We start from the raw sequence: 108,248 nt of genomic DNA, 5'->3' as shown, positions 1-108,248 counted from the left end.
CCTGCAGTCGGTCTACCGCGGGCCGGACGCCGGTGCGTTCGCGTCCCGGAGCGTGATGGACTGGGAAGACGCCGGCCTGGACTCGATGCATCTGGTACGCCGCCCCGACCGGACGGACCGGGCCGTCAACCGGCCGTCGCTGAACGGGACCGCGATCGAGCCGTGCGAGCACGAGAACGCCGTACTCACAGGGTTCCGGACCGCGTACGAGGCGATCGTCCGCGGCCGTGACGACCTGGACGGGCTGCTGGCACAGTGCGCTTCGGACCAGGTCCGCTTCGTACCGCGGCCCACGAGTCTCTACACGGGTCTGCTGGACGAGTCGACGCAGCCGGACGTACTGCGGGACGCGGCCGGGCGGAGTCAGCTGCTGGACCTGCTGTGGGACGCGGACGAGTCGCTGCACGCGGTCGTCCCGTTCGAGCTGTCCGACCTGTGGGCCGGCGACGTACCGCTGTTCACGACGCGCCCGGACAGCCGGGACGTCTGGGCCTCCGACGGTTCCCGGATCGCCGACGTCCTGGCCGTCGACGGCCTGGCCGCGGTCCGGGCGAAGGTCGCAGACCTCGGCGACATCGACGAGCACCGGCAGACCTGGCTGATCTCCGCGTCGCTCGCGATCCGGCCCGAGCCGAACACACACGTCAGCACGGCGGTCCGGCCGCACGTGGGGACCAGCGAGGCCGATCCCGAGCACATCCTGGCGGCGGCCGCGGACATCGCCGACGAGATCGTCGCGCAGGTCGTCAGCGAGCGCGGCGGCGCGGCCAACTGGCTCGGCCTCGAACTGCTCGACGACCGCCACTGGACCGTCCGTCAGCTGGGCGCCGGCCTGGCCAACGGCTACACCGGTACGGCGCTGTTCCTCGCGCAGATCGGCGTACTGACCGGGGCACAGAAGTACCGCGAGCTGGCCCGCGACGCGATCCGGCCGATCCCCCAGCTGCTCGAGACACTCGCCGAAGACCCGGACTGCGCCACGTCCGGCTTCCACGGCCTCGGCGGCCTCAGCTACGGCCTCAGCCGGCTGGCCGCGCTTCTCGACGACAACGACCTCACCGACTGGCTGGCCGCGTCGCTGGAGATCAGTGAGCGGCTGGTGCAGGACCCCACAGAGTTCCCGTCGTACGCCGAAGGTGCGGCGGGCGGGCTGGCCGCGATGCAAGCAGTACAAGGCTTTCCGGCCGCCGGCCGGCTGGCCGAGCGCTACGCCGACCACCTGGTTGCCACAGTAGAAAGCGGCCTCCATGGCCGAGTAGCAGCGGACCATGGCTTCGCTCGTGGCTTCCAGGGAATCGCGTGGGCGCTCGGCCAGTACGGCGTACCCGGCGACCGGTACCTCGATGCTGCGCGCGCGGCTGCCGATCTGGACCGCCGGAACGGTCCAGCTGGCCACGGGTGGTGCTGGGGCGATGCCGGCACCGCCCTGGCCAGGGCGTCGGCAGGAGTCCCCGCGGATCTCGACGCCTACGTCAGAACCGCAACCGAACGTCCGGTGCTCGCCGACCTGAGTCTGTGCCACGGCGAGCTCGGCGCGGTGGAGCCACTGTTGTGGCTCGCCGCACGTGGGTATCCGGCCACAGAGGCGGCGCGACGACGTCGTGCCGGGCTGGTGCTCGCGGCAGTAGAGCAGTACGGACCGCAGTGCGGGACGCCCAACTACGTACCGTCTCCAGGCCTGCTGACCGGTCTGGCAGGGATCGGGTACGGGCTGCTCCGTCTTGCGTTCCCCGAGCGGGTTCCGTCCGTGCTGCTGCTCCAACCAACCGCCGGGTCGAGGTGTGGCACAGCACCGGAACCCACTGTGTGACAAGGGGTTACAGCATGACCGCCCAGCATCACGAGGTAGCGGAGCACGACGTTCAGTCGGCTCCGACCACGACGTCGAGGTGGCGTCGGGTCCGGGCCCGGGCGATGGCCCTGGCCGGATTCGTCGGCATGGCCGCCGCGGCGGCCACCGTCATCACCGCCAACGGCTGGCCGTACGGACAGACGTAGGCCGGCGAACGTTTGACCCAGTGGCCGGTCGCTCGTCCGAGCGGCCGGCCACTGGCCGACTGTCTGCACCGACAACCTTCAGTCGTTAAAGTTGGCAACTATGCAGACCCGTTCGCCTACGGTGGTCGGCAGAGACCGGGAGATCGAGAACCTTCACCGCCTGCTGGCCGGAGCCCGCGGCGGTCGTGGTGGTGCGATCTTCCTGGTCGGCGAGCCTGGGATCGGCAAGAGCCGGCTGGCCGCGACGGCCACCACCCAGGCTCTCGACACCGGTATGGCGATGCTCCGCGGCCGGGTCGGCGCGATCGGCACGATGGTTGCCTTCCGCCCGTTCACCGAGGCGCTGCTGTCGTTGATCCGGCGCGGCGAGATGCCCACCACAGAAGGGCTCGGGCCGTACCGGCAGGTGCTCGGCCGACTCGTCCCGGACTGGGACGACGGCACCGCCCATGACACCGCTGCGTCACCGGTCGTACTCGGAGAGGCAGTACTGCGACTCCTTGCGCTGGTGGGCCAGGACCGCGGCTGCCTGCTGGTGCTGGAGGACCTGCACGGGTCCGACCCGGAGACGCTGGCCGTGATCGAGTACCTCCTCGACAACCTGGAGGACCAGCCGATCGCACTGGTGGCGACGCTGCGCTCCGAGACGTGTCCCGCGTACGAACTGGCCCAGCTGTCGGCGCAGCGCGGTGCCGCCGAACTCGCCGAGCTGCGGCCGCTGGTGCGGGACGAGGTCGCCGAGCTCGCCGCAGGGTGCCTGGAGGTTCCGGTCGACGGCGTACCGGAGCAACTGGCGGACCAGCTGTGGAACGACAGCGCCGGGATCCCCTTCATCGTCGAGGAACTGCTGCACGAGGCGAACCGCAGCGGACAGCTGGTGTCCGGGCCGGACGGCAGCGTGCTGGTGGTCGACGATCTGCACACGAACGTGCCGCCCGCCGTAGTCCGCAGTATCAGCAGCCGTACGGCGCAGCTCGGACCGCAGTCGCGGGACATCCTCGTCCTGGCGGCCGTGATCGGGCACCGGTTCCCGCTGAGCGTCGTCCGCGCGGCGACCGGGACGGACGAACGTCTGCTGCTGGCAACGCTCCGGGCCGGCGTCGCCGCCCAGCTGGTCGGTCCGGACGAACCGGCGCCGGACTGGTACGCGTTCCGCCACCCGCTCACCGCCGAGTCGTTGCTCGCCGGCCTGACACCCACTGAACGCTCCACCTTGGCCCGCCGGTGCGCGGACGCGGTCGAGGAACTGCACCCGGGGCTGCCCGGCGAGTGGTGCCCGATGGTCGCCGAACTCGCCGAGACCGGCGGCGACCCGGTCCGGGCCGGCCGGCTGTTCGCGCTGGCCGGCAGGCGCTCGTACGACGACGGCTCGACCGGGTCGGCGGCCAACCTGCTGGACCGCGCGAACTCCCTGCTCGCCGGCGATCCCGACGTCGGCTATCGGGCCGAGGTTCTCGGCGCGCTGCTGCTCGCGCTCAGTGCGACCGGCGGCTTCGAGCACATCGCCGCGCACGCCGCGACCGTCGACGAGCTGGCCGGCCGCAATCTCGACAGCCGCAAGCTCGCCGCCCTGCACGTCCAGTTCGCGAACGCCGAGATGATGGCCGGGCGCTCGGCGGTCGCCCTCGAGCATGTCGCGGTCGCCCGCTCGTTGCTCGGCACCGATCCCGGGGATGCCGATCTCGCACCGGTCGACGGGGTCGCCGCGAATCTCGAGCTGGCCCGCCAGAGCCCCCGGCGGATCCAGGCCGCGACCGAGCTGGCCGCCCGCGCGGCCGCGGCGGCCGAACGAGCCGGGCTGCCCGAGGTGGCCTGCGAAGCCCTGCAACTGCTGGGCATCCTGGCCCGCGAGCACGACCTGGACCGGTCGGTCGACTATTTCCACCGGGCCCGGCAGCTCGCCGAAGAGCACGGCCTGACGGTCCAGCGGGTCACCTCGCACTACTTCCAGGCGGGCACCATCTGCCTCGCGAACGGCAGCATCGTCGAGCTCGAGCGGGCCCGGCAGCAGGCACTGCGGATCGGCGCGATCCAGCTGATGTACGACGTCGACAGCACCCTCGGCCAGCAGGCGATCCTGCGATCCGAGTACGCGCGGGCCGCCGAGATCATCGCCGGCGCAGTCGAGGTCACCCGGCGACTGCGGATGGGCCGGGCCGCGACGTACTTCCTGGCGATCAAGGCGATGCTGGAGGCACACCAGGGCCGGCGGTCCGCAATGGAGGCGACGCTCGCCGAGGTCGCGCACTGGGGCGGCGAGCGGGCGTCGTACGAGCTGCCGTACTCCTACGGCCTGGCCCGGACGTTCTGTGCGCTGCTCGAGGAGAACCGTGAGCTGGCCGACTCCGAGCTGGCGCAGGCGCTCGCGTTCGACGCCCAGAACCCGACCACCCTGCATCTGACCGGCAAGAACGGGCTGGCGCTGCTGCTCGGCGTACTGTCCGGGCAGAACGGCTGGGCGCACTTCGAGGCGGTCACCGCGACCGCGGCGAGCGGGATGCGGTGGAACAAGCAGTTCGTCCAGTTCGCCCACGCCGTACTGCTCGGCCGGGACGGTCAGGTCGAGGCGGCCAACGCCATGCTGCAGGAGGCGCTGGAGACGGCATCGCTGTTCCCGTTGGCCCATCATCTCGGGTTGCGGCTGGTGGCCGAGCCGGCGGCCGCGGACGGCTGGGGTGAGCCGGTGGCCTGGTTGCGGCTGGCCGAGGAGTACTTCCATACCGCGGGTATCGCGCCGGTCGCGAGTGCGTGTCGTGGGTTGATGCGGCAGCTCGGCGCGACGGTTTCGCAGCGGCGGACCGGGTCCGACCAGGTTCCGGCGTACCTGCGGCAACTGGGAGTGACGACCCGGGAGTACGAGGTGTGCCGGTTGCTGGTGGACCGGATCGGGAACAAGTCGATCGCGTCCCGGCTGCACATCTCACCGCGGACGGTCGAGAAACACGTGGCGAGTCTGATGACCAAGACCCAGCAACCGGATCGGGAGGCACTGAGCAGTTTCGCCCGGACGGTCGTGCAGGACTGATCGGTGCTGATTTCGGGCAGGGTGCGTGTACTGGAGCATCCGGCCCTCCCGGGGTGATAGTTGTCGACGCACGCACCGGCATCCGCCAGTCGGCGCGCGGAATGGACAGTAATTACGAACGCTCGCTCTCTATACTGTGCGGGTGGCAGGCAAGGGGTCGGACATGAGCAAGGGAACGGTCGGCGGCGGCGGTACGACGATGCTGCGGCGGATCAATGTCGCCTCGGTCCTGGACGCGGTCCGTCGGTCCGCGCCCGCACCGCTGCGCGTCGCCGAGCTGGTCGAACGCACCGGGCTGGCCCGGCCGACCGTCGCCCAGGCCGTTGACGAGCTGCTCGACGCCGGCTGGCTGCAGCAGCACGGGCCCGACTCCGCGGACCGTTCGCTCGGCCGCCCGGCGATCCGCGTCTCGCTCCGCGGCCGTGCGGCGCCGGTGCTCGGCCTGGACGTCGGACCGCACCGGGTGACCGTCGGCGTCTCCGACCTGGCGGGCCGCAAGCTCTCGCTCGTACGCCGCTCCGGGCCGGGCTGGTCCGCCCAGGAGCTGCTCGGCGTGATCGGCGAGGTCATCGACGAGGCCCTCGCCGAGGCGGAAGTGCCGGCCGAGGACGTCGCCGCGGTGGTCGCCGCGAGCCCCGGCATCGTCGACGAGCACACCGGCCGCGTCCAGCTGGTCCCCAGTGTGCCGGGCTGGTCGGCCGTCGACCTGATCAAGCACCTGCGCGGCCTGCTCGACTGCCCGGTGATGCTGGACAACGACGCGAACCTGGCGGCCCTGGCGATCGCGGCCGCGCGCGGCGGCACCGGGACACTGCTGGCGGTCCAGTGGGGTGAGCGGCTCGGTGCGGGCATCGTGATCGACGGGCGGCTGCACCGCGGGACCGGCGCGGCCGGTGAGATCGGCTTCATCGCCACCGCCAACGACGACGTGATCAACCCGGAGGACAGCCGCGGCCCGCTGGAGCGTGCGGTCGGCTCGGAGGCGATCGCGGCGCTCGGACGGCAGGCGGCGCTGGACAACCCGAAGTCCCGGCTGGCCGAGCTGGGTGGCGAGCAACTGGACACCGCTGACGTGTTCGCCGCGGCGGCGGAGCGTGACCCGGTCGCGCAGGCCGTCGTACAGCAGGTGGCGCGGACGTTCGCGCGGGCGTTGGCTCCGTCCGTCCTCGTGCTGGACCCGACCGCGGTCGTCATCGGCGGTGGTGTCGCCCGCGCCGGCGCCGTACTGCTGGACGCGATCTCGGACCAGCTACGGCTGCTGACGCTCAACCACCCGAAGCTGGAGCTGTCCGCGCTCGCCGAGGACGCGGTGGTCACGGGCGCGATGCGGATGGCGCTGGACGAGGTGTGGCAGCGGAAGCTCCCGACACCGGCGATGACCAGCACTACCTAGGCCCAGCCACTACCTTCACACCAGGTACGCCGCACCAGCAGGTGTAGCTGAGCTCGTAGTGCACCTGCCCCGCCAGGTCGAGCCGCCGGTCCAGCCCCGTCACCATGCTCAACGGCAGCAACATGCGCCGATCACACGCCGAACAGGTGATGACAATCACCGCCTGCCCCAGCTGTAGGCACGGCCGACGTACAGGCGATGGATCCGGCGCCAATGCGCCCGGACGTCGTCGACGAACCATCTGCACCGCAGGTCCCACGGAATGCGATCACTCATCGTTCACATCCACTACAGAAAACTACTGCCACGACTGTTTCAGTAGAATCAGCGTACGGCATCCGGGACCGGGAGTGGAAGGGGTTTCTACTGCCGGCGGACGGCGGCGGCGATCGCGTCCGGGCGGTCGAGGTGGACCAGGTGTTCGGAGTTGGGGAGGACTTCGATGGTGGCGCCGAGGGTGGCGGCGAGTTTCTGGTGGCCGGAGAGCCAGCTCTTGGCGGTGAAGCGGGCCATGCCGCCGGTGGCTACGAGCATGGTGGTCGGCGGAACGGTGTCGACAGGTGCGGCCACCAGCTTCGCCACCTCGGCGGCGAGTTCCCAGCTGGCGGACAGCTCGTCCCAGAACAGCAGCCACGAGTCCTGCCCGCCGTACCGTTCCTTGGCGGTTGCCCTCGACAACGGGTCGCGGTTCGACGTACTGCCGAACCGGACGCTCAGTCGCCGTACCGTGGGTCCGAGCCGCTGCGGTACGCCGACCTGCCCGAGGAACCGCACCACCGAACGGGTGGCCTGGTCGCCGCGCTGTCCTGGGTAGAACGGCTGCCACCCGGTCTCCGACGGGAGGCTGCTGTCGACGAGCACCAGCCGCGACACCTCCCCCGGACGCGTCAACGCCCACCGCAGTACGGCGAGCCCGCCGATCGAGTGCCCGATCAACCCGACCGGTACCCCCAACGGCACCCGGGCCGCGGCCCGTAGTACGTCGACGTCCGACGTGATCGGCGTACGCCAGGGGTCGATCACCCGGAGGTCCTCACCGGGCAGCAGCTCGACTACCCGCCCGAACTCCTCGGGGGCTTCGGCCAAGCCGGGCACCACGATCCACGTCATGCTCATCGTCATAAGCGTGCCTCAAGGCTGGTAACAGCGACCCCAGCAGCAGGCAAAGAAGCAGCACCGACACCCGCTGCAGGATGCCTGGCGCATCCAGGTCGTCACCGGTCAGTACGTCGCTCCCGGTCTGCAGACCGAGCCAGACCTGCGTCACAGCAACCGCAGCCGCCAGTACGGCGACCGCACGACCCCGGACGCCGCCCCAGCCGGCCTTCCGGAGTGCGCGCACCGCATAGACGCCCATGGCGATACTGCCAAGTCCCGCGATCGTGGACGTCACCTCGTGCAGCACCAGGCCCACACCGGTCTGCCCGTTCGCCTCGCCCGTCCGGCAGACGTCACTGGCCGACGGCGCACAGTCCATCGGCGACAGCGCGTCGAACAACGTCCCGAGCGCGAATGCCGCCGTACTGACCATCAGCCCGCGCCGGCCGCGCACCGCGGGGCGCGCGACCAGTACGGCGACCACCAGCAACACGCCCGTGGTCAGATCCATTGCCCGGGCCAGGAAACTCGTTGATTGGTCCAATGCACCCAGCTCGCTCAGGAACGAGTGATGCACGTCCAGCGGAAACCCCGCGGCCGCCTCCAGCAGCAGGCTGCAGTACAGCACGGCGGCCGCGAGCATGAGATTACGGAGCAGGCGATAGGGCACATCAACCATGTCAACACCGTCGCATGTCAACCAAAGTCTTGACTGTGGCGTCAGCTGTACTGTTGGGGTAGTGCTAGGTCGACCAAAGTCTCAGCAAACTAATGGGATGATCGGCTGGTGCGGTCGGAACAAGTTGCAGTAGTGCCGGTCTGGAAACACCGGGCAGCGGTCTGGGTAGGCCGCATCGTCGTGCTGGCCTCGGTCTGGTCGTTTGTTGCGATCCCGTTGCGGTTCGGGGCTCCGCGACTGGTCAAGCATGTCGACATCGCCTTCGACTTCGTCGGGATCCCGGCCGGGCACACGATTTTCTCCGCCGTCTACCTCGCGGTCGTCGGCAGCGCCCTGCTGCGCGGCAAGCGGGCCGCCCTGCTCTGGGTGCTGTGGGTCTTCGAGGCGCTGTGGCTCCTCGCCCAGGTGGCCGGGATCGCTTTCACCAGCGTTCGGCTGGCGAACCCGACGGACGCGGAGCTGCTCCGCGACTTCGGTCCGGCCAGTGTGCAGGACCTCGAGTGGGGCATCGTGCAGGCGGTCGTGGTGGCCGGCATCGTCGTACTGCTGTGGACGATCCGCGGCGCGTTCCCGGCCCGGCTCGCGCCCGGCAGCCGGCGGCTCGCGATCGGTGCCCTCGTGTTCGGCATGCTGATCTCGATCGCGGTCAGCATCACGCTCACCCAGCTCTTCCCGCGGACGCTCAGCGGGCAACGGCAGAAGATCGGCTGGGCGGTCATCGCCGCCCTCGGTCAGTCCCGCAACAAGATGGGCGGGCACGAGGGCCACGGCTGGATCGGCCTCACCGTCGGGGCGATCTCCGCGGCCTCGCTGGTGCTCGCGTTCTGGATCTTCCTCCGCTCCGTGCAACGCGTCCGGTACCTGACCCAGCCCGAGGAGCTCGAAGTACGCCGCCTGCTCCTGCTGCACGGCGAGCGGGACTCCCTCGGGTACTTCGCGACCCGCCGAGACAAGGCGGTCGTGTTCGCGCCCGGCAACGACGCCGCGATCGCGTACCGGGTGGTGAACGGCGTCAGCCTGGCCAGTGGCGACCCGCTCGGCGACCCGGTCGCCTGGCCGGCCGCGATCCAGCGCTGGATCGCCGAAGCCCGGCGGTACGGCTGGTCGCCCGCGGTGCTGTCGGCCAGCGAGGAGGCGGCGCAGGCGTACGTCGACGCCGGCCTGCGCGCGCTGTCGATGGGCGACGAGGCGATCATCGACGTCGCCGACTTCTCCCTCGAGGGCCGGACGATGCGCCCGGTCCGGCAGGCGGTGACCCGGGTCCAGCGGGCCGGGTACCACGGCGAGGTCGTCCGGCACGGCGACCTGTCCCCCGAAGCGCTGGCGGAGTACGTCCATCTCACTGAGAAGTGGCGCGGGGCACGGACCGAGCGCGGGTTCTCGATGGCGCTCGGCCGGCTCGGCGACCCGGCCGATGCCCGCTGCGTGATGGTGATAGCGCGGGACGCCGAGGGCGTCGTCCGCGGGCTGCTGTCGTTCGTGCCGTGGGGTGTGCGCGGTGTCTCGCTGGACCTGATGCGCCGTGACCCGGAGTCGGCGAACGGCCTGATGGAGTTCATGGTCACGTCACTGATCGACGCGAGCAGCGACCTCGGCATCCACCGGATCTCGCTGAACTTCGCAATGTTCCGGGAGATCTTCAGCGACGCCGAGCGGGTCGGTGCCGGTCCGGTGCTGCGGGCCACGAACGCGTTGCTGACCGCGGCGTCCCGGTTCTGGCAGCTGGAGAGTCTGTACCAGTCGAACGAGAAGTACCTGCCCCGCTGGTCGCCGCGGCTGATGTGCTACTCGCGCGGTGCTTCGCTCGCGCAGGTCGTCCTCGCGGCCGGTACGGCGGAAGGCTTCCTGCCCGCGCCACGCCCGTGGACCCGGGTCGACAGCGTCGTGGCGGGCGAACGGCACGCGGTCATGGCCACGGACGGCCGTGCGTTCGCCGCCGCGGTCCGTGAGCAGGAGGACGAGCTGCTGCGGCCCGTGCTGCCGGCCCGGAAGCTCACCGAGCAGGAGCAGATCCGGCGAACCAAGCTCGCCGAACTCGTTGCCGCGGGCATCGATCCGTACCCGGTCAGTGTGCCGCGGACCGAAACCCTGGAACGCGTCCGCGAGCTGTACCCGAACCTGCCGCCGGACCGTCACACCGGCCACGTCGTGTCGCTGACCGGCCGGGTGATGCGGATGCGCGACCACGGCGGTCTGTCGTTCGCCCAGCTGCAGGACGGGTTGACGCAGCTGCAGGTGATGCTCACCACCGAGTCCTGCGGCGCCGTACCGCTCGACCAGTGGCGGCGGCTGGTCGACATCGGCGACCACGTCAGCGTGACCGGCGAGATCGTCACCACCCGGCGCGGCGAGCTGTCGATCGAGGCCACCGGCTGGACGATGGCCGCGAAGTGCCTGCACCCGTTGCCGGACAAGCGGAAGGGCTTCACCGACCCCGAGGCGCGGGTCCGGCAACGGCACATCGACCTGGTGATGAACCCGGACTCGCTGCGGATGATGCAGCAGCGCAGCGCCGCGGTACGGGCCCTGCGCAACGGTTTCGAGAACCGCGGCTTCGTCGAGGTGGAGACACCGATGCTGCAGGCGGTGCACGGCGGCGCGAACGCCCGGCCGTTCGTCACGCACATCAACGCCTACGACACCGACCTGTTCCTGCGGATCGCGCCGGAGCTGTTCCTGAAGCGGCTGAGCGTCGGCGGGATGGGCAAGATCTTCGAGCTGAACCGGAACTTCCGCAACGAGGGCGCGGACGCGACCCACAACCCGGAGTTCACCTCCGTCGAGGCCTACCAGCCGTACGCCGACTACGTGGTGATGCGGGAGCTGACCCGCGAGCTGCTGATCGAGGCGGCGACCGCGGTGTACGGCAAACCCGTCGTACGGCGCGACGGCGAGGAGATCGACATCTCCGGGGAGTGGCCGGTGGTGACCGTGCACGACGCGGTCGGCCAGGCCGCCGGGGTGTGCGTGGATGTCGACACTCCGGTCGAGCGGCTCCGCGGGCTGTGCGCGGAGCACGGCGTACACACGACGTTCGACATGACCGCGGGCGAGCTGGTGCTGGAGCTGTACGACGAGCTGGTCGAGCCGAACACGATGCTGCCGACGTTCTACACGGATTTCCCGCTGGAGACCTCTCCGCTCACCCGGAACCACCGCTCCGAACCACGGCTCGCCGAGCGCTGGGACCTGGTCGCGTTCGGCGCCGAGATCGGTACGGCGTACTCCGAGCTGGTCGACCCGGTCGAGCAGCGCCGCCGGCTCACCGAGCAGTCCCTGAAGGCCGCCGCCGGCGACCCCGAGGCGATGTCGCTGGACGAGGACTTCCTGTCCGCGCTCGAGTACGCGATGCCACCGACCGGCGGTCTCGGCATCGGCGTCGACCGGGTGATGATGATGCTGACCGGCCAGAACATCCGCAGCACGCTCGCGTTCCCGTTCGTCCGTCCGGCGGTCCGGGAATGATGGCTTAGGCTGATACTTCGCGGGTGGGGACCTGGGGGTGGGGATGAGGCGCTGGGGCGCGCTGTTCGTCTGTGTGTGGATGAGCCTGGTGACGGGCTGTGGTGCGGATCCGGAGCGGCCGGATCCGGTGGTGTCGCCGTCGAACAGTTCCGCGCCGGTGCCGAGCGTGCCGGTGGCCGGGCCGCTGGGTACGTCGGCGTACCAGGCGGAGCTGACCCGGATCGACCAGGTGCTGGGCGGCTCGGCGCGGATGCTGACCCGGGTACGGACCGCGGAGGGGCTGGGCGAGGCGATCACCACGCTGGCGCAGTCGCTGAACACGGTCGCGATCCGGCTGGCGGCGCTGACCGTGACGTCCCGGTTGAGCGCCGTACACGAGCTGCTGCAGGCGCGGATCGGCGTCGCGGCAAGCCGGCTGACCAGCGCCCTGGACCAGACCGAGGAGGACGCGCGCTGCGGCGGGGCCGCGTACACCTCACAAAAGGTGCAGCGGCAGTTGCGCACCGACCTGAGTACGGCGCTCACCCAGCTGAAGGGCCTGAAGCTGACGTTCGGCACCACGCTGCCAGATCCTGGCCCGGCACCGAAGGACGAGCGACCGCCGAGCGGCGACGTCCTGGTCCGCCAGGGCGCCGCCGGGTCGGGCCGGCTGATGATCACCAACGGTACGGCGAAGGACGTCGCGATCTCAATCGTCAACGACGGCCGGCCACCCGGCAGCCCGCAGCTCATGGTCTACCTCCGGACCGGCAAAACCGTCACCGTGAACAGGATCGGCGGCACCTACCACCTGTACTTCAAAAGCGGGTCCGACTGGGACCCGAAGACCCGCAAGTTCCGCGCCGACTGCTTGTTCAAGAAGTTCGAGCAAACCTTCACCCCCGACCAGGGCTGGCAACTCAACCTCCAGCCCCAACCCACCGGCAACACCACCATGACCGAGGTCGAGGCGTACTAGAGATCGTCAGGCAACAACCGGAATGCCTGGTGTGGTGTCAGTGGACGGACGGCGCGGAAATCGCGCCGGTCCAGCGTCAGAACGGAGTCGGTGCGGTAGTCGGCGGCCAACGCGACGGTGACCGCGTCGGCGAGATCGAGGTCCAGATCGGCGTATCGGGCGATCACGGCAAGCGCAGTCGCCAGTGTCTCGGCTCCGATGTCGGGCACCTGGAAGCGCATGCGTTGCACTTGCGCGGTCAGCAGCTCGAGTATCTGCGAGCGTGCGACCCCACCGAGCCGCGCGCGAGCGAGCTGGTCGACCTCCGCCAGGACGAGCGGCGACAGGACGACCGTTCCCGCGTCCTGCAGGAGCTTCCGGCAAACGGGTCCCTCCGGGGCGTTGCGGTCGAAGGCCGCGATGATCCCGGAGGTGTCGGCAACCAGGATCACCGGTCGGCGCGCCGGCCGACCTCGTCGCGGATCTCGTCCTTGGTCACCGGATCACCGCTGCCGTCGAACGTCGGCCAGTCGAGCGGCTCGTCCCATACCCGATTCGCCATCGCGGCCAGGTGGATACCTTCGCGAATGATCTCGGCCTCCGGAATCCCGCGCCGCCGGGAAGCGTCCTTGATCAACGCCAGATCCTCCGGATCGGCGTACACGTTCGTGCGCTTCATGGACATGTACCAACCCTAGTACACGTACATGCGCTAGAGTCCGAGTTTGTGCAGTAGCTTGCCGAGGAAACCGCCGATGCTGCCCGGCTTGCCGGGGTCGTCCGGGGTGGTCGGTGAGGTGGTGGGTGTGGTCGGGCGGGCCGTCGGCGACGTCGTCGGATCGGTGGTCGGCGGGACGGTCGGCCGCGCCGTCGTCGGGTCGGTCGTCGGGTCGGTCGTGGTCGGGGCCGTCGGCGGGCGCTCGGTGACCGGCGGGTGCGTCGGCCCGGTGGACTCGACGATCTCCGGCGTCGGCGTCTCCCCCGGCCGGGTCGGGTACGGCGTGAACGTACTGCCGGCCGACCGGACGATCTCCGGCGGATCGGTTGCGGTGAGCAACGGTGTCGGTACGGCGGTGGGCGTCGCCGCCGGGGTGGTCGTCGGGCTCGACGTGGTCTGATGCGGGACCGCGACGTTCTGGGTCGGCTGACCGGGCTGCAGGCCGGCGACCGGCGCGGCCGGGTCCGGGCCGCCGCCGGGGAGCGGCAGGAACGACGCACCGATCCGCGGGCCACCGAGCAGCGCGATGACGAACAGGACGGCGTAGGCGAGCAGCAGGATGCCGAAGCCGGCGGCGATCTGACGACGCCGCGGGTGCTGCCAGGGCAGGCGGCGGGTCGCCGTGGCAGGCATCGCGTTCACAAGTCCCGCAGGGTATCGGCTGACCAGTCGTTTCAAACAGCCCTTGGAAGAAATTCCACGCCAAAGCGAGACCTTCCGGGAATTCCGTACTGGTTACGCGTCCGTAGCAATGCGGTGCGTCAGCGCGTCAGCTCCTGCAGGCCGATCACCGACAACAACCGGAGCTTGCCGGCCGCCTCGCTGTTCGGCGCCGCGGTGTAGACAACCATCCGCAGATCGCTGCCCGGGACGGCGAGTACGTCGCAGTCGATCGCGAACGTGCCGGCGTCCGGATGGTGGACGGTCTTCCGCTCGGACCGGTGGAACCCGACGACCGGCTGGTCCCAGATCTCCACGAACTCCGGCGCGGCCCGCAACTCCTCGATCAACGCCCGCAGGTCCGTGTCGTTCGGGTACCGGGCCAGCGACGCGCGCAGGTCCGTGACCATCGCGACCCGGAAGTCGCGGCGCTGCTCCGGCGTCTGCTCGAACCGGTCGCCCGCGGACAGGAAATGCCGGTAGACGATGTTGCGCTGCCGGCCGCGCAACGGCGACGGGTCGCCGGCGAGCGCGGCGAACATCGGGTTCCAGCTGATGATCGTCCAGGCCGCGTCGCACACGCACAGCGGCGCACCGTCCAGCTGGTCCACGATCCGCTGCACCCCGGGCGGGATGTACGTCGAGATCCGCCCGGGCGACGGCTCCACCTCGCCCGCCAGCACGAACAGGTGGTTGCGCTCGGCATCGGTCAGCCGGAGCGCCCGGGCCAGCGCGGTCAGCACCTGCGCCGACGGCGAGTCCGAGCGCCCCTGCTCCAGCCGCACGATGTAGTCGACCGAAAGCCCCGCAAGCAGCGCCAGCTCCTCACGCCGGAGCCCGGGCGCCCGTCGCTTCCCACCGGCCGGCAACCCGACGTCAGCCGGCGTCACCCGGTCCCGCCAGGCGTGCAGCGTTCTCCCGAGCTCACCCATGCACCTCAGTATTCCGCGCGACCTCCGCCACAGCCTGGTACTGCTGATCCCACGACGACAACCCTCGGCGACATCGTCAGAATTGCTGACCAATCGACGGGTCCGCCCGGTTCAGCGCGCGTAGGGGTCGGTAATCTCGCGGAGTTGACCAAGGATCTGCTGCAGCAACGCGAAGTTCCGGGTGCCGAGGTAGGCCTTCCACTCCGCGTAGATCTCGTCGAGTGTCGCCGCGGCCACCTCGACGGCCCGCCGGCCACGTTCTTCGATCACGATCAACCTGGCGCGGCCGTCCGTGGGGTCGGGAACTCGGCGGACGTACCCCAGCCGCTCCAGCTGATCGACCAGGACGCCGGCGCTCTGCTTGGTCATCTGTGCCTGGTCAGCCAGTTCCGTCAGACGCGAACCACCCGGAGCGACGCGTTGAAACACCCGGCATTGAACGAGGGTCCAGTCGTCGAACCCGGCCTCCTGGACGGCGCGGAAGATCCGCTCCTCGGTGTACCGGTACGAGATGAACAGCGACACGCCCAGGTCAACCTGCTGCTCGTCGTCCATACCGCTCTCGACTCCATCGCCACCGGATCCCACAAGATTCACACCCTACCGCCCGAACCACCGGGCTGTTGTTCGCAGTGCTACAGTCGATCAAGTAGTAAAGATTTCTGACTAATTCGCTACAGAGAACATGGGTGCGCCATGACATCGACATCAAGCCTGACGGGCAAGCGGGTCCTGGTCACCGGAGGCAGCAGCGGGATCGGCGCCGCGATCGTCAGGCGCCTCGCAGCTCAGGGAGCCGAGGTCGCGGTCAACTACCGGTCCGGCAAGGCCGCCGCCGACGCGCTCGTCGGAGAACTCAAGGACAACGGGTGTACGGCGGCGGCATTCCAGGCCGACCTCACCGAGGCGGCGCAGGCCCACGAGCTGGTCGACGCGGTGGTGGCCGGGTTCGGCGGCCTGGACCTGTTGGTCAGCAACGCCGGGGTAGAGCATTTCGGCGCCCTCGAAACCATCACCCAGGCCGACTTCGACCGTCTCTTTCAGACCAACGTCGCCGGACAACTGTTCGTCACCCAGGCGGCGGTCGCCGCGATGACCGACGGCGGCCGGATCGTGCTCAGCGCCTCGGTCAGTGTGCGCCTGTCGGTCTACCACCACGCCCTGTACGCAGCGAGCAAGGCCGCCATTCCGGCCATGGTGCGCAACCTGGCACCCGAGTTGGCCGAGCGGAACATCGCCATCAACGCGATCTCCCCCGGCGCCACCGCCACCCGTATGGCGATGAGCTACGGCGCCGACTACACCCACCCCGCACTCGCCGACGTGCCGTTCGAAGCGCTCGTCCGCTCGATGAGCGCACTCGGCCGGTTCGCCCAGCCGGACGACATCGCCGCCGTGGTCGCGTTCCTGCTCTCCCCGGAAGCCGCTCACATCACCGGCGCCACCATCGAGGCCGACGGCGGCTGGAGCTGATCAGCCGCCGGCGAGCCGCAGTTCATCCACTTCACAACCCCATCGAAGGAACAGCTCATGTCCACTGTCATTACCGGAGCATCAGGTCACCTCGGCCGGCTCGTCGCCGATGAACTCCTCGCTACCGGAACTCCCCCGGCCGAGATCGTGGCCACCGGCCGGGACCTCGGCAAACTCACCGACCTCGCGGCACGAGGCGTTACCGTACGGCGCGCGGACTTCGCCGACCCGGCCACGCTGGACGACGCTTTCGCGGGCGCCGACTCGGTTCTGCTGGTCTCGACGACGACGGTCGGAGAGCGATTCGACAACGCCCGGAAAGCCATCGACGCGGCGGTCCGAGCAGGTGTCTCCCAGATCGTGTACACCAGCCTCGTCAATGCCTCGACGGCACAGATGGCGCTCGCGGACGAACACCGCCGTACCGAGGACTACCTGCGTGACAGCGGATCGGCGTTCGTCATCCTGCGCAACGGGTGGTACCTGGAGAACTACACCGACCAGCTCCCGATGATCACCCAGTACCACGCGTTGCTGGGCAGCGCCCAAGACGGGCTGGTCAGCGCGGCCGCCCGGCGGGACCTCGCGGCCGCGGCCGCCACGGTACTGACGCAGCCCGGGCACCTCGGAGCGACCTACGAGCTCGGCGGGACGCCGTTCACGCTGACCGAACTCGCGGCCACGATCAGCGACGTCCTCGGCACGGAGGTCACGTACCGGGACATGTCGGTCGCCGACTACACCGGCACCCTGACCGCCGCGGGACTGCCCACGGAGATGGCCGCCGCGGTCGCGGACGCGGATGCCGGCCTGGCTCGCGGTGAGTTGTTCACGGCCAGCGACGACCTGGTCAAGCTCATCGGCCGGCCGGCAACCACAGCGCACGAAGCCGTCCGGAACGCAGTGATCAGCACTCGATGACGTTGACCGCGAGGCCGCCGCGGGAGGTTTCCTTGTACTTGACCTTCATGTCGCGGCCGGTCTCGCGCATCGTCTTGATGACCTTGTCGAGCGTGACCACGTGCACGCCGTCGCCGTGCATCGCCATCCGGGCCGCGTTGATCGCCTTCACCGACGCCATCGCGTTCCGCTCGATGCACGGGATCTGGACGAGGCCGCCGACCGGGTCGCAGGTCAGGCCGAGGTTGTGCTCCATCGCGATCTCGGCGGCGTTCTCGACCTGTTGCGGCGTACCGCCGAGCACCTCGCAGAGACCGGCGGCGGCCATCGAGCAGGCGGAACCGACCTCGCCCTGGCAGCCGACCTCGGCGCCGGAGATCGACGCGTTCTCCTTGTACAGCACGCCGATCGCGCCGGCCGTGAGCAGGAACCGGACCGCGCCGTCGTCGGTCGCGCCGGGCACGAACCGCCGGTAGTAGTGCAGGACCGCCGGAATGATGCCCGCGGCACCGTTCGTCGGCGCGGTGACGATCCGGCCGCCGGACGCGTTCTGCTCGTTGACCGCGAGCGCGAACAGGTTCACCCAGTCCATCACCTTGAGCGGGTCGACCGACCACGGGTCCTGGCTGAGCTTCTTGTGCAGCGCGTGTGCACGGCGCGGGACCTTCAGGCCGCCGGGCAGGATGCCTTCGGTCTCGCAGCCCTCGCGGACGCAGTCCTGCATCACCTGCCAGATCCGCAGCAGGCCGTCGCGGATCTCGTCGTCGGTCCGCCAGGCCAGCTCGTTCGCCAGCATCACCTCGCTGATCGACAGCTGCGACTCGCGGCACCGGTCGAGCAGTTCGGCGCCGGTGCTGAACGGGTACTTCAGCGGGGTGGTGTCCGGCACGATCCGGTCGCCCGCGGCGGCGTTCTCGTCGACCACGAAGCCGCCGCCGACCGAGTAGTACGTCCGTTCCCGCAGTACGTCGCCCTGGTCGTCGCGGGCGACGAAGATCATCCCGTTCGGGTGGTACGGGAGCGCCTTGCGACGGTGCATCACCAGGTCGCGGTGCTCGTCGAACGCGATCTCCCGGACGCCCGCGAGCAGCAGCCGGCCGCGCTCGCGGATCGTCTCGACCCGGGCGTCGACAGAGTGCGTCACGATCGTCTCGGGGTCCTCGCCCTCGAGCCCGAGGATGACCGCCTTGTTGCTGCCGTGCCCGTGGCCGGTGGCCCCGAGCGACCCGAACAGCTGGGACTCGACGGTGGCCGTCGCGGCCAGCAGGCCGTCGTCGGCGAGACCGAGTGCGAAGGTGCGGGCGGCACGCATCGGGCCCACGGTGTGGGAGCTCGACGGGCCGATCCCGATACTGAACAGGTCGAAGACACTGATCGCCATCGTGCGGAGGTTCCTTCCGGTCGCCGTTGACCGTTTGGTGTCCTCCCCGCTCTGTCAGACGGATGTCTTCCAGAGGTGCCTCGCCCGCGCGGTGAAGGTGCCTGAGAGATTCTTGGGGAGAGTTGCTCCTACGGCGCCCGGTTCGTGGCCGGGTCTCTCCCGCACGGGTTCATGCGGCTGTTGAATTGACTGACGCTGTGGACGGTACGGCGGTCTGCCGGGCGCCGTCAATCCGGCCGGTGCGGACCGCCCAGATCTCGAAGAACCAGGTGAACAACGGCGGAACGGACGCTGCCAGCGCAGCCAGCGTGACCGGCCACGACCAGCGCAGCGGACCACGCACGGCGAGCACGGTGACGACGTACGCGACGAAGATCCCACCGTGGATCGGCCCGAAGATCTTCACCCCGGCCTCGTTGTCGGACAGCACGTACTTGAACAGCATCCCGATCAGCAATCCGGTCCACGAGATCGCCTCGGCGATCGCCACCGTCCGGAACCACTGTGCGTGTCTGGTATTCATCACCGCCGACCCTAACAAGCCCCCCAAGACGTGTTCGGGGTGCCCGCGGGGTCGATCCCGGATGCCGTCAGCAAGCGATTGCCGAACGATCGTTCGCATGAAATTCATCCGACTGCAAACCCGAAGGCAAGGACGATCCCGCCGAGGTGAAGGGATCGCAATGCGCGACCTTGCAGGTACCCGTCGACTGGCGGAACCCGAGCGGACCGACCTTCGGCCTGGCATTGGCCCGAAGGAAGGCAGCGGTGCCGAGCGAGCGTGTCGGGGTGCTCGTGTTCGGGCCGGGCGGGCCCGGTGATTCCGGGGTCGACCGGATCAGGACCGGCATGTCGCGGTTCAGCTCCGAACTGCAGGACCGCTTCGACATCGTGAGCTTCGACCCGCGCGGCGTCGGCCGCAGCAATCCGGTGAAGTGCTCGGCCGAACTGCTCGCGAAGCAGCCGTCGCCGATCATCCGGAGCGCGGCCGACTTCACCGGGACGATCAGCTACAACCGCCGGCTCGCCACGGACTGCCGCGAACACACCGGTCCGGTGTACGACCATCTCGACACCTGGCAGACGGTGCACGACCTGGAGGCCGTACGCCGGGCACTCGGTGAGTCCACGATCTCGTTCCACGGCAGCTCGTACGGCACTGTGCTCGGTGGACAGTACGCCGAGACGTACCCGGGCAGGGTTCGCGCGATGGTGCTGGAAGGCATCAGCGACCACAGCGCCGCGCCGGCCAGCAAGTTCGTCGACCAGCAGGCGGAAGCGGCGCAGGACTCGTTCAGCGAATTCGTGAAGTGGTGCGACGCTACGGACACGTGTGCGCTGCACGGTCGCAACATCCACGCGCTGTGGGCCGGGCTGCTCGCCCGGGCCGACGGTGGCGAGGTACCGGACCCGCAGCACCCGACCGTCCCCATTACACCGTTCAACCTGAGCTTCCGCGTGTTCAAGCTGCTCTACGACCCGGAGTGGGACTGGAACCTCCCGGTGCGTTCCTACCGTGAGTACGCCGCTCAGCTCGCCCGGCTGGCCCGGAACACCAGCTCGCTAAGAACGGCGTACTCGTCACATACGAGGGCTGGGGTCATGGCAGCTACACCACGAGCCCCTGCATGCAGTCGGCGATCGACGACTACCTGGTCGGGCGCGACGTACCGAAGCGCGGCAGCGACTGCCCCGCCGTACCCCCGGCCGGCTGATCGGTCAGATCGGGACGCCGGTGATCTCGAGCACCCGGTCCAGCTGATCGCCGTGGACCAGTCGGTTCGCCAGCAGCCGGAGCTCGGAGCAGGCGGTCTCCAACGCCTGCGCCTGGGTCCGGCAGTTGTCGACGTACCAGAACGGGTCGTCCGGCTGCGGATCGTCCGCGTCGTCGATGTCGGCGTACCAGTGCCGGTCGCCGCAGTTCAGCACACGCACTCGTAGGTTCATGATTCCCCCCGTACGGGGCCGGCCCGGCCGGGCGCGTGGATCGCGGCCCCCCACTGCCACGCGCCGGGCCGAGTTCAGCCCTCCCCGCCTTGTACATCGGCAGGGAGCGACGAACGTTACTGTTCGTGATCGGTAATCTTGACTACTTCCGGAGGTGCGAGCGGGTCCACTGCTCCAGCCCGTCGGTGCTGATCGGCAGGTCCTCGGTGAGGATCTCCAGCCGGTCCTCGTGCACCACCACGTTGTCCTCGATCCGGATCCCGATCCCGCGCAGCTCCGGCGGCACGGTCTCGTCGTTCGGGTGGAAGTACAGGCCCGGCTCGACCGCGAGCGCCATCCCGGCCTCGATGGTGCCGGCGAAGTACGCCTCCGGGCGGGAGGCGTCGCAGTCGTGGACGTCGAGGCCGATGTAGTGGCCGGTGCCGCAGACGATGTACCGGCGGTGCTGCTGCCCGTCCGGGCCGAGCAGCTCGTCCATCGAAACGTCCAGCAGACCCCAGTCCCGCAGACCCTCGGCCAGCACCCGCAGCGCTTCGTGCTGGAAGGCGCGGTACGGCGCCCCGACCTTGACCGCGTCGAGCGACGCGAGCTGTGCCTTGTGGACCAGGTCGTGTACCTGCCGCTGCGCCGCGGTGTACTCGCCGGTCGCCGGGAACGTCCGGGTCACGTCGGCGGTGTAGAGCGTGCGGGTCTCGACGCCGGCGTCCAGCAGGATCACGTCGCCCTCGTTCACCGGGCCGTCGTTGCGGACCCAGTGCAGCACCGGCGCGTGGTTGCCAGCAGCAACGATCGAGGCGTACCCGACGCCGTTGCCCGCGGTCCGCGCGCGCCGGTCGAAGGTGCCCTGCAGCCAGCGCTCGCCGCCGCCGCGGATCGCCTCCGGCAGCTCGCTCGCGACGTCGCCGAACGCCAGCACGCTGGCCGCGACCGCCTCGCGGAGCTGGTCGAGCTCCCAGTCGTCCTTGATCCGGCGCAGCTCGGCGATGCTCTGCCGGAGCGCGTTGCCGTCGGTGGGCGACGTACGCACGAGGGCGTCCAGCATCGGCTCCACCCCGGGCACCGACAGCATGAACGGTACGGCGCCGCGCACCGCCGCGGGCAGTTCGTCGATCGGGCGGCAGGCGATCTGCAGCGCGTCCGACCAGTCCTTCAGACCCGGCACCGGGCCGATCCAGAGCTCACCGTCGCGGGCGTTCGCGAAGAAGTCGGCCTCGCCCGGCCCGGCGGTCTCGCGCAGGTACAGCGTCGCGTCGCCGTCGCCGGAGATGACCAGCACGGCACCCTCGGCCTGGCAGCCGGTCAGCCAGACGAAGTCACTGTCCGCGCGGAACTGGTAGTCGGTGTCGTTCGACCGGACCGGCGCCCGGCCCGCGCCGAGCGCGATCCGGCGGCCCGGCAACGCGGCGGCGAGCTTCCGGCGGTGCGCCGCGGCCGCCTCGGCGAGCCCCTCCGGCACCGCCACCGACCGGTCGACCGGCCCCCAGCCACGAGAGATGAACTCCCGGAATCCCTTGGCGTCGATCGGGCGGTAGGACTTCGGCGTCTGGTCGTCGTCGGTCATGCCTGTGCTCCCCTTTGCTACTGACGGTGTGAGCTCATCAATTCAGGTTGCCGCGGGGGTTTGCAAGCCCTTATCCCGGAAGGCGGCCAGGATGCCTTCCTCGGAGTCGAGCAGGTACTGGTGCAGGTCCGCGGCGGCCTCGTCGTACTTGCGGGCCTCGAGCAGTTCGAGCAGGCCGCGGTTCCGCTCGATGTACGGCTCGTGCAGCTCGCGCGGCGCCGCGATCACGTGGAACAGCAGTCGCAGTTCGGCCAGCAGCCGGCCGGTCATCGCGTCCATCCGCGCGCTGTCGGCCAGGCCGATCAGGTGCTGGTGGAAGCGCATGTTCGCCGTACCCACGGCGGGCCAGCGGTCCGCGCGGGCGGCCGCCTCGGCCACCTCGACGTCGTCGTGCATCGGCTCCAGCCGGCTCGCGGGCAGCTCCGGGTCGCGCCCGGACAGGCCGCGGACGACGTCGACCTCGAGCACCCGGCGCAGCCGGTACAGGTCGGTCACGTCGTTCTCGTCGAGCTCCGGGACGAAGACTCCGCGGTGCAGCTTGTAGACCAGCAGGCCCTCGTGGGTGAGCAGCCGGAACGCCTCGCGGAGCGTGTTCCGGCTGACCTCCAGGACCTCGGTCAGCTCGACCTCGGACAGCTGCGCGCCGGGCGGCAGCGCGCCCTCGGTGATGCTGCGGCGCAGGATGTCGGCAGCACGCTCCGCCGAGCTGCTCCGGTCCAGCCGCGCGACGTCGGCCGCGACGGTCCGCAGCCAGGCCTGGCGGCCGGTCTCAGTCATCTCTGCATCATCCCAGGTGGGCGGGAAAAGTGGAACAAGCCTCTTGCAGGATTGTTCAACAATCTCTACGCTCGGGCGCATGGATCTCAACGCGGACCTGGGCGAGGGCTTCGGTTCCTGGTCGATGGGTGACGACTCGGCGCTGCTCGAGGTCGTCACCAGCGCGAACGTGGCCTGCGGGTTCCACGCCGGCGACCCGTCGATCATGCGCCGGGTGACCGCCGAGGCGGTCGAGCGCGGCGTCGCGATCGGCGCACACGTCGGGTACGCCGACAAGGCCGGGTTCGGGCGGCGGTTCATCGACGTGGAGCCGGCGGTCCTGCGCGACGAGGTCGTGTACCAGCTCGGCGCCCTGGACGCGTTCGCGCGGATCGCGGGCGACCGGGTCCGGTACGTGAAGCCGCACGGGGCGCTGTACAACACGATCGGCCACCACACAGAGCAGGCGGGTGCGGTGGTCGCGGCGGTTGCGTCGTACGACAAGACGCTTCCGGTGCTGGGGCTGCCGGGGTCGGAGTGGCTGCGACTCGCCGCCGAGGCCGGGCTGAGCGTCGTACACGAGGCTTTTGCGGACCGTGCGTACACGGCTGCCGGCACGTTGGTGTCGCGGCGGTTGCCTGGGTCGGTCCTGCACGACGCGGACGAGATCGCGGCGCGGTGTACGGCGATGGCTCGCGGTCAGGCGATCCGTGATGCCGACGGTGGCTCGCTGGTCGTGGACGCGGCGTCGATCTGCGTGCACGGCGACACCCCTGGTGCGGTGGAGATCGCCCGGCGGGTGCGGAGCGCGCTGGAGGGAGCGGGCGTCGACGTACGCCCGTTCACCGGGTGATGCGGATCCTTCCGTCGGGTGACCGGGCGCTGCTGCTGGAGCTCGACGACCTCGACCAGGTGCTCGGGTACTACGCGGCGCTCGCCGCGGACCCGCCGCCGGAGGTCGTCGACATCGTCCCGGCGGCGCGAACGATCCTCGTCACCACCCGGGGCGACCTCGCCGGCCTGTCCCGCAGCCTGCGGGAACTGGCGCCCGCCCGGGACAGTCGGGCCACGGGCGACCTGGTCGAGATTCCGGTCGTTTACGACGGGGAGGACCTCGGCAACGTCGCCTCGCTCCTGGGCTGTACTTCGTCCGAGGTGATCGCTCGGCACACCGGCGTTTTGTGGACCGTTGCCTTCTCCGGCTTCGCGCCCGGCTTCGGGTATCTGACCTCCGACGCCGACTGGAACATCCCGCGGCGCACCTCGCCGCGGACGAAGGTGCCGGCCGGTGCTGTCGGGCTGGCCGGCGAGTTCAGCGGCGTGTATCCGCGGGAGTCCCCCGGCGGCTGGCAGTTGATCGGCCGTACGTCGGTGCGGACCTTCGACGCCGCACGCGAGCCCGCCGCTCTGCTCCACCCCGGCGGCAGGGTCCGGTTCGTCGACGCGGGTCGTGGATGAGCAGCCTGACCGTTCTGACAACGGGGCCGTTGGCAACAATCCAGGACCGCGGCCGGGCCGGCCAGGCCGCCCTCGGGGTCCCGGCGTCGGGCGCCTGCGACCGGGCGTCGTACGCGCTGGCGAACCGGCTGGTCGGAAACGTCGAGGGCGCAGCCGCGCTGGAGGTGACGTACGGCGGTCTCTCCGTGCACGCGGACGGCGACCTCGTCGTCGCGATCACCGGCGCCCCGTGCACCGGCGTACCGCTGAACGCTCCGACCTTGCTGACGTCCGGGCAGGTATTGCGGTTCGGGCCGCCCGCCAGCGGCCTGCGCACCTATCTGGCCGTCCGCGGCGGCATCGACGTCCCTCCGGTCCTGGGCTCCCGCTCCACCGACCTCTTGTCCGGTCTGGGCCCTTCGCCTTTGATGCCCGGGCAAACACTGCAGGTCGGCTCCCCGGTGCATCCGATGCCCGGAGTAGATCAAGCGCCCGTACGGCACCCCGCCGCCGGTCAAGTAGTCCTGCGAGTAACCCCGGGCCCGCGCCGGGACTGGTTCACCGATGCCGGGTGGGATTCCCTTCGCACACAGGTCTACAGCGTGAGCACCAACAGCAACCGCGTCGGCGTACGCCTCGACGGCACTCCGCTGGAGCGTGCCCGCAGCGGCGAACTGGCCAGCGAGGGCATGACCCATGGCGCCATCCAGATCCCCCCGTCCGGCACCCCGGTCATCTTCCTCGCCGACCACCCGGTGACCGGCGGCTACCCGGTCATCGCGTACGTCGCCGCCGCGGACCTGGACGCCTGCGCCCAACTCCGCCCCGGCCAACCGGTACGCCTGGTCAGCTGAGCTTCATCGCGTCGGCGAACGTCTGCTGGGCGTGCCGCATCAACTCGGCCTCGGCCGGGTCCGCGAACAGGGCCGGAAGGTTGCTCGGATCAACGTCCTCGACGTGCGTCTGCAGCCACCAGATGTTGCCGGTCGGATCCTTCACCCGGCCGCCGCGGTCACCGGTGATCCCGGAGTACATGAGCTCGGTCACGACCGTCGCGCCGGCCTCGACCGCCCGCCGGTACGTCCGCTCGACGTCGTCGACGTACACGCTCAGGAACGCGGGCGTATCCGGCCACTCGGGCGCCGCGTCGAACGTCATCAGGACCGACTCGCCGACGGTGATCTCCGCATGCCCGACGGTCCCGTCCTCGTTCGGGAACCGCCCCGACGCCCGCACCTCGAACGTCTGCTCCACGAAGTCCAGGAACTTGTCGGCGCCCTTCACGACGACGTACGGAGTGATGGTCGACTTACCGCCGGGGATCTGGTGTGTTGTCATGCCTCAACCCTGGCGGAGGTAGCGGACAGGAGGTGTCCTGTTCTGAATCGGCGCAGGTACTCCGACGGCGTGACGCCGAGGTGCCGCGCGAACGCGCGACGGAGGGTCTCGTCGCTGCCCAGGCCGCTGAGGCGTGCGGCCGCGGTGATGCTGTGGCCGTCGAGCAGGAGTTGCTGTGCGCGATCCAGCCGTACGCGCTCGACCCAGCGGACCGGGGTGATGCCGAACTCGCGCTGGAACAGCCGGGTCAGGTGGCGCGGGCTGACGGCGGCCGCGGCCGCGAGGTTCGGCAGGGTGTGCTCGGCGGCCGGGTCGGTGATGACGATGTCGGTGATCGCCCGTAGCTGATCGGTCCGCGGCGGCGGGGTCGCCATCGCGGTCGAGAACTGCGACTGGCCGCCCGGGCGCTGCATGAACACCACCAACTCACGGGCCACCGCGCGGGCCAGGTCGGGACCGTGGTCCGCCTCGACCAGCGCGAGGGTGAGGTCGATGCCGGCGCTGATCCCGGCCGAGGTCACGTACCGCCCGTCGGTGAGGTGCAGGGCATCCGGCTCGATTCGCACCCGCGGGTAGCGGCGCGCCAACGCCGCCGCATGCCGCCAGTGCGTGGTCGCCCGCCGCCCGTCCAGCAACCCGAGCTCGGCCAGCACGAACGCGCCACTGCAGACGGACGCGACCCGCTCGGCGTCCTGCGCCAGCGTCGCGGTCACCTCCAGCACGTCCTTCGGTACGCCGTCCACCAGGTGATCCGCCCCAGCCACGATCACGGTATCCACCGCCGTGACATCCGCGGGCGTGATCGCCCCGGCCAACGAGACGCCCGACGCCGTCCGTACTTCTCCAGCTCGCGCAGACACCAACGCCACGTCGTACCTGCCTGCCTGGTGCAGGACCTCGAGCGGTCCGGTGACGTCGAGCAGCGTCACCCCGTCGTACACGACGAACGCGACCCGGCGTGTCCGAATCTGTGGTTCATCTGGCGAAATGGACATGGCAGCAGCCTACCCATGCCCGCGAACCTGGAACTCCCATCACTTCTTGAAAGGCAGGACGCACCGATGACCGAGGAGATCGCCGGCATCCGGATCCCCGACAGCACACTCGCCCGCGAAGCCACCGAACTCGTCCGCGCGGCCGCCACCCCGCTGCTGTTCGACCACTCCCGCCGCGTCTTCCTGTTCGGCTCTCTCCGCGGCCGCGACCTCACCTACGACCCGGAGTTGCTGTACGTCGGCGCGATGTTCCACGACCTCGGCCTCACCGAGCGCTACCGCCGTACTGACCAGCGCTTCGAACTCGACGGCGCCGACGAGGCCCGCCGTTTCCTCAACACCCACGGCATCTCCGGCGACCCCGCCGACCGCGTGTGGACGGCGATCGCGTTGCACACCACCCCGGAGATCCCACTCCGGATGTCCGCCGAGATCGCCCTGGTCACTCGCGGTGTCGAACTCGACGTCCTCGGCATCGGGTACGACGCGATCACCGACGCCGAGCGCGCCGCCGTCACCGCGGCGCATCCCCGGCCGGACTTCAAGCCGCGCATCCTGGCGGCGTTCACGACCGGCATCCAGGACCGCCCGGACACCACCTTCGGCAACGTGAAGGCCGACGTACTCGAGCATTTCGTCCCCGGCTTCCGTCGTACGGACTTCGTCGACGTCATCAAGAACTCGGCCTGGCCGGAGTAGCCGTCGCACAACCCGTTCCGGCTCGAGCCGGAACGGCGTTCCTTGTTCGGGAGGCGGGGACGGGACAGGATGTCCGGTATGACTTCTGGAACCCCGGGTATCGACAGCACCGTCCCGCCGAGCGGCACCGGCTGTGTCGAGTGCCTGGACGCCGGCGGCTGGTGGTTCCACCTGCGCCGCTGCGCCCAGTGCGGCCACATCGGCTGCTGCGACTCGTCCCCCGCCCAGCACGCCTCCGCCCACGCCGCCGAGTCCGGGCACCCGATCGTCCGCAGCTTCGAACCCGGCGAGGACTGGTTCTGGCACTACGGCGAGTCCCAGTACTACGACGGCCCCACCCTGGCCCCGCCGGCCTCCCGCCCCGAAACCCAGCCCGTCCCCGGCGGCAACGTCCCCACCGACTGGCAGTCCCACCTCCACCGCTGACCGCTGACCGCTGACCCGCCGACCCGCCGACCCGCCGACCCGCCGACCGCAGGGTCTACCAACGGCCGTGGTGGATGAACGTCTCGTACTCACGCCGCTCCGCCGTGACGTTCGCGCGCTGGGGCGGCAGGTCCTCCGCACGATGCCCGATCGCAATGGCTCCGATCGGATCGCACCCGTCCGGAATCCCGAACTCGTCCCGGAACCGCTGCACGTGCGCGGCAACCTCGGAGTCCGGGTACGCGGCCTTCGCATCGGGCATCAACCAGAACAGGAACCCGTCCAGCCCCGCGTCGACCGCGGCGAGCAGCATCAGAATCGCCGCCATCCCGGTGTCGATCTGCCAGTACGGCGCCGGCCACCGCGGCTCCGCCCGCCGCTCCAGGTAGCTCGCCCGGTCCGCCAGCGGCGCGTTCATCACCCGCGGCTTGTACCGCGTCTGGTTCGGAGCGAACGGCCAGAACCGCCGGAGGTCGTCCGCCTCGGTCAGCACCAGGAACGCGAACCCCTGGACGTACCCCGCCGACGGCCCGCGCTGCCCGCTGGCCAGGATCCGCTCGACCAGCTCCGGGGCGATCGAACGGTCCTCGAACTCCCGAACCATCCGGCGACGACGCAGTACCTCGGCGAACTCCATGCGCCGGACTATATGATCCGGCGCCTTTCCAGCTAGAGGACGAAGCCGGTGGGGAACGGGTCGTCGGGGTCCAACAGGTAGTTGGCGGTGCCGGTGATCCAGGCTCGGCCGGTGACGGTGGGGATAACGGCGGGATGCGGGCCGACGGTGGTTTCCTCGATCAGGCGGCCGGTGAAGCGGGTGCCGATGAACGACTCGTTGACGAAGTCGGTGCCGAGGCCGAGCTCGCCGCGGGCGTGCAGCTGGGCCATCCGGGCGGACGTACCCGTGCCGCACGGGGAGCGGTCGAACCAGCCGGGGTGGATCGCCATCGCGTTGCGGGAGTCGGCGCCGTCCTCGCCCGGTGCGGTGAACTGCACGTGCTTGCACCCGTTGATGCCGGGATCGAGCGGATGCACCGGGCGGTCGGTGGCGTTGATCGCGTCCATGATGTCCAGGCCCGCCTGCAGGATGCGGTCCTTCTCGGCGCGGTCGAACGGGATCCCGAGCTGCTCCAGCGGCAGGATCGCGTAGTAGTTCCCGCCGTACGCCAGGTCGTACGTGACCGTGCCCAGCCCCGGTACGTCGACCGTGGCGTCCAGCGCGTGCGAGTACGACGCGACGTTCCGCAGCGTCACGTGCTCCGCCCGGCCGTTGCTCACGGCAACGTCAACGACGACGAGGCCGGCGGGCGTGTCCAGCCGGACCTGCGTGACCGGCTCGGTGACGGTGACCATGCCGGACTCGACCAGCACGGTCGCGACCCCGATCGTCCCGTGGCCGCACATCGGCAGGCAGCCGGAGACCTCGATGTACAGCACGCCCCAGTCCGCGTCGGACCGGGTCGGCGGCTGCAGGATCGCGCCACTCATCGCGGCATGCCCGCGCGGCTCGTTCACCAGGAACAACCGCAGGTCGTCCAGGTGCTTCTCGAAGTACTCGCGGCGCTCCGCCATCGTCGCGCCCGGGACCACGCCGACCCCGCCGGTGACGACCCGGGTCGGCATGCCCTCGGTGTGCGAGTCGATCGCGCTGATCGTCCGAACGGACCTCATGCCGACCTCATCTCAGCGACTCCACTGCCTTCTTCATGTCCTGCTCCAGCTGCGCGACGTGCTCGGGGACGAGCGGCCCGCGCGGCGGCCGGCACGGTCCACCGAACCGGCCGACGTAGTCCATGCCGTACTTGATCGCCTGCACGAACTCGGTCCGCGAGTCCCACCGGAACGCGGCGACCAGCGGCTCGTACAGCGCCCGGGCCTCCTCCAGCTTGCCTTCGAGGGCGAGGTTGTACAACCGGACCGATTCCTTCGGGAACACGTTCGGGAAGCCGGCGAACCAGCCGGTCGCGCCCATCAGCAGCGCCTCGAGCGTGAGGTCGTCGGCGCCCGCGATCACGGCCAGGTCCGGGGCCAGTTCACGGATCTCGAGGATCCGCCGGACGTCGCCGGAGAACTCCTTCACCGCGACGACGTTCTCGATCTGCGCGATCTCGGCGAGCAGGTCCGGCGTCAGGTCGACCTTGGTGTCCAGCGGGTTGTTGTAGACCATCACCGGCAGCCCCGCCTTCGCGACCTCGGTGAAGTGCGCGATCACCTCGCCGCGGTTCGCGCGGTACATCGTCGGCGGCAGGCACAGCACGCCGTGCGCACCGTCCTCGGCGGCCTTCTCCGCCCAGGCCCGGGCCTGGTGCGAGCCGACGCCGTGCACACCGACGACCACGATGCCGTCGTCGCCGACGGCCTCGATCGCGGTCTTCGCGACGGCGCGACGCTCGTCGTCGGTGAGCGACGAGTACTCACCGAGGGACCCGTTCGGCCCGACGCCGCGGCAGCCGTTGTCCACCAGCCAGCGGCAGTGCTCGGCGTACTTGTCCAGGTCCGGGCGCAGCCCGGCCGGCGCCGACGCGTCCTCGGCGTACGGGAGGGCGGTCGCGACGATCACGCCGTCCAGCTTCTCGGTCATTGTTCCTCCATCGTTTCTGCTGATTCCGCGACCTCGGCGGCGGCCAGGTCCCGCAGCCGCACAGGCACGGCGATCGGGCGTTTCATGCTCGGATTCGGTACGTCGCCCGGGCCGGCCAGCAGTGCGGCGACGGTGCGCGCGCACACCCGTCCCTGGCACATGCCGAGCCCGGCTCGACTAGTCAGCTTCATCGCGCGGCCGTCCTGCAGGCCGCGATCGTCCGCGGCGGCCTCGAGCTCGCCGCGGGTCACCTCCTCGCACCGGCAGACGAGCGTTTCCGCCGTACTCCAGGACTTCCAGCCGTCGCGGACCGGGTACGCCTTGGCGAGCGCGGCCGCGAACCTTCGCCCCTTGGCGACGGCCGGGTCCGCCGTGGTCCGCACCGGCGGTTGGGCGACGGACAGCGCATGGCGGGCGGCCGCGGCGCCGGCAACGGCGCCTTCCGCGGTGGAGAGGGCGGCACCGCCGATGCCGGTGAGCTCGCCCGCGGCGAAGTACCCGGGGGTGGTTGTCTGCTGGTTGGCGTCCACGGTCACGGCCGGTCCGCCGTCGGGGCCGGTGCCGAGGTTGCAGCGGGCGGAGACCGCCAGCTCCAGGTTGGCGGTGAAGCCGAATCCGAGACAGATCGCGTCCACGGCGACCCGGCGTTCGGTCCCTGGCACCGGGTGCCAGCTCTCGTCCAGGCGGGCGATCGTGGCGGCCTCGACGTGGTCGGAGCCGTGGGCGGCGAGGACGGTCCAGCCGTGCCGGAGCGGGAGCCGGTGCCGGGCGAGCAGGGCGCCGTACCCGGCCGTCTCCCGCAGCTTGCTCGGGGCAACTAGCACGTCAGTGGACCAGCCGGTGCTGACGGTCTTCAGTGTGTTGGCTTCGAGAAGTGCGACGACCTGCGCGCCGACGCCGATCAGCGACTCGGCCACCGGCAGCAGGAACGGGCCGGTGCCTGCGACGAGCACCCGGTGACCGACGGCGATGCGCTGGCCTTTGGCGAATGCTTGTGCGGCTCCGGCGGTGTAGACGCCGGGGAGATCCCAACCAGGGAAGGGAAGGACGCGGTCGTACGCGCCGGTCGCGAGCACGACGGCCTGGGCGTCGATGGCGAACGGTTGCCGGCCGGGGGCATCCGCCGGGCCGGTCTGTGCCCAGAGCCGAAGTTCTTCGAGGGCCCAGATCGAGGTCTCCGGCAGGTACGCTATCCGCGGGTGGTCCAGCAGTCGGTCCCGCTGGGCCGCGAACGTCTTCCATTCGTGCTGCAACCGATCCGGCCGCCGCGCGGCGAACTCCTCGGGCAGCTGCCGGTTGTACTGCCCGCCGACTGCCCGCCCGTTGTCGACCACCAACACCTCCGCCCCACCCTCCGCAGCCGCCAACGCAGCGGCAACCCCGGCAGGTCCGGCCCCCACCACCACAACCTCGACGCCTCGCGCCCCAACCCCCACCGAACCACGCCAAGCGGACGCCTGACCCGTCTGGTCGGATGCTGCTGGGGAGGTGGACCCGACGGCGGCCGCAGTGGTGCCGTTCGCGGTGGGGAGAAGGGTGGCGGGTTCGGTCGTGATGGTGTCGCCGGGGGTGATGGTGCGTTGGCAGGCTCGGGTGTCGGAGGTGTTGTTGAGGGTGACGAGGCAGTCCTGGCAGGCGCCGATGCCACAGAAGACACCGCGCGGACGGTTGCGGACGCGAGTGATCCGCCAGGTGTCGTGGCCGTTCGCCAGCAGTACGGCGGCGACGGTCTGACCCGCCTGCGCCGTGATCGCGCGACCGTCGACGGTCACCTCGAACGTCGGCGGCGTACCGACCTCGGCCGGGTCGCCGACGCGCGGACGCTGATACGCAGTCATGCCGCGATCACCGCCGGTCGATCCACCCGGAACGGCGCCGGGTCGAGCTGTGGAGCGAGCCCAAGGAACTGCTCCGTGATCAGCCGGCCGGTCACCGGCGCCAGCCCGATGCCCGCACCTTCGTGACCGGTCGCATGCCACAGCCCGTGCACCCGCGGATCCTCGCCGATCACCGGCAGATGATCCGGCGCGTACGGACGGAATCCGCCGTACGCGCGCATCACCGGAACGTCGCCCAGGAACGGGAACAGCCCCACGGCCTTCCGCGCCAGCTCCCGCAGCACCCGCACCCGGATCGTGTCGTCGAACCCGATCCGCTCCCGGCTGGATCCGATCAGCACCGTCCCGGCCCGCGTCGACTCGACCACCGTCGACGTCTGCAGCTCCGCGTCCCCGCTGCCCACCGCCCCGACATAGTCAGCGTCGTACACCTTGTGCCGCACGCACTCCGGCAGCGGCGCCGTGACGAGGATCATCCCGCGCCGCGGCAGCACCTCGATCCGCGCGCCGGCCGCCTCGCTGAACGCGCCCGACCACGGACCGCAGGCGTTCAGCACCGCGCCGCAGGCGATGTCGCCGTCCGACGTGTCGACGCCGACAACCCGGCCGCGGGACTGCCGGATGCCGAGCGCGGTGACCCCCGATCGCACCTCGCCGCCGCGCTCGCGAACTGCCGCCAGCAACGCCGTCGCCGCCAGCACCGGTTGCACCTGCGCGTCGTCCGGATAGTGCACCCCGATCGTCACCCGCGGGGTGAGCAGCGGCTCGAGCTCGAAGACCTCCGCGGGCGTGATCACCCGCGCGTCGACCCCGGCCTCGTGTTGCTTCGCGGCGAACGCGGTCAGCGGCTCCGGGTCGCCCGTCGCCACCACGACGCCGCCCTTGGCCTCCCACTCGATGTCCGCCACCTGCGCGGGCAGCCGGCCGCGCACGACATCCCACTCCGCCCGCGACGCGACCGCAAGCTCGAGCTCCGGTCCCGGCTCCTTGTCCGAGACCAGCACGTTGCCCTCGCCGGCCGCCGTCGTACCCGCCGCCGGGCCGTCACGGTCGATCACCAGCACGCGCACGCCGGCCGCCGACAGCGCCTCCGCGCACGCGGCTCCGACCATGCCCGCGCCGACCACCACCACGTCGGGTGTCGCGGACCGGTGCATGGCGGCCTCCTCGGCTGGACGTTCGCTAAAATGAACGATACCGAGATTACGCGCGGTTCCGACGACCGGTCAATGCACCCAACCGGACCTCTCCCGGACCTTTTCCGGAACTATCCCGGCAGATGCGGCCCGCCGGCCGCCGTCGGGTACACGTCCGGCGGGTACTCGAGCAGCAGCACCGACCGCACCGGACCGTCCACGGCCTCGTACGAATGCTCCCCGGCCGCCCGGAACGCGAGGTAGTCCCCCGGCCCGAGTTCCGCGTTCTGCCCATGGGTGTTGATGCGCAGGCACCCCGACAGTACGACGTGGTGCTCGGTCCCCGGGTGCCCGTCGGAGTGCTGTACGGCGTCCGGCCGGACCTCCTGGTGGTAGATCTCGAACAGCCCGCCCGGATGCTCGAGCCGCCGCAGCATCCGCAGGTCGATGGCGTCACCGGACAGTACGTCGACGTCCGCGGACCGCACCAGGACCACGCCGGAGGCGGGTGACTCGGCCAGCAGCGCCGACACCGGAATCCCGAGAGCGTTCGACAAACTGAACACTGTTTCGATCGTGGGGTTGCCCGCACCGGACTCGAGCTGGGACAGCGTGCCCTTCGCGATCCCGGACCGCCGGGCCAGCTCGGACAGCGAGATACCCTGCTCGTCCCGCCGCGCCCGAAGGTTCGTCCCGAGCAGCTTCCCCGCACCCATCGCAGTCACAGCCCGAACCATGCCACATCACGGAATGACGCGCCGCCGACGGAGGTCGGTGAAGATGCGGTAGAACATCTGCTCGGTGTCGACGTACTCGTGGAAGCCGGCGCGGCGTGACTTCGAGGCGTCGGCGAAGAAGTCGTAGTCCCAGCCGAACACGAAGTCGGCGAACGGCCACGAGGACACCTCGGCGAACGACGTCGCGGCCAGGTCGTGCGTCGCCTGCAACTGTTTCCAGGCCGGCTCCTTGTCGGCCATCACGTCCTGCAACGACATCTGCAGCGGCGGCGCGACCTCCAGCCCGAACCACGCGCCGAGCTTCGGCCACAGCTCGCTCCACCGGAACAGGTCGCCGTTCGTGATGTTGAACGCCTGATTCGCCGCCGCCGGCGCGGTCGCCGCCCATACCGTTGCCTTGGCCAACAATCCGGCATCGGTCAGCTCCAGCAGCGAGTGATACGCCCCCGGCTTGCCCGGGAACCGCAACGGTACGCCGAGTTCCTTCGAGAGCGAGGCGTAGACCGCGATCGCGACCGCGAGGTTCATCGGGTTCCCGAGAGCCGAACCGCCAACCACAGAAGGCCGCAGCGCCGACCACGTCCACGCCTTTCCTTCCGCTCGCGCCGTCAGGAACTGCTGCTGGTCGACGTTGAACTCCGGCGGCAGATGCGGCGGATCGTCCTCGCGCGCCGGTGTCTTGAACGGCCCGAGATGCGCGCCGTACACCTTGTACCCCTGCATCAGACTGACGTGCCGGAGCCCGCGCGCGACCGGTTCGATCGCGTCCACGACGTTGACCAGCATCGCCAGGTTCGGCGGCACCAACTCGGCCCACGTCGGCCGGTCCTGGTAGGCGACGTAGAACACATGCGTCACGTCGGACAGCCCCGACAGCTTCTCCCGGGTGTCGTCCGGATCGAGCAGATCCACCGCAACGTGCCGCACCCGCCCGGGTACGTCGGTGTCGCCGCGCCGCGACAGCCCGATCACCCGCCAGTCCGGCAGCGACGCCAGCTGCTCGACCAGATTCGTCCCGATCACACCTCGGGCTCCCACCACCAACGCAACGTTCTCCATACCGGACAGCCTCGCTGACCTGCGAAGATAAAACCAAGGCATAGTTTTCACCGGAGCCATAAACTCAGCTCATGACAACGCTGCGGCAGCTCGAGTACTTCGTCACCGTGATCGGCGAAGGCTCGTTCACGAGGGCCGCCGAGCTCCTGCACGTGACGCAGCCGGCGCTCTCCCACCAGATCCGCGCGCTCGAACGCTCCGCGGGCGGCCCGCTCCTCGAACGCCTGCCGCGCAGCGTGCGACTCACCCCGACCGGCCGCGCGATGCTCCCGCACGCCCGCGCCGCGCTCGCCGACGCGGAGCGAGCCCGCTGCGCCGCCCGGCAGGCCGCGGGCCTCGAGGTCGGCGAGCTGCAGATCGCGACGCTCTACTCGATCACGCTCGGCGTGCTGCCCGCCGCGCTCCGGCGCTGGCGCCAGACCCGTCCGAACGTCGGCATCCGCCTCTTCGAACACCGCCATACCGACGAACTCGTCGACGCGATGCACGCCGGCCAGGCCGACCTCGCCGTCGGCCCCGAGCCCGCCAACTGGCCGGGCGTCACGCACGTACTCGGCACCGAGGAACTGGTCGTGGTGGTCGCCACCGACGACCCGGCAGCGACCGGGACCACGGTCAAGCTGCAGGACCTCGCGGACCGTTCCTGGGTGCACTACGCACCGGGCCACGGACTCGCGGACGTCCTCGACAACGCCTGTGCGCAAGCCGGTTTCGAGCCGCGCATCGCCGTACGCACGGAGCAGACAGCGGCAGCGCCCGCACTCGCAGCGGCCGGGCTAGGCCCCGCACTGGTGCCCGACAACATCCTCCCGAAGGACTTCGACGGCCACGTCCTCCGCACGGAGCCACCCGTCTGTCGGACGCTCACGGCGTACACCCGCAGCACGCCTGACCCACTGGCCGCGGCCTTCATCGAGGTGCTGGCGGGTCAGCGCTTGTCGTGACCCCAGTTCGCGACGATCGCGGCGGCCGGGGGCAGTACGGCGGCGACTGCGCTCATCGCGACGGCTGCCGGGATCGAGAACAGCCGCACGACGAACCAGGCGAGGATGATCAACGTGGCGCAGCTGCCCATCAACAGGAGGTACAGCTTGCGGTTGTCGTACTTGCGGGCCATGTCACACCGTCAGCGGAAGCTTCCCCAGCGCACGCACCAGTGGAGACAGCTCAGGTAGCTCGGCAGCGGTCGACAGCGCAGACGTCAGTACGGCGTCATGTGTCGGCTGGGCCTGGTCCAGCAGGTCACGGCCGGCCTCGGTGACCTCTGTGTAGATCCCGCGCCGGTCCGTCGGGCACAGGTACCGCTGCAGCAGCTTGCGGTCCTCCAGGCGGTTCACCAGGCGGGTAGTAGCGGACTGGCTGAGCACTACTGCGTTCGAGAGCTGGTTCATGCGCAGGTGGTAGTCGTCCTGCCGCGCCAGCACGTCCAGCACGCTGTACTCACTCACGGACAGCCCGTGCTCCTTCTGCAGCGCACGCTCCAGCTCGTCCTCTGTCCGGGCATGCAGCGCCGCCAGAGTGCGCCACCCCTGCGCCCGCGCCTCCGCGGCGTCATCCGGTAGTCCCACGACACCTCCACTTGAACATCAAGCTTGCATGCGCAATCATAGCGCTTGTGCAATAGCCCGCGTGTGCAACTATCGCGCACGCCGGTAACAGTCATAAGACTACATTCGGAAGAGAGAAGAACCCATGCCCGCGGCCCTCCTCGCGCTCGCTATCGGCGCTTTCGGGATCGGCACCACCGAGTTCGTCATCATGGGGCTGCTCCCCGAGGTCGCCACCGACTTCGGCGTCAGCATCCCGTCCGCCGGACTGCTCATCTCCGGCTACGCGCTGGGTGTCGTGGTCGGCGCCCCGCTGCTCACCGCGATCGGCTCCAAGGTCTCCCGCAAGACCGTGCTGATCGCGCTGATGGGCGTGTTCATCGCGGGCAACCTGCTCTCCGCGGTCGCTCCGTCGTACGGCGTGCTGATGACGGGGCGGATCGTGGCGGCCCTGTCCCACGGAGCGTTCTTCGGTGTCGGATCGGTGGTGGCCGCGTCGCTGGTACCGAAGGCGAAGCAGGCGAGCGCGATCGCGCTGATGTTCACCGGGCTGACGATCGCCAACGTGCTCGGCGTACCGGGTGGGACCGCACTCGGACAGCACTTCGGGTGGCGGTCGACGTTCTGGGCGGTCACTGCGCTCGGGGTGATCGGGCTGCTGGGCATTGTGTTCCTGGTACCACGGCAGGGTTCTGCGGAAGGTCCTGGTCTGCGTAGCGAGCTGGCAGTGTTCAAGAGCCTGCAGGTGTGGCTCGCGCTTGCTATGACTGCGCTGGGCTTCGCGGGTGTGTTCGCGTCGTTCACCTACATCGCACCGATGATGACCGGGGTCGCGGGCTTCTCTGCCGGCGCGGTGACCTGGCTACTGGTGCTGTTCGGCGGAGGGCTCGTGGTGGGCAACCTGCTGGGCGGCAAGGCAGCCGACCGGTCGCTCATGCCGAGCCTGTACCTGATCCTTACCCTGCTGGCCGCGGTACTGGTCGTGTTTGTCTTCACGGCACACGCCAAGATCCCCTCTGCCATCACGATCGCGCTCTTCGGCGCAGCCGGCTTCGCCACGGTCGCCCCGCTGCAGAAGCGCGTCATGGACAAGGCCCCGGGCGCTCCCGCGCTGGCGTCCGCCGCCAACATCGCCGCGTTCAACCTGGGCAACGCTGTAGGCGCGTACCTCGGCGGCCTGACCATCGAGCGCGGCCTCGGCTACACCGCACCCAACTGGGTCGGCGCTGCGCTCGCTGTCGCCGGCCTTGTTGTCGCACTCATCTCAGGCCTCCTAGACCGCACCAGCCACACCCCCGCACTAGCTCTTGAAGCAAGCCACTAGTGGTAGACCTTCGCCACCGTGTGGAACGACTTCTTCGGTAGCCAGTAGTACGGGGACGTTGGGTTCTGGTCTTCAAGGCGGAGGACCTTGCAGAGGGTGAAGGCGGCTATGTCCTCGTCGTGGGGGCGGTCGTGGGGGCGGTGCGGGGCGTCGGGTGAGATGAAGGTGTACGGCGACGCCCCCAGGAAGCCCTGCTCCGTGAAGACCTGCAGCATGTCGGCCAGGTGGTCCGCCTGCTCCTGCTCGTTGCGCACGTACTGCGGTGGGATGACCGGGACGTCGCCGCTGTAGTCGACGATGTCCCACCCCATCCCGCCGAGCTTCGCCGCGCCGGTGAACGTGCAGCAACCGAACTCGAGGATCAGGATCGGCTTGTTCCATCGCCGGAACGGAGCCAGCTCCTTCGCGTGGCCGGCGTGGTCCGCGTGGTACGAGTAGTAGTCCAGCCCGACGACGTCGAAGATCGACCAGTCCACCTGCTCGAGGTCCGACGCCGCGCCGTACGTCACCCGGCCATGGAAGTTGCTGCGGGCAACCTTCACCATGCGGGCGGTGAACGCGCGGAACGTCCGTTGCAGCTCGGCCATGTCGAAGCCGCCCTTGGCCAGGTACTCGACCCGCTCGGCGAAGCTCGCGCCCGGCACGATCCCCGGCGTGAACAGCATGAACTCGCAGCCGACGACCAGGATCACCTCCCGGTCGTACCGGCGGCGCAACCGCTCCGCCTCGACCGCGACCTGCCGCAGCTTCTCCAGCTCCGCCGCCTGCGGTTCGTCGAACGACCGCGGCTGGATCGACACCGTCAGCCCCTCCTCGAGCGCGGCGGTCGCGGTGTCGATCAGCCGGCCTACGTCGCTGCCGTAGATGCTGACCCAGCTCGCGTGCAGCCGGTGCCGGACGGCGCGGATCTCGCCGCGCATCAGGCTGCGCCGCCAACGTGCGCGGCTGTCGTCAGGCCCGCCGCCGGTGTCGTACGCGACGCCCTTGAGCGTGAGCCGGTTCGGCGCCGCCGCCGCTGGTGTCGCCGCCCCTGCCGTTGCTGCGGCTGCTCCGAGGGCGAGGAACTGGGCGCGGTTGATCGTCATGTCGTCGAGTCTTCGCCGGTACGGCGGGCAGGTCGTCGTACCGAGGTCGCGGGCTGCCCGACTTTGGTCGTGAAACGGTGTTCTAGACTATGACACACTGTTTCAGTGCGTGAGGCAGATCGACGGACGGCGCTCGGATCGGTGTGGTTGCGGGACGAGCCGGAGCCGACGCGGAACCGGCTGAGCCGAGACGACATCGTCGCGGCGGCGATCCGGGTGCTGGACCGGGATGGGCTGGACGCGTTCTCGATGCGGGCGATGGCGGCCGAGCTGGGTACGGCGGCAACCTCCGCGCTGTACTGGCGGATCGCGACCAAGGACGATCTACTCGAGTTGATCGTCGACGCCGTGCTTGCGGACGCCTTGGTCGAGACCGAGGGCGACTGGCGCGAACAGGTGACCGACGTCCTGACGGCCGCGTACCAGGCGTTGTGGGAACACCCGTGGGCCGCGCGACTCCTCCCGACGCACGCCGGACTCGGACCGAACTACCAGGCCCTCACCGACCGCGTGCAGCACATCCTGGCCGCGGCTGGCTTCAAGGGCACGCACTTGGACTCGGCGGTGTCCGCCGTCATCCACTACCTGATCGGCTCGGCCGTCGCGGACTCGGCGTGGCTCTCGGTGGTACGCCGCAGCGGCCTGAGCGAACCGCGCTGGGCGTCGAAGTCGGCCGACCGGATGGGGGTCGACGCCGGGCATCTCGCGGCGTACCTGAACCGCGAGAGCACCGCCGGCCCGGAGGCTCGGTTCGCCTCCGGGCTGCGGGTGATCCTCGTCGGCCTCCGGCCGCGGCAGATCTTCTAGAGGTCCGCGAACACGGACGCCGGGTTCTCGAACGCGTCGGCGACGAACCGGAGGAACGCCGCCGCGGTGCCGCCGTCGCAGACCCGGTGGTCGAAGACGAGGGACAGCTGGGTCAGTTTGCGAACGGCGATCTCGCCGTCGACCACCCACGGCCGGTCGATGATCCGGCCGACGCCGAGGATCGCGACCTGCGGGTGGTTGATGATCGCCGCGCTGCCGTCCACGCCGAAGCTGCCGTAATTGTTCAGCGTGAACGTCCCGGACGTCAGCTCGTGCTGGGTCAGCCGACCGTCCCGCGCGGACGCGGTCAGCCGGCGGATCTCCGCGTCCAGCCCGCGAGTCGTCAGCGTGTGCGCGTTCCCGACCGCCGGTACGACGAGACCGCGGTCCGTCTGCGCCGCCAGCCCGAGGTTCACCCCGTCGTACTGGACGAGCTCCTCGCGCGCGGTGTCGACGTACCCGTTGAGCTCCGGGTACTTGAGCAGGCCGGCGACCACGAAGCGGGCCATCAACGCGAGTAGACCCGGTCCCGGGTCTGTTGCCGTCCGCAACGATGCGCGGAGCTCGACGAGCGCCGTCGCGTCCACGTCGACCCAAGTCGTCGCCTCGGGGATCTCGGCCCGGCTCCGGGTCAGCGTTGCGACGACCGCCTTGCGGAAACCGCTCATCGGCATACGGCGCAACTCGTGTAGACCGGTCCGATCTTCACGAGCCGGCTGCGCCACAGGCTCTGGTCGGGCACGGAACGCGATCGCATGTTCCACGTCCCGGCGCACGATCAGCCCGTCCGGCCCCGACCCGGTCAACTCGTGTAGATCGATCCCGGCGTCCCGCGCCATCCGCCGTACCAGCGGCGAGATCACCAACGGCACCCGAGCCGGCGGCACGTTCGCCGAGACCGCGGAAACTCCGGAAACCCGTGGCTTCCGACGGCGGCCGGCCCCGGTCGACTCCACCGTCCCGTACCCGACCAGCACGTTCCCCGACCCGGCGCGCTCCTCCTCGCGGTACGCCGACCCCGCCGCATCCTGACGGTGCGTCGACCCGGCCGGATCCTCGCGGTACGCCGACCCCGCCGGATCCCTGACCGTGATCAGCGGCTTCCCGACCGGGACCGTCGTACCGGGCTCACCGTGCAGCTCCTCGATCACCCCGGCGTACGGCGACGGCAACTCGACGATCGACTTGGCCGTCTCGACCTCCGCGATCGGGGTGTCGACGGCCACCACGTCGCCGACCTTCACCAGCCAGCGCACGATCTCCGCCTCGGTGAGGCCTTCGCCGAGGTCGGGAAGGAGAAAGGTGTTCACGAGTCCTCCCACTGCAGGTCGTCGACCGCGTCGAGGATCCGGTCCACGCTCGGCAGCTGGTACTTCTCCAGCTTCGGCGGTGGGAACGGGATGTCGAACGCGGTCACCCGCCGCACCGGCGCGGCCAGCGAGTGGAAGCACTTCTCGGTCACCCGGGCCACGATCTCCGACGACACGCTCGCGAACCCGCTCGCCTCCGCGACCACCACAGCGCGCCCGGTCCGCCGTACCGCCGCGCACACCGTCTCGTCGTCGAACGGCACCACCGACCGCAGGTCCACCACGGTCAGCTGCCGCCCCTCCGCCGCCGCGACCTCGGCCGCCTCCAGCGCGACCGGCACCGCGGGCCCGTACGCGATCAGCGTCGCGTCCGCGCCTTCCCGCCGGACGACGGCCTTGCCGATCGCCGGCTGCGACTCGGCGAGATCGACCTCTTCCTTCGCCCAGTAGAGCTTCTTCGGCTCCATGAACACGACCGGATCCGGAAACTCGATTGCCTTACGCAACAACCCGTAGGCGTCCGAAACGGTCGCCGGCGTCACCACGGTGAGCCCGGGCGTGTGCGCGAAGTAGCTCTCCGACGAGTCGCTATGGTGCTCGACGCCGCCGATCCCGCCGCCGTACGGGATCCGGATCACCATCGGCAGCGTGACCTTCCCGCGGGTCCGGTTGCGCATCTTCGCGACGTGCGAGACGACCTGCTCGAACGCCGGGTACCCGAACGCGTCGAACTGCATCTCGACCACCGGGCGCATCCCGTTCATCGCCATCCCGACCGCCATCCCGACGATGCCGGCCTCGGCCAGCGGCGTGTCGAAGCAGCGGTTCTCGCCGAACTCCGCGGTCAGCCCGTCGGTGATCCGGAACACGCCGCCGAGCGCGCCGACGTCCTCGCCGAACATCACCACGGTCTCGTCGGCGGCCATCGCGTCGCGGAGCGCCTGGTTGAGCGCCTGCGCCATCGAGATCTTCGTGTGCGTCATGGTCAGGCCTCCTCTCGGGCCAGCTCGTCGCGCAGGAACGCGGCCTGCTCGCGCAGCTGCTGCGTCTGCTCGGCGTACAGGTAGGCGAACATCTCGGCCGGCTCCACCTCGGGCTCCGGCATCAGCCCGTCCCGTAGCTGCGCGGCTACTCGTGTAGATCCTTCCTCCGCGCGCTGCTTCACCTCGTCCGTCAACCCGCCGTTCGCCGAGAGATAGCTGACCAGCCGGTCGATCGGGTCGCGGTCGAGCCACGGCGCGACCTCGGCGTCCTCGCGGTACCGGGTCGCGTCGTCGGCGTTCGTGTGCGCCTGGACCCGGTACGTGTGCGCCTCGATCAGCTGCGGCCCTTCGCCGGAACGCGCTTTCTCCACGGCCTTCCCGAGCACCGCGAGCAGCCCGGCCAGATCGTTGCCGTCAGCCCGTTCACCGGGAACGCCATACCCGATTCCCTTGTGGGCAAGGGAAGGCGCGGCACTCTGCCTGGCGAGCGGTACGGAGATCGCGTACTCGTTGTTCTGGACGAAGAACACCACCGGCGCCCGGAACACCGCCGCGAAGTTGAGCGCCTCGTGGAAGTCGCCCTCGCTGGTACCGCCATCGCCGACCAGCGCCATCACGACCGTGTCCTCACCCTTCAGCCGGGCCGCGTGCGCGACACCGACCGCGTGCGGGAGCTGGGTCGCGAGCGGGGTCGACTGCGGCGCGACCTTGTGCTCGTACGGGTCGTAGCCCGAGTGCCAGTCGCCGCGGAGCAGCGTCAGCGTCTCGATCGGGTCGACGCCCCGGCTCATGATCGCGACCGAGTCGCGGTACGTCGGGAACAGCCAGTCGTCCTCGCGGAGCACCATCGTGGCCGCGATCTGGCACGCCTCCTGCCCGTACGACGACGGGTAGACCGCCAGCCGTCCCTGGCGGACCAGCGCACTCGCCTGGTCGTTGAACCGGCGGGCCTTGATCAACTGTGTGTAGCCGTCGACCAGCCGATCCCTCGCGGGCAGCTCGTACGACGGGTTTTCGTGCGGTACGCCGTTCTGGTCGATCAGACAGACGGGTTCCGCGGAGGGGAGCAGTTGCTGCTCCGAGACGGTGGTCATGAACCCTCCAGCGCAGGAGACGGACGGTAGCCATATCGTCGTCCCTCCTGGCCAAGTTGTTCCATAGCTGGAATTATTGAGAGACGTTTGGCCACACCGCGAGCCTTGGAGGTCCTACGAATGTCTGACGAGGTGATGGTCCACCGGGCCGGTCCTGGACAGATTGTCGTCGCCCCGGCGCTCGACGAGGTCGACCGGCTGATCATCGAGGCCCTCGGCCGGGACGGACGGCTGTCGATCCGGGCACTTGCCGACGAGGTGCACATCTCCCGCGCGAACGCGTACGCGCGGGTCGAGCGGCTCACGAACACCGGCGTGATCACCGGTTTCACGGTCACGGTCGACCCGCTCCGGCTCGGCCTCGGCACCTCGGCGTACGTCACGCTGAGTCTCCGGCAGAGCTCGTGGCGGACGCTCCGCAAGCAGCTCCAGGCGATCCCGGAGATCAAGCACATGGCGCTGGTCGGCGGCGACTTCGACGCGATCCTGCTGGTCCGCGCGGCCGACAACGAGGGCCTGCGCCGCCTGGTCCTGGAGAAACTCCAGGCGATCCCCGAGGTGCTCGCGACCCGCACCGCCCTGATCTTCGAGGACGTCGGCACGCTCTAGCAGCCGCACGACCTCCGGCGGATCAGCTCGGTCGGCACAGCCACGGCCTCGACCGACTCCTCGCCCTCGATGAGCCGCCGGACAGCCTCCCGGGCGAGGGCCTCGACCGGCTGCCGTACGACGGTCAGCGGCGGCCAGGTGTACTCGGTTTCCGGCGTACCGTCGAACGCCACCACCGCGACGTCCCCGGGCACGTCCACGCCCGACTCGTGCAGGGCCCGCAGTACGCCGATCGCCTGCAGGTCGGAGCTGGCGAAGATCGCGGTCGGCTCGTGGTGGAGCATGACCTGCCCGGCGCGGTACCCGCCCTCGCGGGAGAACGGGGCCCGGATGACCGGCCCTTCCGGCAACCCCGCGGTCGCCAGCGCCATACGCCAGCCGAGCTCGCGTTCGGGATGGCCGGCGCCGCCGATCACCAGCGCGATCCGCCGGTGGCCGTGCGAGATCAGGTGCTCGACGCCGAGCCGGGCGCCTTCGAGGTACGCCGGGCGCACCGAGCTGACCATCGGCAGCCGACGGTTGACCGCGATCACCGGGACCTCGACGTCCCGCAGGTTCGGGTCCTCGGTCGGCGCCACCAGGACCAGGCCACTGACCTGGCGGGCGAGCAGTTCGGCGATCTTCGCGTTCTCGGTCTCCGGGTCGCCGTCGGCGCTGGTCTGCAGTACGACGTACCCGCGCGCCGCCGCCTCCCGGTCGATCGCCTTCGCGAGCTCCGCGAACAGCGGGTTGCCGCCGTCCGGCGTGATCAGCCCGAACGTCCGCGTGGTGCCCATCCGGAGCGCCCGGGCGGTGGCGTTCGGCCGGTACCCGAGCGCGCGGATCGCCTCCAGCACCCGGTCCCGGGTCTCCGGCGCGACCTTCCGCGGGCCTTCGTTCACGACATAGCTGACTACGGCGGTGCTCACGCCGGCGTACTCCGCGACGTCGTTCCGGGTGACCGGTTCCTTCGGCATGCAGAGATGGTACGACGGTTGACCGGGCCGGAAAGCGGTTGCTAGCGTTGTCGATCTACACGAGTAGAAGGAGCCCGCCGTGCCCAGACGCTACGCAGTCGCCGGAACCGGATCGCGAGCGCAGTCGTACATTCGCGCCATCCTCCAGGAGCACCCCGAGGAGGCCGAGCTCGTCGCGCTGCTCGACCCGAACCCGGGCCGCCTCGCGTTCCACCAGACCAAGCTGACCGAGCTCGGCGGCCCCGAGCTCCCGCGGTACGGCGCCGACGACCTCGAGCGGATGGTCAAGGAGCAGTCCGTCGACCGCGTCGTGGTCACCAGCCCCGACTACACGCACGCCTCGGTGGTGTCGCGGCTGCTGCGGGCCGGTGCGGACGTGATCGTCGAGAAGCCGCTGACCATCGACGCGGACGGCACCCGGCAGATCGTCGACGCGATGAACGAGTCCGGCAAGTCCGTGGTCGTCACGTTCAACTACCGGTACTCGCCGCGGAACAGCGCGCTCCGCCAGGTCATCCAGGACGGCGAGATCGGCCAGGTCACCAGCGTCGAGTTCCAGTGGGTGCTGGACACCCGGCACGGCGCGGACTACTTCCGCCGCTGGCACCGCGAGAAGAAGAACTCCGGCGGTCTGCTGATCCACAAGGCGTCGCACCACTTCGACCTGGTGAACTGGTGGATCGCCTCGCAGCCGACCCGCGTGTTCGCGTCCGGCGGGCTGTCGTTCTACGGCTCCGACAACGCCGCCGCCCGCGGTCTGGGCGAGCGCCCGGCGCGCGGCACGATCGATGGGTCCGCCAACGACCCGTGGCTGCTCGACCTGCGCACCGACGAGACCAACCGGCAGCTGTACTACGAGGCCGAGAAGTACGACGGGTACCTGCGCGACCAGGACGTCTTCGCGCCCGGCATCACGATCGAGGACAACATGTCGGTGATCGCGGAGTACGCGAACGGCGCCCGGCTGAGCTACTCGCTGAACGCACACTCGCCCTGGGAGGGGTACCGCGTCTCGGTGAACGGCACGCTCGGCCGCGCCGAGCTGGAAGTGGTCGAGCGGGCCGCGGTCGTCGACGACCAGATCGACCCGAGCTACCCGTCGGACCGGGTGATCGCGGGCGACGTTCGTACCAACGGCGAGCGGCTCGTGCTGCAGAAGCACTGGGCCACCGCGGTCGAGGTCGAGATCCCGCGCGGCGAGGGCGGCCACGGCGGCGGCGACAAGCTGCTGTACGACGACCTGTTCGTGGGCGCGGGCAACGATCCGCTCGGGCGGGCGGCGGACGTGCACGACGGCGTACGCGCGGTCGCGGTCGGGATCGCCGCGAACCAGTCACTCGCTACCGGTCAGCCTGTCGTCGTCGCCGACCTCGCACTCGGCGGCTGGACCACCGCTTAGTCCCGTCAGGATCTGCTTGACGGTCGCGTCGCGTGAGCTGGTCTCGCCGATGACCGTCTCACGCGGCTCGTCCAGCAGATCCTTCGAGCGGTACCAGGCCGCCACCACAGCGCTCTTGCCGGAGGACGACCAGCTTCGGCTTCACGACCGGAGGTGCTTGCTGACGTCGCCAACCAGGCGGATCTTGACCGTGCGTTCCGTCCAGCGCCAGCCGCCGTCACGGCGTTCGAACCTGTCGCGGTAGCGCCCGGCCGCGATGATCTGCGGCACCTCGCCGGGCAATGCCTGGAGAACGGTGACGTACGAGCGAACCTCCGCCGCGTCGTTGCCGTCGGCCTCGATCGCGATGTTGCTCGTCACGTGCTGCGTCCGCGGCGTACCGTCCGGATAGACGATCAGCGTGTCCCGGAACCACCGCTCGATCTCCGCCCGCCCTTGCAACGGGGCGCCGCTTCCCTGGTACGTCGCGTCCGCCAGCAGCTCCGCCACTCCAGCGAAGTCCCCGTCGTCCACCAACTCGGCATACCGCAGGATCAGATTCTCCAGCTCACGGCTGTCAGTCGGCGTCACGTGTTCGGACTGTACTACTGCTCAACCGGCGTCTCTGGCGGCGCGTTGGCGGCGGAACCAGATCAGGAGGGCGATGCACGGTAGGAGGAGGCCCCCTATGCCCAGTACGAAGAAGTCCCACTCCTGGCCGATCCGTTCGGTCAGCCAGGCGAAGTTCTGACCGAAGAACCCGGTCACGAACGTCAGCGGCAGGAACACCGTGGCCAGGATCGTCAGCTGCTCGATGGTCGCGTTCTGCCGGACGCTGACCTTGGTCTGCTCGACGCCGATCACCGCCATGTTCGCCTCCAGCACCGTGGCGAGCAGGTCGCGTTGCGCGGCGACCTCCTCGTTCACCAGTACGAGGTGGTCGTGGACGTCGCGGAAGTACGGCAGCAGCGCGGTGTCGCGGGCGTCGCGTTCGAGGGTCGCCAGTACGGCGAGGAGCGGGTGTACAGCGCGGTAGAAGTCGGTGACCTCGCGGCGCAGGAAGTAGATCCGCTCCGTCGGGGCGACCGAGCCGGCGAACACCGTCCGCTCGACCTCCTCGATGTCACGCTCCAGCTCCGCGACCACGGGACCGTACCCGTCGACGACCTGGTCCAGGATCGCCCAGAGGACGGAGCTGGTGCCGCACTCCAGGAGTTCGGGGCGCTGCTCGAGCCGGATCCGGGCGCCGTGCAGGTCGCTCGCCACCCCCTGCCGGACGGTGATCACGAACGATGGGCCGACGAACACGCTGACCTCGCCGAAGTCGACCTCCTCGCGGGTGTCGTCGTACCGGGCGGTGCGCAGGATCACCAGCCGGATGTCGCCCTCGTACGGCTCGACCTTGGGCCGGAGGTGGAACGTCTGCGCGTCCTCGACGGCCAGTTCGTGCAGGCCGAAGTTCTCTCTGACCTCGGCGAGTTCGTCCGCGGTGGGTTCGAACATGCCCAGCCAGACGAATCCGCCGGCCCGGCAGCTCGCGGCGGCGTCGGCGACCGACATCGCCTCGACGTGCTGGCGGCGTCCGTCCCGGTAGTAAGCGCAGTCGATGATCATGATGGCCTCCTGTCCTGATCGTCGTCGTTCGATCGGCCGGCGCAACAGGTCCGGGCGGGAAAGCGGGGGTGAACTTCGGTTCCGGTCCAGTTCCTGAGAAGTGCCGGTCGGGTTCCTGGTGCGGGTGCGGCTCGTCGTCGAGGATGAACGCATGGGACTTCCAGTCGTGCTGATGCCAGGACCGATGAACGACGCCGTTGCCGCCGGGCTCGACGGTCACTGCGAGCTGATCCGGCTGTGGGAGCAGCCCGATCCCGACGCCGTACTCGCGGCCCGCCGGGACGAGATCGTTGCCGTCGCCACCGGCGGTACGGCGATCGACGGCCCGTGGCTCGACCGGCTCCCCGCCGTACGGCTGGTGGCCAGCTTCGGCGTCGGGTACGACCGCATCGACGCGGCGGCCGCCGCCGAGCGCGGAGTGATCGTGACGAACACACCGGGCGTCCTGGACGACGAGGTCGCCGACACCGCGCTGGGTCTACTGCTGATGACGGTCCGCGAGCTCGGCCAGGCCGAGCGATACCTGCGCGCCGGCGAGTGGGCGGGCGGTGCGCCGTACCCGTTGACCCGCGCAACCATGCATGGCCGCCGGATGGGCATCCTCGGCCTCGGCCGGATCGGCCAGGCGATCGCCGACCGCGTCCAGCCGTTCGGCATCTCGGTCGCGTACCACAACCGCAACCCGAAGCCGGTCGACTACAAGTACTATCCGTCGCTCGTCGACATGGCCGCCGACGTCGACACCCTGATGATCGTCATCCCCGGCGGCCCCACCACCCGCCACCTCGTCGACGCCGAGGTCCTGAAGGCGCTAGGCCCGGACGGCATCCTCATCAACGTGGCCCGCGGCACAGTCGTCGACGAACAGGCCCTGGTCGACGCCCTCCGCACCAACACCATCCAAGCCGCCGGCCTCGACGTCTTCGAACACGAGCCGAAAGTCCACCCCGACCTCCTCACCCTCCCGAACGCCGTCCTCCTCCCCCACGTAGGCTCCGCCACCCAACCGACCCGCACCGCCATGGCCAACCTGGTAGTCCAAAACCTCACCCACTACCTGACCAAAGGCACCCCACTCACCCCCGTCCCCGAATCCACCCACCTGGTCGAATAGTCAGTCCCATTGGATGTAGTCCGGCTCGGGGTCGACCACGAAGCGAACCGCGTCGACGGTCCTGGCGCCGCCCAGCCATGCCTTCGCGATCCGATGCCCGCCGTCCATCAACCGCCCGTCCGCCGACAGGATCACCGGATACCGCAGGTCCGCCTTCTGAATCCGCTCAGCATGCCGAGCCACCATCCGGCAAGTCACCGCCCGTCCCCCGAACCAGCAGTCCTCATCGAACTCCCGAATACTCTCAATCTCCACCACCTCCGAAGGAAGCCCCGCCACCAACCCCCAAAGCCGCTCAGTCAAATAGACCGCCCGCCCACCGGGCACCGCACGTGTGTGTCGTTCAACCATCCGCCCATCATCAACCGCTGAACGCTCGGCCTGCGACGGGTTTGCATCAGCTGCGCCGGAAGGCTCTGTCGCGCACCGCCACAGAACCCATGCTCCGAACGTCGCTGAATGCCAAATACGGATTCGCTTGAGGCCGGACCTGGGGTGGTCGCTGAGATAGCTTGGCTGGTGTGAGTTATGACCTGTATTTCTGGGTGTCCGGAGTCGCCGAGGATCCTCAGGGTCTGGCCAATCGGCTGGCGGATGAAGACGCCGATGGGCTGGAGCCGGACGAGCGGGTCTTGGCGTTTCGGGGCGAGCTGCTGCGGCGGTGGCCGGAGCTCGCGGACAGGATCGCTCCGTGGCATGAGGATCTCGAGTGGCGGAAGCCATGGGGGCGTACAGATCTTGCCGATCGGTTCGTCGGCGTGACGTTGGCGTACGGCTGGGAAGCGACCAGCGCGCTGCCCGCGCTGGCAGGTGCGTACGGGATCGATACGTACGACCCGCAGACCGGACGGCTTGCCCGTGCACGGACCAGAGAACCGCTCGACGAGGCCGCACACGTCGAGGGCCGCGTGAGCGAGGACCACGTCGTGCAGGTGCTGCGAAGGATCAGTTCGTTGATCGCGTACGCATACGACGAGCTGGACGAGTCCGCGCTGACGGGTGCGTTGGACGGCACAAGAGGCGACGGCGACTGGTTCGAATATCCGCTGGCGGGGACACCCACACTGACGATTCAGCTCGCGCAACGGGCGGGCGGCGGGCCGGTCACCCTCCGCGTCGACGGCGAGATGGATCTGGTCCTGGCGACTCGGATCAAGGAGTTACTGGAGTAAAAATGCCCGGCTGGGAAAGTTTGCGTTTAGATCTGCTCCGGTATGGCCAAGAGTCGCCGCACCCGTTTGTCGTGTACCCGAGCCCACACACAGAGCGGCGGCACGAGCGGCAGTTTTGGATTCAGCTTGCGGCGTGGGCGACCGGTATTGCGGAGGAGCTTCATGCGAAGTACGGCGACCTTGTGGACTTGCAGGTCGGTGCTCTGGGCTTCCCGGGGAAGGAGTTGCGGGTCAGTGAGCACGCGTTCCAGTTGCCGGGGGAACCTGCCGACGTCGTCGGGCTCGCTGTGGAGCCTCTGTCGCCGTTGACGATTCGGTCCGGGTACTTCGCCAAGCTGGACGTGCTGGTGACGAACCGGGCCAACCACAACCAGACGCTCGTCAACACTCGCAACCTGCACACTGCGGTGATCGACGGCGCCGGCGCGGTAGTGGGCCTCTACGTCGGCCCGATCAACGCGCAGCGGACCGAGCTCTCCATCGACCCCGAGCAAACCCATGCTCTACCAGCTCTCGTTGGCACAGCCTCGCTCGTTCCCGCCCTCGGGTACGCCGTCCCGCCCGGTCAGTGGTCTCTCGTCGTCTCCCTCATCACGCTCACTGGGTACTACCTGTCGGCCCCGCTTGAGCTGACGGTCACCGGGTGAGGAGGTTTTCCTTGGTGAGGTGGGAGAGTTTGGCGGGGTTGCGGACGGCGTAGAGGCCGGTGATTCGGCCGTTTTCCAGGTGGAGGACGGTGACGGTGTCGACCTCGTCGGTGAAGCGGAGGAGGAGCGCCGGTCGGCCGTTGATCTGGGTGATTTCGAAGGTGGCTTCGGTGAGGTTCTCGACGGCCAGGGCGAGGAGGCGGGCGACCTTCTCGGCGCCGACGACCGGGCGTGGGAGGGCCTGGACGACGCCGCCGCCGTCGCCGAGGAAGACGACGTCGGGGGCGAGGATGTCGACGAGGCCCTGGATGTCGCCGGTGGTGACAGCGCGCTGGAAGGCTTCCAGGGCGTCGCGGGTCTCGTCGGCGGAGACGGCGCCGCGCGGGCGGCGGGCGGCCACGTGCGAGCGGGCGCGATGGGCGATCTGGCGGACGGCGTCCGGCTTCTTGTCGACGGCCTGGGCGATCTCGTCGTACTCGAGGCCGAAGACCTCGCGGAGCACGAACACGGCGCGTTCGGTGGGTTTCAAGGTTTCGAGGACGAGCAGCATCGCCATCGAGACGCTGTCGGCGAGTTCGACGTCGTCGGCGACGTCCGGTGCGGTGAGGAGCGGTTCGGGCAGCCACGGTCCGACGTACGACTCGCGCCGGCGGCCGAGGGTGCGGAGCCGCTGGAGCGCCTGCCGGCTGGCGATCCGGACCAGGTACGCGCGCTGGTCCAGCACGGTGTCGAGGTCGACGCCGACCCAGCGCAGCCAGGTCTCCTGCAGGACGTCCTCGGCGTCCGCGGCCGAGCCGAGCAGCTCGTACGCGACCGTGAACAGGAGGTTGCGATGGGCAACGAAGACCTCGGTGGCTCGATCGGTACCGGTCATGCGGCAGCTCCCTCAGTACGCGTGTGTCGCCCACCAGATGCCGGCCGCGCCGTTCCTGTGACATCCGGGCGCGTATGGCGCTCGTCACGTCACACAGGCCGCCCCGAGAGCATCTCGTGTTCGTCCAGTACATCCCACGAGTGAGGACGACACGATGGAACCCCGGATCGACCTGATGCAGAACGCGTTCGGCGCCAAGCTGGCCAAGCGGCTGTACGCCGTGCACACGCTGGTCCAGCCCACCCTGCCGCATTCGCTCCAGAACCTGGTGATGCTGCGCGCGAGCCAGATCAACGGCTGCGGGAACTGTATCGACATCCATTCGAAGGAGGCCGCCGCCGAGGGCGAGACCGCGACCCGGCTGAACCTGGTGGCCGGCTGGCGGCACTCGACGGTGTTCACCGACGAGGAGCAGGCCGCGCTCGCCCTCACCGAGGAGGCGACCCGGCTGGCCGACGCGTCGACGGGCGTGTCCGACGAGACGTGGGTACGCGCCGCGAAGTACTACGACGAGGACCAGCTGATCGCGCTGGTGACGCTGATCGCGATGATCAACGCCACCAACCGGATGGCGGTCACCCTCAACCAGCTCGGCGGCTCGTACGAGCCCGGCCTGATGGCCGCCGTCGTCAGCTGAGGTCCAGGCTGCGCCCGGCCTGCCAGGCGTACTCCCACGTCTGGTCAGGCTTGCGGGAAGGACCTTCCCGGGGACATTGGATTTCCCCGGGAAGGTACGTCGTCAGCCCGCGATGTTGACCATCCAGTTGATGCCGAACTTGTCGGTGACCATGCCGAACTCGTCGCCCCACATCTGCTTCTCCAGCGGCACCGTGACCTTGCCGCCGTCGGACAGCTTCGCGTAGTAGCCGCGCAGTTCTTCACCGTCGCCGCTGAGGCTGATCGCAATGTTCTCGCCCGGGTTGTACGGCATGCCCTGCGGCGTGTCGGCCGCCATCAGCGTGAACCCGCTCGGCGTCTCGAGCTGGCTGTGCATCAGCAGCTCATCGTCCTCGGGGCCGTGGCCGGAGCCGAACTCCTTGAAGGTGTTCGACGACACCTCGCCGCCGAAGACGCCCTGGTAGAACTCCATCGCGGCACGTGCTTCGTTCTGGAACTGGATGTACGGATTGAGCCGGGATGCCATCTGATCGTCCTTCCCCCAACCTGGCCGGGCCTTCTGGTCCGGCGCCCATGTTTCGCACAGTAGACCCGGCCGCCGACAGTCCGCGAGACCCAGTGAGCGGCCAACTGGTTAAGGTCTGCGCATGAAATTGAGACACATCACGATCGATGCGGCGAACCCCTACGAGCTGGCGCGGTTCTGGAGTACCGTGACCGGCTGGCCGCTGGGCGACGGTGACGAACCGGGCGACGACGAGGTGCTGGTGGTGGCGCCGGACCCGGTGCCCGGGCTGCTGTTCATCGCCGTACCGGAAGGCAAGACCGTCAAGAACCGCGTGCACCTCGACTGGGGCCCGACCGAGCGGACGCGGGACGCGGAGGTCGAGCGGATCGCCGGGCTGGGCGGGACGATCCACGAGGACCACCGGCGCCCGGACGGGCGCGGCTGGGTGACGATGAAGGACCCCGAGGGCAACGAGTTCTGCGTCGAGCGCAGCCAGGCGGAGGTTGCCGGCTGACTCTCAGGTTCAGCGGATCTCCGTGGCCTGGGACCACCGGACCTGCCAGCCGGCGTCCGTACGGCGGTAGCAGTCGAGGTGCCACGCGCTGAGCGGGCCCGGCTCGCGACCGTTCACGCCGATCTCGATCGCCGATCGGTACCGCAGTACGGCGACCGCGCCGTCCATCAGCACGTCGATCTCGCTCACGGGTTCGAACCGGCGGTAGTTGATCTCGCCGGACTCGATCCCGCCGAGGTACTCCGCCTTCGTCCACACCAGGCCGCTGGGCGTGACGATCGTGAAGTCCGGCGCGTGCAGGGCGGCAGCTTCCGGGATGCGGCGGGCGACCAGGTGGGCGAGGCGGGTGCGCTCCAGGGCGCGGAGATCGGTGGATTCCGGCATGGCCGAAAACCTATCCAGGATTTGGGGCGTCAGGGATATTGGGGGCAGGAAGGGAACCGGGGGGGTTCGCTTCCGACACATTGGGGGTAGGCAGGCATGCAGCGGATCCGGGGGTCATCGCGTCATGTCAATATGCGGGCAGAACGAAGGGCGGGAAGCGTGCAGCAGGGCGGGACGACGGAGGTGTCGGCGGTCCGGGCGTTCTTCGGATCGCTGCTCGCGATGGTCGTCACCTTGCTGGTCATCGCGGGGCTCGGCGGCCTGTTCGTCGTCCTCGAACCGCGGACGACGAGCTCCGACGAGCTGGTCGGCGGGACGTCGTACAGCGTGCCGACGCAAGGCCCCGGCCTGTACGGTTCCGGGACGCTCGGGCCCTGGCAGGGCCTCCTGCACCGGATCTCGTCCGAGGACCAGATCCGCGACGTGCTGGCGTTCGACGGCGTCTTCATGTTCGGGGACAGCATCGCCGTCCAGGACGGTTCCGCACTCGAGCGGCTGCTGGCGGATCGCAGCGGTGACCCGATCGCGGTGCACGACTGGTCCGGGCAGCCGGCGTCCGCGGCGGTCGACGCGCTCGAGGACTGGTCGCGCAGCTACGGTCTGCCGAACCGGATCGTGATGGCCGTCGGTACGAACGACATCTTCGACCCGCCCGCGTTCACCGAGCAGGTCGAGCGCGCGCTGCGGATCGCCGGACCGGACCGAACGGTCTACTGGGTGAACGTGTACGCGAGCCGCACCAAGCAGCCGGCCGCCATCCGGGACGCCGACCTCGCGAACAGCACCTGGATCAACCAGCAACTGCAGCAGGCCGCCCTCCTGCACCCGAACCTGCGGATCGTCGAGTGGTCCGAGTTCCTCAACGCGCAGCCGGACGGCCCCACCCAGTACCTGCGCGACGGCGTCCACACCAGCGAACCGGCCGGCAGCTCCGCCCGCAACACACTGATCGCGGACGCGCTCACGAGCCACTAGGCCAACCCGCGGCCGGGTCTACGCGTGTAACTCGTACGACGTTCGTCCGTGGGAGTTCATGCATGCTCATCAAACGTTGGTCGGTCTCGGCCGCCATCATCGTCGTACTGACGGCCACCTTGCTCGCCTTGCTGCACTTCGAGACGCCGGACGCACACGCGAAGCCCGTCGCCGACACCGGCAGTTACGGATCCGGTGCGCTCGGTTCGTACCAGAACAACGACCGGGTGATCGCGAGCGGCGCGGAGGTCCGGCACGTGGTCGCGTCGGACGGCATCGTGCTGTTCGGCGACAGCATCGCGGTGCAGGACGGCGCGGCACTCGGCCGGCTCCTCGAGCAACAGTTGGGTACGTCGTTCGCGCAGTACAGCTGGGCTGGTCAGCCGACGTCCGCGGCTGTCGACGAAATGGCGGCCTGGGCGAAGGCGTACGGGCTGCCGCGGCGGATCGTGATGGCGGTCGGGTCCAACGACATCTTCGACCCGGCCGCGTTCGGCGCCCAGGTCGAGCGCGCGCTGCGGCTCGCCGGGCCGAAGCGGACCGTGTACTGGGTCGACGTCCAGGTCGCCCGGACCGGCAAACCGGAGGCGGTCCAGGTCGCTGATCAGCGGAACAGCGAGTGGATCGACCTGCAGCTGGAGCAGGTGCAGCTGCAGCTGCAGCTGCAGCACCCGAACCTGCGGGTCGTGCACTGGGCCGAGTTCCTCGCGGCGCATCCCGAGCGGCTGCACACCGACCTTCGCGACGGCCGGCACACCACCGTGCCCGCCGGGCAGGATGCGCGGAACGCCCTGATTCTGCAGGCGATCCGGCACGGTTGAGCTGCCCGAACGGGCATCCGAACCGGAGCGTCCGATCCGAGGCAACTTTTCTCGGTGATCGCGACATCTATTGGGTAGAAGAACCGATCTGACCCGGGGGGATCCGACCGCGGCGTGCTGACGGCTTGATGCCATCAGCAACCTTTCGCGCCGCACGGTCAGAACGACCAGCACATCGCGCTTGCTTTCGGGCACCGCTCTGTCCGAATTCAGGTATAGGCCAGAACCGGCAGGTCCGGAGGAGGGGGACATGATGCCCGCGAGACAGCTGCGTACCAGAACGACTCTGCGACTCACGATCGCGCTGCTCGCGAGCGCCGCCGTACTGGCCGTTGTGCTGGTCGCGCCGTGGGGCGGGACCAAGCCGGAGGCGGCGCCGGACCCGACCATGGGCCAGACCCCCGAACCGCCGGCCCCGCCGCCGGCGACGCCGGTCCGGCGCGACGTCTACACGTGTCCGGCGTACAGCGGGATCGATCGGACCAACCCGCTCGCGAACCTGTACAAGGACACCTTCACCTGGGGTACGACGCCGCCGACCAAGGTCGGTGACGGCCGGGGCAACATCAACTGGCGGCTGAACCCGGACAAGAACCCCAGCTGGTACATGTGGCTGCACTCGCTTCGTTGGCTCGGCCAAGGAATCGCAGCCGGCGGGCGCGGCGACAAGGCGGCACTGCAGCGGGTCAGCACGATCGCCCGCGACTGGGTGAACGACAACCCACACTCGTGGAAGTCCGACGTCGGCGCCTACGAGTCGACGATGCACCGCACCAACGTGCTGATCTGCTTGCGGCAGGCGGTGCTGTCGGGGTTGCACGTCGGGCAGTTGCCGCTCACGTACGCCTGGCTCGACAAGGCACTGCTCGACCACGCGTGGTTCCTGCGGAAGAACTACAGCGGCGACTGGAACCACGGCACCGACGAGAGCATTGCGCTGTTCGGGATCGGCTGCACGTTGCTGCGGCCCGATCTGAAGAAGATCGCGGCCGACCGGCTGACCAGTGCGATCAAGACCTCGATCGACACCCAGGGGTCGACCAACGAACAGTCGACCGGGTACGCCCAGTTCAACTACGCCCTGTGGGGCCGCGCGATCGACGTACTCGGCAAGTGCGGTGTGGACCCGGGGACGACGATCATGGCCCGCCGGCGGGAGCTCGCGAAGTGGCTCGCGCTGGCGACGAACTCGCTCGGCAACCTGCCGCAGCTCGGCGACTCCGAGGTGATCAGGACCGTCCCGGTGCAGGGCACGGTGCTCGAATACGCCGGTACGCTCGGCGCGCGCGGGATCCGTCCGACGCAGCGGATCGGGATCTTCGACGCCGGGTACATCTTCGGGCGGACCGGGTGGGGCGAGACGCGGGCGTTCACGCAGGAGTCGACGTACAGCATCCGGTTCGGCCCGTCGCAGAAACTGCACGGGCACAACGACCACACCTCGGTCACGTACACCTCGCGCGGGCGGGACATCCTGATCGACGGCGGCCACGCCGGGTACAAGGCGGACGACTGGCGGTTCTGGGCGAAGGGCCAGTTCGCGCACAACGAGTTGACCGTGAGGTCGGCGACCGGGCATCCGGAGACCAAGCTGGTGCGGTCGTCGCTGCAGCCGACGTCGGAGTTCTACGAGCTGCACGACTCGCCAGGCGCGGGCGTCGACCGGACCCGGGACGTGCTGGTGCTGAAGGACCCGGACCTGATGGTGGTGCTGGATCGCGGTACGTCGGACGCGGAGCAGGAGTACTCCGCGCTGTGGCATCTGCCGGCGGATCAGAAGGTGGTTGTCAGCGGCAAGGACCGGGTGGTGGCGGCGCGGCCCGGGGATCGGGTGAAGACGACGTTGCTGCAGATCCCGTACCGGCAGCAGACGACGGCGATCGAGGTCGCCAGCGGGGAGCAGGGGCCGATCCAGGGGTGGCACTACCAGACCATCGACAAACGGCTGCCGGCGCCGGTGGTCAAGTTCAACCGGTCCGGGAAGAACGCGACCGTGCTGTCGGTGATCGCGCCGACGCGCAGCAACGCGAAGGTTTCGTACACGACCACGTGGCGGGGCGACCGGATGCTGCTGAACCTGACCGTGGACGGGACGACGACGGTGATCGGCGTCGGGCCGGACGGGACGCTGCAGCGGGTCAAGTAGTTGCAGCAGTGCGGTGGCGATCCGTTTCGTCAGGCCGGTTGTGCGCCGACGGGGTTCCAGTCGCGCGGTGGGTCCTCGCCGACGCGGCCGTCGACGGCCTCGCGGATCAGGTCGGCGTGCCCGGTGTGCCGCCCGTACTCCTCGACCAGGTCGCACACCAGCCGCCGCAGGCTCGCGTGCCGCCCGTCCGGCCACGCGATGTCGGCCGGCTGGTCGAGCCCGCCGTCCGCGATCGCCGCCGCGAGCGTCGCCCGGGAGCGCGCGACCGCTCCGTCCCACAGCGCGTACAGCTCCTCAGGGCTGTCGTCGACGGCCGAATTGAACTCCCAGTCGTTGTCGTCCCGCCACCCGTTCTCCACCCACGGCCCGCCCATCGGCTTCCCTCGGAACTTCACGTCGAACAGGTAGTCCTCGTTCGCCGCCAGATGCTTCAGCAACCCGCCGAGCGTGATCGACGAGACCCCGATCCGGGTGTTGAGCCCGTCGGCGTCGAGCCCGTCCACCTTGTACCGGAACGTCGTCCGCAACCGGTCCAACGCCCCCACCAGGTGCCCGACCTCGTCCCCCGCCACCGGCGGCTCCCACCACGGAGAAACCCACTCACTCTCAGCCATGCCCCGCACGTTAATCCTCATTCCGGACGCTCCCCTTCCGGAACGGCATACTCGTCTCATGCCCGATTGCCCGACCTGCGGCCGTGCCCTCGACGCGCACGACCGCCACCACCGCTTCACGCTGCCGACACCGGTGCTGGACCTGCCGGACCGCGAACACACCCCCGGCACCTGGCTGAGCCACGGCACGCCTCAGGAGTCCGTGATGATGCAGGTCCCCGGGGCGGGCGCGTTCGTCCGGGCGCTGCTGCCGGTCCGGCTCGACGGCGGCTTTCAGATCACGTACGGCGTCTGGCTCGGGATCCACCCGGACCAGCTCCCGCAGACGTTCGCGGTGTGGTGGGAACCGGAGTACGCCGATCTCCGACTGGACGGCGTGCTCGCCAACGAGATCGCCCCGTGGGGCCTGTTCCCCACCCCCGCCATTGCGACCGTCCGCGACCCCGACCACACCCCCTACATCACCTCCTCGCCGGATCCCCTTCTTGTTAAGGTCCTCACCCACACCTGGCCGCACGAGGACGTGCTCGCACACTTGTAGGGTTCCGGGATGCAGCAGTACGCGGGTGTGATCGCGCGGTACGACGGGTTGGTCGCGATGGTGCGGGAGGAGTACGACGCGTGGGGCGCGCCGTACTGGAACCTTCCGAGCGGAGGCGTCGAGGACGGCGAAACCCCCGCCGACGGCGCGGTCCGCGAACTGCGCGAGGAGACGGGTCTACACGTGTCCACGAACGAGCTCGAACTCGTCTGGACGACGCGGACACGTGTAGACGATCGGATCACCTCGCGGTCGTGGAACTACGTCGCCGACGTGACCGACCCGGCGTTCGCGATCGACGACCCGGACGGCTCGGTGCTGGAGGCGGGCTGGTTCACCCCCGAGGACGCCCTACGTCGGCTGGGCGGGCTGCCGTACCCGCCGATCGCCGTACCAGCGGTCGACTACCTGACCCACGGCGTGAGCGGCCGAGACTGGAGCTTCACGCTCAGCGGAGACGAGTGGAGCTGGTAGCTGGTCAGGTGCTGCGGCGGACGACGATGTTGCGTTTGGCGGTGGTGCGGGCTTCGGCGTACGGGGTGAAGCCGACGGCGAGGAACGTGCTGAGGACGCCGCGGCCGGGGTCGCCGGGCATGGATTTGACCGGGTAGGCCTCGACGATTCGGGCGCCCGACGTACGGGCGTGGTCGACAGCAGCCTCGACCATCGGCGTGGTTAGGCCCTGGCCGCGGTAGCCGTTCTTCACGAACAGGCAGTTGATCGCCCAGATCGACGGATCGTCCGGGTCGTCGATCGGGAGCGTCCGGGAATGCATGATCGCGGAGTACTCCGTCCGCGGCGCGACCGCGCACCAGGCCGCCGGGCGCTCGTCGACGTACCCGATCAGGCCGACCGGCTCACCGGCGCGGACGAGTCCCTCCAGGGCGGCGCGGTTCTCCGTGTTCCCGTTCGCGGCGACGACCGCGGAGGGCAGCCGGCGGGCCATGCACCAGCAGCCGCGGGTCCCGCCGCTGGGGCCGAAGAGTTCGACCAGGTCGTCCCATCGTTCCTGGTCAGCTACACGTGTAACCAGCTCCATTCGCGCATTCAAGCACGCGGCGCCGACACAATGGGCAGAGATTCTGCGGAGCACCTGTCGGATCCGGGGCACGGCGTTCGTAGCAGGGGTGAGAGCGACCAGAGCGGGTCGCCGAGGACAAGGAGTGATCAGATGTCGCGGTACCTGATCTCGTTCGAGAACGGCGCGATGGACCACATCCCGGAGGAGGACTTCCCGGCGGTGGGCAAGGCCGCCCACGCCGTCGTCCGCGAGGCGCAGGAGGCCGGCGTACTGCGGTTCACCGGCGGGTTCGACTACTCCGCCGGGGTGGGGCACGCCGTGGTCGGCACCGACGGGCTCGTGATGGACGGCCCGTACCCGGAGAGCAAGGAGCTGATCGGCGGCGTGATGATCGTCTCCGTCCCGACCCGCGAGGAGGCGCTCGTGTGGGCCGGGAAGATCGCCGCCGCCTGCCGCTGCCCGCAGGACGTCCGGATGTTCATGGACGACCCCGAGCTGGTCGACTGAATCGCGTTGCCGACCGCCGGGCGGACCGGGAGGATCACACGGGTGCAGACAGCTCTCGTACTCTCCGGCCCGCCCGGCGTCGGCAAGACCACGGTCGGCTGGCGGGTGTTCGACCGCTGCATCGACCTCGAACTCGCGCCTGCCTTCGCAGACCTGGACCTGCTCGGCGCGGCCTGGCCGCCGCCGGTGGACGACCCGCACCAAGCGCGGCTGAAGGCGGCCAACCTGTCGGTCATCTGGTCGAACTACCGCGCGGCCGGTCATCGCCGGCTCATCGTCGCGGGCGTCGTCGAGAACCCGGCCGAACGGCAACTGCTCGAAACAGCCGTCGGCGGGCCGGTCGTGATCTGCCGGCTGGACGCGCCGGACGCTGAACTCGCCGACCGCATCCGGCACCGAGGTCGGGAGGCGGGTGACAGCCTCGATCACCTGGTACGGCGTGCATCCGAGCTGTCCGCGCAACTGACCGCCGACGACATCAGCGACTTCACCGTCAGTACGGCGGACCGCACGGCCGAAACGGTTGCCGACGAAGTCGTAAAGAGGTGGATCTCCTGAAGAGCGAACTGCAGTCCGTCGCCTGGCCGCCCGACCCGATCAAGACCGAGCGCCTCGTACTGCGTGAACCCGAGGCCCGCGACCGTCCGGCGCTCATCGAACTGCTCGCCTCACCGGAGGTCGGCACGTACGTCGGCGGCGCCCGGCCGCGGGATCTACTCGAGGAGAACCTCCCCCAGGTACCGGCTCGCCGTACCGGGTTGTTCGTGGTGGAGCTCGACGGGGCGATGATCGGCACTGTCACGCTCGACCAGCGTGGTGCGGACGAAGTACGCCCCGAGCTGGCCGAGGTCGAGCTGGGCTATCTCTTCCTGCCGTCGTCGTGGGGCAACGGGTTCGCCACCGAGGCCTGCGCTGCGGCCCTTGGGTGGTTCGCGGCGGGACGACCGGGCGTGCCGGTGGTCCTGACCACGCAGATCGCCAACACCGCATCGATGCGCTTGGCAACCAAACTCGGCTTCACCGAGGCAGACCGTTACGAAGCCTGGGGTGCCGAACAATGGCTGGGCCTCTGGAGGCCTCGCTAGTTCAGGTACGCGTCGACCTCGGGCAGTACGTCGGTCAGCGGGCGGTCCATGTTCAGTTGGAGGTAGCCGGCCGCGGGCCGGTGCACGCGGTTTGCCCATCCGCGGAACTCGGCTTCTCCGTCCACCGGTTCGGTGCCGGCGTCCGCCGGCGGTTGGTTGAGGCTGGGCCGGTGCGTACGCAACCGCGGCCGCTGCCGGAGCCGCTCGTCCAACTGCTGCAGGTCGTGCACCTGACATTCGACGTATCGGTAGACCGCGCCGTGTTGCGCGGCGATCGCCGTACCCTCGTCCACGATCCGTTGCCAGAAGCACGGGCTGTCCATCACCACGTCCCGCCCCTGAGCGAGCAGGTGTCCCGCCATCGCGTACATCACCTCGTACGCCGCCTTGGCACTCGCGCCGAGGTCGAACCCCGCGTCCAGAACGGCGGACTTGATCACGTCGTAGTCGACCGCCACAGCGCCGTACTTCTCCACCACATGCGCCGCCACCGTCGACTTCCCGGCCCCCGGCACACCCGACATCTGAAGCAGGAACATCCGCATCCTCCTGTGCTTGGCTGAGGTGATGAATGCCGATCATTTCACCGCCAAGCTCCCAACCAAGCGAATGGCCGCCGACTGCCTGTTCACCGACAGTGCGGATCGGCTGCTGATCCTCAAGCCGCCGTACAAGCCGACCTGGGACCTCCCCGGCGGGGCGGTCGAGCGCGACGAGTCACCGCGGGCCGCCGCTCGACGTGAGGTGTTGGAGGAGATCGGGCTCGTGGTGGAGCCTGGTGAGCTGCTCGCGGTGGACTGGATCGCTCGGGCCGGTGACTTCACGGAGGTCGTGGCGTTGCTGTTCGACGGTGGGGTTCTGACGCCGGACGACGTCGCGCGGATCGTGCTGCAGCCGGAGGAGGCGGTTGCGTTCCGGTTTGTTTCGCTCGAGGAGGCGGCGGGGCTGCTCGATCCCGAGCAGTACGCCCGCGTCGCCGCGTGTCGGCGTACGGGAGGGGCTGTCTATCTGGAGGACGGTCAGGTGTCGTACCCCAGGCCGTCCCACGGGGCGTAGTAGGCGAAGTCACCTGGTTCGATGTGGATCGAGTACGAGCCGTCGTACTGGCCGAGGATCCAGCCGAACGTGGTGCCGTCGACCGTCGTGGTGAACGGCTCCACGTCGATGGGTTCGAGTTTGTACCTGCCCAGCTCGATCAGCGCGTCGGCGCCGGCGGAGGCTGCCTGGGCGGGTGGTACGCCGGGGGTACGGCGTACCTGCTCGACCTTCACCTCGTCGAACGTGCCGTCGGGCTTCTAGAGGTACAGGCCGACGTAGCCGGCGTCGCTGCGAACAACTCGTCGCTGAGGAAGAACTTGCGGCCGTCCTGCGCGGTACCGGCGTACGGCACGTGGTAATCGTCAGGCACGATCCGGAACCGCTTCGGCGCCACCTCGGCCGACGGTTTGATCGACGTATACCCCGTCAGCGCGACGACCGCCAACAGTGCAAGCGCAGCCCGCACCTGCTCACCCCCTTTGAGGGAGGAAGTGTTGCCTGGTCTGGGGTCCGTGTCCACTTCAAGGCAGAATCGGTGTGTGAAGAAACCCGACGCCAACCCCGTCATCGCCCGGAACCGGAAGGCTGCGCACGAGTACCAGCTGGGCGAGTCCTGGGAGGCGGGGATCGTGCTGCAAGGCCCCGAGGTGAAGGCGCTCCGGGCCGGGCGGGCGTCGCTGGTCGGCGGGTTCGCGATGGTGGAGGAGCGGGAGATCTGGCTGCACGGCGTACACATCCCGCAGTACTCCCAGTCCCGCTGGTTCGAAGGCGGCTCGCGCCGCAAGCGGAAGCTGCTGCTGCACCGCGCCCAGATCGACAAGATCGAACGCAAGGTCAACGAGAGCGGCCTGACGATCGTCCCGATCACCCTGTACTTCAAGGACGGCAACGCCAAGGTCGAGATCGCCCTCGCCCGCGGCAAGAAGACCTGGGACAAACGCCAAACCCTCGCCGAACGCGAAGCCACCCGCGAAGCCCAACGAGCCCTCCACCGCCGCCTCAAGGGCCGCCGCGACTGACGACATGCCCGACTACGCCATGCCGCCGGAGACGGCGCGCACCCTGATCGAGTCCTTGCAAAGGAATGGGGTCGACGCCTGCGTCGGCGGCGGCTGGGCTGTCGACGCGCTCGTCGGCCGCCAGACCCGGACACACGCAGACCTCGACCTCTGGGTCGACGCAACCGACTTCGAACCCCTGGTCGCCACGTTCGCCACCGAGGGCGTGGACCGCCTCCACCCCTGGCCCGGCGACCGCCCCTGGAACTTCGTCCTCCACGACGGCACCACCCGCCGCGTGGACCTCCACCTGTACGAACGCCTACCCGACGACCGGCTCCACTACGGCAGCGTCAATACGCCGTTCCTGTTCACCCCCGAGGACCTCTCGGGCCGCGGCGAGATCGCCGCCCTCCCCGTCCGCTGCGAACACCCGGACTTCGCCCTACAGAACCACACCGGCTACCCGCTGCGCGAGGTCGACCACCACGACATCGCCATCCTCCGCGAACGCTTCAACCTGTGATCAACCAAGGGCAGACCGGCCGCCCGGCCGACGTGGGCGATCACCTCGACCTCGTGCGCGTGCTGAAAACCATGCGAGCCGAACTCCTCGTCGCCGCCTCCGGCTGCGAATGACGGTCATTCGATCGTGGCACCTGTCTTGTGGCGCGCGGCCGCGGCCAGGCGATCGAGCTCGTCGGCTCGGCGGTGATCCTTGGGACGGCCGACGGCTCGGCGCATCTGGGCCAGGTCGTCGATGCGGAGGTAGTGGACCTCGAGGCCGTCTTCCGCAACCGCCCGTAGGCTGCGGGCGAGGTAGTCCGCGACAGGGGCGCCGCCCCAGGGAAGCGCCGCCGTACAACAGTCGCCGCTTGCGGTAGCGGTGGAGAACAACACCTTGGTCCCCAGGAAAGAGGCGGCCTCGCAGGCGACAGGTACGCCGTCGTTGTCCTGGAGGACGGCAGGACCACCCTCGACCTGGGCAAAGGCCGATGCGAGCGCGGCGGCGTGGACCGGGTCACCGTCCCACAACAGGTCCAGGTCACCGGTGAGCTCGACCGATCCGTGCATGATGCCGGCCACTTGGCCGATCACCGCGACCCGCACGCCCGACCGGTGCAGCGCCCGCAACAGTGGAAACGGGTCGAACCCGATCGCGTCGTCCGTACCGATAGTGCCAACTGTGTCGTCCGCATCCGCATGGGACCCGCCGGTGGCCGCCCGGCCGCGAGTCAGTTCGGCGATCCTGCCGACAGCTGCCTCCAGCCGCGCGATCGCCGCCGGGTCTCCGAGCGTCGCCTGTCCGGGTTCGGTCATCCGGCCATTATCTAGTGTTCCCTGGCGCAGTTGGGCCACGCATCAGCTGGGCATGGTAGGAGTGCTGGGGTGGGAGACGAAGCCGTTGGTACGAGTTCAACGCGGCTGATCACGTTGCGCGGCAACAGCGGGTCGGGAAAGTCGGCGGTGGCCGCCGCCATCCGTGCCGCGCGCCCGACGGGCACAGTCGCCATCCTCGGACAGGACGTCGTCAGGCGCGACATCCTGGGAACGGGGGACGACGCAGGAGGCCACCCGATCGGGCTCATCGACCTTGCTGGGAGGTACCTGCTGGGCAGAGGCTTCGATGTGATCATCGAAGGCATCCTGAACGCGAAGTGGTACTCCGAGGCCCTGCCACGCCTGGTTGCAGATCATCGCGGCGTGTCCCGCAGCTACATCTACGACCTGACCTTCGAGGAGACCGTCCGCAGGCACTCGACAAAGCCAGTAGCCACGGCCTTCGGCGAAGCCGAGCTGCGCCAGTGGTACCGGGGACTCCAACCGATCACGCACCTCGACGAAACCGTCATCACAGCCAACGAATCCCTGGCAGCCACAGCCGCCCGCATCCTCGAAGACTGCTGGCCGTCGCATTCCTAGCGAGCGCGTCAGACCTCCTCGCCCGTGTCACCTGGAGCGGCTCGAACATCCGTCGCCACGACACTGACGACGCTGCCCGGAAGCTGGGGCCACAGAGGGCGTTTGACGCGGGAACGACAGAACCCCCAGCCGAGGAAACTGCCCTCTGACCTGGGGGTCCGTATGGAGCCGCCTGTCGGAATCGAACCGAGGACCTTCTCATCACGAGTCCGTTGCCCTGAGCCCCAACCACGCGACGACCCCAGACCTTGAGCAGCGATCGTGCTCACTGAGCGGGGGTCGTTGACGGCTGTTCGGGGCCGTTCGGGGGCACGTCGGGGCACCGATCCCGCGAACGGGTTCGTTAGTCCGAGGAGTAGGATTCGAAGGACTGTTCGATCGGAGGTAAGGCATGGGATCGCTCGCCGACTCCATGAAGTCGCCGGAGTGGGAACGAATCTTGGCGCGCTACAACGAGCAAACCCGTAGGACGCTCGGAGGGTTGGGCGTTCAGATCGCCGAACGAGCTGCCGCCAACTTCGTGGCCACCCCAGAGTGGGAACGCCTCTTCGCGCAGATCAACAAGCAGGCCGCCGCTTCGCTCGCCAGTCCGGGGTGGGACCGCCTCCGTACACGCGTCAACGAACACGCTGCCGCTTCGCTCGCGAGCCCGGAGTGGGACCGCCTCCGTGCACGGATCAACGAACAGACCGGTACGACGCTGGCAGCGCTGGGCACTCAGATCACCGAACGAGCTGCCGCCAACTTCGTGGCCACCCCAGAGTGGGAACGCCTCTTCGCGCAGATCAACAAGCAGGCCGCCGCTGCGCTCGCCAGCGCGGACTGGGAACGCCTCAACGCGCTGATCGACGCGCGGGCCGCGACCGACACTCAGAGCACGGACGCGGATCTGACGGAGCTCGCCGCCACTCCGGAGTGGGAGCGGATCGTCGAGGAGGTCGCGGCGGCGGACGCCCCGGAACCGTCAGCACCCACCGATCCCTCCATACCTCGTGCGGTCATTACGGCCACGATGTTCGTCGCGGTCTACGGGATCCTGTTGACCCTGTACTTCAATGCCTTCGAGGGTACGGACGACTATCTGCTGAAGGGGAACTGGGTCGAGCGAGTGGAGCTGGTGGGGTACGCCCTTGGCCACATCTCACTGGAAATAGCTCACCGCCTTACCCCGAAGCCGTAGCGATCTCGGCGCAGCACCAATCGACTCGATCAGCGTCTTCCCGTCTGCCGTTCAGCCCACGCGTAGCGCGATCAGGAGCTGACTGGGCTGAGCGGCGGACGGGAAGACGCACCCCGACCCCCGCCGAGATAGCCGGCCAGACCAGCCCGTCATCCCGGAGTCGTGAGGCCCCGCCGGAGGCGTCGATTGACACATGTGCGTCCGCTGCGCCGCCGGGGTGGGACGTGGTTCGGCCGGAGGGCGCATGGGCGCGTCCCATCCCGGCGGCGCGCCCTTGATCCATAAGAGGTCAATCCGGCAAAGGCGTCAGGAGTGGCCTGTGCGCCGGTGACTGATGTTGGACGGTCGTCCGCCGGATGATACAGCACCAGCAGCGCCGAGGCGCTCGGGCCGCTGCCTATCCGCAACGGTGCCTAATCGGCGTCGAGGAAGTAGCTTGCGTCCATCTCCGGATCCGGGACGAAGGGTGTCCATCCAACATGCGTGATGTGTCCGACCGGCCCCTCGTTCGGGTGGCGGTCGCGAGGCCGAGCACGGTGCTCTTCTAGGCGTGTCCGTGCCGTATTGATCCGGTCGCACTGTTCGGCCGACAAGTAGAACGCGAGAGATTCGAGGTGCTCCCAGGGCCGGAAGAAGACCTCGTAGTCAGGGTCATCCGTCAGCGATTCCTCCAGCTGCCGTACCACTGCCTCAACAGACTCCCGGGTGACCTGCCTTCGAAGGTTCGGTAGCAGGTTGATCATGCCGTCCTCGCTGACGATGATCACGAGGCATTGACCGCGCTGGGTGTCGTGGTACCGCACGGCGGAGTTGAAGCGTGCACCGCGGCTTGCGTCACCCTTCCCAGACGCGTGACCATCGAGGATGACCCCGACTGCGTGGCACGTTCCGGTCGGATCGACAAGGACTGCGCCGTCGATGCTCGTTACAGCGGCCAGCACGTTCGAATCGAGAAGCTGCGGCCGTACCTGCTGTGCTTGCGGGACCAGGCGTGCGGCCTCATCGCTGGCGCTCCGGTGGACGACAAGCATCGTTCCGTGCGAGGCCGCAGATGCCGATTCAGCGAGACCCCACAGGACGTCGGCCTCGCGCTCGCCGATCTCGGCGAACACCCTGCGCGCTACGGACTTGAAATGCTGGGCGTCCAACCGGGGCTGCGGCAGCGAGGGCCGCGTGTTTGAAACTCGAAGCAGCGGTACCTCGTTATGACTCAGCTCCCAGACACCTCTCGACATCACGCTGAACAAGAACGCATTCTCGCCCGCAGGCTCGTAGGTGTCTCGCAGACGTGCCAACCCCACAACCTGCTCGCCATCGCACAAGAGGTGGTGCTGTGGATCCGCCATCTCGAGCGCTTTGCGCATTGAACGCGTCTCCGAAACCCGGATCGGCGTCACGAACTCCAGAACTGGCTCCACATGCGGGTTCGCTGCGGATGCCAGCAACAGTCCGCCAGATCCAGAGCGACCCTCGTACGGCTGTGCGGAGATCTCATCGAGCGCGACTGTCAGCTCGGAAGGGAATTCATACCCGCTGAACACCGAGACCGACTGGACGAACGCGTGTGCTGCCTTCCGGATGAGCTCTGATCGGTCAGACCACCGAGCCGAGAAGTCTTCTGGTGGAGTGCTGCTACGGAGGTCGGCTGTCGCGGCGATGAGCAACTCCCGCATCAAGGAGCGCTGGAAGGATGGGACCACCGCGTACCGGTCGATCCGCTCCTTGCTCAGGGCCGGTTTCGACTGCCACCGTGTTGTCGGGACCGCAAGTACCGGATGAACCTTGTAGATGCCGTCGACCAGCGCCGAGGAACCCACGAAGAACGTCATGCCGGTTCCCTCCGGAGAGTGGGCCAGCGCATCCCGTACAGCTGCCGCACGGAACGAGTCCATGAGGCCAAGATGAATTCTCTCCTGGTGCCGGCGGCTGGAGTAGACCATCCGTGATTCGTCGCTCTCCTGGTACCGCTGCAACGCGTCCGCGACGACTGACGACAGGTCGACCGCCGCCAGCGGGTCGTGCTCAGGCTCGAAGCAGACAGGGAAAGCATGCTCTGGGTTGTCGGTGAAACCAACGAGGAATGCCCGGGCGCCGAGGCCGAATCCGATCTGCTCGAACACGTTACGCGCGACGCGCTCCAGGCCGTTTCGGAAATGAGACTGAAATCCCCACATGAACTGCGCAATCGTGCTTCTCACAGACCCATCGTTCAGATTCGGAGGCACTAGGTCAACTGAACCCGCCACGACAGGTCTATCCGCTATCGGCCGACGCGCCGAACTCAGCTGCTCCGGCGCTGTGCCGGATGTGTTCGCGCCACTGGCTCGGCGTCATTTCACGCAGCGGGCCACGTGGACCGCACCATGGCTGATCCCAGGGGACCATTCCTGGGCGGGGCCGCATCCAGTACGAGACCTGGACTCGCGTTCGGCGTTCGTAGCCGTCGAGGCCGGCGTACTTGTTCCGGATCCAGCCAGGGCCGTCAGGTGGGAGATCTCGCTCGGTCCAATCCTCGTCCGCAGCGTGGTGTGTGTGGGCGTACTGCCAGCCTTTCGCCCACTCGATGGCGTGGAGGCTATCGAGGCCCAGCTGCTTGCTGGCGCCTGCGCTCACTTTCGGCGGATGCTCGATCATAGTTGCCCGTCCGGTGTGTCGACAGACGAGCGGAGGAGCGGCCATCCTCGGTCGTTGGTCTGCACGGGGTGCCGCTCGACGGGTGGACAGAGGACCCGGCGTATCTCTCGTAGCCGCTGCTCCGGAGACAACTCCCAGCTGTCCACAATCCGTTTGACTGCGGCTACCTTGTCGCCAACCTCGGTCGGCTCGTTGGCCTGTAGTAGCTCGATCAACCCCGTGCATCCCGTCGTCAGGGGCGCCTGGACACGTTCACCAGGAACCGCCCTTGGATCGGTCAGGGCGACGGGGCACGGGAACTGCGTACCGTCCTTACGCCGAGCTCGGGCTCACCCACCGCCCTGACCGTGGTGTGACCGTATGGCGGCGGCGAGTGCCCAAACTAGGTTGTTGCTGCTAGCTGTTTCGAGCAAGCTGACGTTGCACGCGGACGATCAGGGCGCGCGCTTCGGGACCGTAGAGGGCTGGACCTCGGAGCATGTTGAACATGTTCTCGTAGAGCGCGATCTCCTGCGGCTGAGTTACCTCGATGCTTGCCGAGGGTGTCTCCAGAGCGACGAGCTTGTCATCGAAGATCCAAAAACCCGTGGTGCTGACGGCCTCACGTTCGATCATCGTCGGGACGATGCCGAGGGCAACGTTAGGTAGCGTCATGACCGTGAGCAGGCGGTCGAGTTGGCCGGCCATCGTGTCGGCGTTACCGAACCACGTGCGGAGGGCGTTCTCCTCCAGAATGACCGCGAATCTCCGCTTGCTCTCCTAGATAATGGATTGGCGTTGCAGTCGTGCGGCAACGGCCTCGTCAATGTTGCTGTCGGTGTTGAGGAAGGGCGCCCAGAACGACAGCATGGCCCGTATGTAGTCGGCGGTCTGGAACAGACCGGGAATCACGCTGTGCTCGTAGATCCTGAACTGCTCGGCACGCTCGTACGTCTGCTGGAAGGCGAGCATGAGCTGCTTCACGCCGGACCGCGCACGTCGACGGAACTCGACGTACATGGACTCGATCGCCCGAGCCTGCGCGATCAGGTCGGCCGCCTGGTCCTCGGCGCCGCACACCTGGCACCAGATCCGGATGTCCTGATCCGTAGGTGCCTGGGTGCCGTGTTCGAGCTTGCTGATGCGCGTGAAATGCCAACCTGTCGCGGCTGCTAGCTCACGACCGGTCAGATCAGCACCTCTGCGCAGGTCCCGAAGGCGAAGCCCGAGGGCTTCTTGTACCTTCCGAGCTGCGCTATTCGGGTTTGTACTCACTGAACGGAATCGCCAACGGCCACACCTGCTCGAATGCCTGCTGGCACATCTCGACGGTCGCCGGGTTTGTCGTGGTCGTTAGTGCGTTGTTCAGCCCTGCACCGGAATAGTGCAGGAAGACCACCCGTTCGTCATCGAACACGTAGTAGTCGTTTCCGGGGAAGCTGAGTTCGGACACCTGCCTCCTCGGGACGAACCGCTCGTCCTCACCGGCCTCCACGATCGGTTTCGCGATGGTGAGAGTCCAACGCTGATAGTCGCTGAGCGGTTCGGAGACGATCCGGGCGCGCTTGATCGTCCGCCCCGCCGCCACGTGTCCGCGGACCGTGGTGCACCAATCCTGGAGCCATTCGAGGTCATCCGGTTCACCAGCAGCCCACTTCGCCATGTACGGCAGCTCGACCTCAGTGCCGTACGCGTCGCGAGTCTCCAGATGGATCGAACTGCGCTTGAACGTCTTCAGCAGCTCTTGGAGATCGTCGTTGGTGATCGCTTCCACGAGCCCTACTTGAAGAACTGGATCATGCGGTCCGGGATCTCGACAGCCGTCTCACCGGCCGGAAGGTTGAGCGCGGCCAACGCATCCGGGTCGTCAACGCCCCAGCCCTGCACGACCCAGCTCCCCCGGTCGGTCTTGTAGAGGGTGGGCGAGTTGGTCGGGTGGGACTCCGGGTCGCCTGCTACCAAAGTGAGCTTCATGTTGTTTCCCCTGCTTCCGTCGTTGCGTTAGCTTGCTCTATCGAGTCTGGGTTTACTCACTGTTGCCTGTCAGCGATGTTGCGTGAAGTTTCTCGAACTGCCCTGTCAGATGGTTTGCTCGCTGAGGACGGGCCAGAGTGCCCGCTCGAACGGCTCGAAGCGGCTGTGTCTGGTGGGGAGGGCCTGCGGGTGCTGGGTGAGTGTCTCAGCGGCCTTCCGATCTCGCCAGTCAGTCGCGGGACGCTGGAAGAGTGCGCCGGACGGATAGTGAGCTAGGTCGAGCGTCCGGACGTGCTTGAAACCGCGGTTCTCGTAGTAGCGGTGGAGGCCGACGTTGTCGGTCCAAACATCGATGCGCACCCAGCGGTTGCCGAGCTGGCCGGCGCGCTCGCATGCCCAGTCGATCACATCGTCACCGAGACCGGAGTACTTGCGTCGGACGATGAGCCGGTGCAAGTACATCGCAGGCTCGGCCTGCTCCGCGCCGCCGCCGCTGCCAAGTCGGAGGTTGCTAACGCCGAGGAGGACGAGGCCGATGTGCCGGACGAGGACGACGGTCCGGAAGCGGCCGCGCTGGTGCCCAGTTAGCAAGGGCGTTAGCAAATCCGCACCATGAGTCGCACCACGAGACAGTCCGGACATGCAGAACCCCAGGTCATCAGTGCGCTGACCTGGGGTTTCTCCGTCTACCGGAGTGGAGCCGCCTGTCGGAATCGAACCGACGACCTTCTCATTACGAGTGAGACGCTCTGCCGACTGAGCTAAGGCGGCGGGTACCGAGGCAAGAGTGTAGCGGGAGGAGGGGGAGGATTCCGAATCGGATCTGGGGACGGTGGTACGGCGGGGTGCGGGGTGTGCTCGGGATCACGCCAGGGTGGGCGGGCTCGTGCTGTCCAGGTCGGGCGATCCGGTGCCGGCCGATGTTCCCGGGACGAGCTATCGGGCGGGTGGGTCGGGGGCCGCGATAGCTCTCCCGTGCGGTGCGCAGGCGGGGTGGGAACCGGGGGTTGGTTATGTGCGTCGTAGCGGTGCGGAATGGCAGGTGGAACAAATTGTTCGGGAAATGCGTTGACTTCGATGCTGGGGTTGGGTGAGACTAATTCCCGCGAGACCAAGACCTTGAGGAGATAGATCGTGTTCGGAACGCGCATCCTGAGTGAAGCCTGGCGGCCTGGCCGTATGGCTTTGTCGGCGTGCCTGCGAACCGTGGGCGATGAGGCCAACTACTACCACCAGCTCAGCCCGCGTCTGGGCGGTCCGCCTGGGTGATCTCCGAGTGGGGAGACCTCCAGGAGCCGTCTGAGCCGGGTACCGGCAGCAGGCGGCTCTTTTCTTTTGCCCGAAGTCGGGCCATCGCCGGTGTGCAATGGTTGCGGACCGGATTCCAAACCCGCGTCATGAGGGTTCGATTCCCTCCATCGGTGCTTTCCGGTATTCACGGATATCGGCATGAACAATGACAACTGGACATTTGTCGCAATTACCAGCTGTAGGCCAGTGGCCAGGCCGCCTCATTTGGGTTGAGGAGAGCGGAGGTTCGAGTCCTCCCAGCTGGACCAGGCGCCCGCAGCACGCTAGCTACCGGCCGAGCGGGCGCCGCAAGCGTGCCCTGTGACGGAAATCCGCAGTACATCCGGCACAGGGCACCGGACGCCCGTGGCTCAACCGGAGAGAGCGCCTGCCTACGAAGCAGGAGGCTGCAGGTTCGAATCCTGCCGGGCGTGCTGTGTCCGAAGCGGAAGTGGGCGATGCGCCGGGACGTGACCCCGGAGGAAGCGGGTTCGAGCCCCGCCGGACACCCTGCGGTACGTCGGGCTCACACGGAGTGCGGCGTACCACCTGACCGACACCGAGATCGCTGACCTGCTGACCGCCGGTCGGGCACACTGGAAGGGAGGAGGAACCAGATGAGCGGTGTGATCGTCCTGAACGCCTCGTACGAGCAGCTGCACGTCGTGTCGATCCCGCACGCCATCCGGATGCTCGTCCGGGAGGTCGCCGTCGTCGAGGAGGCCCACGACGGCGCCAGCATCGGACCGTTCCCGCTCCCCCGGGTGCTCCGCCTCGTCCGGTACGTCGTGATGAAGTGGCGGTACACCGGTGGACGCCTGCAGTACACACGGGCCGGCGTACTGAAGCGTGACAAGTACACCTGTGCGTACTGCGGTCAACCGGGCGCCACGACGATGGACCACGTAGTTCCACGGTCGAGAGGTGGACGCGGCGAGTGGATGAACGCCGTCGCCGCGCACGCGACCTGTAACGAGAAGAAGGGCTCGCGCACCCCGGAAGAGGCCGGCATGCCGCTGTTGTGGCAGCCGTGGATCCCTTCCCGTGCCGAGATAGCGCTCTGACCCCGACCCACCAGGTGTCGCGGCGGAGCGCGATGCCAGGTGGGCGACGGTGACCCACCCTCGGTTCTGACCCGAGGCCCCCGCAGGTTCGAGCCCTGCCCTGGCAGCTGCATGTCATCGAACGAGGAGGGGAATCGTGGAGCTTCCGGTGGAGCTGAGTGGGGCCAAGAGCTCCACGCTGATGTGGGCTCAGGAGTACGACGTGGACGCGAAGGCGCTGCAGCAGCTGCGGAACATCGCCGCGCTGCCGTGGGTGCACGGCGTCCGGGTGATGCCCGACGTACACCTCGGCAAGGGTGCGACGGTCGGGTCCGTGATCGCGATGTACCAGGCCGTGTCGCCGGCCGCGGTCGGTGTCGACATCGGGTGCGGCATGGAGGGCGTACTGACGTCGCTGACGGCCGCGGACCTGCCGGACGACCTGTCGGCGATCCGGTCCCGGATCGAGGCCGCCGTACCGGTCGGGTTCCGGGCGCACAACGACCCGGTCGGCGTACGTCGGCTCGGTCTCGACCCGCGTCCGTGGGACAAGCTGTGGGGTCTGTTCACGAGCCTGCACGACGGGGTGCAGGACCGCGAGCGCAAGGCGAAGCAGCAGATGGGTTCGTTGGGCGGCGGGAACCACTTCATCGAGGTGTGCCTCGACGACGAGGACCGTGTGTGGCTGATGCTGCACTCCGGCAGCCGGAACATCGGCAAGGAGCTGGCGGAGCGGCACATGCGGATCGCCCGGGAGCTGCCGCACAACGCGGACCTGCCGGACCGCGACCTGGCGGTGTTCCTGTCCGGTACGCCGGAGATGGACGCGTACCGCCGGGACCTCACCTGGGCACAGGAGTACGCCGCGCGGAACCGGGCGGTGATGCTCGCGCTCGTGATGCGGGCGGTGCGGGAGTCGTTCGAGGTCGACGTACGGTTCGAGCAGCCGATCTCGTGCCACCACAACTACGTGGCGGAGGAGCAGTTCGACGGGCTCGACCTGCTCGTCACCCGCAAGGGCGCGATCCGGGCCGGGCGCGGTGATCTCGGGCTGATCCCGGGGTCGATGGGGACCGGGTCGTACGTCGTGCGTGGGCTCGGCTCGGAACGCTCGTTCCTCTCGGCCTCGCACGGGGCAGGCCGGCGGATGAGCCGCAACGAGGCGAAGCGCCGGTTCACGGTCGCCGACCTGGTGTCGCAGACCGAAGGCGTCGAGTCCCGCAAGGACGCCGGCGTCATCGACGAGATCCCGGCCGCCTACAAGGACATCGACTCGGTCATCGCGGCCCAGTCCGACCTGGTCGAGGTAGTAGCCCACCTCAAGCAGGTCATCTGCGTGAAGGGCTGAATCCTCACGCCGCCCGCCGTCCACAGGGGAGACGGCGGGCGGCAACCGGAGGTCTCGATGAAAGCTGCGGTTCGGTTGGTGTACAGCGCCGACGTTGATGTGCAGACGTACGTCTCACCGGATCCCGACGACGACGGCGTCTGGGTCCGGCTCATCGTCGGCCCGGAGGGCGGGCCAGGTGAGGAGTCGTTCGACGTACTGGTGTGTACGCCGTTGTGGCTGCGTCGGGTCATCCGTACGGAAGGACCGCAGATCGGGCGGCACCACCTGATCGTGGAGCCGTTCGACCTGCGGCTGGCGATCGGGTTCCTGCTGCGGCGGTTCGAGGAGCTGGAGGCGCCGACGTACGACGAACTGGCGGAGAAGTTGGCGCGGTTGGGGTTGTGGGAGTTCGAGGACCACCGGGAGACCTAGTGGGTCGACCGGACCGGGTGAGGTCCGCCTGTTGGTATGGGCAGCGGCTTGCTATGCCGTCGGTCGGCCTGCGTGTCGGCTCGCGAGTTCGAATCTCGCTCTCACCGCTGGGTGGTTGGGATCGACCAGCCACCCTGCCACGCCCCGTTGGTCTAGTGGTCAGGACGCCTGGTTCTCATCCAGGAGATCACCGGTTCGAATCCGGTACGGGGTGCCTTGCAGGAGCACCGTCGTGGGAGAGGCGGGACGGCTTGTAAACCCGTTGCCTTCGGGGCTGAGCAGGTTCGAATCCTGCCTCCTGCACGTAGGAACTATCCGAGAAGAGAGGAGGACCGGCCGTGGCCGACCTCAGGAACAGGAAGCGGGTGCCTGGTGGCAGGACCGGTGCTCCGGTCGCGCAGGGGCATTCGATGCGACGGGTGCTGCTGGCCTGTGGGCATGTGCAGCGGGATCGGATCGCGCACCGTGGGGATCACGTGTGGTGCGAGGCCGACTGCTCCGACTGGACCCGGGTGGTTTCGGTTCAGGAGTAGCGAACAAGAACAGGTAGTGTCCGGCTGTCACCTAGTGCACCTGAGCGTGATGCCGTTCGAGCGTACGGTGTCTCGCCGGTGCACTACCTGTTCTTCTTCACGCAAACCCTCTGGTGACGGAATCACACCGGGCCGTCCGAAGGCTCGGTTCCTGGTTCGACTCCGGGCAGGGGGACTAGCTGATCGTCGGGTCGAAGTGGGCCGACAGCTCCACCTCGGCTTCGGCGCGAGCGGCGAGGACACGCACCCGTACCTCGCTCGGCGCGACAGGCGGTACCACGAGCAGGCGGCGATGCCCGATCGTGGTGCCGCTCGCGATCTCCTGCCACGACCCGTCGACGAGCGCGTCCACGGCGAACGACTCGACCTGCTGGCCGTGCTCGATGTTCTCCCGCAGGTCCACCACGTTGATGGTTGCCGGCAGCACCAAGTCCGTACCGTAGTACTCCCGCACCGCGGCGCCGAACTCCGTCAGCGCCGCGACATCGGGATCGGCGAACAGCCCGCGCCGGTCGGGTGGGATGTTGAGGAGGAGTACGGCGTTCCGCCCGACCGATCTGCGATAGATGTCCAGGAGTTCCGGTACCGGCTTCACCGCGTCGTCCTCCGCGGCGTGGTAGAACCAGCCGGGCCGGATCGACACGTCGACCTCCGCCGGGTACCAGCGCAGCTCGTCCGCCTTGGCCAGCTGCTCCGGCCCGGCGACGTCCCGCGCCGTCTGCTCCGCGACCATCGCGCCGTCGGCGAACGGTACGACGCTCCACTCCGTCTCGCGCGCGAACCCGTCCTCGTTGCCGACCCACCGCACATCCGGCCCGCCGACCGCGATCGTCGCGTCCGGCGCCAGCCGCCGGATCAGGTCGAACCACGCCTCGAACGCGTACGTCTGCGCGCTGCTCGTCGGGTTCGCCCCGTCCAGCCACACCTCGGCGATCGGCCCGTACGACGTCAGCAACTCGTGCAGCTGGTTCAGGTAGAACCGGTTGTAGTCGTCGACGACGTACTCGAACTCCCCGATCCGCGACGGCACCGCCGGGCTGCCGTTGCCGTAGTACCCGCCGGGCGCCTTCTCCTGGTAGAGGTCCGCCGGCGAAAGGTACACGCCAAAGCCAAGGCCCGCGGACTGGCACGCGGCGGATAGCTCCCCCACCACGTCACGCCCGTACGACGCGGCCACCGAGTGGTCGAGGAACTTGCTCGGCCACAAGCAGAACCCGTCGTGGTGCTTCGCCGTCAGGATCACGCTCTTGAACCCGGCGTCGACCAACGTCCGTGTCCATTGCGAGCAGTCCAGCGCCGTCGGGTTGAACGCCGCCGGATCGTCGACCCCGGTCCCCCACTCGAGGTCGGTGAAGGTGTTCGGCCCGAAATGCACGAAGGCGGTCAGCTCCTGCCGCTGCCAGGCGACCTGCCGCGCCGACGGACGTACGGCGGATGCATCCATCACAACAGCACCTTCCCGGGGTTCAACAGGTTCAACGGGTCGAACGCGGCCTTGACCCGCCGGTGCAGCTCGAGGCCGACCGGGCCGAGCTCGGTCTCCAGCCACTGCGCCTTCAACGTGCCGATCCCGTGTTCGCCGGTAATCGTGCCACCGAGCCGCAGCCCCAGCTCCATCACCGCCCCGAACGCCTGCAACGCCCGCGCCTCGGCCGCCGCGTCGCCCCGGTCGAACACCACCGTCGGATGCATGTTCCCGTCGCCGACGTGGCCGGGGCAGAAGATCAGTACGTCGTACTGCGTGCCGATGTCGGCGATGCCGCGCAGCAGCGTGACCAGCTGCGAGCGCGGTACCGAGACGTCGTCGATCAGCGTGATACCGAGCCGTTCCAGGGCCGGGTTGACCAGCCGTCGCGCCTCGAGGAGCATCGCAGACTCCTCGGCGTCCGAGGCCTCGGCGACGTCGACAGCACCGTGCGCCGAACAGATCTCGGCGATCCGGGCCACGTCGTCAGCCGCCAGCGCTCCACGGTCGGACTGCGCGAGCAGCATCGAGCCGGCGTCGCCGGGTAGACCCATGTCCCGATAGCCCTGGATTGCCCGCAGAGTTGGTTGGTCCAGGAACTCCAGCAGTGAGGGGCTCAGGCCGGCGGCCATCACGGCGGCTGCCGCGGCGATGCCGTCCTCGATCGTGCGGAAGGTCGCGGCAGCGGTGAGGGCGGCCTCGGGGGCCGGGCGGAGCGCCAACGTCGCCTCCGTGACCACGCCGAGTGTGCCTTCGGAGCCGACGATGAGACGGGTCAGGTCGTAGCCGGCGACGCCCTTCGCGGGGCGGCGGCCGGTGCGGACGACCTCGCCGGACGCCAGTACGACCTCCAGGCCGCGAATGAAGTCCGACGTCACGCCGTACTTCACGCAGCACAATCCACCCGCGTTCGTGGCGATGTTCCCGCCGATCGTGGACATCTCCCACGACGAGGGGTCCGGTGGGTAGAACAGGCCCTGCTCGAGGACGGCCCGCGACAACTCGGCGTTCACGACACCTGGCTGTACGACGGCGACCTGGTCCTCGGCCGAGATCTCCAGGATCCGGTTCAGCCGCGCGGTCGAGAGCAGCAGGCACCCGTCGACCGCGTTCGCCGCACCCGACAGCCCGGTCCGGGCGCCCTGGGTGACCACGGGTACGCGGAACTCGGACGCGAGCCGGAGTACCTCCTGCACCTCGGACGTGCTCGTTGGCCGTACCAACGCCCGCGGCACACCCGCCGTACAGAAGGTGGCGTGGTCGTTGCGATGACTGTCCAGGATGTCCGGGTCGTCGACAACCTCACCGAGGACCGACCGGAGCCGGTCCAGGAACTCATCCCTCATCTTGCTCGGCGAGCAGCCGCAGGATCAGCTCGGCGCGGCGGACCCGCTCCCGGCCGAGAGCTTCCGCCGTACCGGCGAGGTGGGCGCCGACCGGGTAGATGTTCGGCGCGTTCCGCAGCCCCATCTTCAGGTACACCGGCGCCGCGACCCGGACGATCTCCGGCACGTCGTAGAACCGGACGTGGCCGCCCTGGTCGTCGGGGACCTCGATGTACATGTCGATCGGTACCGTCGTCACCGAGCGGATCTCCGCGAGCACTGGCACCGGCAGGTCGGTCGACACGTTCAGGCTGGTCGCGCCGAGGCGCTCGAACAGCTGCGCGGTCGGTGCGTTGGGCAACGGCATCAGCACCGAGGTCTTCAGCACGAGGTCGGCGGGCAGCTCGCCTTCGAGCTTGAGCTGACCGAGGATCTCCAGGACGCCGATGTCGCCGACCAGCAGGCTGCGTACGCCGAGCTCGACCGCGCGGAACGCGTCGCACAACGACGCCGCCACCTGATCGTTGCCGCGGGCAACTCCGCCGACGGCCGCCGAGACCTTCGCCTGGCCACCGATGTCCCAGGCGCCGCGCGGGCCGAGGAACAGGCACACCTCGACACCCTCGGACCCGCCGAGCGACAGCATCTCCTCGATCTCGCCGTCGGTCAGCATCATCACGCCGCTGCCCTGCGACACCCGGTCGATCGTGATGCCGCGGTCCTTCGCCTCCTGCAGGACCGCGGTCATCACCCGCGGGCCTTCACAGGACGGAATCTCGACCTTGTACGGCGAGCCGTCGGAAAACGTCTTCGTCGACGTTTCCCCGGGCCGGAAACCGCGGTCGGCGAGCAGGGCACGTGCTTCGCGAAGGTTCATCTCTCGCTCCAGGGTCCGAGTCGGCCGGCCGGCGCCAGGTCCCGCGCCGTACCGGTGATCTCCAGGTCGAATCGTTCGGCCGCCTCGGTCAGCAGGGCCGGCGTCACCATCAGCTCGTTCGGCGACAGGGTGTCCTTGATCCGGGCCAGCCGGAGCTCGGACCAGTGCCGCCGTCCGCACATCGTCACGGCCGCGAGTACGGCGGCCTCGTCGTCCTCCATCACCATCGGCAGCCGCGAACGTCGCGCGCCGCCGGCGCCGGAGGTCAGCGCGTTCACATAGCTCGCGCGGAAGTCGATCTGCTCGAGTAGACGCGCCGGGATCACGTCGGCCAGACCGAGGCCGGACGCGTTCCCGTGCGACGCCGGGGACAGCGAGTGCACGCTGATCGCGGCGATGTCCGGCGAGCCGAACTCGGGAATGCCGTGCACCCAGCAGCGGCCGATCACGTTGGTGTCCATGCCGGCGCCGGACTTGTCCTTTCCCAGCTCGTCGACCACCAGAACGTCGAGCTGGTCGAACGGGAGGCGGCCGAGAAGGCTGGATGCTCGTTGCAGTAAGGCGTTTTCCGCCGTATCCGCGATGCCTGTTGCTTCGAGTAGCTCGACCGAGGCGGTGCGGTCCTCGGCGTTCTCCAGGATGGCCAAGCCGCCGAGGATCTTGCCTTGCGCAACGATCATCCGGGCGGCGGCTTCGATGTTGCCGCCGAGGGACGGGATGCCGCCGGCGTGCAGGGAGGCGGCGCCGCGGTGGTTGCCGAGGCCGATCGCGAGGATCTTCGCGATGCCGCTCTCGATCGGGCCGCGGAAGTCGGTGTGCGGCTTGATCCGGTTGACGAGGAGTACGCCGTCGGCCTTCGCGGCGATCGCGTCGTGGTGGACCTCGGTGCCGTCGGACAAGGTGCCGACGACAACGGTTTCCATGGTTGCCTCGATGGGGCAGCCAACGGTTTCCGCGGTGATTCCGAGGCCTTCGAGCATCTCCTGCTGGCCGTCCGCTGTCGCGCCTCCGTGCGATCCCATGGCGGGCGTCACGAACGGGTCGGCGCCCGCCTCCCGCAACCAGTCCACCGCGGCCTTCACCACCGGCACCAGGTCCCGGATCCCGCGGCTGCCGGCCGTCACCGCGATCCGCGCACCCGGGCGGACCCGCTCCCGCAGCGGGGCGAGCGCCGCCAGGGCGTCGGCGTACGGATCCACTGAGGCCGGCAGATCCGTGAGAATCCGCCGGATCGGCGTCACCTGCGGGAGCGTGCCGTCGGGCCGTAGCCCCCGGACCGCCTCGAACGGCCCCCAAGCCCGCCTCGCTTCGCTCGGCGGGTGGGGGGATTGGGATGGGCTTGGCATCAGTGGCTCTGGCGGGCTACGGCTGAGCCGGTGCGGCCTACCAGGAAGTCGAGGTCGCAGCCTTGGTTGGCTTGGGTTACGTGGTCGATGTAGAGGCGGGCCCAGCCGCGGTCGGTCGGAGGTGTGGGAGGTTGCCAATCGGCGCGGCGCTTCTCCAGTTCCTCGTCGGACACGTCCAGGTGCAGGCGGCGAGCGGGAACGTCGAGTTCGATCCAGTCGCCGGTGCGGACCAAGGCGAGCGGGCCGCCGACGGCCGCCTCGGGGGTGACGTGCAGTACGACGGTGCCGTACGCCGTACCGCTCATCCGGGCGTCCGAGATGCGCACCATGTCGTCGACGCCGATCTCCGCGAGCTTCCGCGGGATCGTCATGTTGCCGACCTCCGGCATCCCCGGGTACCCGCGCGGCCCGGCGTTCTGCAGGACCAGCACGGTGTCCTCGTCGACGTCGAGGTCCGGGTCGTCGACCGCCTTGTCGTACTCCTCGATGCTGCTGAACACCAGCGCCTTCCCCCGGTGCCGCGACAGCCGCTCGGACGCGGCGGACTGCTTGATGACCGCACCGTCCGGCGCGAGGTTCCCCTTCAGTACGGCGGTTCCCGCGCCACTGCCCAGCGGATCGCCGACCGGCCGGATCACGGCGTACGTCTGGCTGCCCGGCTCCGCACCGGGGTACGTCGACTCGATCCGCTCGGCGTTCGCGACGTTCTCGCCGATCGTCCGGCCGGTGACCGTGATCGCCTCGGTCTTCAGCAGCGGCAGGATCTCCTTCATCACCGCGGGCAGCCCGCCGGCGTAGTAGAAGTCCTCCATCAGGTACTTCCCGGACGGCTGCAGGTCGACCAGCCACGGGACCCCGCGCGCCCACTCGTCGATGTCGTCCAGCGTCACGTCGACGCCCACCCGGCCGGCGATCGCGAGCAGGTGGATGACGAAGTTCGTCGAGCCGCCGATCGCGGCGTTCGCACGGACCGCGTTCGCGAACGCGTCCCGGGTCAGCACGTCGCTGATCTTCAGGTCGTCCTTGACCATCTCGACGATCCGCTGCCCGGACCTCTGCGCGACGACGTACCGCCGCGAGTCGACCGCGGGGATCGCCGCGGACCCGGTCAACTGCAGGCCGAGCGCCTCCGCCATGCAGGCCATCGTGGACGCCGTACCCATCGTCATGCAGTGCCCGTTGCTGCGGGACTGCCCGGCCTCGGCCGCGGCGAAGTCGTCCGCGGACATCCGCCCGGCGTTCAGGTCCTGCGTGAACCGCCACACCGCCGTACCGGAGCCGATGTCGCAGCCGCGGAATTTACCGTTCAACATAGGACCGCCGGTCACGACGATCGTCGGCAGGTCGACGCTGGCGGCGCCCATGATCGAGCCCGGCGTGGTCTTGTCACAGCCGGTCAGCAGGACGACGCCGTCGATCGGGTTGCCGCGCAGCGACTCCTCGACGTCCATGCTGAGCAGGTTCCGGAACAGCATCGCGGTCGGCCGCAGCAGCGTCTCGCCGAGCGACATCACCGGGAACTCCACCGGGAAACCGCCGGCCTGCCAGACGCCGCGCTTCACCGACTCGGCGAGCCGCCGCAGGTGCGCGTTGCACGGGGTGAGCTCGGACCAGGTGTTGCAGATCCCGATCACCGGGCGGCCGTCGAACACCTCCTCGGTGAAGCCCTGCGACTTCATCCAGGACCGGTGGATGAACCCGTTGCGGCCCTTCTCCCCGAACCAGTGGTCGAAGCTCCGCCGGCCGATCGGCTGGTCCGGCTCGTCAACGGTCGGCTCGTCACTCATCGCGTCACCTCGTCTGTGGTCACGGTTCCGTTCACCCGACGGGTGATTCCGGCCGGGTTCGAGTCCTTGAGTACGTCGGGAAGCACCGCGTCGGGGGCGTCCTGGTACGCGACCGGGCGCTGGAACCGGCGGGCCGCGGTGACGCCGACGCTGGTGTGGATCGACCCCACCGTGGAGGGGAACGGGCCGCCGTGGTGCTGGGCCCAGGAAACCGCCACGCCGGTGGGCCAGCCGTTCCACAGCACGCGGCCGGCTCTTGCCGTTAGTTTCGGCAGGAGTTCACGAGCCAGGTCGGCATCCGAGTCCTCGGCGTGGAGCGTCGCGGTGAGGTTGCCGTCGAATGCTTCGATCGCCTTGGCCAGCTCGTCCGGACCGTTGTACTCGACAACGATCGAGACCGGGCCGAAGCACTCCTCGAGGATCTCGTCCCGGCGGGCGAGGAGTTCGGGGACGGTGGTCTGCAGCAGGGTCGCGGCCGGGGTGCCGGCGGCGCCGCTCGCGGTGGCGGTCGACCAGACGCGCACCCCGTCCACCTTCTCCAGGCGGTCGAGGCCCGACGTGAAGCCGTCCTTGATGCGGTCGTTCAGCATCGGGGCCTGCGCGACGCCGCCGACAGCCTCGACGAGCTGGTCCTGCAGGCCGTGGCCGGACGGGAGGAACAGCAGGCCGGGCTTGGTGCAGAACTGGCCGACGCCGAGCGTGAACGAGCCGACGTACCCGGTGGCGATGTCGTTGCCGCGGGCATCGACAGCGGCCTGGGTGACGAAGACCGGGTTGAGGCTGCCGAGCTCGCCGTAGAACGGGATCGGCTCCGGGCGGGTGACCGCGATCTCGTGCAGCGCCTTGCCGGCCGGTACCGAACCGGTGAAGCCGGCGGCGGTGATCCGCGGGTCCTTGAGCGCGGTGACGCCGACGTCGAAGCCCGCGATCAGGCCGAAGGTGCCGTCGGGGGCGCCGGCCTTCTGCAGTGCCTCGATCATCACCTCGGCGGTGCGGGCGGAGAGTTCCGGGTGGCCGGGGTGGGCCTTGACGATCACCGGGCAGCCGGCCGCGAGGGCGGACGCGGTGTCGCCGCCGCAGACGCTGAACGCGAACGGGAAGTTGCTGGCGGCAAACACCAGGACGGGGCCGAGCGGGACGAGCACGCGACGCAGGTCGGGGCGCGGGACCGGCTTTGCCTGCGGGTCCTTGGTGTCGATGGTGACTTCGAGGAGCGAGCCTTCTTGGAGGGCGTCCGCGAACATCCGCAGCTGCCCGCTACTGCGAGCGACCTCACCGGTCAGCCGCGCCTCGGGGAGAGAACTCTCGCGCATCGCAATCGGCACCAACTCCCCAGCCGCCGCATCCAAGGCATCCGCCACCGCACGAATCCACCCGGCACGCACAGCGGGCTCCGACGAGCCGAAAGCGGGGGCGGCGGCCGCAGCCGCGGCAAGCGCCTGCTCCAACTGAGCGGGGGTGGTGTCGGCCGGGGTGGGGCCGGTGGGCGCGGTGCTGCCCGGCGTGGGGGCGCCGGGGGTGGGGGTGGTTGGGGGTGGGGTCATCGGAGGCCCTCCAGGTTGTCGGTGGCGAGGTAGGTGAAGGGGGCCTTGCCGGTGGTGACGGGGTTGGTGAGGGTGCCGAGGTCGTCGATGGTGATCGTGATGAGGTCGCCTTCGGCGAGGGTGAAGTCGAGTTCGGGGACGATGCCGGTGCCGGTGGCGAGGATCACCCCGTCGGGGAAGTCGTTCGGCAGGAACAGCGCGTCGATCAGATCCTTCAGCTCCCGCACGAGCTTCCCGGTGGACGTCGTACCGCTGAACACCTCCGCGTCGCCGCGCCGGATCACCAGCTTGATCCCGAGCGCCTTCGGGTCGGCGACCTCCCACACCGGGCGGATCCCGGACGCCAGCGCGCACCCGCCGGCGAACAGCTTCGCCTGCGGTACGTACAGCGGGTTCACGCCCTCGATCGACCGCGAGCTCATGTCGTTGCAGATGGTGAAGCCAATGATCTCACCGTGGCTGTTGGCAACGACCGCGAGCTCCGGCTCGGGTACGTCGTGCCCGGAGTCGGAGCGGATCCCGACCGGCTCGCCGTCGACGACGACCCGCCAGGCCGGCGCCTTCTGGAACAGCTCGGGCCGGTCGGCGGTGTAGACCTTGTCGTACACCGACTGCTCGCTGCTCTCCTCCATCCGCGCGCCGCGCGACCGCTCGTACGTCACGCCCGCGCACCACACCTCGCCGCGACCGTCGATCGGCGGCAGGAACTTCAGCCCCTCGGCAGGCACCTCCGCGCCGACCTTCCCGACCGCGGCCTGCAGCTCGTCGAGCGGCAGCCGGAGCAGTTCGGCGAAGGAGTTCAGGCCCTCGAGCGGAGCCACCGAGTCACCGGTGCGCACACCGGGTACGGGCCGGCCGTCGACCGGGGACAGATAACGGACCAAGTGCATGGACATGCCTCTCACATCGACGTACCGAGCAAACCGCGGGTGATCTGGAAACCTATGTTGCCGGAGGCAACCGCCTTGGGGACGAGTTGCCGGCTCGCGACCGCGGCGATCGTTTCCAGCCCGATCCGGGCCTGCTCGGCCGCGTCGCCGGTCGCCACCGCGTCCAGGTCGTCGCCGTACGTCGCCACCGTCTCCGAATCGTTGGAGAACTCAACGACCGGAACGAACCGCTGCGCCGACACGGTGCCGCCGGCAACATGCGCGAGGATCTGCTGTACGCCGGTCGCGCCGAACCCGGTCGCCGTCTCCATCCAGTCCGTACCGGGCATCCGCATCACGTGCCACCCCGGCGCCGCGAGCCGCTGCCCGTGCGCGACCGTCGGCCCGACCGCGTCCGCCGATCCGAACGCCGCCGGACGGAAACCGTCGTGTGCCAGCAGAGCACCACGGGACGACAGTACGACGGAACCGCCGGAGCCGACGATTTCCTGGCCGATCAACGCGAGCGCCTCGGCGGCCCGCTCCGGCAGCGGGCCGCGCGCCTCCAGGCCGACCGTGAGCGCGCCGAGGTCGCCGGCCTGCTCGACCGGAGCCGGCAGGTCGAAGCCGCCGAACCACTCCTTGACCTTGCCGCCGACCGCGTCGAGGCCACCGTCGGCCTGGATGCTCGCCCAGCCGAACCGGGCCGGGTCCGCGCCCGCCTCGACAAGTCGCGAGCGGAAGTAGTCGTTGTGCGTCTTCTCGCAGCCGTGCTCGAGGAGCAGCGCCATCCGCGTGTTCGGGTGCAGCAGGTAGCCGAGCATGATCCGCGCGAACGTCTCCTCGGAGGCGCCGCCGCTGCTGCCACAGCCCTCCGTGTGCGGGAGCGCGACCATCCGGGTCACCGCGTCACCGGCCCACTTCTCCAGCTGGGCCTGGGCCGCGATCCGCAGCGCGATCTGACCGGAGCACAGACTGGTCGGCAGGATCAGGCCGACCGCCTCGGGGACCAGCCGATGGTCGACAGTCAACAATCCGGCGATCGTGCGGCCGTCGGAGGTCAGGCCCGGGTGCGGCAGGCCGTCGAGCGGGGCGTCGCGGTCCTCGGCCGGCAGGTCGGCGAGCGTGCGCGCCATCCGCCCGTCGGTGCTGATCGAGATGCCTTCGCGCGGCCCGGTCTGCTTCCAGTTCCGCCAGATCGACACCTGGCTGTGCCCGGCGCGTTCGCCCGCGCTCTTCTCCCCCGACGCGACCCGTACGACGAGGTCGAAGGTCTCCGCGGTCAGGTCCGCCATCGACGTACCGGTCAGGTACTTGCCGGCGTCGACGTCCATCTCGGCGTGCAACCGCTCGTACCGCGCGCTGGTGGTGACGAACTTGAGCGTCGGCACGAACGGGAAGTTGGTGATCGACCCGTTGCCGGTGGTGAAGAAGATCAGGTTGCAGCCGCTGCCGATCTGCCCGGCCACCGACTCCAGGTCGTTGCCGGGGCTGTCCATGAAGATGTAGCCGTCGCCGGGCAGCGGTTCGCCGTAGTCGATGACGTGGTCGAGCCGGACCTCGCGTGGGAGTTTCCGGGCGGCGCCGATCGACTTGAGCACGATGTTGTAGAGCCCTCGGTACACGTTGCCGCCGGACGGGTTGCCCTCGGCGGTGTGCCCGTGCCAGCCGACCCGTTCCTTGAAGGACTTGATCGTGGCGAGAAAGCGTTTCGCGGTGGCGAGATCGCGGACGTTCTTCAGCACGTACGGCTCGGCGCCGATCAGCTCGTCGGTCTCCGCGAGCACCGCCGTACCGCCGTGCCGAATGAGTTCCGCGCTGACCTGACCGGCGAGCGGGTTCGCGGAAATTCCGGAGAACGCGTCACTTCCGCCGCACTGCAGGGCGATCTTGAGGTCGGCGAGCGGTACCTCGACGCGCGGCTGGGCGTCCACGACCGGCAGCCACGGCTCGATCAGCGCACCGGCGGCCGTCAGGTCGTGCTCGAAGCCGGCGCTGCGGGTGAAGTACGCGTGCGGCACCTTGATCGACGGGTAGTTGTTCTCGGCAAGGAAGTTCTTGATCGCCTCGCCGGAGACGACGTCGCCCTCGGTGTCGACGATCAGCACCGCGCCGACGTTCGGGTTCAGCGCGAAGCCGCCGAGCGTGGCGAGCAGGAAGTGCAGGTTGTTCGGTACTTCGTCCTCGCCGCCCTCGGTGTGCGCGACCGGTACGACGCCGTCGCCGGCCGCCGCGCCGTCGAAGCGCCGCGCGAGCTCGGTGACGAACCCGCTGCTGCGCGAACTCGTGGCCAGCAGTACGACGTGGTTCCGGGTGCCGGCCGGGCCCTGCTCGCGCGGGTAGCCGAGGAACGTCCCGGGCTGCTCGACGCTGGTCACCTGGGCGCCGAAGTTCAGCCCGGACTCGTCCAGCTCGAACGGGTCGAGCGGCTCGTTGGTCGCGGACGGCTCCGCGGGCAGCCCCTCCACGCCGCGGGCGCTGACCGCGGCCAGGCTGGTCGGCGTACAGACGTAGTCGCCCGGGACGAGGTCGCGGGACGCGCGCGCGAACGCGGTGTTCCACGAGGTCAGGGCCTCGCCGGTCGCGACCGGGGTGACCACGAAGCGGTGCCCTTCGAGCACGGTGTGCGGCAGCGTGACCGCCGTACCGTCCAGCTCGACCTCGGTGCCGGCCTCCAGCCGCCGGGAGGCGATCGCGACATTGTCCCCGGGCTCGGGTAGCACGCCGATCTGTTCGAACCTCACCATCGTTCGTGACTCCCCATAGCTAGGCCGGGCCGAAATCGTGCATGATGCATGATTACCAGTGTTACCCTGCCGAAACCTGACCGGTGGGGTCAAGCCCGCGACCAGAATCCGGAGACACCTGATGACCGAGCCAGTGGCGCCGGTGGACCGGCGGCTGCTCCGCCGGCAGATGCTCGCCGACGACGTGTACGAGGCCATCAAGACGATGCTGATGGACCACGTCATCCGCCCCGGAGCGCGGATCTCGATCGACGGACTGGCCCGCGAGTTCCAGGTGTCGTCGACGCCAGTCCGGGAGGCGCTCGCCCGGCTGGAGTCGGAGGGGCTGGCGGTGAAGGAGCCGCTGAAGGGGTATCGGGCGACTCCGCTGCTGTCGCTGGAGGAGTTCGACGATCTGTACCGGTTCCGGCTGTTGCTGGAGCCGTGGGCGGCTCGGCGGGCGGCCGAGTTGATCTCTCCTCAGGGTGTAGAGCAGTTGCAGACCGAGCTGGCCACCGCGGTCGAGCCGACGTCCATCGACTACGCCGGGTACAAGTCGCTGACTGTGCACGACAACCGGTTCCATTCGCTGATCGCGTCGCTGTCGGGGAGTGAGCAGGTGCGGCTGGCGTTCGAGCGGACCCACTGCCATCTGCACATCTTCCGGCTGCACTACGACCGCGACATCGGGCCCGAAGTACTCACCGAACACCGCACGCTGGTCGACGCGATCACCTCCGGCGACCCCGTCCGCGCCGAGGCCGCGATGACCCAGCACATCGAGAACTCGATGACACTGCGCCTCCGCAGAATCTACGAGTGACCCGCCGCCCGTTCCCACTCCCGATCCCGCCGGCACTGACCGCGTACATCCTCGACTTCCACTGGAACCTGGACCGCCTCCACGCCCTCGACCTCCCGGTCACCGAGCTCCCGCTCGCCACCCTGGCCCACCACCTGGACCTCCCGTTCTGGGCGTACGACGGCCCGTTCCAGATCACGCCCCGCCAGGTCGCGGCGGACCCGGTCGCCTACCACGCGCAGTACGAACGCACCCTGAGCGCCGACCTCCGCCATCCGATCGACGTCGTACACCGCCCCGACGACCGCCTCACCATCCTCGACGGCGTCCACCGCCTACTCCGAGCAGACCTCGAACACCGCGACACGATCTCCGCCCGGGTCCTCCCCTGGTCCGCAGTGGACGAAATCGCCGTACGCGAGTAGGAGTTCTCCGCACGGTTCCCACCCGACTACTTGGTGATGACGAGTGCGTCTCCGACGGGGCGTTCGCCGGTGGCGTCCGAGGGGGTGTTGAGGACGGTGCCGTTGGCAACCATTGTGGTGGAGCCGCCACCGTCGAGGTTGATGGCTTGGGTGAGGTGGAAGGACTTGGCGACCACGGCCGCTTCGGCAATGGAAAGGCCGAGGCTGTTGACGTTGCGGCCGTCGGCGGTGATGAGGACGGTGCGGCCGTGGTCGTCGACGCCGGCGATCGTGCGCGGGTTCCGCTTGTGGACCCAGCCGTAGTAGAAGCTCGGTGTCGATTGGACCATGCCGTCGGCCGCGGCGGTCACGTGGATGCGGCCGTCGCGCACCAACTCCGGTCCGCCGTTCACGATCGTCGTACGGCGGGTCAGCGGGACGGGGCGGCCGCGCTCGTCGAGGAGGGTCGAGCGGACGGCGAGCGGCTTGCCGACGTGGGCGGTGGCGAGCAGCGGGGCGACCAGGTTGCCGGTCGCCTGTACGGTACGGCCGCCGGCGGGGATCGCGCCGCCGCGCGCGGACCGGATCTCGGTGACGATCCCGCGGCGGTCCAGCACCACCTCGGCGCCGGGTCCGGTCGGGGTCGAGGCGCCGTACGACGGGTCGAAGGCGATCAGCTCGTCCGGGTCGGTACACGTCGTGTCGTGCATCGGCTTCGACGTCGGCAGGTCGTCCGCCGTACCGCCGCAGTTGCGGATCAGGCCCGGGTACCGGTTCAGCCCGTCCAGCGGGAGCTTGCCGACGGATCCACGCCAGGTGAAGCGGTCGACCGACGTACCGCTCGGGCCGAGGACGAGGGCCGGGCGGCCGTTGGTGGGTTCGCTGAGCAGGCGGCCGTCGTACACGCCGACACCGGCCGGGTCGCCGGGTGCGCCGGACTTCGGGTCGAGGACGAAGAAGCCCGCGTTCACCGCGGCGGTCGCGCCGGTCAGGGTCGCGAGCGCGCTGGTGGTCTCGCGCTTCTCGATGTCCGGGCCGTACGTCGCGTCGAGCTTGCCGCGGAACGTCTTCGGGTCGATCGTCAGCACCTGCACGTGCCACGGGCCGGTCGAGCCGGCGATGTCGTCGGGTTCGCCGTCCCAGCCGGTGTACAGGCTGGAGCCGTTCAGACCGGCCGCGATCACCTTGGTCCGCAGGGCGTCGGCCTCGGCCTTGGTCCCGAACAGGCCGACGCGGACCCGGTACCCGAGGCTGTTCTCGCCGGCGTCGGCGAGCGGCGGCGTCGGTACGTCCTCGACCCGCGGGTCCAGGCCGGCAGCGCGGAGCTCGGCGGCGGCCTTGTCCGCACCGGCCTGGTCGGAGAGCGCCGCGGCGGGCGCGTCCGGGTCCGGCGAGGACGACGGGATCGCGATCTCGACGGTCCAGCCCGCGGACGGGTCGGCCTGGCCGCGGACGATGGTCGTGAGCGTGACTCCCGGCTGCAGCGTGCGGGTGTCACGGGTCTCGGTCAGGTTCGCCGGCCCGAGCGGGAGACGGGCGGTCGGCGGGGTGGCGATCGCGGTGGTGCCACCGAGGGTCAGGGAAAGGCAGAGGGCAGACAGGCCCAGGCGTCGCAGGGTCATAGGACGTTCCTACGTTCCCCCCGGGTACGCCGCAACCCGACCCGAGCGTCCCGTACCTGAACATCACTCCAACGGCGCCCCGCCGTACGAGACCTCGTTGCCGTCGGCGTCGTAGAAGGTGGCATGCCGTACGCCGTTCTCGTACGTCTCCCGCACCGCCGGCTCGATCCCGCGCTCGGCGATCCCCTTCAGCGTCCCGTCGAAGTCCTCGACGAACAACGTGTGCTGCGCATGCCCCGCGTGCTCCGGAACGACCTCGACGTACAGGAACTGGTGCTCGCCCAGCTCCCACACCGCCTCGGCGTCGTTCGGCAGGAAACTCGGCGGTGCGCCCAGCAGCTTCTCGTACCAGGCGACGGCGGTCTCGTAGTCACGGACGGAGATTCCGGCGAACAGGTCCATGGGGAATGGTAACGAGCACGCATGGACGGGCGGTCCATGCGTGCTCGTCGGTCAGGCCGGGGCGTCGCCGTGGTCCGGGATCTCCAGCTGTACGCCGCCCTGGAGCGCCGACTGGTGCGCGAAGATGCCGGGCAGGGTGTAGCGCGCCGAGACCCAGGCGTTGATCGGCGGCAGGGTCTTGTCGGCGACCGCGCGGACGAAGTCGTCGGCGAGGAAGTGGTGCGAGCCCTCGTGGCCGTTGTGCAGGCCGTCGAACTCCTTCGGCAGCCGCGAGCGGTCGTGCACCGGGGAGAGCCCAGAGCGGAACGCGTCGCGCAGCGCCGGGTCGACGTTCGCCAGGTCGGCGTCGTCGCCGGTCGGCCTGGTCTCCATCAGCTGGGAGACGTCCTCGACGCCTTCCTTGTTCTGCCAGAGCGTCGTGGTGGCGAGCTGCTCGAAGCTGCCCTCGGTGCCGAACACCCGCAGCCGGGACTCGCGGATATGCGACGGGTACCCGACGCGGCGCATCTCGTTGGTCCGCATGATGCCGCCGTCGGCGAGCTTGAACAGCGCGGTCGCGTTCGAGAAGTCGTTGTTGAACTGGCTGACGTCCTTGTCGAAGACGCCGTCGCCGCGGTCGTCCTTGACGCCGATCGCCGACACGTGGGTGGCGTGCTGACCGGTCACCGACAGAACGTTGCCGACGGCATGCGTCGGGTAGAGCAGCGGCGGGAAGGAGGCGGTCTTCTTCCAGTCGTCACCGCCGGAGTACTGGTACGCCGCGTAGAACCCGAGGTCCATGTCGTGGACGTAGTCGCCCTCGGAGTAGAACACCCGGCCGAACGCGCCGTCGGCGAGCTTCTGCCGGCAGTACACCGAGGACGGGTAGTAGAAGCTGGTCTCACCCATCATGTAGGTCAGGCCGGTCTCCTTGACCAGCTCGATGATGCGGGCGATCTGGTCGGCCTCGATCGCCATCGGGACCGTGGAGTACACGTGCTTCCCGGCCTCGAGCGCCTTGATCGCCATCTCGCCGTGCAGCCAGCGCTGCGTGAAGATCGCGACCGCGTCCAGGTCCGAGTCGAGCATCTCCTCGAACGACGCGTGCGTCGTCGTGATGCCCTGCTTGGCGGCCATCTCGGCCGCCCGCTCGGGGATGACGTCGGTCAGCCGCACCTCGGACACGTCCGGGTGCGCCGACCACAACCGCAGGAACGAGGGGGCGAACTGGCCCGCTCCGACCACACCGATGCTGATTCCCATGCGGACAAGGCAACCACACATTTATGTTCCATGGAAGAACAAATTCGCACGTTGGAACATGTGATCCACGCAACCCCGCGCCCGGCGGCGGGAGGGAGGGAGGTCCGGGAGAGGAGGCGCGGATCGCCAGGCCATCACAATCGGGGTCCGCGGCCGCTGCCAGGCGGGAGGGCGGGGGGAGGACTCGATTGTGATGGGCTGGCGATCCGGTGTCAGGGCAAGTTGAGGAGGTGGGGGTTGTCGGTGGTGATGCCGTCGACGGCGAGGGACCTGGCCTGGGTGAGGGTGGGGGCGTCGGGGACTGGCCAGGCGGTGACCGAGAGGCCGGCGGCGTGTAGCTCCGCTACGGCGGTCGTGGTGAGGTCGGCGATGGCGCACATGGACCAGGTGGCGCCGGCCGCGCGGGTGCGGCGGATGACCTCGGCGACCGGTGGGGTGCGGCCGAAGATGTGGCCGGTCTCCACCTCGGGGAACAGCTCCCGGACCGCGACCAGGATCTCGGGATGGAACGACGTGACGATCGTCCGGGCCGCGAGCGCGGGGTCCGACGTCAAGGATCGAGCGAGGAGCGGTACGGCGGCGTCTGCCTTCACCTCGGCCTGGATCCGTACGTCGACGGCGGCGACCGTCTCCGCCCACGTGGGGATCCGCTCGCCGTCGCCCGCATCCAGCGCCCGCAGTTCGGCGAGGGTCAGCGAAGCGACCTCCCCTGACCCGGACGTCGTCCGGTCGACGGTCGCGTCGTGCATGATGACGAGCTCCCCGTCCGCGCTGACCCGCAGGTCGAGCTCGATCTCGTCGCACCCGTCCGCGACCGCCCGCCGGAACGAGCGCAGCGTGTTCTCCGGTTCGGTCCCGAGCGCTCCCCGGTGGCCGGTGATGATCACAGCACCTTCTCCTCGTACTGTCGTCTGACCTCGTCGCCGATCGCGTTCAACCACCTCGGGACGGCACCGGCCAACTCTTTCCCTTCACGCCGTACTCACTGAACAGCTTCTCCTGGTAGACACCCGGGCCGAACCCGTTACGCGCGGACCAGTCCCACGGGGTCCTTTCCGGCGAGGAAGGCGGCGACCGCTGCGGCGGCGATGGTGCCGGCGCGCTGGGCGGTCTGCCGGGTGGCGCCGGCCAGGTGTGGGGTCATGACGATGTTCGGCGCGGTCAGCAGTCGCGACCCCTCCGGCAGCGGTTCGGCGGGGAACACGTCGAACGCCGCGGCGCCCAACTGCCCCGACTCCAGTGCGTCCACGGTCGCGTCGTAGTCGAGCAACCCTCCGCGTGCGGTGTTCACGAGTACGGCGCCGCGCCGCATCACCGCGAGCTGTTCGGCGCCGATCATGCCGCGGGTCTGATCCGTGAGGCGTGCATGCAGGCTGACGACGTCCGAACGCCGAAGCAACTCGTGGAGATCGACGAGCTCGATGCCGTCCGGCGCCTGTTCGACGTACGGGTCCGACACCAGGACGCGGGCACCGAACGCGAGCATCACGCGGGCGACCCGCCGGCCGATCGCGCCGTACCCGATCAGGCCGACCGTCGAGCCGTCGAGCTCGCTGCCGCACTCGTCGTACGCGTAGAGGTCGGAGCGCCACTCGCCCTGCTCCAGGGTCCGCTGCAACCGCGGAAGGTTGCGCAGGGCACCCATCATCAACGCGACAGCGTGTTCCGCGGCCGCGACCGCGTTCCGGCCCGGTGTCGAGGCGACCGCGATCCCCCGTTGGGCTGCCACGGCGACGTTCACGTTCACCGGGCCGCCACGGCAGACGACCAGGTACCGGAGGTCCGGCGCCGCGTCCAGCACGCGTTCGGTGAACGGCCCCATCTGCGTGACGGCGAGCTCGACGCCGGCCAGCGCCTCGATCAGCTGGTCCTCCGCGTCACTCGCCTCGTCCACCTCGGCCACCCGCCCGTACGGCGTCAGCGGCCAGGGCAGCGTGACCTCCCGGAAGTCGAAAGCGACGTCCGGGATCGTCCGCAGCGCTGCGGCAAGCAGGTCGTTGCGGACGAAGTGGTCGCCGGCGAGCAGCGTCTTGACGGTTCTCATCGATCTCCTGTGAAGAGTGGTGCTGGGTCGGACCAGCGCGGGCGGGCCGCCTCGATCCGGCGGAGGTAGTGCCTGTAGCCCTCGGCGTAGAACGCGGCGCGGGCCGGATCCGGGTCGACCTGGCGGGTCTCGGCGATCCATTCCGCGCCGGCGCTGTCCGGATCCGTCGCGCGGCGGGCGCAGATCACCGCGCCACGGGCAGCGACCTGTTCGGCCTCGGCGGTGTGCAGAGGCGCGTTCAGTACGTCCGCGAGGATCTGGGTCCACTCGCTGCTCCGGGCGCCACCGCCGCACATCGTCACGCGACCGGTCCAGCCGGCCGCTTCGAGGCAGTGCCGGGCGGCGTACGCGATGCCCTCGCAGGTGGCGCGGACCAGGTCGGCCGTCGTCGTCGCGAGCGAGACGCCGTCGATCGAGCCGCGGGCGCGGGTGTCGATGAACGGGGCGCGCTCGCCGGCTTCCGACAGGTACGGCAGGACCGTCACGCCGGCTGCGCCGGGTGTGCTGTCCGCGAGCAGCTGCGGCAGTTGATCGGTGGTCACGCCAACGAGTGCGAGTATGCGGTCGAGTGCCGCCGTACCGACCATCGCCGGCATCGCGCGCAACCAGACGCCGGGCGTCCAGGTGCCGAGGAAGAGGCCCGCGGGCTCGCCATCGACCGGGAGATCACGGGTGACGACCTGGCAGGCCAACGTTGTACCGACGGTCAGCAAGGCGTCGCCCACCTCGGTCACGCCGGCCCCCGCGGCCGCCGCCGGCAGGTCGTACGGCCCTGCGGAAACCCGCGTCCCCGCCACCATCCCACTCGCGTCGTCCCGCAACTCCCCGACCGGCCCGGCCGCTTCGACAGGCGCCAGCAGATGCCGCACCCCCGCCAACCCCGTGGCTGTCAACGCCTCCTCGTCATACTCCCCAGTCCTGGGATCAAGGAACGGGGCCGACGCATCGGAAACATCCGTCGCCCGTACGCCGGTCAACGCCTGCATCACCACGTCCTTGCAGTACGCCGCCGTACTCGCCGTCTCGACCACCTCCGGCTCCTCCGCGAGCACCGCCGCGAGCAACGGCCCCGAAGCCCCGGGGAACATCCGGTTTCCGGAACGTCGGAACACGTGTTCCGAGACCCCGTCCGCGGTCCACCGCTCGAGGATCGGGCTGCTCCGCGCGTCCAGCCAGGAGATCGCCGGGCGCACCGGCGTACCGTCGGAGTCGACCAGCCACAAACCGTCACCTTGCGCGGTGATCGCCAGTACGCCGGGGCGGGCGCCAACAGACGCCGCGAGTTCGCGGACCACCTCGTTGACCGAAGCAACTATCTCGGCAGTCTCGTGTTCGAATCGCCCAGTACTGCGGTGCACGAGCCTGGTCGGTCGCGAGGCCACGGCGAGTGGGCGGCCGGCGTTGTCGAACGCGACGGCCTTCGTGACGGTGGTGCCTACGTCGACGCCGACGTCCATGTAGTCCCCTCCTAGAGTTCGGCGACCTCCACGGTCGCGCCGTGGTCGCGCAGTGCGTCGATCAGGTCCTTCGGAGTCTTCTCGTCGACGATCACGATGTCGAATTCGGCCAGCGGCGCGAGCCGGTGCAGAGCGGTGCGTTGCAGTTTGCCGTGGTCGACCATCAGCACCTTGGTCCTCGCCGAGCGCAGCATCGCCCGCTTCACCAGCACGATCTCCTCCTCCTGGTGAAAGGCGTGCGTCGGCGACACCGCGGAGACCGAGCAGAACAGCAGGTCGGTGTGCAGCGCCTCGACCGCCTCCGCGCACGGCATCCCGCCGAACGAGTCGTGGGTCGCGGAGTAGATCCCACCGAGCGCGAGCAGCGTGATGTCACGGAGCTGAGCCAGCTTGGTGATCGCGGGCAGGAAGTTCGTTGCCACGGTCAACGGTGTGATGTCCTCGAACAGGTCCACCAGCGCCAGCGCACTGGTCGAGTCGTCGAGCATCACCGACTTCCCCGGCTCGATCATCGTCCGCGCGTGCCGGGCGATCGCGAGCTTCTCCGCGTGCGCGGTGTTCAGCCGGTACGCGACGTTGCTCTCGAAGACGCTGGTCGGCTGCGCGCTGACCCCGCCGCGGTACTTGCGGACCACGCCCTGCCGCTCGAGCTCGTCCAGGTCGCGGTGCACGGTCATCACACTCACGCCGAACGCCTCGACCAGGTCGTTCGCCGACACCGAGCCGTGCTTCACGACGTACGCCGCGATCTCGGCCTGGCGGCGCGCGGGACGGCTCAGCTCGGCGGTGTCGCCGTCGACATCCGATGTCATGCCAGGGTCTCCAAACGTAGCGGAGGAACGTTGTACGCCTCGAGACCCACTGTGCCGTCCTGCCACCGGAAACGCACCAGCGCCGCGGGACCGAGCGCAGGTAGCAGTCTGCGGTAGTCGTTCAGCCGCAGCCCCAGCACCCTGCACACGAGCAGCCGGATCAGTGTGTTGTGCGCGACCGCGAACACCTTCTGTCCCTGGTGCCGGCGCCCGATCTCGCCGAAGACCTCGTGCACCCGGTCGGCCGCCGCGACCGGATCCTCGCCGCCCGGGAAGTGGTCGCGCACCGGGTCGAGCTCGAACGCCTTGCCAACCGCGGGCGGCAACTCGCCGAGCATCTTCCCCTCCGCGGAGCCGAAGTCGACCTCACGCAGCCGGGCGTCGAGCGTCGGCTCGAGGTCCAGCGCTTCGGCGAGCGGCGCGATCGTCTGCCGTGCCCGGAGCATCGGCGAACACCACAACACGTCCGGCGCGTCGTCGAGCGCCCAGTCCTTGAGGAGTTGCGCCTGCTGGACGCCGACCTCGTCGATCGGGAGATCCGTGGACCCGGTGTACCGGTTGCCGTGGTGCCATTCGGTCCGGCCGTGGCGGGCCAGCACGATCGTCGTCCTCATCCCCGGTACCCCCGGCGGTCGAGCTCCGCGACGAAGTCGCCGTACAGCTCGTCGAGTCGTTCCCCGCGCGGCTCGAGCACGCGGTCGACCCGCACCATGCGGCGCGCCGTACCGGCAAGATCTGTGCCACCGGACGCAGCGAGGATCGCCATCCCGTACGCCGGATCCGGCACGGCCGGGAGTTCGACCGGTACGCCGAGAACGTCGGCGCGCAGCTGATTCCAGTACCCGCTGCGGGTCGCTCCGCCGGTGAGCGACACCGAACGGACCGGGTCCGCGCCCAGCCTCTCCAGGTGCTCGAACGCGAGCCGCTCGACGAACGCGACCCCTTGCAGCACAGCTGAATACGTATACATAACGTCAGGCGTACTCCCGAGCGTGAACCGCTCCGCCTGCGGCGCCACGAACGGGAACCGCTCACCGGTCTTGGTCAGCGGGTAGATGACAGCGTCGACCGGGTACGCCGCGTGATCCAGAGCGTCGAGGTCGGCGCCGGGCAGGAGCTCGGTGAATACGCCGGCGCCGGAGCTGGACGCGCCGCCGGGAAGCCAGCCGCCGTCCGGGTGGCGATGGCTGTAGACCGCGCCGGTCGGGTCGGCGATCAGGTCGGCGCTGACGCCTTTGAGGACCAGCGTCGTACCGAGGACCGAGTTCCAGGCGCCGGGGGCGAGCGCGCCGGCGGCGATCTGGGCGGCGCAGCCGTCGGTCATGCCGGCGTAGACCGGGATGTCGTCGGGGGTGCGGCCGAGTTCGGCGCCGGGGCGGACGACCTCGGGGAACGCTTCGAGCGGCAGGCCGAGCTTGCCGAACGCGGCCGCCGGCCACGACTCGGCGACCAGGTCGTAGCCGGACTTGAGGGCGTGGCTGGTGTCGGTCGCGACCGGGTGGCCGACGAGATGGGCCGCGACGACGTCGGCACTGTGCGCGACGCGGCGGTCGGTGAGGTCCAGGTCAAGGATCTTCGGCAGCGCCCAGGTCGGCTGCATGCTGGTCGCCCAGCGGTCCGGGTCCGCGTCGACGATCTGCGCGCGGCGCGCGGCCGCGCGGGCGTCGTCGTACATCAGGGCCGGGGTGACCGGCCGGCCGGAGCGGTCGGTGAGCAGGAAGGTGCCGGAGGTGGAACAGATGGCGATACCGTCGACGTCACGGAGGCCGACCTCGGCGAGGACCGCGTCGACGGCGGTCAGCCACTCCCGCGGATCCTGCTCGTGCCGGACGCCGTCGCGGTGGCTGGTGAGCGGTCGCGCCGCCCGGGACAGCACCCGCCCCTTGGCATCGGCCAGCACGGCCCGCACACTTTGCGTGCCGAGGTCGAGCCCGATCCAGGCCACGTACCGCCTCCAGGGTGAGTGTTATCTGCGCTGGTAACATCACACCAGATCGCGATAAGAGTATGCCAGTCCCCTGGCCGAAGGCGGACACAGGTCGGCTCCCGGACGCCGAGGCGCACGGGAGCCGAAGGTTCTTGGTGGTCGATCAGGAATGCATCAGGAGCAGGCCCGGGTCGACGGTCGCGAGCTCGAGGCGGCCGGCATCGACGGCGCCGTACGCGCCGATCGGGCCACTGCTGCGCCGGCCGTTGCGGTTCAGCCAGAACCGCCAGCCCTTTGGAGCCTCCGGCCAGGCCGGGTCGGGTTGCCAGCCGACCGGCGGTCGCCAGCCGTCGCTCGGCGGCTCGGGCCAGTCGGGCGGTGAGTTGAACTTGTGCATAGCGGGTCCCTCCGAGTGAACAGCGATCCGCTGCCGTCGATCCATACCTGACGGATCAACGATCCGACGCACCGGAGGTCACGGACAAATCTTCGTAAAGTTTCATCCGGTGCACGGCCTCATCTCACCACCAGAACGACCCCTCGGCAACCGTTCTCTCACCAGCCGGACTGCACGTGCATCAGCACCCGCTATCCACAGCTTCTCGGCTAGTTGTCCACAGCAAGCACGCATCTATCCACAAGTGGCCGCACTTATCCACAGCCTGACCGTTGCCCGTGGCTACTCACAGGCCACGCCGATCCTAGGCTCGGGCTAGGCGACCTGGGCGGGGAGCTCGCTCAGGCGGCACGGTGCGGCGCCGGCCGCGTCGAGGGCGGCGAGCTGGGAGCAGGCGAGCGTGATCGCCTCGGCCTGCGTGCGGCAGTCGGCGTACCAGAACGGGTCGTCCGGCTGCCGGTCCTCGGCGTCGTCGATGTCGGCGTACCAGCAGTCGTGCCGGTAGTGCACGACCCGCACCTTGAGCTTCATGTGCGGTACGACGCCGGCTCCCGGGCCGTGGTTCCTGTGGTTCCTGTGCAGAGGGTTTACAACGTTGGAAGTACCCGGTACAACCGAGAGCGAGACCGGTCCGCCCCCCAGGTTTCGAGAGGTGTACGCCCATGAGACTGCTCCGTGTCGCAACCGCCGCCCTGCTACTGATCGGCGTACTCGCGCCGCCTGCACCGGCCGCGGAGATCCAGGAGAAGGCAGTGACGTCGCAGACGTTCCGCAACCCGATCAACCCGTCGGCCGATCCGTCGATGATGTTCTACAACGGCAGGTACTACGTCGCGACCACCCGCGGCGACCGGATCGGGATCTGGTCGTCCACGAGCGCCGCGACGCTGCTCGTCCAGCCCGAGCAGATCGTCTGGCGGGACTCCGACACCAGCCGGAACACGCAGATGTGGGCGCCGGCGTTCCGGCACGTCGGCGGCCGCTGGTACATCTACTACACGGCCTCCGACGGCGTGGACGCCAACCACCGGATGTACGTCCTGGAGTCGGCCGGTGACGATCCGCTCGGGCCGTACGGCTTCAAGGCGAAGATCGCCGACTTCGGCGAGTACGCGATCGACGGCGAGCCGTTCACGATCAACGGGCAGCAGTACTTCGTCTGGACCGGCCCGGGTCGCGGCCAGGGCGGCCCGGCGCAGCTGTACATCGTCCGGATGAGCAACCCGTGGACGTCGACCGGCGACCGGGTCGCGATCCCGGCCGACGGCGGGTGCAGCGAAGTACGCGAGGGCCCGACCCCGCTGTACGGCGCGACGCGGACGTTCCTGACCTACTCGACGTGCGACACCGGCAAGCCGGACTACCAGCTGTGGATGAAGAGCATCGCGAACGGCGCCGACCCGATGGTCGCGTCGAACTGGGTACAGCACGCCGGGCCGATCTTCTCCCGCAACGACGACACCGGCGTCTGGGGTCCCGGGCACCATTCGTTCTTCAAGTCGCCGGACGGCACCGAGGACTGGATCGCGTACCACGGCAAGAACACCAGTGTGTATACGTATTCATTCCGCACCACGCGGATCCAGAAGATCACCTGGAACGCGGACGGTACGCCGAACCTCGGCCGCCCGCTGGCCGCCGGCGCGACCCAGAACCTGCCGTCGGGTGACCCGGGTTCGGCGAACTACTGGATCAACGACACCGATACCGCGGTCGCCTACACCGGCGCCTGGAGCTCCGGGTCGGGCTGCGGCAACCAGTGCTTCTGGGGCAACGACCACTGGAGCTGGGAGCCGAACGCGACCGCCACGATCAGCTTCACCGGCACCCGCGTCGCGCTGCTGAGCGTCGCCGACACCGGCAACGGCATCGCGGCGATCTCGGTCGACGGCGGACCGGAGCAGCGCGTCGACTACTACAGCTCGATCCGCGTCGGCGAACAGCTCATGTACGTCAGCCCGACGCTACCCTCCGGCGCGCATACGGTCCGCGTCCGCGTCACCGGCGACAAGAACCCGGCCTCGACCAGCGCAGTCATCAGCCTGGACCGCATCGAGGTCTACTGACGTCAAGGTGCGCCGTACGGCGTCGACGGAACCCTCCCAGTGTGCTCCATCGACGCCACGGCGCACCTGCTCGTCTATCGGGACTGGGAGGGTCCGCGTTACATCAGCCTTTGAGGCCTGACGCGAAGCCGCGGATGACGTACCGCTGCAGGATCAGGAACAGCAGCAGGATCGGGAGCGCGGCCAGGATCAGACCGGCCGCGACCAGGCCGTAGTTCGAGGTGTATTGGTTGACGAAGGCAAACACCCGGACCGGCACCGTCTCGTGGCCGGAGCCGCCCAGGTACAGCAGCGGCGTGAAGAAGTCGTTCCAGATCTGCACCGCGTTCAGGATCAGCACCGTGCCGGTGATCGGTCGCAGCAGCGGGAAGATCACGTGCATGAACGCCTGCAGGTGTGACGCTCCGTCGATCAGTGCCGCGTTCGTGTAGTCGGCCGGCAGCGAGCGGATGAAGCCGGTGTAGAGGAACACCGTGAACGGGAGCTGGATCCCCGTGTAGAACAGGATCATCCCCTGGTACGTCCCGAGCAGGCCGAGGTCGTCGACCAGCTTGTACAGCGGGATCATCCCGAGCTGGAACGGCAGGATGATCCCGACCAGGAACAGGATGTAGAGACCGTAGCTCAGGCGGGTCGCCGTACGAGCCAGGAAGTACGCCGCCAGCGAACCGGCCGCGATCAGCAGGACGACACTCGCCACCGTGATCAGGGTGCTGTTCAGCAACGCCGACCCGAGCCCGGCCTCGCGCCACGCCTCGCCGAAACTGCCGACGCTCGGCGGCGACGGCAGCCCGAGCGGCTTGTTCGCGATCTGCTGCGGGTCCTTGAACGCCAGCGTGACCAGTACGTACACCGGGAAGAGGAACGCGATCGCGACCACGATCATCACGACCTCGAGCAGGAACGTCCGTGGGCGGTACTTCATGCCGTCGTCTCCCTCGACCTCAGGTACCCGATCTGCAGGAACGTGACGGCCGCGACGAAGATCGCGAGCACCAGCGCGACCGCGGTGCTGTAGCCGAACTTCCCGTAGACGAAGGCCTGCTTGTACAGCACCGTCGACAACGTGTCGGTGGCGTATCCCGGTCCGCCGTTCGTCATCGCGATGATCTGGGTGAACAACGTCAGCCCGCCGACCGTCGACAGCATCACGTTGATCGTCACGGCCGGCGCGAGCAGCGGCCAGGTGATGTGCCGGAACCGGGCGACCGTCCCGGCGCCGTCGACCATCGCGGACTCGTGCAGCTCGGCCGGTACGCCTTCGAGCCCGGCGAGGAAGATCACCATCGAGTACCCGGCGCACTGCCAGATCACCGTGAACGCGACCGACCAGAGCGCGAGCGACGGATTCCCCAGCCAGTCCTGCCGCAACCCACCGAGCCCGACCGCCCCGAGCGCGGCGTTCAGCCCCGCGTCCGGCGCCGGGTTGTAGACGAACTTCCACAGGAACGACACCATCACCGGACTCACCACAACCGGCGCGAAGAACACCAGCCGCAGCACCATCCGGCTCCGGATCCGGGTATGCACCCCGAGCGCGAGCAGCAGCCCGATCCCGTTCTGCACCACGACGATCGCCACCGTCAGCAGCAGCGTGTTCCGCAACGCCCCCAGCGACTGATCGTCCCGCACCAACTGCTTGAAGTTGGCCAGACCAACGAATGCCTTGGCACTCCCCACCCCCGACCAGTCCGTGAACGCCGACCCCGCCCCGGCAATACTCGGATACAGAACCACCAACGCATAAACAAGCCCAGCCGGCACCGCAAACCACCACGGCGGCGCAATTCGTCCTCTCATGCGCCCTTCTTGTATGCGTCGTCCATCTTTTTGAGGGCATCCTGGACGGTGGTTTTGCCGCCGAGGAGTTGCTGGACCACGGCGAAGTGCGTCGGTTGGACTTCGGCGTTCGGCCAGCGTTGGTCCATGAAGGGGACGGCCTTGTTCGCCTTCAGGAGGGGGAGGAACGACGTCAGCGCGGGGTCGACCTTCGCGTCGCCGTACAGCGGGACGCAGGAGACGGCTTCGGCCCAGGCGTTCAGGTTGTCCTGCTGGCCGCAGTACTCGAGGAAGCTCTTCGCGTCGTCGGCCTTCTTGCTCTTCGCGCTAGCGGCGATGCCGACCACCACGCCGGCCGGGATCCAGTTGTCGGCGGCAACATCCGTGGACGGGAACGGGAACATCGACAGGTCGTCCGGCGCCGGCGCCGCGGCCCGGAACGCGGACAGTACGGCGGACACCTGGACGGCCATCGCGGCCTTGCCGGTGCCGACCATCGAGGTGGCCTGCTCGTACGTCGTACCGTTCGGATTGTCGTTGAAGTACCCTTTCTTCTGCAGTTCGAGGTACTTGTCCATCGCGTCGGCCCACCCCGAGTCCGCGAACGACGCCTGGCCCGCGCTCATCTTGTCGTCGAAGTCCGGCGTCTTCGCGTAGACCGTGCCGGGGACCAGCGCGTACGGGATCAGCTGGGTGATCCACGGCGTCTGCGCGCCGAGGGCGATCGGCACGATGCCCTTCTTCTTCAGCTTCTCGCACACCGCGAGCAGCTCGGACCAGGTGGTCGGCGGCTCGACGCCCGCGGTCGCGAACGCCTTCTTGTTGTAGATCGCGCCGAGCATGCTGGAGCCCGGCGAGTAGATGTACGTCTTGCCGTCGTTCTGGAACGCGCCCTTGAACCCGGCCGGCACCTTCTGCGTCCACGACTGGCCGCTGAGGTCCGCGAGCAGCCCGGCCTTGCTGAGTTGGACCATCGACATCGCGCTGCCGCTGCCCGGATAGACCACGTGGACGTCGGGTGCGTTGCCGCCGCCGAGCTGGGTCCGGAGCGCCGTCTGCACCTGATCCGCCGGCGCGAACGACAGGTTGAAGTCGAAGCCCGAGTGCCCGGCCTTGTACGAGTCGAGCACCTTGCGCAGGCCCGGCTCCTGGTCGCCGACGCCGATCACCTTCAGCGTGCCGCCGGACGACGTACCGCCGCTGCTGCCGCCGCACGCCGCCAGCGTGCCGCCGAGCGCGGTGGCGACGGTGGCCCCGCCGGCCAGCTGCAGGAGCCGCCTACGGCTGACGGACCGATCGAGTGCCATGGTTCCTCCTGAGCGCCGAGATACCGGCCAAGGATGTGAAGTAACCGTCGAAACCTGTTACTTTTGTCACGCGGGACGCTACGTACGGCCCGGGAGGGTGTCAAGACCTCGTTGAAAGGATTCAGTCGATACCGGTGTGAAAACGACTCCGGGCCGGCCGCCGGGGTTTTGGGCCGCCGCCTCGGTCGCCTGAGAAGATGGGCCCGTGCCCGCGACCGCCTTCCCGCAACCGGCCGGTACGACGCGCGTCGTACCGCGGCCCGGCGAGTCCGTGACGCCCACGAGCGGACCGGTGCAGGTGTGAGACGAGTTCTCTTGGTCGGCCTGCTGTTGCTGGCCTCGGCCCTCGGCGTCACCGGCGGCTACTACGCCGGCGACCGCTGGGACGATCCCGAACCCACTACCACCGGCGCCGCCAACCCCCTGGGCGAGATCTCCCCCTCGCCGACTCCGTCCCAAACCCCGACAGAGCCTCCGCTCCCCGTCAAAACCCCCAGCCCGAGCAACCTGGACCCGCTCCAGCCCGGCCTGGACTACGCGAACCGCACCTTCACGGTCCACCCCGACCCCGACCAGCCCGTTCAGCTCTCGGTCAAGGTCCCCAAGGGCTGGGGTCTGACGCGGGACCCGAAGCATCCCGACGAGGTCAAGTTCCTGGACGACCTCAAACAACGTGCGGTGCGGGTCCAATCCGTCCCAACGGCCCAGCAGAAGACCCCCGCGGAGGCGTTGTCGCAGCTCGTCATCAACCTGCGAACGAGCCAGCCGCCACAGAACGACGTACAGATCCTCGACCAGAAGCCCGGCACGATCACCGGCGACGACGGTGAGACCCGGTCGGTCGCCACGCTTACCTACACCTACATCCCGAGCGACATTCTGCGGTACGTCATCGTCCGCTTCATCGCGACCAACGGAAAGCTCGGCAACATCTCGATGAGCATCACCGGCATCCCCGCCGACGCTCCCGCCCTCGCGGAGATACTCGAGAAGGCCTCCAGCTCAGTCAGCGAGACCGGCTAGGCCCCCGGTCCGGCGATAGGCTGGGTACTCCACCGGACTTGCGGCTTTCACGGAATTGTTACCTGCGCGGTGCAACCTGAGCGGGGGCTGAGGTGTCTTTGAGTGTAGGACTGGGGGAGGTGCGTGGGTGGTGCGGAACGTGTCTCGACGTGCGTTGCTCGGCGCTGGGCTGCTCACCCTGGCCGGCGTCGGGGGCGCCGGCGGGTACGGCGCCGGTCTGTTCCTGACGGCTGAACCCAGCCAGGCCGGCACGGCCGCACCACTTCCGATGGGATCCGGCGGCGCATCGCCGTCGCCCACCGCCAGCCCGACCCCGACGCCCCGCAAGGTCACCTACGACAACTCGCCGGCGTTGAAGCCGGCCGATCTCAGCTACCGGAGCCAGACCTTCGACGTGCGAGCCGTGCTCAAGTCGCGGATCACGGTACGGGTACCGGACGGCTGGGGATTCACGCAGCCGGACCCGCCGACGATCGGGCGGTTCACCGACCCCACCGGCAAGCGATGGCTCCGGGTCGAGGGCGGCTTCACGATCAAACGCCCGCCGGCCGCCTCGATGGAGATCAGGCTCGCACAACTGAAGCGTCTCTCGGCAAACCAGATGTTCCAACTGCTCTCGCAGCGTGTGGACAAGGACTACGCCACGATCGCTTACACGTACGTGCCGCCGCCTGAGCAGTCGCCCGACGCCGTGCTGCGATACGTCATCGTGCGGTGGGTCGCGAACGACAGTGGAAACTGTGCCATCGAGATGGGTTCCACCGGGCTTCCCCAGGATCAGGATGCGTTGATGGATGTGCTGGAGCACGCTACGAGGAGCATTCAGCGCAAGGACACTCCGCTGAATTCCTAGGTCGTCAGTCGACGGGCCACACGGTGCGGAAGATGGTGGACCGGATCCGGTAGAACCTGCGGCGTACGGACTGGATCAGGGCCGGCGAAGGCCGAAGCCGTTCGGTCGGGAAACGCATGGGGACCTCTAGCTGTTGTACTTCACCGTGTCGGCGATCTCGCTGGCGCGATCCTTGCTTCCGGCCGGCACGACGACCTGAACGAGTAGCGAGCCGTTGTCCCCGTGATCGACGACCCGCTGGAGCAGCACGATATCGGTACCGAAGCACCCCTCGGAAACCCGGTCGGTGATCACGTTCTCACCATCCGTGTGCAAGTACGGCGTACCGGTGATCGTGCACTGCTTGCCGTCCGGGATCGCGAGCTTGGTCGTGGACACCCCGACGAACACGCCTGGCGTCGTACCGGTCCAGGTGTCGCCCTCGCTGACGCGGAAGGCGGGTGCGCTCGCGTTCGTACCGGGAACGGTCCAGTTGGACACCGCGCGCGAGTGTGCCCACGCCTCGGGCAGCTCGACCTGGAACCCTCCCGTGGTGACCGGGACCAGCTTGTGGCCCGCTACGTACCAGTGGCCGCCATAGCCGACGCCGCCACCGACGACCAGCGCCAGCAGGGCCGCGAGCACCCACCGGCCGGTCCGGCGCTTCTTCTTCACAGCAACGGGTGCAGGCTCTGCAACGGGTTCAGGGACCGCGACGGTCTCGGACGGTTCGTCGGCTTTGACGACCGTCGGCTGGTTCGCGTCGCTCAGCTCGGTCTGCTCCGAATCGTCCGACGCGAGCTCGATCGATTCGCGGAGGGCGAGGGGGAAGTCGTGGGTGTTTTCGTCGAGGGCGCCGATGAGTTGTTTGGTGAATGACTGGACGTCCGGCCAGCGCTGCTCGCGGTCGGGGTTCAGGGCGCGGACGATCGCGGCGTCGACCTGTTCGGGCAGTTCGAAGCCGAGGGAGCTCGGCGGCGGTGCCACCTTGACCCGGCTGGCGGCGCCGAGCCCGTCGACCTGGTGTGGGGATCGGCCGGTGAGGGCGGCGTACGCGACGGCTCCCAGCGAGTACTGGTCGGCCCGCTGGTCCAGCCGCTCCCCCAACGCCTGCTCGGGAGCGACGTACGACGGGGTCCCGCCCGGCATGGTGATCCGCGACACCTCGTCGAGCGACTTGCCCAGGCCGAGGTCGGACAGGACCGCCCGCTCGCCGTCGTCGGTGCTGCGGAACAGTACGTTGGCCGGCTTCACGTCGCGGTGCAGCAGCCCGCGCCGGTGCAGCGCCTGCAGGCCGCGGCCGACCTGGACGACCACGTCGACCGCCTCGGCCAGCGGCAGCGGCTTCTGCTTGAGGCGGTCCGCCAGCGTGCCGCGGTCGGCGTACGTGAGCACCAGGAACGGGCGGCCGTCCTCGAGTTCACCGACGTCGTGCACCTGGACGACGTGCTCGGACTCGACGCGGCGCAGGAACCGGCCCTCCTCGAGGAACCGCTTCCGGACCGAGTCGTCGTGGCCCCAGTTGTCGGCCAGCACCTTGATCGCCACCTCGGCGTCGAGCTGCTCGTCGTGCGCGAGCCAGACCGTCGCGAAACCGCCTGAGCCCAGGCGTCGGCGCACGACGTACCGACCGAGTCTGGTTGGGACCCCCATACAAGGCATTATGGGTCATTGGAGTGTCCCTTACCGGGGCCCATGGAGAGCAAAGGCGCAGATGAGCGAGAGCACCAGCCCGACGGACGACCTTGCGACCCTCGCGGAGCAGGCGCAGGCGGGCGACAAGAACGCGATGGACGACCTGCTGCGGCAGGTCTATCCGCGCGTCCTGCGGATCTGCCGGAGCGTCCTGCCGTACTCCGCCGACGCGGAGGACGCGGCCCAAGAGGCGCTGCTGAACATCGCGACCAAGATCAACACGTACTCCGGGCGCAGCAGCTTCTCCACCTGGGTGCACTCCGTCGCGGCCAACTCCGCGCGCTCGACGTACCGCAAGCTGAAGCGCTCCGCGCAGGCCGCCCACAACCCGGAGCAGATGGAGAAGCCGGACCCGCGCACCACGAGCGTGATCGCCGGCACCCGCCTGGACCTCCTGGAGGCGCTCGAGACCCTCGAGCGGGACCGTCCGCAGATGGTCACCCCGCTGGTACTGCGGGACGTGTACGGGCTGTCGTACGAGGAGATCGCCGCCGAGGTCGGCGCCCCGCTCGGCACGGTCAAGTCCCGGATCCACGACGCCCGCGAGGTCGTCCGCCCGCTGCTGCGGCCCAAGGACTGATTGCATCAACGTGCAATGCATCAGACCTGATGTGTGAGCCTGATGCAGGCATACCCTCGCGGTTATGTCCGCCCGGGGGTTGCTGCACAACGGTGATTATCTGAAGTTGCTGACCGGTCAAACGGTCAGCTCGCTGGGCTCCGCGAT

Annotated in this window: 114 protein-coding genes, 8 tRNA genes, 3 pseudogenes and 1 riboswitch (2 of these 126 running past the window's edge); of the genes and pseudogenes, 56 read left to right on the top strand and 69 right to left on the bottom strand. The window is 69.1% G+C overall.

The genetic code is table 11. The annotated features are described in order from the left end of the window. The 4 genes from ACFV9C_RS18185 to ACFV9C_RS18170 all read left to right on the top strand — a co-directional run. A protein-coding gene (locus ACFV9C_RS18185) for a type 2 lanthipeptide synthetase LanM family protein (protein ID WP_380194968.1) crosses the window boundary here: on the top strand, nt 1–1,810 show its 3' portion. The gene continues 1,085 nt to the left of window position 1, outside the view; only the last 1,810 of its 2,895 coding nucleotides appear in the window; its start codon lies beyond the left edge, outside the window; its stop codon occupies nt 1,808–1,810. 14 nt (nt 1,811–1,824) lie between these two features. Next, nucleotides 1,825–1,998: a hypothetical protein gene (locus ACFV9C_RS18180; protein WP_380194966.1), complete on the top strand. Its 174-nt coding sequence runs from the start codon at nt 1,825–1,827 to the stop codon at nt 1,996–1,998. Between the two features lie 100 nt (nt 1,999–2,098). Then, nucleotides 2,099–5,023 carry a helix-turn-helix transcriptional regulator gene (locus ACFV9C_RS18175; RefSeq protein WP_380194964.1) on the top strand — a complete coding sequence of 975 codons (2,925 nt, stop codon included), beginning with the start codon at nt 2,099–2,101 and terminating at the stop codon, nt 5,021–5,023. A gap of 163 nt (nt 5,024–5,186) precedes the next feature. After that, on the top strand, nt 5,187–6,416 hold the full coding sequence (locus ACFV9C_RS18170; protein WP_380194962.1) for an ROK family protein: 1,230 nt from the start codon (nt 5,187–5,189) through the stop codon (nt 6,414–6,416). On the opposite strand, the gene ACFV9C_RS18165 is transcribed toward ACFV9C_RS18170, so the two are convergent. The 3 genes from ACFV9C_RS18165 to ACFV9C_RS18155 form a co-directional block, all read right to left on the bottom strand. Next, on the bottom strand, nt 6,409–6,540 hold the full coding sequence (locus tag ACFV9C_RS18165; protein WP_380194961.1) for a hypothetical protein: 132 nt from the start codon (nt 6,538–6,540) through the stop codon (nt 6,409–6,411). The genes ACFV9C_RS18170 and ACFV9C_RS18165 overlap by 8 nt on opposite strands. Nucleotides 6,541–6,779: 239 nt before the next feature. After that, nucleotides 6,780–7,532 carry an alpha/beta fold hydrolase gene (locus ACFV9C_RS18160; RefSeq protein ID WP_380194959.1) on the bottom strand — a complete coding sequence of 251 codons (753 nt, stop codon included), beginning with the start codon at nt 7,530–7,532 and terminating at the stop codon, nt 6,780–6,782. Next, the gene (locus ACFV9C_RS18155) at nt 7,450–8,193 is read right to left on the bottom strand and encodes a DUF998 domain-containing protein (RefSeq protein WP_380194958.1); all 744 of its coding nucleotides are present in this window, start codon (nt 8,191–8,193) and stop codon (nt 7,450–7,452) included. Before ACFV9C_RS18155 ends, ACFV9C_RS18160 begins: the two co-directional genes overlap by 83 nt. A gap of 108 nt (nt 8,194–8,301) precedes the next feature. Here ACFV9C_RS18155 and lysX point away from each other — a divergent pair, with 108 nt between their 5' ends. Further along, nucleotides 8,302–11,658: a bifunctional lysylphosphatidylglycerol synthetase/lysine--tRNA ligase LysX gene (gene lysX, locus ACFV9C_RS18150; protein WP_380194956.1), complete on the top strand. Its 3,357-nt coding sequence runs from the start codon at nt 8,302–8,304 to the stop codon at nt 11,656–11,658. A gap of 43 nt (nt 11,659–11,701) precedes the next feature. Continuing rightward, nucleotides 11,702–12,616: a hypothetical protein gene (locus ACFV9C_RS18145; protein ID WP_380194954.1), complete on the top strand. Its 915-nt coding sequence runs from the start codon at nt 11,702–11,704 to the stop codon at nt 12,614–12,616. Here ACFV9C_RS18145 and ACFV9C_RS18140 read toward each other — a convergent pair. The 5 genes from ACFV9C_RS18140 to ACFV9C_RS18120 form a co-directional block, all read right to left on the bottom strand. Further along, on the bottom strand, nt 12,613–13,047 hold the full coding sequence (locus tag ACFV9C_RS18140; RefSeq protein ID WP_380194952.1) for a PIN domain-containing protein: 435 nt from the start codon (nt 13,045–13,047) through the stop codon (nt 12,613–12,615). The two genes, ACFV9C_RS18145 and ACFV9C_RS18140, sit on opposite strands and share 4 nt — an antisense overlap. Next, nucleotides 13,044–13,280, bottom strand: coding sequence for a ribbon-helix-helix domain-containing protein (locus ACFV9C_RS18135; protein ID WP_380194950.1), 237 nt, complete (start codon nt 13,278–13,280; stop codon nt 13,044–13,046). The genes ACFV9C_RS18140 and ACFV9C_RS18135 overlap by 4 nt, the downstream gene beginning before the upstream one ends. A gap of 27 nt (nt 13,281–13,307) precedes the next feature. After that, on the bottom strand, nt 13,308–13,955 hold the full coding sequence (locus ACFV9C_RS18130) for a hypothetical protein (protein WP_380194948.1): 648 nt from the start codon (nt 13,953–13,955) through the stop codon (nt 13,308–13,310). A gap of 119 nt (nt 13,956–14,074) precedes the next feature. Continuing rightward, on the bottom strand, nt 14,075–14,905 hold the full coding sequence (locus ACFV9C_RS18125; RefSeq protein ID WP_380194947.1) for a helix-turn-helix transcriptional regulator: 831 nt from the start codon (nt 14,903–14,905) through the stop codon (nt 14,075–14,077). Nucleotides 14,906–15,016: 111 nt separating this feature from the next. Further along, the gene (locus tag ACFV9C_RS18120) at nt 15,017–15,460 is read right to left on the bottom strand and encodes a MarR family winged helix-turn-helix transcriptional regulator (RefSeq protein ID WP_380194946.1); all 444 of its coding nucleotides are present in this window, start codon (nt 15,458–15,460) and stop codon (nt 15,017–15,019) included. Between the two features lie 141 nt (nt 15,461–15,601). Between ACFV9C_RS18120 and ACFV9C_RS18115 the strand changes: the two genes are divergently transcribed. Next, entirely contained in the window at nt 15,602–16,378 is a 777-nt protein-coding gene (locus ACFV9C_RS18115; RefSeq protein WP_380194945.1) for an SDR family NAD(P)-dependent oxidoreductase, read from the top strand. Nucleotides 16,379–16,435: 57 nt separating this feature from the next. Continuing rightward, entirely contained in the window at nt 16,436–17,299 is an 864-nt protein-coding gene (locus tag ACFV9C_RS18110) for an SDR family oxidoreductase (protein ID WP_380194944.1), read from the top strand. On the opposite strand, the gene ACFV9C_RS18105 is transcribed toward ACFV9C_RS18110, so the two are convergent. Both ACFV9C_RS18105 and ACFV9C_RS18100 read right to left on the bottom strand, forming a co-directional pair. Further along, nucleotides 17,286–18,659 (bottom strand): L-serine ammonia-lyase, encoded by a 1,374-nt coding sequence (locus ACFV9C_RS18105; RefSeq protein ID WP_380194942.1) that lies wholly within the window; start codon nt 18,657–18,659, stop codon nt 17,286–17,288. The two genes, ACFV9C_RS18110 and ACFV9C_RS18105, sit on opposite strands and share 14 nt — an antisense overlap. A gap of 79 nt (nt 18,660–18,738) precedes the next feature. Then, a riboswitch (glycine riboswitch) is annotated at nt 18,739–18,831 on the bottom strand. Then, complete coding sequence (locus ACFV9C_RS18100) at nt 18,829–19,182, bottom strand: DUF3817 domain-containing protein (RefSeq protein ID WP_380194941.1); 354 nt, start codon at nt 19,180–19,182, stop codon at nt 18,829–18,831. (Overlaps the previous riboswitch by 3 nt.) A gap of 326 nt (nt 19,183–19,508) precedes the next feature. Between ACFV9C_RS18100 and ACFV9C_RS18095 the strand changes: the two are divergent. Beyond that, nucleotides 19,509–20,093 (top strand): annotated as a pseudogene (locus tag ACFV9C_RS18095) (alpha/beta fold hydrolase); the annotation flags it as partial. A gap of 182 nt (nt 20,094–20,275) precedes the next feature. Further along, a pseudogene (locus ACFV9C_RS18090) lies at nt 20,276–20,374 on the top strand (hypothetical protein); the annotation flags it as partial. A gap of 374 nt (nt 20,375–20,748) precedes the next feature. Here the strand turns inward: ACFV9C_RS18090 and ACFV9C_RS18085 are convergent. Beyond that, complete coding sequence (locus tag ACFV9C_RS18085) at nt 20,749–22,167, bottom strand: aminopeptidase P family protein (protein ID WP_380194939.1); 1,419 nt, start codon at nt 22,165–22,167, stop codon at nt 20,749–20,751. Nucleotides 22,168–22,209: 42 nt separating this feature from the next. Beyond that, nucleotides 22,210–22,944 (bottom strand): GntR family transcriptional regulator, encoded by a 735-nt coding sequence (locus ACFV9C_RS18080; protein WP_380194937.1) that lies wholly within the window; start codon nt 22,942–22,944, stop codon nt 22,210–22,212. 79 nt (nt 22,945–23,023) lie between these two features. Between ACFV9C_RS18080 and ACFV9C_RS18075 the strand changes: the two genes are divergently transcribed. From ACFV9C_RS18075 to ACFV9C_RS18065, 3 genes are read left to right on the top strand one after another with little or no spacing between them, the layout of a single operon-like run. Beyond that, nucleotides 23,024–23,776, top strand: a complete 753-nt coding sequence (locus tag ACFV9C_RS18075; protein ID WP_380194935.1) for a LamB/YcsF family protein — start codon at nt 23,024–23,026, stop codon at nt 23,774–23,776. Further along, nucleotides 23,776–24,381: an allophanate hydrolase subunit 1 gene (locus ACFV9C_RS18070; protein WP_380195505.1), complete on the top strand. Its 606-nt coding sequence runs from the start codon at nt 23,776–23,778 to the stop codon at nt 24,379–24,381. The genes ACFV9C_RS18075 and ACFV9C_RS18070 overlap by 1 nt, the downstream gene beginning before the upstream one ends. Continuing rightward, complete coding sequence (locus ACFV9C_RS18065; protein WP_380194934.1) at nt 24,378–25,214, top strand: biotin-dependent carboxyltransferase family protein; 837 nt, start codon at nt 24,378–24,380, stop codon at nt 25,212–25,214. The genes ACFV9C_RS18070 and ACFV9C_RS18065 overlap by 4 nt, the downstream gene beginning before the upstream one ends. Here ACFV9C_RS18065 and ACFV9C_RS18060 read toward each other — a convergent pair. Together ACFV9C_RS18060 and ACFV9C_RS18055 are read right to left on the bottom strand one after the other, a co-directional pair. Continuing rightward, a complete protein-coding gene (locus ACFV9C_RS18060; RefSeq protein WP_380194932.1) occupies nt 25,207–25,698 on the bottom strand; it encodes a VOC family protein in 492 nt (163 codons plus the stop codon). The genes ACFV9C_RS18065 and ACFV9C_RS18060 overlap by 8 nt on opposite strands. Next, complete coding sequence (locus tag ACFV9C_RS18055; protein WP_380194930.1) at nt 25,695–26,693, bottom strand: GlxA family transcriptional regulator; 999 nt, start codon at nt 26,691–26,693, stop codon at nt 25,695–25,697. Before ACFV9C_RS18055 ends, ACFV9C_RS18060 begins: the two co-directional genes overlap by 4 nt. A 66-nt stretch (nt 26,694–26,759) precedes the next feature. Between ACFV9C_RS18055 and ACFV9C_RS18050 the strand changes: the two genes are divergently transcribed. After that, the gene (locus ACFV9C_RS18050) at nt 26,760–27,392 is read left to right on the top strand and encodes an HD domain-containing protein (RefSeq protein ID WP_380194929.1); all 633 of its coding nucleotides are present in this window, start codon (nt 26,760–26,762) and stop codon (nt 27,390–27,392) included. Nucleotides 27,393–27,470: 78 nt separating this feature from the next. Beyond that, nucleotides 27,471–27,818, top strand: a complete 348-nt coding sequence (locus ACFV9C_RS18045) for a UBP-type zinc finger domain-containing protein (protein WP_380194927.1) — start codon at nt 27,471–27,473, stop codon at nt 27,816–27,818. Between the two features lie 55 nt (nt 27,819–27,873). Here the strand turns inward: ACFV9C_RS18045 and ACFV9C_RS18040 are convergent, their stop codons facing one another. The 7 genes from ACFV9C_RS18040 to ACFV9C_RS18010 all read right to left on the bottom strand — a co-directional run bounded on the left by ACFV9C_RS18040 (nt 27,874) and on the right by ACFV9C_RS18010 (nt 35,169). Next, complete coding sequence (locus ACFV9C_RS18040; RefSeq protein WP_380194925.1) at nt 27,874–28,455, bottom strand: nitroreductase family protein; 582 nt, start codon at nt 28,453–28,455, stop codon at nt 27,874–27,876. A 32-nt stretch (nt 28,456–28,487) separates the two neighbouring features. Continuing rightward, on the bottom strand, nt 28,488–29,489 hold the full coding sequence (locus ACFV9C_RS18035; RefSeq protein WP_380194923.1) for a proline racemase family protein: 1,002 nt from the start codon (nt 29,487–29,489) through the stop codon (nt 28,488–28,490). A 7-nt stretch (nt 29,490–29,496) separates the two neighbouring features. After that, complete coding sequence (locus ACFV9C_RS18030) at nt 29,497–30,399, bottom strand: dihydrodipicolinate synthase family protein (RefSeq protein ID WP_380194922.1); 903 nt, start codon at nt 30,397–30,399, stop codon at nt 29,497–29,499. After that, a complete protein-coding gene (locus ACFV9C_RS18025; RefSeq protein ID WP_380194920.1) occupies nt 30,396–32,237 on the bottom strand; it encodes an FAD-dependent oxidoreductase in 1,842 nt (613 codons plus the stop codon). The genes ACFV9C_RS18030 and ACFV9C_RS18025 overlap by 4 nt, the downstream gene beginning before the upstream one ends. Then, a complete protein-coding gene (locus tag ACFV9C_RS18020; RefSeq protein WP_380194918.1) occupies nt 32,234–33,394 on the bottom strand; it encodes an NAD(P)/FAD-dependent oxidoreductase in 1,161 nt (386 codons plus the stop codon). Before ACFV9C_RS18020 ends, ACFV9C_RS18025 begins: the two co-directional genes overlap by 4 nt. Before the next feature lie 110 nt (nt 33,395–33,504). Next, the gene (locus ACFV9C_RS18015; protein WP_380195504.1) at nt 33,505–34,089 is read right to left on the bottom strand and encodes a helix-turn-helix domain-containing protein; all 585 of its coding nucleotides are present in this window, start codon (nt 34,087–34,089) and stop codon (nt 33,505–33,507) included. A 27-nt stretch (nt 34,090–34,116) separates the two neighbouring features. Continuing rightward, nucleotides 34,117–35,169 carry an SDR family oxidoreductase gene (locus ACFV9C_RS18010; RefSeq protein ID WP_380194916.1) on the bottom strand — a complete coding sequence of 351 codons (1,053 nt, stop codon included), beginning with the start codon at nt 35,167–35,169 and terminating at the stop codon, nt 34,117–34,119. A gap of 71 nt (nt 35,170–35,240) precedes the next feature. On the opposite strand from ACFV9C_RS18010, the gene ACFV9C_RS18005 reads away from it, so the two are divergent. Then, nucleotides 35,241–36,113, top strand: a complete 873-nt coding sequence (locus ACFV9C_RS18005; RefSeq protein WP_380194914.1) for a LysR family transcriptional regulator — start codon at nt 35,241–35,243, stop codon at nt 36,111–36,113. Here the strand turns inward: ACFV9C_RS18005 and ACFV9C_RS18000 are convergent. Both ACFV9C_RS18000 and ACFV9C_RS17995 read right to left on the bottom strand, forming a co-directional pair. Continuing rightward, nucleotides 36,098–36,286, bottom strand: a complete 189-nt coding sequence (locus ACFV9C_RS18000) for a DUF3099 domain-containing protein (RefSeq protein WP_380194913.1) — start codon at nt 36,284–36,286, stop codon at nt 36,098–36,100. The two genes, ACFV9C_RS18005 and ACFV9C_RS18000, sit on opposite strands and share 16 nt — an antisense overlap. 1 nt (nt 36,287) lies before the next feature. Beyond that, nucleotides 36,288–36,737 (bottom strand): MarR family winged helix-turn-helix transcriptional regulator, encoded by a 450-nt coding sequence (locus ACFV9C_RS17995; protein WP_380194912.1) that lies wholly within the window; start codon nt 36,735–36,737, stop codon nt 36,288–36,290. A 124-nt stretch (nt 36,738–36,861) separates the two neighbouring features. On the opposite strand from ACFV9C_RS17995, the gene ACFV9C_RS17990 reads away from it, so the two are divergent. Next, complete coding sequence (locus tag ACFV9C_RS17990) at nt 36,862–38,040, top strand: MFS transporter (protein ID WP_380194910.1); 1,179 nt, start codon at nt 36,862–36,864, stop codon at nt 38,038–38,040. Here the strand turns inward: ACFV9C_RS17990 and ACFV9C_RS17985 are convergent. Then, nucleotides 38,037–39,125: a hypothetical protein gene (locus ACFV9C_RS17985; protein ID WP_380194908.1), complete on the bottom strand. Its 1,089-nt coding sequence runs from the start codon at nt 39,123–39,125 to the stop codon at nt 38,037–38,039. The two genes, ACFV9C_RS17990 and ACFV9C_RS17985, sit on opposite strands and share 4 nt — an antisense overlap. Nucleotides 39,126–39,230: 105 nt before the next feature. Here ACFV9C_RS17985 and ACFV9C_RS17980 point away from each other — a divergent pair, with 105 nt between their 5' ends. Continuing rightward, on the top strand, nt 39,231–39,932 hold the full coding sequence (locus ACFV9C_RS17980) for a TetR/AcrR family transcriptional regulator (protein ID WP_380194907.1): 702 nt from the start codon (nt 39,231–39,233) through the stop codon (nt 39,930–39,932). Here the strand turns inward: ACFV9C_RS17980 and ACFV9C_RS17975 are convergent. The 3 genes from ACFV9C_RS17975 to ACFV9C_RS17965 are packed head-to-tail and all read right to left on the bottom strand — an operon-like array spanning nt 39,929 to nt 43,319. Beyond that, nucleotides 39,929–41,242, bottom strand: coding sequence for a dihydrolipoamide acetyltransferase family protein (locus tag ACFV9C_RS17975; RefSeq protein ID WP_380194904.1), 1,314 nt, complete (start codon nt 41,240–41,242; stop codon nt 39,929–39,931). The genes ACFV9C_RS17980 and ACFV9C_RS17975 overlap by 4 nt on opposite strands. Next, nucleotides 41,239–42,225: an alpha-ketoacid dehydrogenase subunit beta gene (locus tag ACFV9C_RS17970; RefSeq protein WP_380194903.1), complete on the bottom strand. Its 987-nt coding sequence runs from the start codon at nt 42,223–42,225 to the stop codon at nt 41,239–41,241. The genes ACFV9C_RS17975 and ACFV9C_RS17970 overlap by 4 nt, the downstream gene beginning before the upstream one ends. Before the next feature lie 2 nt (nt 42,226–42,227). After that, the gene (locus ACFV9C_RS17965; RefSeq protein ID WP_380194901.1) at nt 42,228–43,319 is read right to left on the bottom strand and encodes a thiamine pyrophosphate-dependent dehydrogenase E1 component subunit alpha; all 1,092 of its coding nucleotides are present in this window, start codon (nt 43,317–43,319) and stop codon (nt 42,228–42,230) included. Between the two features lie 120 nt (nt 43,320–43,439). On the opposite strand from ACFV9C_RS17965, the gene ACFV9C_RS17960 reads away from it, so the two are divergent. After that, on the top strand, nt 43,440–43,928 hold the full coding sequence (locus ACFV9C_RS17960) for an Lrp/AsnC family transcriptional regulator (protein WP_380194899.1): 489 nt from the start codon (nt 43,440–43,442) through the stop codon (nt 43,926–43,928). Here ACFV9C_RS17960 and ACFV9C_RS17955 read toward each other — a convergent pair. Continuing rightward, nucleotides 43,925–44,884 carry a LacI family DNA-binding transcriptional regulator gene (locus ACFV9C_RS17955; protein ID WP_380194898.1) on the bottom strand — a complete coding sequence of 320 codons (960 nt, stop codon included), beginning with the start codon at nt 44,882–44,884 and terminating at the stop codon, nt 43,925–43,927. The two genes, ACFV9C_RS17960 and ACFV9C_RS17955, sit on opposite strands and share 4 nt — an antisense overlap. 79 nt (nt 44,885–44,963) lie before the next feature. On the opposite strand from ACFV9C_RS17955, the gene ACFV9C_RS17950 reads away from it, so the two are divergent. Continuing rightward, on the top strand, nt 44,964–46,283 hold the full coding sequence (locus tag ACFV9C_RS17950) for a Gfo/Idh/MocA family protein (protein ID WP_380194896.1): 1,320 nt from the start codon (nt 44,964–44,966) through the stop codon (nt 46,281–46,283). A gap of 141 nt (nt 46,284–46,424) precedes the next feature. Here the strand turns inward: ACFV9C_RS17950 and ACFV9C_RS17945 are convergent, their stop codons facing one another. Beyond that, the gene (locus ACFV9C_RS17945) at nt 46,425–46,853 is read right to left on the bottom strand and encodes a nuclear transport factor 2 family protein (protein WP_380194894.1); all 429 of its coding nucleotides are present in this window, start codon (nt 46,851–46,853) and stop codon (nt 46,425–46,427) included. Between the two features lie 21 nt (nt 46,854–46,874). Beyond that, on the bottom strand, nt 46,875–47,876 hold the full coding sequence (locus ACFV9C_RS17940) for a magnesium and cobalt transport protein CorA (RefSeq protein ID WP_380194892.1): 1,002 nt from the start codon (nt 47,874–47,876) through the stop codon (nt 46,875–46,877). 151 nt (nt 47,877–48,027) lie between these two features. On the opposite strand from ACFV9C_RS17940, the gene ACFV9C_RS17935 reads away from it, so the two are divergent. Next, nucleotides 48,028–48,990, top strand: a complete 963-nt coding sequence (locus ACFV9C_RS17935; RefSeq protein ID WP_380194890.1) for a 2-hydroxyacid dehydrogenase — start codon at nt 48,028–48,030, stop codon at nt 48,988–48,990. On the opposite strand, the gene ACFV9C_RS17930 is transcribed toward ACFV9C_RS17935, so the two are convergent. Further along, the gene (locus ACFV9C_RS17930; RefSeq protein ID WP_380194888.1) at nt 48,991–49,176 is read right to left on the bottom strand and encodes a hypothetical protein; all 186 of its coding nucleotides are present in this window, start codon (nt 49,174–49,176) and stop codon (nt 48,991–48,993) included. 335 nt (nt 49,177–49,511) lie between these two features. On the opposite strand from ACFV9C_RS17930, the gene ACFV9C_RS17925 reads away from it, so the two are divergent. Next, nucleotides 49,512–50,162, top strand: a complete 651-nt coding sequence (locus ACFV9C_RS17925; RefSeq protein ID WP_380194886.1) for a hypothetical protein — start codon at nt 49,512–49,514, stop codon at nt 50,160–50,162. Between the two features lie 182 nt (nt 50,163–50,344). Beyond that, nucleotides 50,345–50,809, top strand: a complete 465-nt coding sequence (locus tag ACFV9C_RS17920) for a hypothetical protein (RefSeq protein ID WP_380194884.1) — start codon at nt 50,345–50,347, stop codon at nt 50,807–50,809. Here the strand turns inward: ACFV9C_RS17920 and ACFV9C_RS17915 are convergent. Then, complete coding sequence (locus tag ACFV9C_RS17915) at nt 50,799–51,683, bottom strand: RNA polymerase sigma-70 factor (protein WP_380194882.1); 885 nt, start codon at nt 51,681–51,683, stop codon at nt 50,799–50,801. The genes ACFV9C_RS17920 and ACFV9C_RS17915 overlap by 11 nt on opposite strands. A 154-nt stretch (nt 51,684–51,837) precedes the next feature. On the opposite strand from ACFV9C_RS17915, the gene ACFV9C_RS17910 reads away from it, so the two are divergent. Continuing rightward, nucleotides 51,838–52,320 carry a carboxymuconolactone decarboxylase family protein gene (locus ACFV9C_RS17910; RefSeq protein WP_380194881.1) on the top strand — a complete coding sequence of 161 codons (483 nt, stop codon included), beginning with the start codon at nt 51,838–51,840 and terminating at the stop codon, nt 52,318–52,320. A gap of 102 nt (nt 52,321–52,422) precedes the next feature. On the opposite strand, the gene ACFV9C_RS17905 is transcribed toward ACFV9C_RS17910, so the two are convergent. Next, entirely contained in the window at nt 52,423–52,827 is a 405-nt protein-coding gene (locus ACFV9C_RS17905; protein WP_380194880.1) for a VOC family protein, read from the bottom strand. A gap of 121 nt (nt 52,828–52,948) precedes the next feature. Here ACFV9C_RS17905 and ACFV9C_RS17900 point away from each other — a divergent pair, with 121 nt between their 5' ends. Then, nucleotides 52,949–53,323 carry a VOC family protein gene (locus tag ACFV9C_RS17900; RefSeq protein WP_380194878.1) on the top strand — a complete coding sequence of 125 codons (375 nt, stop codon included), beginning with the start codon at nt 52,949–52,951 and terminating at the stop codon, nt 53,321–53,323. A 9-nt stretch (nt 53,324–53,332) separates the two neighbouring features. Here the strand turns inward: ACFV9C_RS17900 and ACFV9C_RS17895 are convergent, their stop codons facing one another. Then, entirely contained in the window at nt 53,333–53,707 is a 375-nt protein-coding gene (locus ACFV9C_RS17895; RefSeq protein ID WP_380194877.1) for a nuclear transport factor 2 family protein, read from the bottom strand. Nucleotides 53,708–53,866: 159 nt separating this feature from the next. Between ACFV9C_RS17895 and ACFV9C_RS17890 the strand changes: the two genes are divergently transcribed. The 3 genes from ACFV9C_RS17890 (at nt 53,867) to ACFV9C_RS17880 (ending at nt 57,649) form a co-directional block, all read left to right on the top strand. Continuing rightward, a complete protein-coding gene (locus tag ACFV9C_RS17890) occupies nt 53,867–54,682 on the top strand; it encodes a hypothetical protein (RefSeq protein WP_380194875.1) in 816 nt (271 codons plus the stop codon). Nucleotides 54,683–54,744: 62 nt separating this feature from the next. After that, nucleotides 54,745–55,503 carry a hypothetical protein gene (locus tag ACFV9C_RS17885; protein WP_380194873.1) on the top strand — a complete coding sequence of 253 codons (759 nt, stop codon included), beginning with the start codon at nt 54,745–54,747 and terminating at the stop codon, nt 55,501–55,503. A 250-nt stretch (nt 55,504–55,753) separates the two neighbouring features. Beyond that, complete coding sequence (locus ACFV9C_RS17880; RefSeq protein ID WP_380194871.1) at nt 55,754–57,649, top strand: heparinase II/III family protein; 1,896 nt, start codon at nt 55,754–55,756, stop codon at nt 57,647–57,649. 29 nt (nt 57,650–57,678) lie between these two features. Here the strand turns inward: ACFV9C_RS17880 and ACFV9C_RS17875 are convergent, their stop codons facing one another. Continuing rightward, nucleotides 57,679–58,263, bottom strand: a complete 585-nt coding sequence (locus tag ACFV9C_RS17875) for a DUF664 domain-containing protein (RefSeq protein ID WP_380194869.1) — start codon at nt 58,261–58,263, stop codon at nt 57,679–57,681. A 58-nt stretch (nt 58,264–58,321) separates the two neighbouring features. Here ACFV9C_RS17875 and ACFV9C_RS17870 point away from each other — a divergent pair, with 58 nt between their 5' ends. Continuing rightward, entirely contained in the window at nt 58,322–58,804 is a 483-nt protein-coding gene (locus tag ACFV9C_RS17870; RefSeq protein ID WP_380194867.1) for a hypothetical protein, read from the top strand. Nucleotides 58,805–58,813: 9 nt separating this feature from the next. After that, nucleotides 58,814–59,278: an NUDIX hydrolase gene (locus ACFV9C_RS17865; protein ID WP_380194865.1), complete on the top strand. Its 465-nt coding sequence runs from the start codon at nt 58,814–58,816 to the stop codon at nt 59,276–59,278. A gap of 4 nt (nt 59,279–59,282) precedes the next feature. Here ACFV9C_RS17865 and ACFV9C_RS17860 read toward each other — a convergent pair whose 3' ends face one another. After that, complete coding sequence (locus ACFV9C_RS17860) at nt 59,283–59,843, bottom strand: GNAT family N-acetyltransferase (RefSeq protein ID WP_380194863.1); 561 nt, start codon at nt 59,841–59,843, stop codon at nt 59,283–59,285. A gap of 132 nt (nt 59,844–59,975) precedes the next feature. Between ACFV9C_RS17860 and ACFV9C_RS17855 the strand changes: the two genes are divergently transcribed. From ACFV9C_RS17855 to ACFV9C_RS17845, 3 genes are read left to right on the top strand one after another with little or no spacing between them, the layout of a single operon-like run. Continuing rightward, entirely contained in the window at nt 59,976–60,332 is a 357-nt protein-coding gene (locus tag ACFV9C_RS17855; protein ID WP_380194861.1) for a YciI family protein, read from the top strand. Nucleotides 60,333–60,374: 42 nt separating this feature from the next. Next, nucleotides 60,375–60,890 (top strand): AAA family ATPase, encoded by a 516-nt coding sequence (locus ACFV9C_RS17850; protein ID WP_380194859.1) that lies wholly within the window; start codon nt 60,375–60,377, stop codon nt 60,888–60,890. Continuing rightward, the gene (locus ACFV9C_RS17845) at nt 60,878–61,417 is read left to right on the top strand and encodes a GNAT family N-acetyltransferase (protein WP_380194857.1); all 540 of its coding nucleotides are present in this window, start codon (nt 60,878–60,880) and stop codon (nt 61,415–61,417) included. Before ACFV9C_RS17850 ends, ACFV9C_RS17845 begins: the two co-directional genes overlap by 13 nt. On the opposite strand, the gene ACFV9C_RS17840 is transcribed toward ACFV9C_RS17845, so the two are convergent. Beyond that, nucleotides 61,414–61,956 (bottom strand): AAA family ATPase, encoded by a 543-nt coding sequence (locus ACFV9C_RS17840; RefSeq protein ID WP_380194855.1) that lies wholly within the window; start codon nt 61,954–61,956, stop codon nt 61,414–61,416. The two genes, ACFV9C_RS17845 and ACFV9C_RS17840, sit on opposite strands and share 4 nt — an antisense overlap. 28 nt (nt 61,957–61,984) lie before the next feature. Between ACFV9C_RS17840 and ACFV9C_RS17835 the strand changes: the two genes are divergently transcribed. After that, nucleotides 61,985–62,473, top strand: coding sequence for an NUDIX domain-containing protein (locus ACFV9C_RS17835; protein ID WP_380194853.1), 489 nt, complete (start codon nt 61,985–61,987; stop codon nt 62,471–62,473). On the opposite strand, the gene ACFV9C_RS17830 is transcribed toward ACFV9C_RS17835, so the two are convergent. Together ACFV9C_RS17830 and ACFV9C_RS17825 are read right to left on the bottom strand one after the other, a co-directional pair. Next, nucleotides 62,437–62,688, bottom strand: coding sequence for a hypothetical protein (locus ACFV9C_RS17830; protein ID WP_380194851.1), 252 nt, complete (start codon nt 62,686–62,688; stop codon nt 62,437–62,439). The two genes, ACFV9C_RS17835 and ACFV9C_RS17830, sit on opposite strands and share 37 nt — an antisense overlap. Beyond that, nucleotides 62,685–62,921 (bottom strand): hypothetical protein, encoded by a 237-nt coding sequence (locus tag ACFV9C_RS17825; protein WP_380194849.1) that lies wholly within the window; start codon nt 62,919–62,921, stop codon nt 62,685–62,687. Before ACFV9C_RS17825 ends, ACFV9C_RS17830 begins: the two co-directional genes overlap by 4 nt. A gap of 73 nt (nt 62,922–62,994) precedes the next feature. Between ACFV9C_RS17825 and smpB the strand changes: the two genes are divergently transcribed. Next, nucleotides 62,995–63,474: an SsrA-binding protein SmpB gene (gene smpB / locus ACFV9C_RS17820; protein WP_380194848.1), complete on the top strand. Its 480-nt coding sequence runs from the start codon at nt 62,995–62,997 to the stop codon at nt 63,472–63,474. A gap of 4 nt (nt 63,475–63,478) precedes the next feature. After that, nucleotides 63,479–63,979, top strand: coding sequence for a nucleotidyltransferase domain-containing protein (locus ACFV9C_RS17815; RefSeq protein WP_380194846.1), 501 nt, complete (start codon nt 63,479–63,481; stop codon nt 63,977–63,979). Nucleotides 63,980–64,095: 116 nt separating this feature from the next. Here ACFV9C_RS17815 and ACFV9C_RS17810 read toward each other — a convergent pair whose 3' ends face one another. Then, entirely contained in the window at nt 64,096–64,773 is a 678-nt protein-coding gene (locus tag ACFV9C_RS17810; protein WP_380194844.1) for a hypothetical protein, read from the bottom strand. 69 nt (nt 64,774–64,842) lie between these two features. On the opposite strand from ACFV9C_RS17810, the gene ACFV9C_RS17805 reads away from it, so the two are divergent. Beyond that, nucleotides 64,843–65,376 (top strand): kinase, encoded by a 534-nt coding sequence (locus tag ACFV9C_RS17805; RefSeq protein WP_380194843.1) that lies wholly within the window; start codon nt 64,843–64,845, stop codon nt 65,374–65,376. A gap of 481 nt (nt 65,377–65,857) precedes the next feature. Further along, the gene (locus tag ACFV9C_RS17800) at nt 65,858–66,556 is read left to right on the top strand and encodes a hypothetical protein (RefSeq protein ID WP_380194842.1); all 699 of its coding nucleotides are present in this window, start codon (nt 65,858–65,860) and stop codon (nt 66,554–66,556) included. Nucleotides 66,557–66,969: 413 nt separating this feature from the next. Here the strand turns inward: ACFV9C_RS17800 and ACFV9C_RS17795 are convergent, their stop codons facing one another. The 5 genes and pseudogenes from ACFV9C_RS17795 to ACFV9C_RS17775 all read right to left on the bottom strand — a co-directional run bounded on the left by ACFV9C_RS17795 (nt 66,970) and on the right by ACFV9C_RS17775 (nt 71,605). Further along, nucleotides 66,970–68,754, bottom strand: coding sequence for a DNA integrity scanning protein DisA nucleotide-binding domain protein (locus ACFV9C_RS17795; protein WP_380194840.1), 1,785 nt, complete (start codon nt 68,752–68,754; stop codon nt 66,970–66,972). Between the two features lie 832 nt (nt 68,755–69,586). Further along, nucleotides 69,587–70,444, bottom strand: a pseudogene (locus ACFV9C_RS17790) (helix-turn-helix domain-containing protein). Further along, the gene (locus ACFV9C_RS17785; RefSeq protein WP_380194838.1) at nt 70,425–70,943 is read right to left on the bottom strand and encodes a DUF6879 family protein; all 519 of its coding nucleotides are present in this window, start codon (nt 70,941–70,943) and stop codon (nt 70,425–70,427) included. The pseudogene ACFV9C_RS17790 and the gene ACFV9C_RS17785 overlap by 20 nt, the downstream one beginning before the upstream one ends. 5 nt (nt 70,944–70,948) lie before the next feature. Beyond that, entirely contained in the window at nt 70,949–71,143 is a 195-nt protein-coding gene (locus ACFV9C_RS17780) for a hypothetical protein (RefSeq protein ID WP_380194836.1), read from the bottom strand. 105 nt (nt 71,144–71,248) lie between these two features. Further along, nucleotides 71,249–71,605 carry a GNAT family N-acetyltransferase gene (locus tag ACFV9C_RS17775; RefSeq protein ID WP_380194834.1) on the bottom strand — a complete coding sequence of 119 codons (357 nt, stop codon included), beginning with the start codon at nt 71,603–71,605 and terminating at the stop codon, nt 71,249–71,251. On the opposite strand from ACFV9C_RS17775, the gene ACFV9C_RS17770 reads away from it, so the two are divergent. Further along, a complete protein-coding gene (locus ACFV9C_RS17770; RefSeq protein ID WP_380194832.1) occupies nt 71,594–71,731 on the top strand; it encodes a hypothetical protein in 138 nt (45 codons plus the stop codon). The two genes, ACFV9C_RS17775 and ACFV9C_RS17770, sit on opposite strands and share 12 nt — an antisense overlap. Nucleotides 71,732–71,838: 107 nt before the next feature. On the opposite strand, the gene ACFV9C_RS17765 is transcribed toward ACFV9C_RS17770, so the two are convergent. Then, nucleotides 71,839–71,914, bottom strand: a tRNA-Thr gene (locus ACFV9C_RS17765). Nucleotides 71,915–72,626: 712 nt separating this feature from the next. Between ACFV9C_RS17765 and ACFV9C_RS17760 the strand changes: the two genes are divergently transcribed. The 10 genes from ACFV9C_RS17760 to ACFV9C_RS17715 all read left to right on the top strand — a co-directional run bounded on the left by ACFV9C_RS17760 (nt 72,627) and on the right by ACFV9C_RS17715 (nt 75,541). Then, nucleotides 72,627–72,702: transfer RNA gene (locus ACFV9C_RS17760), tRNA-Pro, on the top strand. A gap of 91 nt (nt 72,703–72,793) precedes the next feature. Beyond that, a tRNA-Arg gene (locus ACFV9C_RS17755) sits at nt 72,794–72,867 on the top strand. Between the two features lie 2 nt (nt 72,868–72,869). Further along, nucleotides 72,870–72,943 (top strand) — tRNA-His (locus ACFV9C_RS17750). 107 nt (nt 72,944–73,050) lie between these two features. Beyond that, nucleotides 73,051–73,497 (top strand): HNH endonuclease, encoded by a 447-nt coding sequence (locus ACFV9C_RS17745; RefSeq protein ID WP_380194830.1) that lies wholly within the window; start codon nt 73,051–73,053, stop codon nt 73,495–73,497. Nucleotides 73,498–73,530: 33 nt separating this feature from the next. Next, nucleotides 73,531–73,604: transfer RNA gene (locus ACFV9C_RS17740), tRNA-Gln, on the top strand. 74 nt (nt 73,605–73,678) lie between these two features. After that, nucleotides 73,679–74,824, top strand: coding sequence for an RtcB family protein (locus ACFV9C_RS17735; protein WP_380195502.1), 1,146 nt, complete (start codon nt 73,679–73,681; stop codon nt 74,822–74,824). Between the two features lie 57 nt (nt 74,825–74,881). Continuing rightward, nucleotides 74,882–75,238, top strand: coding sequence for an Imm8 family immunity protein (locus tag ACFV9C_RS17730; protein WP_380194828.1), 357 nt, complete (start codon nt 74,882–74,884; stop codon nt 75,236–75,238). Between the two features lie 16 nt (nt 75,239–75,254). Continuing rightward, nucleotides 75,255–75,345: transfer RNA gene (locus tag ACFV9C_RS17725), tRNA-Ser, on the top strand. 34 nt (nt 75,346–75,379) lie between these two features. After that, a tRNA-Glu gene (locus tag ACFV9C_RS17720) sits at nt 75,380–75,452 on the top strand. Nucleotides 75,453–75,456: 4 nt separating this feature from the next. After that, a tRNA-Tyr gene (locus ACFV9C_RS17715) sits at nt 75,457–75,541 on the top strand. 405 nt (nt 75,542–75,946) lie between these two features. Here ACFV9C_RS17715 and ACFV9C_RS17710 read toward each other — a convergent pair. The 8 genes from ACFV9C_RS17710 to ACFV9C_RS17675 all read right to left on the bottom strand — a co-directional run bounded on the left by ACFV9C_RS17710 (nt 75,947) and on the right by ACFV9C_RS17675 (nt 87,731). Next, nucleotides 75,947–77,215 (bottom strand): alpha-L-fucosidase, encoded by a 1,269-nt coding sequence (locus ACFV9C_RS17710; protein WP_380195501.1) that lies wholly within the window; start codon nt 77,213–77,215, stop codon nt 75,947–75,949. Beyond that, on the bottom strand, nt 77,215–78,582 hold the full coding sequence (locus ACFV9C_RS17705; protein ID WP_380194827.1) for an FAD-binding oxidoreductase: 1,368 nt from the start codon (nt 78,580–78,582) through the stop codon (nt 77,215–77,217). Before ACFV9C_RS17705 ends, ACFV9C_RS17710 begins: the two co-directional genes overlap by 1 nt. Then, on the bottom strand, nt 78,572–79,438 hold the full coding sequence (locus ACFV9C_RS17700) for a hypothetical protein (protein ID WP_380194825.1): 867 nt from the start codon (nt 79,436–79,438) through the stop codon (nt 78,572–78,574). The genes ACFV9C_RS17705 and ACFV9C_RS17700 overlap by 11 nt, the downstream gene beginning before the upstream one ends. Further along, a complete protein-coding gene (locus tag ACFV9C_RS17695) occupies nt 79,435–80,679 on the bottom strand; it encodes a DUF2088 domain-containing protein (RefSeq protein WP_380194823.1) in 1,245 nt (414 codons plus the stop codon). The genes ACFV9C_RS17700 and ACFV9C_RS17695 overlap by 4 nt, the downstream gene beginning before the upstream one ends. Nucleotides 80,680–80,783: 104 nt before the next feature. After that, entirely contained in the window at nt 80,784–82,571 is a 1,788-nt protein-coding gene (locus tag ACFV9C_RS17690) for an IlvD/Edd family dehydratase (protein ID WP_380194821.1), read from the bottom strand. After that, nucleotides 82,568–84,115 (bottom strand): aldehyde dehydrogenase (NADP(+)), encoded by a 1,548-nt coding sequence (locus tag ACFV9C_RS17685; RefSeq protein ID WP_380194819.1) that lies wholly within the window; start codon nt 84,113–84,115, stop codon nt 82,568–82,570. The genes ACFV9C_RS17690 and ACFV9C_RS17685 overlap by 4 nt, the downstream gene beginning before the upstream one ends. Next, complete coding sequence (locus ACFV9C_RS17680) at nt 84,112–85,011, bottom strand: fumarylacetoacetate hydrolase family protein (RefSeq protein WP_380194817.1); 900 nt, start codon at nt 85,009–85,011, stop codon at nt 84,112–84,114. The genes ACFV9C_RS17685 and ACFV9C_RS17680 overlap by 4 nt, the downstream gene beginning before the upstream one ends. Nucleotides 85,012–85,016: 5 nt before the next feature. Beyond that, nucleotides 85,017–87,731, bottom strand: a complete 2,715-nt coding sequence (locus ACFV9C_RS17675; RefSeq protein WP_380194815.1) for a UxaA family hydrolase — start codon at nt 87,729–87,731, stop codon at nt 85,017–85,019. 121 nt (nt 87,732–87,852) lie between these two features. Between ACFV9C_RS17675 and ACFV9C_RS17670 the strand changes: the two genes are divergently transcribed. Both ACFV9C_RS17670 and ACFV9C_RS17665 read left to right on the top strand, forming a co-directional pair. Further along, nucleotides 87,853–88,533, top strand: coding sequence for a GntR family transcriptional regulator (locus ACFV9C_RS17670; RefSeq protein WP_380194813.1), 681 nt, complete (start codon nt 87,853–87,855; stop codon nt 88,531–88,533). Then, nucleotides 88,530–88,937 (top strand): hypothetical protein, encoded by a 408-nt coding sequence (locus ACFV9C_RS17665; RefSeq protein ID WP_380194811.1) that lies wholly within the window; start codon nt 88,530–88,532, stop codon nt 88,935–88,937. Before ACFV9C_RS17670 ends, ACFV9C_RS17665 begins: the two co-directional genes overlap by 4 nt. Nucleotides 88,938–88,963: 26 nt before the next feature. Here the strand turns inward: ACFV9C_RS17665 and ACFV9C_RS17660 are convergent, their stop codons facing one another. The 11 genes from ACFV9C_RS17660 to ACFV9C_RS17610 all read right to left on the bottom strand — a co-directional run bounded on the left by ACFV9C_RS17660 (nt 88,964) and on the right by ACFV9C_RS17610 (nt 99,350). Next, nucleotides 88,964–90,538, bottom strand: coding sequence for a phosphodiester glycosidase family protein (locus ACFV9C_RS17660; protein ID WP_380194810.1), 1,575 nt, complete (start codon nt 90,536–90,538; stop codon nt 88,964–88,966). Between the two features lie 63 nt (nt 90,539–90,601). Beyond that, nucleotides 90,602–90,940 carry a VOC family protein gene (locus tag ACFV9C_RS17655; protein ID WP_380194808.1) on the bottom strand — a complete coding sequence of 113 codons (339 nt, stop codon included), beginning with the start codon at nt 90,938–90,940 and terminating at the stop codon, nt 90,602–90,604. Nucleotides 90,941–90,991: 51 nt separating this feature from the next. Continuing rightward, nucleotides 90,992–92,182 (bottom strand): Gfo/Idh/MocA family protein, encoded by a 1,191-nt coding sequence (locus ACFV9C_RS17650; RefSeq protein ID WP_380194806.1) that lies wholly within the window; start codon nt 92,180–92,182, stop codon nt 90,992–90,994. 212 nt (nt 92,183–92,394) lie between these two features. Next, entirely contained in the window at nt 92,395–93,069 is a 675-nt protein-coding gene (locus tag ACFV9C_RS17645) for a glycerophosphodiester phosphodiesterase (RefSeq protein WP_380194805.1), read from the bottom strand. Nucleotides 93,070–93,206: 137 nt separating this feature from the next. After that, nucleotides 93,207–94,226, bottom strand: coding sequence for a 2-hydroxyacid dehydrogenase (locus tag ACFV9C_RS17640; protein WP_380194804.1), 1,020 nt, complete (start codon nt 94,224–94,226; stop codon nt 93,207–93,209). Continuing rightward, complete coding sequence (locus tag ACFV9C_RS17635) at nt 94,223–95,683, bottom strand: FGGY family carbohydrate kinase (protein ID WP_380194803.1); 1,461 nt, start codon at nt 95,681–95,683, stop codon at nt 94,223–94,225. Before ACFV9C_RS17635 ends, ACFV9C_RS17640 begins: the two co-directional genes overlap by 4 nt. Nucleotides 95,684–95,694: 11 nt before the next feature. Further along, a complete protein-coding gene (locus tag ACFV9C_RS17630; RefSeq protein ID WP_380194802.1) occupies nt 95,695–96,495 on the bottom strand; it encodes a DeoR/GlpR family DNA-binding transcription regulator in 801 nt (266 codons plus the stop codon). Next, entirely contained in the window at nt 96,492–97,109 is a 618-nt protein-coding gene (locus tag ACFV9C_RS17625) for a histidine phosphatase family protein (protein ID WP_380194800.1), read from the bottom strand. The genes ACFV9C_RS17630 and ACFV9C_RS17625 overlap by 4 nt, the downstream gene beginning before the upstream one ends. Then, on the bottom strand, nt 97,106–98,440 hold the full coding sequence (locus tag ACFV9C_RS17620; RefSeq protein WP_380194798.1) for an FGGY-family carbohydrate kinase: 1,335 nt from the start codon (nt 98,438–98,440) through the stop codon (nt 97,106–97,108). The genes ACFV9C_RS17625 and ACFV9C_RS17620 overlap by 4 nt, the downstream gene beginning before the upstream one ends. Before the next feature lie 145 nt (nt 98,441–98,585). Next, the gene (locus ACFV9C_RS17615; RefSeq protein ID WP_380194796.1) at nt 98,586–98,819 is read right to left on the bottom strand and encodes a hypothetical protein; all 234 of its coding nucleotides are present in this window, start codon (nt 98,817–98,819) and stop codon (nt 98,586–98,588) included. Nucleotides 98,820–99,134: 315 nt separating this feature from the next. Next, entirely contained in the window at nt 99,135–99,350 is a 216-nt protein-coding gene (locus tag ACFV9C_RS17610) for a hypothetical protein (RefSeq protein WP_380194794.1), read from the bottom strand. 131 nt (nt 99,351–99,481) lie between these two features. Between ACFV9C_RS17610 and ACFV9C_RS17605 the strand changes: the two genes are divergently transcribed. Further along, on the top strand, nt 99,482–100,885 hold the full coding sequence (locus tag ACFV9C_RS17605; protein ID WP_380194793.1) for a family 43 glycosylhydrolase: 1,404 nt from the start codon (nt 99,482–99,484) through the stop codon (nt 100,883–100,885). 103 nt (nt 100,886–100,988) lie between these two features. Here the strand turns inward: ACFV9C_RS17605 and ACFV9C_RS17600 are convergent, their stop codons facing one another. From ACFV9C_RS17600 to ACFV9C_RS17590, 3 genes are read right to left on the bottom strand one after another with little or no spacing between them, the layout of a single operon-like run. Further along, nucleotides 100,989–101,810, bottom strand: a complete 822-nt coding sequence (locus ACFV9C_RS17600; protein WP_380194791.1) for a carbohydrate ABC transporter permease — start codon at nt 101,808–101,810, stop codon at nt 100,989–100,991. After that, nucleotides 101,807–102,685: a carbohydrate ABC transporter permease gene (locus ACFV9C_RS17595; protein ID WP_380194789.1), complete on the bottom strand. Its 879-nt coding sequence runs from the start codon at nt 102,683–102,685 to the stop codon at nt 101,807–101,809. Before ACFV9C_RS17595 ends, ACFV9C_RS17600 begins: the two co-directional genes overlap by 4 nt. Then, nucleotides 102,682–103,971: an ABC transporter substrate-binding protein gene (locus ACFV9C_RS17590; protein ID WP_380194787.1), complete on the bottom strand. Its 1,290-nt coding sequence runs from the start codon at nt 103,969–103,971 to the stop codon at nt 102,682–102,684. The genes ACFV9C_RS17595 and ACFV9C_RS17590 overlap by 4 nt, the downstream gene beginning before the upstream one ends. Before the next feature lie 300 nt (nt 103,972–104,271). Between ACFV9C_RS17590 and ACFV9C_RS17585 the strand changes: the two genes are divergently transcribed. Together ACFV9C_RS17585 and ACFV9C_RS17580 are read left to right on the top strand one after the other, a co-directional pair. After that, entirely contained in the window at nt 104,272–104,994 is a 723-nt protein-coding gene (locus tag ACFV9C_RS17585) for a hypothetical protein (protein ID WP_380194785.1), read from the top strand. A gap of 127 nt (nt 104,995–105,121) precedes the next feature. Further along, a complete protein-coding gene (locus tag ACFV9C_RS17580; protein ID WP_380194783.1) occupies nt 105,122–105,847 on the top strand; it encodes a hypothetical protein in 726 nt (241 codons plus the stop codon). Nucleotides 105,848–105,973: 126 nt separating this feature from the next. On the opposite strand, the gene ACFV9C_RS17575 is transcribed toward ACFV9C_RS17580, so the two are convergent. Further along, nucleotides 105,974–107,446, bottom strand: a complete 1,473-nt coding sequence (locus tag ACFV9C_RS17575) for a serine/threonine-protein kinase (RefSeq protein WP_380194781.1) — start codon at nt 107,444–107,446, stop codon at nt 105,974–105,976. 94 nt (nt 107,447–107,540) lie between these two features. Between ACFV9C_RS17575 and ACFV9C_RS17570 the strand changes: the two genes are divergently transcribed. Both ACFV9C_RS17570 and ACFV9C_RS17565 read left to right on the top strand, forming a co-directional pair. Then, nucleotides 107,541–108,101 carry an RNA polymerase sigma factor gene (locus ACFV9C_RS17570; protein WP_134110310.1) on the top strand — a complete coding sequence of 187 codons (561 nt, stop codon included), beginning with the start codon at nt 107,541–107,543 and terminating at the stop codon, nt 108,099–108,101. A 64-nt stretch (nt 108,102–108,165) separates the two neighbouring features. After that, on the top strand, nt 108,166–108,248 hold the 5' portion of the coding sequence (locus ACFV9C_RS17565) for an MFS transporter (RefSeq protein WP_380194779.1). It continues 1,150 nt past the right edge of the window; the window shows 83 of its 1,233 coding nt (coding positions 1–83); its start codon is at nt 108,166–108,168; its stop codon lies beyond the right edge, outside the window.

This window comes from Kribbella sp. NPDC059898 (assembly GCF_042730855.1).
In the GTDB taxonomy this organism is placed as follows: domain Bacteria; phylum Actinomycetota; class Actinomycetes; order Propionibacteriales; family Kribbellaceae; genus Kribbella.
The sequence above is the reverse complement of the archived record's forward strand: the minus strand, read 5'-3'. Positions and strand labels throughout refer to the sequence as shown.

What these genes read in the sequence shown, in the direction of transcription:
- ACFV9C_RS17875 (WP_380194869.1), bottom strand. Translation starts at nt 58,263, where the DNA reads ATGGCTGAGAGTGAGTGGGTTTCTCCGTGGTGGGAGCCGCCGGTGGCG.
- ACFV9C_RS18165 (WP_380194961.1), bottom strand. Translation starts at nt 6,540, where the DNA reads ATGTTGCTGCCGTTGAGCATGGTGACGGGGCTGGACCGGCGGCTCGAC.
- ACFV9C_RS17630 (WP_380194802.1), bottom strand. Translation starts at nt 96,495, where the DNA reads ATGACATCGGATGTCGACGGCGACACCGCCGAGCTGAGCCGTCCCGCG.
- ACFV9C_RS17930 (WP_380194888.1), bottom strand. Translation starts at nt 49,176, where the DNA reads ATGGTGGCTCGGCATGCTGAGCGGATTCAGAAGGCGGACCTGCGGTAT.
- ACFV9C_RS17660 (WP_380194810.1), bottom strand. Translation starts at nt 90,538, where the DNA reads ATGACCCTGCGACGCCTGGGCCTGTCTGCCCTCTGCCTTTCCCTGACC.
- ACFV9C_RS17955 (WP_380194898.1), bottom strand. Translation starts at nt 44,884, where the DNA reads ATGCCGAAGGAACCGGTCACCCGGAACGACGTCGCGGAGTACGCCGGC.
- ACFV9C_RS18170 (WP_380194962.1), top strand. Translation starts at nt 5,187, where the DNA reads ATGAGCAAGGGAACGGTCGGCGGCGGCGGTACGACGATGCTGCGGCGG.
- ACFV9C_RS17635 (WP_380194803.1), bottom strand. Translation starts at nt 95,683, where the DNA reads ATGGACGTCGGCGTCGACGTAGGCACCACCGTCACGAAGGCCGTCGCG.
- ACFV9C_RS17605 (WP_380194793.1), top strand. Translation starts at nt 99,482, where the DNA reads ATGAGACTGCTCCGTGTCGCAACCGCCGCCCTGCTACTGATCGGCGTA.
- ACFV9C_RS17860 (WP_380194863.1), bottom strand. Translation starts at nt 59,843, where the DNA reads ATGGAGCTGGTTACACGTGTAGCTGACCAGGAACGATGGGACGACCTG.
- ACFV9C_RS18050 (WP_380194929.1), top strand. Translation starts at nt 26,760, where the DNA reads ATGACCGAGGAGATCGCCGGCATCCGGATCCCCGACAGCACACTCGCC.
- ACFV9C_RS18175 (WP_380194964.1), top strand. Translation starts at nt 2,099, where the DNA reads ATGCAGACCCGTTCGCCTACGGTGGTCGGCAGAGACCGGGAGATCGAG.
- ACFV9C_RS18000 (WP_380194913.1), bottom strand. Translation starts at nt 36,286, where the DNA reads ATGGCCCGCAAGTACGACAACCGCAAGCTGTACCTCCTGTTGATGGGC.
- ACFV9C_RS17670 (WP_380194813.1), top strand. Translation starts at nt 87,853, where the DNA reads ATGACCGAGCCAGTGGCGCCGGTGGACCGGCGGCTGCTCCGCCGGCAG.
- ACFV9C_RS17690 (WP_380194821.1), bottom strand. Translation starts at nt 82,571, where the DNA reads ATGAGTGACGAGCCGACCGTTGACGAGCCGGACCAGCCGATCGGCCGG.
- ACFV9C_RS18155 (WP_380194958.1), bottom strand. Translation starts at nt 8,193, where the DNA reads ATGGTTGATGTGCCCTATCGCCTGCTCCGTAATCTCATGCTCGCGGCC.
- ACFV9C_RS17590 (WP_380194787.1), bottom strand. Translation starts at nt 103,971, where the DNA reads ATGGCACTCGATCGGTCCGTCAGCCGTAGGCGGCTCCTGCAGCTGGCC.
- ACFV9C_RS17625 (WP_380194800.1), bottom strand. Translation starts at nt 97,109, where the DNA reads ATGAGGACGACGATCGTGCTGGCCCGCCACGGCCGGACCGAATGGCAC.
- ACFV9C_RS17600 (WP_380194791.1), bottom strand. Translation starts at nt 101,810, where the DNA reads ATGAAGTACCGCCCACGGACGTTCCTGCTCGAGGTCGTGATGATCGTG.
- ACFV9C_RS17935 (WP_380194890.1), top strand. Translation starts at nt 48,028, where the DNA reads ATGGGACTTCCAGTCGTGCTGATGCCAGGACCGATGAACGACGCCGTT.
- ACFV9C_RS17700 (WP_380194825.1), bottom strand. Translation starts at nt 79,438, where the DNA reads ATGAACCTTCGCGAAGCACGTGCCCTGCTCGCCGACCGCGGTTTCCGG.
- ACFV9C_RS17865 (WP_380194865.1), top strand. Translation starts at nt 58,814, where the DNA reads ATGCAGCAGTACGCGGGTGTGATCGCGCGGTACGACGGGTTGGTCGCG.
- ACFV9C_RS17610 (WP_380194794.1), bottom strand. Translation starts at nt 99,350, where the DNA reads ATGAAGCTCAAGGTGCGGGTCGTGCACTACCGGCACGACTGCTGGTAC.
- ACFV9C_RS18125 (WP_380194947.1), bottom strand. Translation starts at nt 14,905, where the DNA reads ATGGGTGAGCTCGGGAGAACGCTGCACGCCTGGCGGGACCGGGTGACG.
- ACFV9C_RS17650 (WP_380194806.1), bottom strand. Translation starts at nt 92,182, where the DNA reads ATGGGAATCAGCATCGGTGTGGTCGGAGCGGGCCAGTTCGCCCCCTCG.
- ACFV9C_RS18085 (WP_380194939.1), bottom strand. Translation starts at nt 22,167, where the DNA reads ATGACCGACGACGACCAGACGCCGAAGTCCTACCGCCCGATCGACGCC.
- ACFV9C_RS18055 (WP_380194930.1), bottom strand. Translation starts at nt 26,693, where the DNA reads ATGTCCATTTCGCCAGATGAACCACAGATTCGGACACGCCGGGTCGCG.
- ACFV9C_RS18030 (WP_380194922.1), bottom strand. Translation starts at nt 30,399, where the DNA reads ATGACCGAGAAGCTGGACGGCGTGATCGTCGCGACCGCCCTCCCGTAC.
- ACFV9C_RS18105 (WP_380194942.1), bottom strand. Translation starts at nt 18,659, where the DNA reads ATGGCGATCAGTGTCTTCGACCTGTTCAGTATCGGGATCGGCCCGTCG.
- ACFV9C_RS17745 (WP_380194830.1), top strand. Translation starts at nt 73,051, where the DNA reads ATGAGCGGTGTGATCGTCCTGAACGCCTCGTACGAGCAGCTGCACGTC.
- ACFV9C_RS17615 (WP_380194796.1), bottom strand. Translation starts at nt 98,819, where the DNA reads ATGCACAAGTTCAACTCACCGCCCGACTGGCCCGAGCCGCCGAGCGAC.
- ACFV9C_RS17900 (WP_380194878.1), top strand. Translation starts at nt 52,949, where the DNA reads ATGAAATTGAGACACATCACGATCGATGCGGCGAACCCCTACGAGCTG.
- ACFV9C_RS17710 (WP_380195501.1), bottom strand. Translation starts at nt 77,215, where the DNA reads ATGGATGCATCCGCCGTACGTCCGTCGGCGCGGCAGGTCGCCTGGCAG.
- ACFV9C_RS17815 (WP_380194846.1), top strand. Translation starts at nt 63,479, where the DNA reads ATGCCCGACTACGCCATGCCGCCGGAGACGGCGCGCACCCTGATCGAG.
- ACFV9C_RS18035 (WP_380194923.1), bottom strand. Translation starts at nt 29,489, where the DNA reads ATGAGGTCCGTTCGGACGATCAGCGCGATCGACTCGCACACCGAGGGC.
- ACFV9C_RS17570 (WP_134110310.1), top strand. Translation starts at nt 107,541, where the DNA reads ATGAGCGAGAGCACCAGCCCGACGGACGACCTTGCGACCCTCGCGGAG.
- ACFV9C_RS18145 (WP_380194954.1), top strand. Translation starts at nt 11,702, where the DNA reads ATGAGGCGCTGGGGCGCGCTGTTCGTCTGTGTGTGGATGAGCCTGGTG.
- ACFV9C_RS17655 (WP_380194808.1), bottom strand. Translation starts at nt 90,940, where the DNA reads ATGGACCTGTTCGCCGGAATCTCCGTCCGTGACTACGAGACCGCCGTC.
- ACFV9C_RS17780 (WP_380194836.1), bottom strand. Translation starts at nt 71,143, where the DNA reads ATGAAGCTCACTTTGGTAGCAGGCGACCCGGAGTCCCACCCGACCAAC.
- ACFV9C_RS18010 (WP_380194916.1), bottom strand. Translation starts at nt 35,169, where the DNA reads ATGGAGAACGTTGCGTTGGTGGTGGGAGCCCGAGGTGTGATCGGGACG.
- ACFV9C_RS17595 (WP_380194789.1), bottom strand. Translation starts at nt 102,685, where the DNA reads ATGAGAGGACGAATTGCGCCGCCGTGGTGGTTTGCGGTGCCGGCTGGG.
- ACFV9C_RS17985 (WP_380194908.1), bottom strand. Translation starts at nt 39,125, where the DNA reads ATGACGATCAACCGCGCCCAGTTCCTCGCCCTCGGAGCAGCCGCAGCA.
- ACFV9C_RS17810 (WP_380194844.1), bottom strand. Translation starts at nt 64,773, where the DNA reads ATGACCGAACCCGGACAGGCGACGCTCGGAGACCCGGCGGCGATCGCG.
- ACFV9C_RS18040 (WP_380194925.1), bottom strand. Translation starts at nt 28,455, where the DNA reads ATGGAGTTCGCCGAGGTACTGCGTCGTCGCCGGATGGTTCGGGAGTTC.
- ACFV9C_RS17835 (WP_380194853.1), top strand. Translation starts at nt 61,985, where the DNA reads ATGAATGCCGATCATTTCACCGCCAAGCTCCCAACCAAGCGAATGGCC.
- ACFV9C_RS18180 (WP_380194966.1), top strand. Translation starts at nt 1,825, where the DNA reads ATGACCGCCCAGCATCACGAGGTAGCGGAGCACGACGTTCAGTCGGCT.
- ACFV9C_RS17910 (WP_380194881.1), top strand. Translation starts at nt 51,838, where the DNA reads ATGGAACCCCGGATCGACCTGATGCAGAACGCGTTCGGCGCCAAGCTG.
- ACFV9C_RS18020 (WP_380194918.1), bottom strand. Translation starts at nt 33,394, where the DNA reads ATGCACCGGTCCGCGACACCCGACGTGGTGGTGGTCGGCGCGGGCATG.
- ACFV9C_RS18100 (WP_380194941.1), bottom strand. Translation starts at nt 19,182, where the DNA reads ATGAATACCAGACACGCACAGTGGTTCCGGACGGTGGCGATCGCCGAG.
- ACFV9C_RS17970 (WP_380194903.1), bottom strand. Translation starts at nt 42,225, where the DNA reads ATGACGCACACGAAGATCTCGATGGCGCAGGCGCTCAACCAGGCGCTC.
- ACFV9C_RS17735 (WP_380195502.1), top strand. Translation starts at nt 73,679, where the DNA reads ATGTGGGCTCAGGAGTACGACGTGGACGCGAAGGCGCTGCAGCAGCTG.
- ACFV9C_RS18065 (WP_380194934.1), top strand. Translation starts at nt 24,378, where the DNA reads ATGAGCAGCCTGACCGTTCTGACAACGGGGCCGTTGGCAACAATCCAG.
- ACFV9C_RS17705 (WP_380194827.1), bottom strand. Translation starts at nt 78,582, where the DNA reads ATGAGGGATGAGTTCCTGGACCGGCTCCGGTCGGTCCTCGGTGAGGTT.
- ACFV9C_RS17685 (WP_380194819.1), bottom strand. Translation starts at nt 84,115, where the DNA reads ATGACCCCACCCCCAACCACCCCCACCCCCGGCGCCCCCACGCCGGGC.
- ACFV9C_RS17940 (WP_380194892.1), bottom strand. Translation starts at nt 47,876, where the DNA reads ATGATCATCGACTGCGCTTACTACCGGGACGGACGCCGCCAGCACGTC.
- ACFV9C_RS17775 (WP_380194834.1), bottom strand. Translation starts at nt 71,605, where the DNA reads ATGTACTTGCACCGGCTCATCGTCCGACGCAAGTACTCCGGTCTCGGT.
- ACFV9C_RS17915 (WP_380194882.1), bottom strand. Translation starts at nt 51,683, where the DNA reads ATGACCGGTACCGATCGAGCCACCGAGGTCTTCGTTGCCCATCGCAAC.
- ACFV9C_RS18120 (WP_380194946.1), bottom strand. Translation starts at nt 15,460, where the DNA reads ATGGACGACGAGCAGCAGGTTGACCTGGGCGTGTCGCTGTTCATCTCG.
- ACFV9C_RS18070 (WP_380195505.1), top strand. Translation starts at nt 23,776, where the DNA reads ATGCGGATCCTTCCGTCGGGTGACCGGGCGCTGCTGCTGGAGCTCGAC.
- ACFV9C_RS18075 (WP_380194935.1), top strand. Translation starts at nt 23,024, where the DNA reads ATGGATCTCAACGCGGACCTGGGCGAGGGCTTCGGTTCCTGGTCGATG.
- ACFV9C_RS18045 (WP_380194927.1), top strand. Translation starts at nt 27,471, where the DNA reads ATGACTTCTGGAACCCCGGGTATCGACAGCACCGTCCCGCCGAGCGGC.
- ACFV9C_RS17730 (WP_380194828.1), top strand. Translation starts at nt 74,882, where the DNA reads ATGAAAGCTGCGGTTCGGTTGGTGTACAGCGCCGACGTTGATGTGCAG.
- ACFV9C_RS18135 (WP_380194950.1), bottom strand. Translation starts at nt 13,280, where the DNA reads ATGTCCATGAAGCGCACGAACGTGTACGCCGATCCGGAGGATCTGGCG.
- ACFV9C_RS18110 (WP_380194944.1), top strand. Translation starts at nt 16,436, where the DNA reads ATGTCCACTGTCATTACCGGAGCATCAGGTCACCTCGGCCGGCTCGTC.
- ACFV9C_RS17960 (WP_380194899.1), top strand. Translation starts at nt 43,440, where the DNA reads ATGTCTGACGAGGTGATGGTCCACCGGGCCGGTCCTGGACAGATTGTC.
- ACFV9C_RS18160 (WP_380194959.1), bottom strand. Translation starts at nt 7,532, where the DNA reads ATGAGCATGACGTGGATCGTGGTGCCCGGCTTGGCCGAAGCCCCCGAG.
- ACFV9C_RS17640 (WP_380194804.1), bottom strand. Translation starts at nt 94,226, where the DNA reads ATGAGAACCGTCAAGACGCTGCTCGCCGGCGACCACTTCGTCCGCAAC.
- ACFV9C_RS17855 (WP_380194861.1), top strand. Translation starts at nt 59,976, where the DNA reads ATGTCGCGGTACCTGATCTCGTTCGAGAACGGCGCGATGGACCACATC.
- ACFV9C_RS17895 (WP_380194877.1), bottom strand. Translation starts at nt 53,707, where the DNA reads ATGCCGGAATCCACCGATCTCCGCGCCCTGGAGCGCACCCGCCTCGCC.
- ACFV9C_RS17885 (WP_380194873.1), top strand. Translation starts at nt 54,745, where the DNA reads ATGCTCATCAAACGTTGGTCGGTCTCGGCCGCCATCATCGTCGTACTG.
- ACFV9C_RS18005 (WP_380194914.1), top strand. Translation starts at nt 35,241, where the DNA reads ATGACAACGCTGCGGCAGCTCGAGTACTTCGTCACCGTGATCGGCGAA.
- ACFV9C_RS17990 (WP_380194910.1), top strand. Translation starts at nt 36,862, where the DNA reads ATGCCCGCGGCCCTCCTCGCGCTCGCTATCGGCGCTTTCGGGATCGGC.
- ACFV9C_RS18015 (WP_380195504.1), bottom strand. Translation starts at nt 34,089, where the DNA reads ATGGGTGCGGGGAAGCTGCTCGGGACGAACCTTCGGGCGCGGCGGGAC.
- ACFV9C_RS18025 (WP_380194920.1), bottom strand. Translation starts at nt 32,237, where the DNA reads ATGACTGCGTATCAGCGTCCGCGCGTCGGCGACCCGGCCGAGGTCGGT.
- ACFV9C_RS18080 (WP_380194937.1), bottom strand. Translation starts at nt 22,944, where the DNA reads ATGACTGAGACCGGCCGCCAGGCCTGGCTGCGGACCGTCGCGGCCGAC.
- ACFV9C_RS17680 (WP_380194817.1), bottom strand. Translation starts at nt 85,011, where the DNA reads ATGTCCATGCACTTGGTCCGTTATCTGTCCCCGGTCGACGGCCGGCCC.
- ACFV9C_RS17965 (WP_380194901.1), bottom strand. Translation starts at nt 43,319, where the DNA reads ATGACCACCGTCTCGGAGCAGCAACTGCTCCCCTCCGCGGAACCCGTC.
- ACFV9C_RS17880 (WP_380194871.1), top strand. Translation starts at nt 55,754, where the DNA reads ATGATGCCCGCGAGACAGCTGCGTACCAGAACGACTCTGCGACTCACG.
- ACFV9C_RS17840 (WP_380194855.1), bottom strand. Translation starts at nt 61,956, where the DNA reads ATGTTCCTGCTTCAGATGTCGGGTGTGCCGGGGGCCGGGAAGTCGACG.
- ACFV9C_RS18060 (WP_380194932.1), bottom strand. Translation starts at nt 25,698, where the DNA reads ATGACAACACACCAGATCCCCGGCGGTAAGTCGACCATCACTCCGTAC.
- ACFV9C_RS17905 (WP_380194880.1), bottom strand. Translation starts at nt 52,827, where the DNA reads ATGGCATCCCGGCTCAATCCGTACATCCAGTTCCAGAACGAAGCACGT.
- ACFV9C_RS17675 (WP_380194815.1), bottom strand. Translation starts at nt 87,731, where the DNA reads ATGGTGAGGTTCGAACAGATCGGCGTGCTACCCGAGCCCGGGGACAAT.
- ACFV9C_RS17870 (WP_380194867.1), top strand. Translation starts at nt 58,322, where the DNA reads ATGCCCGATTGCCCGACCTGCGGCCGTGCCCTCGACGCGCACGACCGC.
- ACFV9C_RS18115 (WP_380194945.1), top strand. Translation starts at nt 15,602, where the DNA reads ATGACATCGACATCAAGCCTGACGGGCAAGCGGGTCCTGGTCACCGGA.